We start from the raw sequence: 115,343 nt of genomic DNA, 5'->3' as shown, positions 1-115,343 counted from the left end.
GGGGGCTAACCGCGACGGAGCGGCCGCCCTTTTTCAGGCGTACCATCTCCCGGGCTGAGCGGTACTGGCCGTCGCGATAATTGAGCTTGCGGTGGCAGCCGGCGAGCAGGAGCAAAGCCAACAGCAGCACCGGTAGTATCTTCGTTGTCACCGTCCGCATTGGCCGCAAATATAGTTTGTGCGGCTTAGTTCCTTTATCCGCATGATGAATTTTAACGCGTTAACTCCCGAATTAATTGTCGCATTTGAGGCCATCGTGGGCCCGACGCAGGTGCTCACCGCCCAGCGCGCTGAAGCGGACGCGTACGCCGACTACGGCCGCGACCATACCGAAGACCTCCATTTTGCACCCGATGTGGTGTTGCGCCCGGCCAATGCTGAGGAAATCAGCCAAATCATGCGCCTGTGCCACGAGCATCGCATCCCCGTTACGCCACGGGGCGCCGGCACGGGCCTCAGCGGCGGGGCCCTGCCCATTCACAATGGCGTGGTGCTGAGCACCGAGCGGCTCAATAAAATCATTCAGATTGACGAGCGTAACCTACAGGCCACCGTGGAGCCGGGCGTGGTAAACGAGGCCTTTCAGAACGCGGTGAAGGAAGTGGGCCTGTTCTACCCGCCCGACCCCGCCAGCAAGGGCAGCTGTTTCCTGGGCGGCAACCTGGCCCACAGCAGCGGCGGCCCCAAAGCCGTGAAATACGGCACCACCCGCGACTACGTCCTGAACCTGCAAGTGGTGCTGCCCACCGGCGACATTATCTGGACGGCCGCCAACACCCTTAAGAACTCCACCGGCTACAACCTCACCCAGCTCATGGTCGGGTCGGAGGGGACGCTGGGCATTATTACGCAGGTAGTGTTCCGGCTTTTGCCCTTTCCGCAGCAGAACATCCTGATGCTGGTGCCTTTTCGGCGGGAAGAGCAGGCGGCCGAAGCGGTTTCGGCCGTATTCCGGGCCGGCATTATTCCCTCGGGGATGGAGTTCATGGAGCGCGAGGCCATTGCCTGGTCTTCCAACTACCTGAATATCCCGCTCACCCTGCCCGCCGACATCCAGGCCCACCTCCTGATTGAGCTCGACGGCCAGGACCTCGACCAGCTCTACAAGGAAGCCGAGCAGGTGTACGGTGTGCTCGAGCACTACGACGTGGGCGAAATCCTCCTGGCCGACAATGCCACTCAAAAGGAGGAGCTGTGGAAAATCCGCCGCAACATCGGCAATTCGGTGCGCTACAATTCCGTGTATAAGGAGGAAGACACTGTGGTGCCTCGCGCCGAGCTGCCGGCTTTGCTGAAAGGAGTGAAGGAAATCGGGGCCCGTTACGGCTTCAAGAGCGTGTGTTACGGCCACGCCGGCGACGGTAACCTGCACGTCAACATCATTCGCGGCGACCTCGACGACGAGATGTGGAACGTGGGCCTGCGGCAGCCCATCACCGAGATATTTGAGTTGTGCGTGCGGCTCGGCGGTACCATCTCCGGCGAGCACGGCATCGGCCTGGTGCAGAAAGGCTACATCGGTATCGCCCTGCCGGATACCAACCTAGACCTGATGCGCGGCATCAAAAAGGTGTTTGACCCGCACGGAATCTTGAATCCAGGAAAAATATTTTAAGTGCTGGTCCGGAAGTACCCGGTATCGACAAGGCAGCTGCCAGATGAGCAGACTGTCTTGTATGGGCAATGACGGTGTGGGCAGCTTTACCCCATTACCGTCGGGAGCATCTGAGGTGCTACCCGCTTGTGGGTAGCTTGCTCATACGCGTAGCCCAACGCCAGCAACTGGCCTTCGTGGTAGGCGGGCCCGACGAACGACAGGCCCACCGGCAAGCCCCGTACCTGCCCCATGGGCACGGTCAGGTGCGGGTAGCCGGCCATAGCGGCCGGCGACGAGAAATCAATTCCCGTGGAGTAGTCGCCGTTCACCCAGTCGATGCACCAGGCCGGGCCCGTGGTAACCCCCACAATGGCGCTGAGCCGGTTTTCGCGGAGCAGGTCATCCAGAATCTTGCGCGACTCGCTTACGGTTTTCTGCACGGCAGCGCGGTATTTGGCACTGCCCAGGCCGTCGGATTTTTCGGCGGCAATCAGGATTTCCTGCTGAAAAATGGGCATGGCCTCGGCCGCGTGGGTGTTATTGTAGGCAATGACGTCGGCCAAGTTGCGCACGCTGGCCCCCGCACCCGCCAGGTACTGGTTTACGCCGGCTTTGAATTCGTACAGCAGCAGGTCGAATTCGGCCTCGCCCAGCGGATGGATTTTCTCGATTAGCTCCACTTCCACGATGGTAGCGCCTTGGGCTTTCAACACCGTAACGGCTTCTTTCAGAAGCGCCGCCACGGCCGGTGGGCCATTTAGGTGCGCTTTTTCTACGCCGAGGCGCTGCCCGGCCAAGGCATCAGCCCGCAGCAGGCTGGGGTAATCGGCAGGAGTCGGAGTGGGGTAGGGCAGCTGGGCCGGGTCGGCGGGGTCGGCGCCGGCCAGGGCCTGGAGCAGAATGGCCGCGTCGCGCACGGTGCGAGCCATGGGGCCGGCGGTATCCTGGGTGCTGGAAATGGGGATGATGCCGCGGCGGCTCAGCAGCCCCACCGTGGGCTTGAGGCCCACCAAGCCGTTGGCCGACGCCGGCGACACCACCGAGCCATCGGTCTCGGTGCCGATGGCCAGGGCGCACAGGTTGGCGGCGACGGCCACGCCCGAGCCGGAGCTGGAGCCGCTGGGGGAGCGGTCGAGCACGTAGGGGTTACGGGTTTGATGGCCGCGGCTGCTCCAGCCACTCACCGAGCGCGAGGAGCGGAAGTTAGCCCACTCGCTCAGGTTGGTTTTGCCCAGCAGTACGGCCCCGGCGGCCCGCAGCTTCCGCACGATAAAGGCATCCTGCCGGGCCTTATGCCCGGCCAGCGCCAGCGCCCCGGCGGTAGTCATCATCTGGTCGCCACTGTCAATGTTGTCCTTAATCAGCACCGGGATGCCGTGCAGGGGACCCCGCAGCTTACCCGTTTTACGCTCCCGGTCTAGTCCATCGGCAATGGTCAGGGCATCGGGGTTGGTTTCGATAACGGCGCGTAGCCGGGGCCCCTGCTCGTTCAGGGCTTGGATGCGGGCCAGGTATTTCTCGCACAGACTACGAGCCGTTTCGGTGCCCTCGACCATACGGGCCTGCAAGTCGGCCACGGTGGCCTCGTGCAAGGCAAACGGCTCGGCAGCAGAGGTGCCCGCGGGGGCAGCGGCGTCGGCTGTGCCGTCGGCGGCTGGTTTATCCGTCGACTGGCAGGAAACGACGGCGGGCAGGAGCGTGGCAGTGAGGGCTGCCCGAGTGCCGCGATTCAGGAAGAGACGACGGTTCATACAAATCAAAGCTAAAAACAAAGCCAGTCCTGACCAGAACCGGCTTTATAATTGACGATTACGCGCTTGGGCTAATGGACGTCGGAGTATAAATCCCGCTCCTGGTCGCCCTTTAGCTTATCTTCCCCGCCGTAAGGAGCTCCGGCGGTGATGTCGCCCCGTAAGCCGCCGGCGGTGCTCTGGCCGGGCCCGTGGTTGGGCTGCTGGGCCAGGGTGGTATTGTCCGTGGAGCTGTTGGGCCGGCCCGCGGGGGCGTTGGTCAGGTCGTTGGTTGGCACCGTGTTGGTGGGATTACCCGGGCGGCCACTGCTCGTGATTTCGGCGACCCGGGCTACGTAGCGCTGTTTGGCTTCTTCCTCGGGCAAACCCTTAAACTGGTTCCACGAGTCCCACTGGCCCTGCGAGAGACCGGTGGGTCCGTCGGCCAGGTCGGCGGCGTTGGGGTTTACCTCGTCGGTTTTCATGTTCACGTCGCCGACCGTGGCTTGCTTGTACAAGCCGTAGAGCTCGTTCATGTGAGCCCCGGCGGCCTCGCCCGACAGGTTGTTTACTTGTTCAACGGCGGCTTGGAATTGCTGGTTGATGTCCATGTGACCGGAAATAGAGAAAGATGAGAAAAAAGTAGCTGGGCCGCAACGGCCTGAAACCGAATAAGAAAGAATGGCGCCAGTTGCCGGCCGCTCGGAAAGCAAATTCGTAAAGGCAGCCAAAGCACCGGATTTTGAGGGTACTGGCCCTGCTGACAATACCGCTGGGCTAACGTTTAGGTTGCGGGCTCGTACTTTTGCTAGCTACTATGTGTGGAATTACCGGAGTATTTGCCTTTACGGAAACAGGGCGTCAGTCACTGACCAACCTGCAAGCCTCAACCGATGCCATCGTTCGTCGCGGCCCTGATTCGGAAGGCCATTTTATTTACGACCAATGCGGATTGGGCTTTCGGCGGTTAGCCATTCTCGACCTTTCGGCCGACGGCAACCAGCCCATGACCGACGCTTCGGGCCGCTATACCATTGTTTTCAACGGCGAGATTTTCAACTTTCGCGAGCTGCGCGAAAAGCTGCTGAAGCGCGGTTTTCAGTTTCATTCCCAGACCGACACCGAGGTGATTCTGCAGCTCTACATTACCGAGGGCCGTGGGTTTATCAAGAAGCTGAACGGCTTTTTCGGGCTGGCCATCTACGATAAGGAAGAAAATTCGCTCCTGATTGCCCGCGACCGGTTTGGGGTGAAGCCCCTGCTGGTTTACCGCGACGAAGACCGGCTGCTCTTCGCGTCGGAGATGAAGTCGATGATGGCCCTGGGCGTGCCGCGCAAGCTTGACTACGTCGCCCTCAGCCAGTACCTGCAGCTGAACTACATCCCCGGCCCGGCCAGTATTTTCAAGGGGGTGAAAAAGGTGCTGCCCGGCCACTACCTCTACATCAAGGACGGCAAGGTGGTGGGCAAGGCCTGGTACAAGATCCCGTACGACCCGAAAAAGGTAGCCAAAAATAAGCTGAGCTACGAGCAACAGCAAAAAAAGCTGGTGGAGCTGATGGACGGCGCCGTGCGGCAGCGCCTCGTGGCCGACGTGCCCCTCGGCGCTTTCCTCAGCGGTGGCATCGACTCCAGCGTCATCACCGCGTTGGCGGCGCGCCACACCCCTCACCTCAACACGTTCAGCATTGGGTTTAAGGACGAGCCGTTTTTCGACGAAACCAAGTACGCCAATCTGGTAGCGGCCCGCCACAACACCAACCACACCGTTTTTTCGCTGACCAACAACGACCTCTACGAGCACCTCCACGACATGCTGTCGTACCTGGATGAGCCCTTTGCCGATTCCTCGGCCCTGGCCGTGTACATCCTCAGCCAGCGCACCCGCCAAAAGGTGACCGTAGCCTTGAGCGGGGACGGGGCCGACGAGCTGTTTGGGGGCTACAACAAGCACATGGGCGAGTTCAAGGTGCGGCAGGGGGGCTTCAAGGCCGAAGCCGTCACGGGCCTGAGCTTCCTGTGGGACGTCCTGCCCAAGTCGCGCAACAGCTTCTTCGGCAACCGGGTGCGGCAGCTCCAGCGTTTTTCGCGCGGCATGATGGCCGGTGTGAAAGACCGGTACTGGGACTGGGCGTCGTTGGCCTCGGCCGCCGAGGCCCGCAGCTTGCTTAGCGCCGAGAGCCGCCGCAAAGTGGGCAAAAAAGCGGCGGCCAAGCGCCGCAAAGACATTCTGGAACACCTGCACGCCGACGGCGACCTCAATGAGGTGTTGCTAACCGATATGCGGCTGGTGTTACCCTACGACATGCTCGCCAAGGTAGACCTGATGAGCATGGCCAATTCGCTGGAGGTGCGCACCCCGTTCCTGGACTACAAAGTCGTCAACTTCGCCTTCTCGCTGCCCGTGAGCAGCAAGGTCGACGCGAACATGAAAAAGCGCATCGTGCAGGACGCCTTCCGGGCCGAGCTGCCCGCCGAGCTCTACGACCGGCCCAAGCACGGCTTCGAAGTGCCCTTGCTGAAGTGGATGCGCGGTGAGTTACGCTCCCTAATCGAAGAAGACCTGCTGAGCGAGGCATTTATCGAAAGCCAGGGCATTTTTGATGTGGAGGCTATTCGCGCCCTCAAGGCGCAGCTATTTTCGCGCAGTCCCGGCGATGTTCACGCTCGCATCTGGGGCCTTATCGTGTTCCAAACCTGGTGGAAGCAATATATGGCTTAATAATTTGGCTAATAGGGTAAGATAGGATAAATACAGGATGGCAGCTCAGCGTAGTAAAGCTGCTTGTCCGCGTCGTTGAATGGCCGATTAGCCCTAATCTTCCGGATTCTTTGCCCGCTTAGTATCATCGCTCTCCTATTCGATACCTTCGCACCTCATCACTTCATTATCTCAATATTAGATGAAAATAGCAGTTATCGGCACCGGCTACGTCGGGTTAGTTACGGGTACGTGCTTTGCCGAAGTGGGCATTGACGTTACGTGCATCGACATCGATCAGAAAAAGATTGACAACCTCCACCAAGGCATTCTGCCCATTTACGAGCCTGGCCTGGAAGAAATGGTGAGCCGGAACGTTGACAAAGGGCGCCTGCACTTTTCTACCAACTTAGCCGAGGCCATTCAGGGCTGCGACGTGGCCTTTATCGCGGTGGGCACCCCGCCCGGTGAAGACGGGTCGGCCGATTTAAAATACGTGCTGGCCGTGGCCCGGGGTATCGGCGAGAACATGAACAGCTACGGGGTTATTGTCACCAAAAGCACCGTACCCGTGGGTACGGCGGCCAAAGTGCAGGCCGAAATCGAGCAAGCGCTGGCAATCCGCGGGGCTGCTATTGAGTTCGACGTGGCTTCCAATCCGGAGTTCCTCAAAGAAGGCGCGGCCATCGACGACTTCCTCAAGCCCGACCGCATCGTGGTGGGGGTGGCGTCGGCGCGCGCTGAGGAAGTAATACGGCGCCTCTACAAGCCCTTTTTGCTCAACGGCCACCCCATCATCTTCATGGATATTCCGTCGGCGGAGATGACGAAGTACGCGGCCAACTCCATGCTGGCCACCAAAATCAGCTTTATGAACGACGTAGCCAACTTGTGCGAAATCATGGGGGCCGACGTCAACAAGGTGCGGCAGGGCATCGGCTCCGACGCGCGCATTGGCACGAAGTTCATCTACCCCGGTATCGGCTACGGCGGGTCCTGCTTTCCCAAAGACGTAAAGGCGCTGATCAAAACCGCCAAGGAACACGGCTACGACATGCAAGTGCTGCGGGCCGTGGAAGAAGTGAACGAGCAGCAGAAATCCGTGCTTTTCAACAAGGTGAGCCAACACTTCGGGGGGGAGTTGCGCGGCCTGAAAATGGCGGTGTGGGGCCTGTCCTTCAAGCCCAAGACCGACGACATGCGCGAGGCGCCGTCGCTGGTCATCATTGAGAAGCTGCTCGCCGCCGGCTGCACCGTAACGGCCTACGACCCCGTGGCCATGAGCGAAGCCCGGCATTCGCTGGGCGACACCATCACCTACGCCCGGGATGAATTCGCGGCCCTCATCGACGCCGACGCCCTGCTGGTCGTAACGGAATGGCCCGATTTCCGGGCCCCCAACTTCGACGTAGTGGCGCGGCTGATGAAGCAAAAGGTTATCTTCGATGGCCGCAACATTTACGAAGCCAGCGAATTGAAAAGCCTGGGCTTTGCTTACCACTGTATTGGGGTGAGAACCGACCACCCCGAGCCCGCCGTTATCCCGGCTACCGCGGGCTAGCCGTTTTCCGGATCCAATTCCATTAAGTTTGCCGCTGCCGCCTCCCGGCTATAAGTTCTTGTAATGTCCGAAGAAAAAAAACGCGTCCTCATTACCGGCGGAGCCGGCTTCCTGGGCAGCCATCTGTGCGACCGGTTTCTGGCCGAAGGCTACCACGTTATCGCCATGGACAACCTTATTACCGGGTCGCTCCAGAATATCGAGCACCTGTTTGGTAAGAAAGACTTCGAGTTCCACCAAGCCGACGTAAGCAAGTTCGTGTTCGTGCCGGGCAAGCTCGATTACATCCTGCATTTCGCTTCGCCGGCCTCGCCCATCGACTACCTCAAAATCCCGATTCAGACCCTGAAAGTTGGCTCGCTGGGCACGCACAACCTGCTGGGCCTGGCCCGGGTGAAAGGTGCCCGCCTGCTGATTGCCAGCACTTCCGAAGTGTACGGCGACCCCGAGATTCACCCTCAGGTCGAAGAGTACTTCGGCAACGTGAACCCAGTAGGGCCACGTGGCTGCTACGACGAGGCCAAGCGCTTCCAGGAAGCCATCACTATGGCCTACCACAACCACCACGGCCTGGAAACGCGAATCGTTCGCATCTTCAACACCTACGGCCCCCGCATGCGCCTCGACGACGGCCGGGTGCTGCCGGCTTTCCTCTCGCAGGCCCTGCGCGGGGAGAACCTCACCGTATTCGGGGATGGCTCCCAAACCCGCTCGTTTTGCTACGTCGACGACTTAGTGGAAGGCATATACCGGCTGCTCCTGAGCGACTACCACTTACCGGTGAACATCGGCAACCCGTCGGAAATTACGATTAAGGAGTTCGGCGAAGAAATTGCCCGCCTCACCGGGGTTGAGTTCCGGCCCACGTACCAGGCCCTGCCCGAAAACGACCCCATGAAGCGCCGGCCCGATATCACCAAAGCCCGGGAAATCCTGGGTTGGGAACCCAAGGTGGACCGTGCCGAAGGCCTGCGCCGCACCCTGGAGTATTTCAAAAAACACATCAACTGAGCCCGTAGCCGCCGCTGGGCCCGACCGCGCGGCCGGGCCCAGCGGCGGCGGGCTATTACTCCTTAGCTGTGGCCGTTTATCCTGCGCCTTATCTTATTCAGCTTCCCAGGCTGGGGGCTCCGGAAATCGGCTATATCTCGGTTGGGGAGAGTGCAAAAGACCCGCTACCTTTTGCGGTGCAGCGGGTCTTTTGGACGTATTATACTCCCGAAAGCATTGTGCGCGGCCGGCACGCCCATCACCACACCGAGCAGATACTCATTGCCGCCGCCGGGCGCCTTATTGTTACCACGGAGCTGGCCGATGGGGACATCCAGATTTTCCGGCTGGACGACCCATCGGTGGGGCTTTACGTGCCTCCTTGCGCGTGGCATACCATTCAGTTTTCGCATAGCGCCGTGCAGCTGGTTTTGGCTTCCCAGCATTTTTCGGCGGCCGATTACATCCGCGACTACGATGCATTCCGTCAGCAATGGCTGCCCCAGACATCCACCAGTTAATCGCGGCCCGGGCCGCTGAGCTAGCTTACTATTCGCCCTACTTTTTTTTACGTCAGTTTTCTGGCGAGCCCCAGCAAGCGCTCTTCGGTACCGGGGCGGCTGAGCGCTGGAACCGAACTTCAGGTGCGGAAACGTATCATCATATCGCCCCAAAGGCGGATGTGTATTGGTTGTTACACCAGCTAGAATGGGACTCCGCTTATTTTGGCGCCCCAGTGTATCGGCTGTTCACGGGACTTTTTGATGCTCAAGCGGCAACCACTCAACTAGCCCAGGCTGCCATAGCGCTTCGGCAGCACTTAGTAGCCCGAACCGAGACATTCTATGCTTTTTGTGTGGTGCCCGCCGAGGACGTGCGGCTCCTACAGGGGCTCACCGCGGCGGGTTGGCAGCTGGTAGAAACCCGCCTGACCTATTACCGTGAACAACTAACGGCTTTCGACCACCCCCGGTTTCCAGTACGGGCGGCTACGGTTGAGGAGGCAGTCCACATCGGCCAGATTGCGGCCAGGGTTCGTAATCCTTACGATCGGCTCCATGCTGACGTGGGATTCAGCAATGCGCGAGCCGATGCCTATCTGGGGCAATATGCTCAAAACACGGTGGCTGGCAAGCTAGCGACTGTGGTATTGGTCCCTGATGTAGCGGGGCTGCCAGTCGACTCCTTTGTAGCTATCAGCGACCTCGAAACCGATGCGGGGGCACTCGATGCCCGACTGTCGCGCGTACTGCTCACGGCCGTCGGCCCCGCCAACCGGGGATGGCATGTGAAGCTGGTGGCTGAAACCTTGCACCGGGCCCGGGCCTTGGGGCACGAAGCGGTGTTAATGACAACCCAAGCAACCAACCACGCCATATTTCGAACCTGCGAAAAATTAGGCTTTCGGCTGGGGGCCACTGGCCACGTGTTGGTGTGCAATTGCCTTTAACTTTGCCGTATGGCAGTTCTGTTCCCTTCGTTTGCGCCTCAAATCCCCTCGCGCGCGGCTCCGGTGGAATAGTTGGATGTAGTTAGGTAAATCCGATTACTGCCTTGCTTCCGGGTTGAAGCGGCAGCTATGCTCGGTTCCGTCGACCTTCGCTGGACCAGCCGCTGGACGGAGTATGCTTGCCTTAGCTTAGGTTGCGGTAATTTTGAGTAGGCTACTGATAAAAGTCGGAGAGTTAACAGATATAATTAATGCCCAAGCTGTCCGTTATCGTGCCCTGCTACTTCAACGAGGAAAACATTCCCGTTACGGTTCGTGAGTTGGTGGCGAACGAGGCGCATTTCCCCCCGGATGTTACCTTCGAGTACGTGTTCGTGAACGATGGCTCGGGCGATGACACGCTGGGAGCCCTGCGCCGGGCGCAAAGCCTTTACCCAACCCGCCTCCGGATTGTCGATTTGGCCGGTAACGTTGGTTCGTACAACGCCATCGTGGCTGGTATGGCCCACGCTACGGGCGATTGCCTGGCCGTCATCACCGCCGACCTGCAAGATCCGCCTGAACTCATGGCGACCATGTACGAGTACTGGCAGCAAGGCTTTAAGCTAGTGATTGGCAACCGCCAGGATCGGGAAGAGAGCGGCATCTCCACCCGGCTGGCTAACGCATTTCACTGGCTGATGAAACATCTGGCACTGCGCAATATTCCCGAGGGGGGCTTCGACTTTGTTTTCTTCGACCGCCAGGTTGCGGGGGAAGTGCTCAAAATGCACGAGCGTAACTCCAATGTGTTTTACCTCATGGTGTGGCTGGGGTTCGCCTACGTTAACATTCCCTATACTCGCCGCAAGCGCCAGATTGGCCAGTCGCGCTGGACATTTCCCCAAAAGGTAAAGCTGCTCATCGATTCGTTAATGGCTTTTTCCTTCGTCCCGATTCGCGCCATCTCGGTGCTGGGCCTTGGCCTGGGGCTGATTGCCTTGCTCTATGGGCTTTACGTCATTGGCCTGAAAATCGTCCATCCCGATGAGCCCGCTGGCTGGCCCACGCTCATGGTCGTGCTCTTATTCGTGTCCGCTTTCCAGATGGTAGCGCTGGGTGTAATTGGCGAGTACGTGTGGCGCGGCCTCGATGCGGCGCGCAAGCGGCCCCTGTACGTGGTGAATAAGGTGTTTGAAGAATCACCACCAGAAGCTCCGGCCGATGCTGATTCTGGTCGATACTGATAAAGTTCAGTAAGCTTCAGCTGAAGCAAGTACCTACCTGTAGCTCGCCATGCTGATCATTGCTCCTAGAAGTAATTGTCCAGCCCTGATTCAGGGCCGGAGTACCCGAGAGGGTCGGGGCGATGCAGGTAACAAGGCTCCGATTGTAGCTCTGTTCTTGTAAAATACCGTGCTGGTTGGGCAAGGGGACTTACAGTCTAAGGAAGCCAAGAGCTTAGCGCGCACAACTTCACGATCCGCTCTACCTCGCGGATGGAACCGCCGGTTTCGCTCCATGGGAACCCATGCCCTATCTTTGCAGCTTCAACCGTTGCTTGACGGATTTGAGCCGGAAATGCGCAGCAGCTTTCCAGAGTAATTTTTGCCCTGCTGCTAACCCGTTACCTGTGCAAAAAGCCGACGTACTACCTGAAGCGCCGCCCGCTGCTCCGGGCCCGCCCGACGAGGAGTGGACCGAAGTGATCCAGCCGCATACCCGCTTGCTCGACCTGGGGCTGCGCGACGTTTGGCGCTACCGCGACCTAGTGTTGCTGTTCGTGCGGCGCGACTTCGTGTCGACCTACAAGCAGACCATTCTCGGGCCCATCTGGTTTTTCATCCAGCCCCTGCTCACCACCATTACCTACATGGTCGTATTCGGCGGCATCGCCAATCTCTCCACCGACGGGCTACCCCAGCTGCCCTTCTACCTGGCCGGCGTCACCATCTGGAACTACTTCGCCCAAACGTTAACCACTGTCTCCACGGTGTTCACAACCAATGCGGCCATTTTCGGCAAAGTGTACTTTCCGCGCCTGACCATGCCCTTGTCGATTGTGCTATCTAACTTGGTGCGCTTTGGGATTCAGTTCGCCTTGTTTCTGCTGGTCTGGGGCTATTACCTGCTTGGTCAGCATAGCTTACATCCCAACCTGTACATCCTGCTCACACCCATATTGCTGGGCCTGATGGGCCTGCTGGGCCTGGGCCTGGGAATGATTTTCAGCGCCATGACCACCAAGTACCGCGACTTGGCCATGCTACTCACTTTTGGGGTGCAATTGCTTATGTATGCCACGCCGGTTATTTACCCACTGTCGCGGCTGCCGCTCAAGTACAAGTCATTTATCATGGCTAACCCGCTGAGTGCCATTGTTGAAACGTTTCGATACGCATTCCTGGGGTCCGGCACATTTAGCTGGTTCACGTTAGCCTATAGCACAGCCTTCACGCTGGTGATGTTGTTGGTGGGCACGGTAATTTTTAATAAAGTAGAAAAGAGCTTTACCGATACGGTTTAGCGTGCGCCCGGTAACCGGTAATGCCGGGGCCATGGTGCGGTACCTGTGAACATGAGCAACGTTGCGATCAAAGTAGAAAACCTGAGCAAGCTGTACCGCTTAGGCGAAATCGGTACCGGCACCCTCAGCCACGACCTGAACCGGGCCTGGGCCCGCCTGCGCGGCAAGGAAGACCCGTTTGCTAAAGTAGGGGAAACCAACGACCGCACGCGCAAAGGCGACAGCAATTTCGTATGGTCGCTGAAAGATATCAACTTCGAGGTGAAGCGGGGAGAGGTGCTGGGCATCATCGGCCGCAACGGGGCCGGCAAGTCCACGCTGTTGAAAATCTTGTCGAAGGTGACGGCGCCCACCACGGGGAGGGTGAAGGTGCAGGGCCGCATTGCCTCGCTGCTCGAAGTCGGGACGGGCTTTCACCCCGAGCTGACGGGGCGCGAGAATATCTTCCTCAATGGCGCCATTCTGGGGATGAGCAAAGCAGAAGTGCGGAGCAAGTTTGACGAGATCGTGGATTTCTCGGGGGTTGAGCGCTACATCGACACGCCGGTAAAGCGCTACAGCAGCGGCATGTACGTGCGTTTAGCCTTTGCCGTCGCCGCCTTTCTGGAGCCCGAGATCCTCATTATCGATGAAGTGCTGGCCGTAGGAGACGCGGAGTTTCAAAAGAAATGCTTGGGAAGAATGAAGGACGTGAGTGTGAATGATGGGCGCACGGTATTATTCGTTAGCCATAACATGGACGCGGTACGTAGTCTTTGTAGCTCAGCGATTATGATGCAACAAGGTATGGTCCATGCAGCTGGCTCTGTGAGGGATACGATCGCTACTTATTACGAAGGTGTAAAAGTGCAAACACTGGCCAAGTTTGCAATAAATGAAAAGAAGCCCTCTATAGTATCAGTGGCTATTAACTCTGAAAAATTAAATCAGTCCATACTTGATATAAATATTGAGTATACTTCCCCTTTTGAATTAAGACCTCCAATAGCGGGTATTGTTCTGTATAACGCATTAGATATACCAGTTTTCGGATCGAATGGACGTTACCACCCATATAGTAGTAATATGGTTTCAGGGCTAGAGGGGGTATTAAACGTAGTAATAGAAGGGGTAGAGCTGCATACAGGTTTATATAAGCTGTCTGTATGGTTAGGTGACAGTGCTAGTGACTATGACGCTAAAATAGAAGCGATAACATTTAACTATTTATCCCCGAATTCTTATTCTACGAAACCAGATCCTTTATTAATTGGGTCAATTGATAAAGTCGCAACTTGGAAGTTTTATGGAAAATAGCGTAGTAAGCCCACTGACTGGGAGCAAAAATATTGCTGTTGTGGAGACCTTCTCAGTCGATCAGATCGTGCGGGAATGGCAAGATTTGCTGAGAATTGATATTTCCTCAGAGTTTGAAGGAAAAGATATTTCAAAATTTGATTTGTATCGTTGTAATGATACAAACTTGCTATTTTTTCATCCTCAGTTAGAAGGTTCTCCTTTTATCTACCAAGGTCTTCAGGATGGTTTTGAGTGGTATTACGTAGAGGACAAATGGGAATACGAGATTGCTCTTAAGGAAATCAGAAATTCTAAGAGTTGCCTGGAGATAGGTTCAGGCTCAGGTGCTTTCGTAAAAAAAGCATTAGGTATTAATACAAAAATAGTTGGGCTTGAAACCAGCTCGGATGCTGTTGAGAAAGCGCGCCAGGCAAATTTGCCCGTTTATCTCATGAGCTTTGATGAAGGGGTTGCAATGCTCGGTGCTCAACCGGATGTTGTGCTTGCGTTTCAGGTATTGGAACACATTGCAAATCCATTACACTTCGTTAAAGAAATGGTAAGAGTTTTAGCTGTTGGAGGGAAATTGATTATCTGCGTTCCCAACGCAGATAGTTTCTATAAGTATGGAGGTAATGTTCTAGATATGCCTCCGCACCATCAAACCAGATGGTCATTAGAAACTTTTAAAAAATTTGAGGCATTATTTCCGCTCAAATTAACGAAAGTAGCATATGAGCCTCTGAACCATTGGCATACTGAGTCATGGCTGAATGAGAACATGAAATTTTACAGGAATAATAAATGGTATGGTAATCTGCTATTTAATAGGGTTTCAGTTAGAGTATTAAGAAAAATATTGAATTCAAGAATGCGGTCAATATTTAGAGGACATACAATTTATGTTAGCTTTGAAAAAACCCAGTAAAGCTGGCATAAGAATAATAAATACATTTATTTAATTTTTTTAAATGGGACACATTGTATTTATCAGCCATGATGCCTCTCGTACAGGTGCACCTATTGTGTTGTTGCATTTGTTGCGGTGGTTGAAGAAAGCCAATGTTTGTTCGTTCTCAATCTTGTTGATAGAAGGTGGAGAATTAGAGGAGGAATTTAAAAAATTGGCGCTTACCTATATATGGAATTCGCCTTCCTCTAAGCGCCGTTGGTACGCACGTTTCTGGGGAAAGAATAGTGTTAAGCAGCAACTCTTAAACGAGCAATCTATTATTTTAGCGCTACGAGAGCAGAAAACTAGGATTGCTTATGGTAATACCGTAGTGTCAGCTGATGTATTAGTGCAAATCAAAGAGGCTATTGGTTGCATTGCCGTTTGCCATGTACACGAATTAGAAATTGCGATTGAACGATATTTTGGAACAGAGCGATTTGGTCAAAAATTACCACATATTGATTTAGTGATTGCTGCTTCTCAAGCAGTGAGGGAAAACCTTGTCAAGACTTACTCATTAGTATCTGAATGTATAGTTAAGATTTATGAGTTTGTCCCGGGAGCAGACGAAGTTCAACAGCAGCAAACACCGAGTGAAATCCGGAAAGCATTAAATATACCGGCCGAGAGTTTTGTAGTTGTTGCATCAGGAACATTAGATTGGCGTAAATCGCCTGATATCTTTGTTCAACTCGCCGGCCTTGTGCATGGGTTGGAGGTGAACATGCCATACTTCCTATGGGTTGGAGGAAGTAGTGCATCATTAGCCTGGCAAGAGCTTCAGTATGACTTGCGACGTTTAGGCATAGCTGAATTTGTTAAATTTATTGATGCCCGGCCCAATCCTTTAGATTATATCAGAGTAGCCGATGTATTTGTGCTAACTTCGCGAGAGGACCCGTACCCGTTAGTTTGCTTAGAAGCGGCTACTCTTGGCAAACCCATAATATGTTTTGAACAAGCTGGGGGAATGCCTGAATTTGTAGGTAAGGATTGCGGAGTAGTAGTACCTTATCTCAATATTGATAGCATGGCGCGTGCAGTTTGCGATTTGCTGGTCAATAAAAATATTCGTGAGCAAATGGGGGATAATGCAATGCGTAAAGTCAGGGAACAGCATAATGTAAGCTTAGCTGCTAGCCAAATAATGGATTCATTAGCAATCTTACTCGAAAAGCAGAATTAATAGATTCGTGATAACAACTCGTCTGCCAGCTGAGTCCGGTGGGGTTGTATCTGTGAAATACTTGTGAGCATGAGCAACATTGCGATCAAAGTAGAAAACCTGAGCAAGCTGTACCGCTTAGGCGAAATCGGTACCGGCACCCTCAGCCACGACCTGAACCGGGCCTGGGCCCGCCTGCGCGGCAAGGAAGACCCGTTTGCTAAAGTAGGGGAAACCAACGACCGCACGCGCAAAGGCGACAGCAATTTCGTATGGTCGCTGAAAGATATCAACTTCGAGGTGAAGCGGGGAGAGGTGCTGGGCATCATCGGCCGCAACGGGGCCGGCAAGTCCACGCTGTTGAAAATCTTGTCGAAGGTGACGGCGCCCACCACGGGGAGGGTGAAGGTGCAGGGCCGCATTGCCTCGCTGCTCGAAGTCGGGACGGGCTTTCACCCCGAGCTGACGGGGCGCGAGAATATCTTCCTCAATGGCGCCATTCTGGGGATGAGCAAAGCAGAAGTGCGGAGCAAGTTTGACGAGATCGTGGATTTCTCGGGGGTTGAGCGCTACATCGACACGCCGGTAAAGCGCTACAGCAGCGGCATGTACGTGCGTTTAGCCTTTGCCGTCGCCGCCTTTCTGGAGCCCGAGATCCTCATTATCGATGAAGTGCTGGCCGTAGGAGACGCGGAGTTTCAAAAGAAATGCTTGGGAAGAATGAAGAATGTAAGTGCAAATGACGGACGTACCATATTTTTTGTAAGTCACAATATGGCGGCCATTAAGCAATTGTGTAGTCGGGGAATCATATTACAAAAGGGTAGCGCTGTATTTGAGGGTACTGAGCTAGAGGCGGTTAATTTCTATCAAAGCTCTAACAACACCAATTCCTACTTCGCGCATCAAGGAGATTTGGAAACTGCTCCTGGTAACGGGAATATAAGGATTATGAAGTTTGAAATTCTGCCTTTAGCTGGAGAGGTTATCAGTATTTCATCAGGTGTAAAATTCAAAATTGTTTTTTACAATCATAAGTCTGATATAAATTTAGATTTGACTTTTGAGTTACGCAATGCAGATGAGGTTGCAGTATTTCATCATGGCACATTGATTAGTACCCAGGAAAATTCAAAGAGGGGTGTCTACACCGTAGAAGGTCATCTGCCTGCTAATTTATTAAACGCTGGCAGCTATCATTTTAAACTTATATTCGGAGAGAATCAGCGGTACGAGTTATTCTCAATTGAGGATTTTGTCAGTTTTGAAGTTTTGAATGAAAGTATTGGGAGCAATAATAGTATACTCCCTGGCGTCATTCGGCCTAATATAGCCTATGATGTCCACTATAGTTCGTAGAGGCTTTGACCTTCTTACTTGAACATTGGAACTGATGGTACCAGCTGATTCCCTTATTTATGAATATTCCTGCGTTTACCGAAGGCTTAAAGAGCGCCTGGTACTGAGTAATAACTTCGAGGACTTAAATTACCTAATAGAAAAAATAAGTGCGTTAGCTTGGTATGCTTGGCAATATCATCCGGGAATATACGCAGATCCTGAGCTTGAAAGGAAACTATTGGATATTAGCTGGGCCATGTTTGGTGGCAGAGAGAATATCCTTTTTTTAAGCTCATTCCCGAAATTTGCATTGCCGATCCCTACAAATAAAAGGCGCGTGCTGCATGTGGCGTCTTCGGTTTCTCATATAGGTGGTCATACTCGATTAATTAATAATCTTGTCAAAAAAGATACGAGTTCCTGCCACTCCTTGGTGCTTACCAGACAAAAGGGCAATATTGTACCAGAATGGCTGGTTGAATCAATTGAAAGCAGTGGTGGTGTAGTATACTGCGTGCCACAGGAGCCTCCTTGTATAAATGCATCTTTGCTGCGACACATTGCAGAAAAATACGCAGACATCGTATTTTTGCACATTCATCCTGACGATGCTACACCTCTTGTTGCCCTGGCCGCTAACCCAGTAAAGCCATTGGTCTTTGTTAATCATGCAGATCATGTATTCTCCTTGGGGACTGGTTTGGTTAATACAGTTGCTTGCATACGCCCGTGGGCGGCTGAGTTTTCGCTTAACAGAAGGATGGCAGAAAAAATAAATCTTCTCCCTATCCCCTTAGAATTCAGGGCCGAAGATGCTCCTTCCAGAGAGGAGGCAAGACATACGTTAGGGATAGCCGATGAAAGCGTCGTTATCTTGACAGTAGCTTCTGCTTATAAGCTTATTCCAGATGGTAAGTATAATTACTTTAAGATTATTAAAAAGCTGGTTGATGAAAACAAAAACGTATTAGTAAAAATAATAGGAGTTATGCCCAAAGACTCACAGGTGATAGGCTGTATACCTGATAGTAGGATAGAACTGCTGGGCGTTGTGGAGAGCCCGATCTTATACTACAAAGCGGCTGATATCTATTTGGACAGTATGCCTTACCCTTCCTTTACCTCGCTGCTAGAGGCTGTTTACTACGGTGCCTATCCTGTTTTGCAGTATGCTCCAGCTGATAAGCTTAAAATCGCAGACGACCCAGGTATCCATGGCTTAGTCAGGCATGCTAATGACGAGCTGGAGTTATTTGATACCATTAATCATGCAATCAATGATCAAAAAATGCGTCGTGAAGTTGCCAAAAATATAGTTGAAAGCATTAAGTCTAATCACGTTGAGAGCGGGTGGAATGCTTATCTTAATAAGATATACCACGAACAAATCAGCAGTAGCGTACCCGTAAACAGGGCTAATATTTCTACAGAGGTAAAATACTTGTTTGATTCTGATGATTTAGAATCAGTGAGTGCTCCAAATCTATTTCTTCTTAACAAAGACACGCACGTAGTTGACTTCTTATATAGTTATAGCAGGCTGTTGTCGTTACGCGATCTGATGCTCTCTTATCGATCTATCTTGTCCTGCTTGCCGAACTTGAAATTTGGACGAGCGTTAAGAAATTTTTTAGGCTTGCTCTTCTCAAAAATTAGAAATGGGAGTAGGTATAAATTTTTCTAAGGTATGATCAAAAAGGATAGATATGAGCCTGCTCTATATAAACAAGTAGAAACGTATTAAGAACCAGACATGAAAGACTTAAGAGCCCTCGCGCTGTACCTGCCCCAGTTTCATCCCGTGCCAGAAAACGATGAGTGGTGGGGTAAGGGATTTACGGAGTGGACTAATGTCGCGAAATCAAGGCCAAAATTCCCTGGCCATAACCAGCCGCAATTGCCAGCAGATTTAGGCTTTTACGACTTGAGGGTGCCGGAGACCCGTGATTTACAAGCTGCTATGGCACAGCAGTATGGCATCCACGGGTTTATTTATTACCACTATTGGTTTAACGGTCGGCGTATTCTAAACCGACCTTTTGATGAAGTTCTGGCATCTGGTAAGCCAGACTTTCCTTTTTGCTTATGTTGGGCTAACGAAAACTGGACCCGTCGCTGGGATGGCTATGACAAGGAAATACTTTTAAAGCAAGAGTACGGCGAACAAGACGATTTAGAGCACATCCGTTCTTTGGCTCCGGCGTTTGCTGACCCGCGTTACATTCGAGTGGATGGCAAGCCGTTATTTATTGTGTACCGCTCCGAAGCCTTTCCAGATATCCGGCGTACCCTGGATACTTGGCGAAACGAGGCTATGCGTTTGGGTATAGGTGAGTTGTATTTGGTGCGCATGGAAAGTTTCCTACGTGACGTCAATCCTCACGAGATGGGCTTTGACGCGGCATTTGATTTTCAACCATTTCACGCCTCCCCACCAGCGCGCGAGCTTGGTGAACTCCCAGGGCGATTACTGAATAAGCTTAAAATCAAAACTTCCGGATATTATACAAATTCAGTGTATAAATATGAGAATTTTATAAATCATATGATGGCTCGCCCCGGCGCTGACTATAAACGTTTCCCAGGGGTTACGCCAGACTGGGACAATAGTGCTCGTCGTAAAAGAGATGCCTTTATTTTAACGGGTTCTACGCCAGAGCTATATGGAAAGTGGTTGCAACATACAGTCCAGCATTTTACGCCTTATTCACCGCAGGAAAATTTCATTGTGATAAATGCCTGGAATGAATGGGCGGAAGGCAACCACTTGGAACCGGATATGAAGTGGGGGCGGAAATACTTGGAAGCAACCGCGCGTGCACTGGGGGTAGCATACTAAGCGTATATTCGGTTTTTATCTCTGAATTGAGACCTCACTGAATACATGCCATTGTCTTGCATATTACTTATGGAATGAACAGTATCTCCGGCTTCCGGAGGTGCTCAGTCACATTTCAATTTCAAATCTGCACTAACTGAAAAATACTGGTTCCGCTACTCAGTACCCATGAGACAACAAGGGTTGCAGATGGTAAGAATTTAAACGGAGCAGGTTGTCGACAAGATGTAATGATGCATCAACTTTAAGTAAAAGGGTGCTTAAACAACTTTTTGAATGGTCGCCAAAGTATCCATTATTATTCCGAACTTCAATCACGCTCAGTATTTATCGCAGCGTATTGAGAGCGTATTGGGGCAGACCTGGCAGGACTTTGAGGTTATTTTAATGGATGATTGTTCTCAGGATACGAGCAGGAGCATTATTGACGCCTACGCTGCCAAAGACTCGCGTATTCGGGTTATATACAATGAAGCAAATAGCGGAAGCACATTTAAGCAGTGGAATAAAGGCATCAGACTAGCCCAGGGAGACTATGTCTGGATTGCGGAAAGCGACGATGTCGCGGACCCGCGCTTCTTAGAAGCCCTACTCAGCAAGCTGGAAGTTTATCCGGATGCAGGATTAGCCTATTGCGACTCGTGGAGCATCGATTCCCAGGGGAAGCTCCACGGCACTGGCCGGTACTTACTCGAGGAACTGGACAGCGACCTTTTTCGGCAGGATTTTGTGCTTCCGGGCCCGGAATTAGTACGGCGCTTTATGTCCTACCGCAACATAGTGCCCAATGCCAGTGCCGTAGTAATGCGACGCAGCACCTTACTGGCGGTTGGGGCCGCGCCCGAACACCTGCGCGTGGCCGGCGATTGGTGGTTTTGGGTTCGGTATTTTCAGCAGACTCAGGTAGTTTTTATAGCTGAGCCGCTCAACTATTTTCGATTTCACGTGCGTAATGTTCGAACTCGCACGGAGCAGGACGGCACCCAACTACTTGAAACGGCTGAAGTATTGGCTTACATCAAGCAAGTAGTGGAGCCCGAGCCCCGGTTATATCAGCGAGCCATTGCCCTGCTAATAGAGCGCTGGCTGCACGCTTTGGTGTATTATGGGATGCCCCTAGCCCGGCACCGGAGATTTATCCAGATAATGAGTGCAATCGAGCCCGGCTTCCGCACGCGTCTACTCCGGCATTTTGTTCAGTTCCTGGTACGTAACAGGTTAAGTGGAACCAAGATGCTGCTGTTCGACAAGCTGCTGGGCCGGTCTCGCCGCACGATTTCAACGGGCAAGGCCTGACACGCATGAAAATCCTGTTTACCACTCAAGCCCTCTCCATTGGCGGAATCGAAGTCTTAGCCCTCCGGCTATCAGAGGCTTTTGGCAAAGCCGGGCACGACGTCATTCTCTATGACTTCAACCCCGACCGCAAAAATCCGGGCCTCGTAGCCCGTTACGATACCAGTAAGTTTCGATTAGCGGCATTTATTCCGGGCCCCGCCGCAGATTGGTTCGTGTGGAAAACCCACGCCATCCTGTATAAGACCAAGCTGTATCGCACATTTCGTCCCTGGCTAATCGAGCGCCACTTTGCTCGTCTGCTGGCTCAGGAGCACCCCGATATCGTCTGCTCCCTGTCTTTCCACCAGGATTACCTCGCCTGCGTACACGCCCCGAAGCTCGGAATTCCGGTAGTGGTTTCGATGCACGGTACCTACGAGTACGCCGCCCCGGAGTGGTCGGCCTGCGCCCGGTACATTTACGAGCACGTGCGCGCAATTATTTACGTGGCTGATAAAAACATCAGCTGGTATCGAGCTCAGCCCTATTGGAACCCCGACTTGCCACTAGTTAAAATCTATACGGGCAACGATTTAGACAAGCCCATTGCCCGCTCGGTTGCCCGGGCCGATATAGGGCTGTCTGACGATGCCTTCGTATTCGTTATGGTGGCCCGTGGAATCCAGGAAAAAGGCTGGTTTGAGGCAATCAATGCATTTCGGCTCGTGCGAGCCCGTTACCAGCAGGCCGCCTTGCTGCTGGTGGGGGAGGGGGAGTATCTCACTAAATTGCGGGTCGACTATGCCACGGAGCCCGGCGTTATTTTCTACGGCAGTCATCCTGATTCGGTAGAATTAACCGTACTGGCTAATGTAGGTTTGTTGCCGAGCTATTTTCCCATCGAAAGCCTGCCCAATGTCATTATTGACTACTTGCGGTGCCATTTACCAGTCCTGGCCTCGGACATCGGGGAAATACCGGGAATGCTGACCTTGCCCGATGGTTCGGTGGCGGGGGAGATTCTACCCCGCCCTATTGAAGGGCAGGGGGTTAACGTGGCAACGCTAGGCCAGGCCATGAGCCGGATGATTGCGGAGCCAGCCTACTACCAGCAGCAAGTAGCCCGGGCCGCGCAGGCAGTGCTCCGGTTTAATTTGCAGGACTGTGTGGTTCGCTATACTGAGGTGTTCAACCAAGCTATATCAGCATGAGAGTGGCATTTGTCTCCTTGATGTACGATGCTCCGTGGGGTGGGAGCGAGGTGCTGTGGACGCATACGGCCGCCCGGGCGTTGGCTGAAGGCCACGAGGTGATGGCCTCTTTTTATGCCTGGCCCGAAATGGCTGCTCCCTTGCAGGCGCTGGCAGCAGCAGGGGCGCAGATTTTGCTGCGCACCCGGTATCAGCCCAGCCTGCGCCATCGCGCCGTTAATTGGCTGGCTAGACTGCCCTGGGGGGGCGAGCTGCCCGAAATTCGAGCCCTGACCCGATTCAAACCGGACGTCGTGCTGATAAACCAGGCAGGATGGATGGATTTGTTTTTCCATCAGCAGTTATTGGATTGGCTGCGCCGCGTCCCCTTTATACTGGCTTGCCACAATTACCAGGACCCGGTCCGGCAACGCGACTTTTCGCGGGCACTGCTTACCGATATGTACAGCCGGGCTAAAGAAGTGCTGATGATATCCGATAATCAGCTGCGCACCCTGCAGCGCCAGCTGGTTGACCCCATCGCGAATGCCCGGGTGATCCAGAACCCCCTGAACTTGCCGGCTACTTACCCCGTGCCGCGTAACGTACAGACCAATGGGGGGCTGCAGCTGGCGGTGGTAGCAAGTTTCGATGTGGATCGTAAAGGCCAGGACGTGCTTTTACAGGCCCTCACGGCGCCCGAGTGGGCCAGCCGCCGGTTCCAACTTAATTTCTACGGCCAGGGGCCCGACCAAGCCTACCTGGAAAAGCTTATCCAGTTCTACCGCCTCACTGACCGTGTGCGATTACGGGGCCACGTAGCCGATACGGCGGCCATCTGGCGCGAAAACGACCTGCTGATTATTCCCTCCCGGATCGAGTCGGGGCCAATGGTGCTCCAAGAAGCCATGCTCTGTGGCCGGCCGGTAGTAGCTGCTGATGTGGGCATGGTGCGCGACTGGCTCGATGACGACGAGACGGGTTTTATTGCCGATACCGCTTCGGCGATATCGTTAAACCGGGCATTGAGCCGCGCCTGGGCCCGCCGCGCTGATTGGCCGGCCATCGGTACGCTGGCCGCCGAGCGTGTGCGGCAGCGCATTGAAATTGAACCCGTTGGCGAGTTGTTGCGGCGGCTGGTAGGTTATGCTACTGATTCAGCCACTTCGGGCCGGAGGGAACGGCGCCCACAGGGATGAGTGGTATGTTATTTATTTAGCCTGACCTTTGCTGGCTGGATCTGGGTTTTTGGTCATAGCGTATTCAATGATTGTTCAATCGGCTCGTCAACTTATTACCTGTGTTATCGGTGGCACCGGGTTCATCGGTCAGGCCGTCGTACAAGAGCTGCTAGTGCAAGGCCGCCGGGTACTGGTGCTGGGGCGCCGGCAGGTTCTACAGGAAGCGCTACCCCCAGGTGTGCAGTACGTAGTGAACGATGGAAGCGACGAGCTGCTGCGTCGAGTGTTGCAGCAGACCGATGAAATAGTAGACCTGGCTTACGCTACGGTGCCACAAACCAGTTTTCAGGACCCGGTCAACGACATTCTGACTAATCTACCATCTACCGTTCGGCTTTTCGAGCTAGCGGCCCAGGCTTCGCTTAGCAAATTTGTTTGGATATCGTCGGGCGGTACCGTCTATGGTCATTCCGCAGTTGCTTACCAGAGCGAAGAACACCCAACCAATCCGGTCTCGCCGTATGGCATCACCAAACTTGCCATTGAGAAATACGCCCGCCTTTTTTACGAAACCTGTGGCTTGCCCGTAGTGTGCGTACGGCCATCCAACGCATTCGGCGAAGGGCAGCGCGCTTACTCCGGCCAGGGTTTTATTGGTACGGCCATTGCTTCAATCCTCGATGGCAAGGTGCTGAGCTTGTATGGGGAGAAGGGCACCGTGCGCGACTACCTGCACGTGTACGACATGGCCCGCGGCATCGTAGCCGCCTTATTACGGGGCCAGCCTGGTGAAGTCTACAACGTCGGCAGCGGGCAGGGACTTAACAACCGGCAAGTGCTTGATGCTTTGGCCCCGCTGGCCGCGGCCGCGGGCGCAGCAGTCCAGGTACAGATCCTGCCCGAGCGTTCCTTCGACGTGCCCCTCAACGTGCTTGATAGTCGTAAGCTAACGGCCCATACTGGCTGGACGCCGACCATGGAATTCCCGGTTGCGCTAGCGAAAACCTGGGAGTGGTGCGTGAGCCAACACCAACTTACGGAGCGGCAACGCCATTTAGCAAACTAGCTCGCACTCATGCCTGCACCAGGATCTATACGCATTGGCTTCATCACCAGCACCGACCCCATGAGCCGGCGGTCGTGGTCGGGGGTACACTACTCCATTTTCAAGGCCCTGGAGCGTAATATAGGGGAAGTAGTAGCGCTGGGACCGGTGCAAATGCGCTGGACCTTTGCCTTGGGAGACCGAGTCAATAACTGGGTGATGAAGCCCTTAACGGGCAAGCGCTACCAGTACGGATGGAGCGTGCTAGTTGCGCGCTGGTACGCCTGGGTATTCGGGCGCAAGCTGGCGGGGCAGCATTTCGACCTGCTGGTGGCCCCAGCTTCGTTCACCGAAATTGCTTACTTGCGCACCGACATTCCCATTGTTTATATCGAAGACTCGACGCTGCATCAGCTTATCGACTTTTACCCAGGGTTGTCCGGGCTCCTGACCGTAAGCAAAGCTGAGCTTAATCATCTGGAGAAGCTGGCGCTCACGCGAGCTAGGCTCGTTTGCTATTCGTCGGAGTGGGCGGCCCATTCGGCCCGGTACGATTACGGCACGCCGGCCGAGAAAATCGTGGTGCTGCCCTTCGGGTCTAATTATCCTACTCCCCCGACCCGGGAAGTGGCTCTGCGTCATGTGCCTGATCCGGATAAGGGGTGTCGGCTGTTTCTACTCGGTGGTGAGTGGGAGCGCAAAGGAGCAGCTATTGCCTACGATACCATGCTCGCTCTAAACGAATTAGGGCTGCAGGCTTCCTTAACGGTAGTAGGATGCGTGCCACCAGCCGCGGAAGCTCATCGCTACCAACACCCTGGGTTCAGGGCTATTCCTTACCTGGATATGGGCAACGACGAAAGCCTGGCCCAGTTGCAGGAGCTGTTTCAAATGGCTGACTTTTTTATTTTGCCCTCGCGGGCTGAGTGCGCGGCTATTGCCTTCGCGGATGCCAATTCCTTTGGCCTACCCGTTGTTACCACTGACGTGGGCGGCATCAGAAGCTTTGTGCTGCCGGATATAACGGGCTTGGTACTGCCTCTGTCGGCGGATGGAGCAGACTTCGCGGCAGCCATCAGCCAGCTCTACCGCAACCCTGCGGCTTACGCCCAAATGCGCGCTGCGGCTCGCCAGCGATACGATGGGGTGCTGAATTGGGATCACTGGGCTAGGCAGCTACAGCGCGAGTTGGCTACGCGGGGAGTATTGGAGATTTCGCAGTTGAGCCCCGGGCTGGCTAGTGGAAGCGTTGCCTAGAATTGCGGCAGTTCTTTCGGTGGTAGCGGTTATCTTTGCGGCCCAGTCTAAGCAGGTGGAAGTCGCTTCAATAAAATAAATTGTGCAAATCCCTTTTCTTTCTTTTACCCCGCAACACCAGCCCATACGAGAAGAAGTGCTGGCTGCTCTAACCCGGGTATACGACGCGCAGTGGTACATACTAGGGCAGGAGGTGGCCAACTTTGAAGCGGCCTATGCCGCATTCAACCAAACGGCTTATTGCGTTGGAGTAGCTAATGGATTGGATGCGCTGCACCTGGCCCTCAAGGCCTTGGGCGTAGGTCCGGGTGATGAGGTAATCGTGCCCTCTAATACGTATATCGCCACTTGGCTGGCAGTGACGCAGGTTGGCGCAACGCCAGTGCCGGTAGAACCCAACGCTGCCACTTTCAACCTCGACCCGGCCCGCGTCGAAGCCGCCATTACGCCCCGTACGCGCGCTATCATGCCCGTGCATCTGTACGGGCAGGCCTGCGAGATGACAGCCCTGATGGCGCTGGCCCAGCGCCACAATCTGCTGGTGGTAGAAGATAATGCCCAGGCGCAAGGAGCCACGGCCGATGGCCAACTGACGGGCAGCTTCGGCCACGCGAACGGTACCAGCTTCTATCCCGGCAAGAACCTTGGGGCCCTCGGCGATGCGGGCGCTATCACCACCAACGACGACGCCTTGAATCAGAAACTTCGCAGCCTGCGCAATTATGGCTCTCAGAAGAAGTACTACAACGAAATAGTGGGCTACAACTCGCGCCTCGACGAGATGCAAGCGGCCGTGCTATCCCTAAAGCTCCAGCACCTGGCTGAGTGGACCCGTCAGCGTCAGGCCGTCGCCGCACTCTACAATCAGCACCTTGCCGGTGTTGGTGATTTGATTTTGCCCACGGTGGCCACTGGCAGCACCCATGTGTACCATTTGTACGTAGTGCGTACGGCCCACCGCCAAGAATTGCAGCAGCACCTAACGAGTCAAGGAATCGGCACGCTGGTGCATTATCCGGTGCCCCCCCACCGCCAGGAGGCTTATGCTGGCTTGACTATGGCGGAAGGCCGGTTTCCCATTGCCGAAGCATTGGCGGCTACTTGCCTCAGCTTGCCCATGTGGCCCGGCATGACCGAGGAGCACGTGGCCGCCGTGGCCAGTGCGATGCGCCATTTTTTCTAAACGGGCCTTTCTAAGTCGGCCAATGTCAGCACCCAGCTTCCTTCTCTACCCCCTGTCTGGATATGATTAGCACTTCCACTGTTTTGGTTTCGCGGCGCTCCGATGCCAAACGGGTGGTGTTGCGGGCTATGAGGCGGCAGCGGCGGCTTTCGCAGCCGGCTGCCAATCAGTTGTTTTTCGAGCAGGAGTTGCGGCTTTTCGTGAAAAGCGCTTGCCAGTCCTCACTGGAAGCTAACCAAATTTGGCCATGACTAACTTTAGCCTTCGTATATATTTCACGCAACTTCTCCGGCGGGGTACCAGCCCCTTCTGCTATGGTGCGGCAAGCGTTGTTGAGTTACCCGTTCTGCCACTTTAGCTTGTTTTATTAGTCATTATCATGAACCAGCCATCGCTCATCGAATTTTCAAAAATTGGGGCGTCGCATTTAGGCTATATATCGGTAGCTCAGAATAGCGACCTGCCCTTTGAAATCAAGCGGGTGTACTGGACCTACTTCACGCCCGACTCTGTAATTCGGGGGCATCACGCGCACCGTAATTTACAACAGCTCATCTTCGCCACTAGCGGCCAAATTGAGTTTACGTTGGAAGACACCTCTGGTACTAAAACGTGCTATAATTTGGATTCGCCCACAGTGGGCTTATTCATCCCCTGCTTTTATTGGCGCACAATCAAGTTCTCGCATAATGCAGTGCTGATGTGCCTGGCCTCGATGGAGTACGACGAGCAGGATTACATCCGCTCTTATGAAGAGTTTAAATCATTGAAGCCAAATGAAATTCAATAATCGCAACGTCCACCTCGGGATGAACGTCCGACTTGGCAACAACGTCCGGATTGGCGATAATACAACCATTTATGATAATGTAGCAATTGGCGACAACACCATTATCGCCAATGATTGTGTAATTGGGGAGCCAAGCTGGGAGTATTACCGGCACGGCGAAAACTACACTCAGCCGGAAACCGTGATTGGTGCCAGCGCACTTATTCGAAGCCACACTATATTGTATGCGGGTAGCAGTTTTGGAGAGAATTTTACTACAGGACATCGGGTTACAATTCGGGAAAATTGTCGTTTTGGCCGCGATTGTCAAGTTGGTACACTTACCAATATTCAGGGAGATGTAACATTTGGGGATTATTGCAAAATGCACAGCAATGTTCTTATTGCAGAATTCTCCACCATTGGGAACCATGTATTTATTTATCCGTTTACTGTTTTTACGAACGATACTCATCCCCCCTCAAATCATTATAAAGGGCCTACCATAGGTGACTATTCTGTTATTACAGTGCATTGCATTATTCTACCAGCCGTTAAAATAGGAACGCATTGCTTGGTAGGAGCTAATTCTGTAGTGAATAAAGATCTTCCTGATTTCAGCTTTGCTGTTGGTAGTCCTGCCAAAATAATGCGAGATGTACGCGAACTAGGGGGTGGAGGTCTATATCCTTGGGTATACAACTTTGAGCGGGGAATGCCTTGGCAAGGGATTGGCTTTGATGTCTGGAGCCAGCAGCAATAATAATATAAGTAATTATGGCTAAAATTCATCCATTAGCGCTCGTAGAAACGGATTTTATCGGACCCGGAACCACCGTCTGGGCATTTGTTCACATTCTACCCGGGGTAGTTATTGGTACTAACTGCAACATCTGTGACCATTGTTTTATCGAAGATGGCGTGCGCGTTGGCAATAATGTGACGATAAAAAGCGGTGTGTATTTATGGAAGGGATTGACCGTGGAGGATAATGTGTTCCTAGGTCCCAATGTAGTGTTTACCAATGATATACGTCCTCGTAGTAAGCGGTATGAAGTAGAGCTGGGCACTACGGTAATCGAGCATGGTGCCTCGATAGGCGCTAACTCCACTATTCTGTCGGGGGTACGCATCGGACGCTTCGCTATGACAGGTATCGGAGCTGTTGTCACCCGTTCGGTACCCGACCATGCGCTCGTATATGGTAATCCAGCCCGGCAACGGGGCTGGGTTGATGAACGCGGTCAAAAGCTAAGCGCCGCCGGGCCAGGCCAGTGGCGCTCCGAGCAGGGCGAGCAATACCAAGAGTCGGCCAATGGCCTGACAAAAATAAATAGCGTTCTTAATAGCATATAAAACTATGTCCCTTGGATCGGCTAATTTATCTAATTTGATTGATCGTGCAGAAGCTATATCGGAATCCCTGCCATTGGTAAGTATAGGAGTTGCTTCCTACAATAACGCTCACTTTATTCGTGAAACGCTAGATAGTATTGCGGCGCTTTCCTATTCTAATAAAGAACTTATTATTGTAGACGATGCTTCCGCCGATGATTCTGTGGTTGTCATTGAGAATTGGTTAGCCGCTCACCCCAGTTTTCCAGCTCGTTTGGTGCGACACACATCCAACTGCGGAATGTGCCAGGTATGCAATCGGATCGTGAGCGAAGCGCAGGGGGAATACGTTTCCATCATCGGCTCCGACGATCTCTATAAGCCCCACATGATAACGGTGTCGGTAGCCGAAATACGCCGCCGCGGCGAGCGCTGTGGAGCCGTGTATGCCGATTGTGAGCTGATCGACAGGCAGGGGACCGTGCTAAGTCCCAGCTTTCTTCAGCATTTCGACTCCCGCTTCGGGCCTAATTATCCCTCCGGCAATTTGCGCGTACCACTGTTGCAAGGCTTCTACCTCCCAGCCCCCACCGTGCTCATGCGGCGGGCCGCCGTGGTGCAAGCTGGGCCCTACGACCAAAGCCTACACGCTGAAGACCTTGATATGTGGTTGCGCCTGTGCTTGAATTGGGAATTTGCCTTCCTGCCATGCGTGGTTTCAGCTTACCGGGTGCACCAGCTATCGGCGACTCAGGTGAACAGGACCGGTCTGAATGAAACCTTTTTTCAAATTTATCGCAAAAGCCGTTTCGCTCCTGGTCCGGAGCAAGCGGCCGCTAAACGTATGCTGGCCGACCACGCCGAATACTATTACGGGAGCCGGGGAGCGGCAGCAACCTCGGTCCTCTGGTATGCTTTCCGTGAAACCTTGCAGCCTAAGGTATTGGCCTTTTGGCTTATGGCCCGACTGGGAGTTAAATACGCTACCCTACGCCAAGTATTGGGCCGATGAGCCGTAAGGCGGGTCAGCTTTCCTTATTATCGCTCTTCATGTCCGAAATTTCACGTACCAAGTCCGCCTTTTGGGGGATCATTTCTACTCAGGCTTTTACCATTATCTCAATGGTAGTGTCTATTGTGAGTACCCCTCTAATGGTGAGGTACCTGGACAAGGATGCCTATGGATTGTCTATTATCTTTTTTCAGATCATTAATTATCTGGCATTATTCGATTTTGGGTTGTCGACGGCTGTGATCCGCAAGCTCGCTCTGCACCGGGGCGACGACGAATATAATCGCTTGATGGTGAATAAAATTATGTCGACAGGCGTATTGGTAGCGGCAGCCTTTGGACTGTTTGTGACCTTGGTCGGCATCGGTTTCGCTCCGTTGTTACCTCGTATTTACAATCTACGGGCTGATCTAGCGGCACCTGCTGTTCCTATCGTTATTACATTAAGCCTGTTGGTAGGCGGGCAATTTGTATTACGCTGTTTGGGAGGGATTTTTTTCGCTCACCACCGTCAGACACTCATCGCCACGCCCATTTTTGTGGTAAATATTCTCACTACAGGTCTGACAATAACTTTATTGTCGCGCGGAGTTGGGCTCTGGGCATTTGTGTACGCCAACGTGTTTCAGTTAGTAGGCAGTCTCACGTGTCAAATAGTGTTACTACATACACATTATTCAAAATTGCGCATTAAAATTCGCTTCTATGATAAGCAGCTTACCGGGTCGATGTTGAGCTATGGATTTTTCATGTTTTTGCACGGACTGGCTACCCAGATAATCTTGTTTACTGACCGGCTTGTTATTGGTAAGGTGTTGTCGTTGAGCTTAGTGACGGTGTTCTCATTGACGGTACGAATTCCAGAAGTTGGCATGAGTTTGCTAGGCCTTGTCACCAGTAACTCACTGCCGGCCATCGCTGAAATTGTTGAGCACGAAGGTTCAGCCCGAACGCGGGTATATTTCAACCGTCTGATGCTGGTCATCGTAACCTTGAGCATGACGGCTTTTTGGCTTATGCTATCACTGGATGAATGGTTTATCCGCTTGTGGGTAGGAAATAGTTTTTTTGCTGGGCAACAGGTATTGACGCTAGCCCTCATTATCATGGTACAGCAAACCATTGCCCGTACCGGAACCTTTTTCCTCAATGCCAAAGGCATTGCCCGTTCTGTAAGTTTTGCGGCTATAGTAGAAGCAGTACTTAATTTGACTCTATCCATTGGTCTGAGCTACCGGTTGGGAATGATTGGCATTCTGCTAGGTACTATTTTAGCGGCTTTGCTTACATCTACTTGGTTTGTGCCCTATCAGCTTAAAAAGCATTTCGATATTTCTCTGATCGATTCCATGATACGACCTGTGGTGTGGCCAGTAATAGGGATAAGTGCAGCAGGGGCAGGGGTATACTTCTTGGTGCAAATCCTTGCTAAGGGGCTGATTTTTAATCCTTGGATTGGATTCTTACTGGCCGGACTGGTTGCCTCGGGGCTATTGGGCGCTTTTGTATGGCTAGTGTACCTGCGTAATCTGTTAGGCGAATATGTACCCATGCGCTTCCGCCGTTATCTTCTTATTAACTCTTAGCTGATTAGCTGGGTCTGGTCGTTTCCCTGTTTCGAAATGCTCATCATTTCTGATAGCCTGAACTGACAGCTTTCTTACCAGGGAGTGTTTGCAGCTAAGGTTGCCCTTCGGGCATGCATGAACACCATAGTTTAGGAACCGGCGGGCTGCGGGAGCGGCTTTCGCCCCTACTGCCCGGCCAGGAATGGTCGCCGGGCACCGCTGTTCAGAACATGCAGTTGTTTGTCGAAGCCGTGCTCTGGCGAGCCCGTTGCGGCGTCTCGTAGCGGGAGTTGCCGGCCGTGCAGTTCGGTCTCTGGCAAAGGGTGTACGCCCGGTTTCGGCTCTGATGCCAAATCTTGGCGTGCGGGCGCACGTACTAGGCCGGGTGCGGGAAATTCCGCTCGCAACTTACTGACTGCTCCTTATTTAACCTCCTGTTTTATTTCAAATGGCCCTCTATAAACGGGTGTTAATTGATAAAGATGTTGCCTAGGGTTAGGGCAGTTCTTTCAATAATAGCGGTTATCTTTGCGGCCCAGTCTAAGCAGGTGTAACTCGCTTGAACAAAATAAATTGTGTAAATCCCTTTTCTTTCCTTTGTCCCGCACCACCAGCCTATGCAAGCAAAAGTGCTGGCTGTTCTAACCCGGGTATATGACGTGCGGTGGTACATACCAGGGCAGGAGGTCGCCAATGTGGCGTTCCTTAGTGCTTAGCCCCCTAGGCATATTCGTCATTATTTCGTGGTGAATGCTGTGTTGCTTGAGCTGAAATAAAGGTGGGGCGCAGATTCGCATTAATCAAGGGTAGAAGCTGAATTTTTCATAAAATCACCCAAATTGAGTTATAAGTAGGCAGTATAGGGATAAGCAGCTTTAAAAAAGATATACGCCTGGCTGATTTGCTTGATAGCCATCGGACTAATTATCACCGGTTCATAAAAAATAGCATCACATGAACTTCAAAGAAAAGCTTCAAAATATTAGACACATCTTGTATCGATTTAAGTCTAGTATACTGCATAATTCAGGTGTAGGAAAAGCTTTACGGCAGGCTTTGTGGAAAGTGGCAGATGAGTCTGATGGGTTAAAGATGATAGTAGATATACCTCAGACTGGGTTTTTATATCATACGTTGAATCATATTGCCGACGAGAAAATTCGTGCTATGTTCACCTGGGAGAATAAAACTTATTGTAAACAATACGATAGAGTATTTGAGGTTCGCGCGCCAATTATTATTGAACCAAGCCACAGCCTGGCCTTCACGGCAATTAACCGCAGGTTCGTAGTCCAGACTCGAAGTAAAGCGCACGAGTATCTAGTGCCAAGCATTTTTAAGTATACCCTGCACAGATTAATAAAAAATTCTTATACCTATTATCCGGTACTGATCCATTTTGATGGTTTTATCGGACGAAATATCTACCATTTTGTTGATGAATCAATAAATCCTTTATTGTACCTGCTTCGTACTAATTTACTTGGCTTGAATATACCTTTACTTATTAATGAAAATGTGCACAGGCTGCCCTACGTGCAATATATACTATCTCTGCCTGAGTTTAGTAATTTGGTTTGGGTTGTACAGAAACCAGGTGAATGGATTAAAACTGACTGCTTATATAAGTGCATCACAGAGTTTGATGGCTGGAAAGATGCTTACAACTTTTTTTCTAAGCACACTAATAAGAATCCGCATAGACGTGTTTTCCTGAATCGGAAGCCACGGTTTCAGCGACGTTTAATTAATAATGAAGCGATAGAAGCTATTGTGCGGGAACAAGGCTTTGAAGTAATTTACGCCGAAGATTTAACCTATGCGCAGCAAGTCGCTCTTTTTGCCGAGGTGAAGTATTTTGTGAGCATGCATGGTGGTGGTGTTACCAACCTTATTCATAGCGACTTGAGCCAAATTGGTGTCATTGAGATTTTTGCGGAGGGGTTAGTCCATCCTCATTATTATTGGCTCCTGGAGGCTTTGCAAGTTCATTATTACGATGCAGTAATGGGCTCTGAACTAGATGTAAACTGGAATTACAGTGTTGATGAAGGAGTGTTTAAAGATCGGCTTACTGCTATGCTACAAGAAGATAACAGTAGTGCCAAATCGAGTAGGGGGCTGGCGTGAATAGTTGGTCAGAGCTACTCCGAGTGAATGGTAATATTTCTTCGGAATTCTTACGCAAGATGCAAGAAGGGTTAGGATAAGATTGATTACTCCGTTTATTCAAGCAGTGCTTAACTGCATAAGCATTCTATTACCACCATCTAACGCCTCAACCTGTCAGTAAGTAATGAACATTTTAGTTGCGGTTGAGGATCTGCGCACAGGCGGGGCCCAGACTTTTGCTCTTCGTTTGGCTCAGGCGCTGCACATTGCTGGCCATCAGGTGCACCTTTACGATCACTACGCCCATCTTGTAAACACAGACCTGGTGCGGCAATTAGTTCCTAACGTTACTGTTATTTCCTATGGCGCCAGTTCACCAGTTCAAGACTGGTTGTTGCGCAAAATAGAAGGGCTCGGGCGCCGGCTGGGGCGTACAGTTTCGCTGCGTGAGAACAAACTTATTGCCCATTTACGTAAGGTTATTCGGGATTTACAGCCTGATGTTGTAAATAGCCATACGATCAAAGCCGATTATGCGGCAGCAAAAGCATTAGAGGGCTTAAGCGTTCCGCTTGTCATTACTATGCACGGTTGTTATGAATTATTTCTACATAAGGCTGATTCAGCCGAGACAGTCGTAAAAGGTAGTTACGCCCTGCAACAAGCAAAGGCTGTAGTATATCTTACTGCAAAGAATTTAGAGATCTTTAACCGCACGGGAGTAAGACCCCTAAGCTCCTTGTTGCATCAACAAATCTATAATGGTTTTGATGGGTCCTTTTCAGTAGATAGATCGCAGCACACCCGCGCAGCGCTAGGTATTGAGAATGATGCTAAAGTGTTTGGAATGGTAGCGCGCGGCATCCCGGAAAAAGGGTGGAAGCATGCTATAAATTCGTTTTTAGCACTGGTGACAGATTTTCCGAAGATCCACCTTGTGCTGGTAGGGGAGAGCGACTATCTCACAAAGTTGAAAACTGAGTACCCGCATTCGCACTTGCACTTCACCGGGTTTTCTCGTAATCCAATTGATTGGGTAGATCTATTCGACGTTGGCCTTTTACCCAGCTACTTTCACGCCGAAAGCCTGCCTAATTCCGTGGCCGAGTATTTGTCGTGTGGCAAGCCTGTAATTGCTAGCCGCATTGGTGAAGTGCCAGCCATGCTTGAATCGGTGGAAGGGCCGGCCGGGGTAATTCTTGATCAAGCTAATTGGCAACTCTCAGATCCCAATCAATTAACAGAAGCAATGCGGGCCTATTTAATTAACCCCGCACTCCTAGCTGAGCACAAGCGGCGAGCGGTATTAGCTTTCGAGAAATTTCGCATGCAACACTGCTTAGCGGCGTATGAAAACTTGTTTGCGCGAGTTAAAGCGGGCAAATAACGAGCCGGGGGAGTGGCTTAGGTGCGCAGAGCGCCACTCATACCATGAGTCGGGTATGGTCCTTTCACCGTATTAATAATGGCTCTGGCTGGCTCATGCTTTTTAACTCTCAAGCAGCCTGTGATGCGGATAGCATCCTGAAAGCATTACAATATTATTTCCTGTTGCGATGCCCTCTAACAATATCGATTCTTCGCCTGTCGGCAAAGCAGCCAATAACCTGCTACTTCTTATTCCTAACCTGGGTCTAGGGGGAGCGCAGCGGGTGTTTCACGACCACAGCGTGGAACTTGCTAAAACCTATGCCGTAACCGAGGCGGTATTCAACCTGGAGGGCGGCGACCTGTACCCCAGCGGCAACCCCGTAGTGAGCTTGGAGGTTGAGGGAGGGGGAGGGGTGCTAACCAAGCTGCGAAACTTCAGGCGCCGCATCAGCGGATTGCGGCGCCTGCGCGAGCGGCTGCGCCCACTAGCGTGCGTTAGCCACCTCGAAGGAGCTGATTACGTGAACCTGCTGAGCGGCGGGCCTGGCAAAACCATCCTGTGCGTGCACGGCTCGAAGCTGCACGATGCCAATATCCGTGGCCCTATTGGGTGGCTGCGCAAAAAGGTGCTCATCCCTACCCTCTACAACCGCGCCGACCGCATTGTGACGGTGAGCCGCGACATCATTCCCGAACTTATCACCGGCTTTGGTGTGAAGCCCGAGAAGCTGCTCACAATTAATAATTTTTTTGAAGTAGCCCAAATCGAGGCCAAAAGTCAGGAGCCACTGTCAGAAGCCGAGGCGGCGGTATACGCCGAGTCACCGATACTAGTGACGTCTGGTCGACTAACGCAACAAAAGAATCAACGTCCTTTGCTGGCTGCTTTTGCCGCTTTACTGCGGCGCCGACCAGCTAAGCTGGTCTTCATTGGCGACGGGGAGTTGCGCGACGCACTCGTTACTCATGCGCGCGAACTGGGCTTGCGTGTGTACGCCGCCTGGGAGACTTCCGCCCCGCCCACAGTGGATAGAGACGTGTATTTCTTAGGGCTTCAGCAAAATCCGTTTAAGTACTTGCGGCCCGCTGCGGCATTCGTGTTCCCCTCTGCATGGGAGGGCTTCCCGATGGCATTAGGTGAGGCAATGGTTTGTGGCCTGCCAGTGCTAAGCGCCGACTGCCCGACGGGGCCCCGGGAGATGCTTGCCCCGGCTACCGCAACTCCTGCCACTCCATTACGTCACGCGGAGCGTGGAGCATATGGCATCTTATTGCCCATGCTCACTCAGCCCAGCACGCTGGTTGCGGATCAGGCCGTGTGGACCGATGCTATGGATGCAGTACTTACGGATCCTGCGGTGCGTAGTCGACTTGGTGAGTTGGCGCGCGAGCGTATGCAAGACTTTACCCGGGAACGTATTTTCAACCAGTGGCTCAAATTATTTGAGGAAGTGTCTGCTGGTTAACCTTACCTTTTACGAGTTGGTGATGAACCTTGTAATTTAGCTGCCGGCTCTATGCAGCAAGGTTCAAGCTTGGCAGGAAGACCTGGTATTGATCGAGATTTTTTTAGCTTTTTTAGAGACGCAAGTATTGAATGGCATCAGACAAAACCAGTGTAGTACAAGAGCACTCAGTTTCTGCAAAAGCAAGTGTAAGTCGTATCTTCTTTCCTAACTTAGATGGATTACGCTTTCTGGCATTTTTTGGAGTGTTTTTGTTTCACTCATTTTATACCAATAGTGAATCGATAAAATCTTCGCTTCTCTACCATATACCTTATGCTATTACCAGGGTAGGCTACTTGGGGGTTAATTTTTTTTTCGTCTTAAGTGGATTCCTGATTACGTATTTACTACTTAGTGAGCGGCACGTATATGGCAAGATCCATGTTATTGCCTTCTACTTGCGCCGAATACTGCGCATCTGGCCTCTTTACTATGTTGTTGTAGTTCTTGGCTTTGTACTTTACCCTTGGTTGAAGCAGCATTTTGGAGAAGCAGGTTTCCATGAAACAGCAAAAGCCTGGTACTATGTCTTCTTCCTGGGTAACTTCAATAGCATCTATAATGGAGGTGCTACCCCAACGCTTGAGTTGCTTTGGTCGGTATCAATCGAAGAGCAGTTCTACCTGGTGTGGCCGTTGCTGGTTGCCGCTGTTCCAGCGCCGAGAATGGGTTGGCTATTTGCCGGTGTATTAGTGCTTAGTATCGCTTTTCGCTTAGGAAATCTCTACGATCATAAGGTTCTCGATCTGCATACATTTAGCGTTATTGGCGACATGGCCTTGGGTGGGGGGGCCGCCTGGCTCTGCTTTCGAGATGATCGACTAACCGCATGGATTGCCCAAATGCCTCGCTGGATGATTGGGGTAGGTTATCTAGCAGGAATTACGCTGATTTATAGCCAAAGTGCATTGGGTAATCTGCCTTGGTATCTTGCCATTGAACGCTTGGTTCTAGGGATGTTTTTTGCTTTTGTGCTATTAGAGCAGAACTACGCCAAGAACTCTATTATTAAAATGTCTAAGCTACGTTTCCCCACTTATTGGGGCACTTACACGTATGGGCTTTATTGTTTACACTACCTGGCGCTTTTAGCAGCAATACAGTTACTAAAACGTTTGGATCTTAATAACTCGGCGTTGGGAGTAGTGCTTGGCGATAATTTAGTAGGATTACTGCTGGCACTTGTAATCAGTTGGATCAGCTTTAACTACTACGAGAAGTTGTTTCTCAAATTGAAAAATAGATTTGCATTTATCACCCGAAATTAATTCATCGCCGCAAGGAGCTAAGGTACTGATCGTCGATAATTCGCGGGCGGTAACTGGTGCCCTTAATGCCATGCGCCATGCCACTGGCCCGTTGCGCGAAGCAGGATTGCGCTTTGAGTATGTACTACCTACGGGCAGCACTGGCCGCAGTCTGCTGGAAGCTGACGGGTATCAGGTACATGATTTACCCTTTGTGGAAATGAGCCGACGGAAGGCGGATTTGCTGCGATACCTGCCAATGCTCGTCCTTAATGGCTGGCGTTTGCGGCGACTAGCCCGGCAGCGCGGGGCCAGCCTCCTTCATCTTAACGATTTTTATAACCTTACCGGTTATGTGGCCCGCTGGCTCAGCCTGGGCCGGCTGAAGGTGGTGACGCACGTGCGATTTTTGCCGCAAACGCAGATGCAGCCGCTGGCTCGTAGCTGGCGGTGGCTGGCCGAGCATGCCTCCGAGCGGGTAGTATGCGTTTCGGAGGCGGTACGGGCCTATTTCGCGGCCGATCATGCGCGGGTGTGTACCGTATACGACCCGCTGCCGGCCGCTGGGGAGCAGTGGCCGCCCTATGCGGTAGCGGGGGAGCCCGGCGCTCCGGTTCGGCTCCTTTACTTCAGCAACTACATTCGGGGCAAAGGCCAAAACTTTGCCTTGGCGGCTTTTCAACTGGCGTACGCGCGTAACCCCGACTTGCGATTACACTTCGTGGGGGGAGACATGGGCATGGCTAAGAACCAAGCGTTTCGGCAGGAGCTGGAATCGGCTGTTCAAGCGGCGGGCTTGGGCGCAGTGGTGCATTTTGATGGGTTCGCGGCCGATACCGAAGCTGCCATGAAAGCGCACGACATCGTGCTCAACTTTTCCGAAGCCGAATCGTTTTCCCTGACTTGTCTCGACGCGTTATACTACGGCATTCCGCTCATTGCCAGCGACTGCGGGGGACCCGCCGAGTTGTTCGAGCATGGCAGGTCGGGCTGGCTGGTGCCGAATCGCGATGTGCCGGCTATGGCCGAGGCCATGATTCGGCTAGCGGCTGATGAGGCGTTGCGGCGGCAGTTCTCGGCCGCGAGCCGCCTTTTTGTTCGCCAGAAGTTTGCCCCCGCGCGTACGTATGAGCTGCTGGGAGCTTGCTACCGCCGGGTTCTTGCTCTTGAATAAAGGTTCGTGCTTTGGCCAGTAGGGCAAAACACCCCTTCTGAGCGGGTATACCTTTGCGAAGGATAAAGCCCCTGTTCATTGCCGGATAATACCTTGGTGGGGCTCCGCCGGGAATAAGTACCTAGTTAGCTCGGCTTAGCTCTTTGATTGTATATCGTTCATGACTCCAACCGCTCCCGTTTTCCTTTCCGTGGTTAGTCCAGTTTACCTGGCCGAGGCCATGGTAGCGGAGTTGGTACAGCGCCTGGTGGCCGCACTGGAGAGGATATCGCCTCATTTCGAGATTATTCTGGTGGATGACCGGAGCCCTGATGGCTCCTGGGCCCGGATTAAGGAGCAGATGCTGCGGGACCCTCGCGTGCGGGGCCTGCGGCTGAGCCGCAACTTTGGCCAGCACCAAGCCATTACAGCTGGCCTCGACCAATGCCGCGGCGAGTGGATCGTGGTGCTGGACTGTGACTTACAGGACCGGCCTGAGGAGATTCCGGCCCTGTTCGCGGCCGCGCAACGTGGTTACGACCTAGTGCTGGCCCGGCGCGTTGACCGGCAGGACGCGTGGAGCCAAAAGCTGCTGTCGCGGTTGTTCTACTGGGTGTTGTCCTACTTAACCGACACAACACAGGACCCGGCCGTGGCCAACTTTGGGATTTACCATCAGAAGGTGGTTGCCGCCGTACTGCGTATGCGGGAGAGTATTCGCTACTTCCCAACCATGGTGCGTTGGGTAGGTTTTCGCACCGGTTACCTCGACGTAGTACACGCCCGGCGCGTTTCGGGGCGTAGCAGCTACAGCTTGGGCCAACGCCTACACCAGGGCCTCGACATCATGATGGCCTACTCCGATAAACCCCTGCGCCTGATTATAAAGTTTGGCTTAGTGCTATCCGGAGGCGTTTTTTTGATGGTTCCCATCACCTTGCTGCGCTACTGGTTGGGCCAGATTTCTCAGCCCGGCTATACTAGCTTAATCATATCGATCTGGTTTCTTTCGGGCCTGTTGCTGGCAGTGTTGGGCGTGGTCGGATTGTACATCGGCAAAACATTTGAACAGGTTAAAAACCGACCCATCTACCTGATTGACGAACAGACTGACCCCGGGCCAAACCCCTAAGCCGGAAGGAACCGATGCTTTGCGACTACTGGCGTGAGACCGCGACTTGCTGGCCTTCCCGCTCACGTTGGGGCAAAGGGGAATGCGCTACATCATTGGCCCGCTGGCAATTGCAAGCGGGGCGCAGGCGCTAGGGCATTGGTAGTAGGAGCGAAGCAGGACATACCCCAGCCTTAGCCGTGAAGGTAGCAACGGCCGGAGGCTAGCAGGACCAGCCGTACCTTTGCTAGCCTTCTGCATCGCGCATGTATCCTGCCATCCCCTTCAACAAACCGTATTTCTCCGGCAACGAAACCCGCTACATCGAGCAAGCGGTACGCTCTGGTAAAATATCCGGCGATGGACTCTTCACGCAGCGGGTGCACAGCTTTTTCGAGCAGGAGCTAGGCTTTCAGAAAGTGCTGCTCACCACTTCCTGTACCGATGCGCTGGAGATGGCGGCTCTGCTGCTTGATATTCAGCCCGGCGACGAGGTGCTTATGCCATCCTTCACCTTTGTGAGCACAGCCAATGCGTTCGTGCTGCGGGGCGCCAAAGTGGTATTTGCCGACAGCACGGCCTTGAATCCCAACATCGACGCGGCCGCGCTCGAAAGCCTAGTTACGCCCCGCACCCGCGCGATTGTACCGGTGCACTACGCCGGGATTGCCTGCGACATGGATGCTATTCAGGTGGTGGCCGACCGGCATGGCCTAATGGTGATTGAGGACGCCGCCCATGCCATCGACAGTTGTTATCGGGGGCGGCCCCTGGGCAGCCTCGGCGCGTTGGCTGCCTTTTCGTTTCACGAAACCAAGAACATTATTTCCGGCGAGGGGGGGATGCTGGCGGTCAACAACCCCCGGTTTGGCCCACGGGCAGAAATCATTCGCGAAAAAGGTACCACCCGGTCGGCTTTCTACCGCGGCGAAATAGACAAGTATGGTTGGGTAGATCTGGGGTCGTCGTTTTTACCGTCGGATATTATTGCGGCCTATCTGTGGGCCCAGCTCGAAAACCTGGCCGATATCCAGCGCCAACGCCGGACCATTTGGCAGCGCTACTACGTGGCATTCGCTCCGCTGCTCCGCCAGGGGGTCGGCCTGCCCGTACTGCCCGATTACGCCACCAACAACGGCCATCTCTTCTACCTGGTGTGCCGAAGCCTACCCGAGCGGACGGCTTTGATTGCCTGCCTCAAGCAGCAGGGTATCTGGGCTGTGTTTCATTACCTGCCCCTGCATAAAAGCACGTATTACGCAGCTCAGCACGACGGCCGGGCCCTGCCGTGGGCCGAACTCTACGCCGACCACCTCGTCCGGCTGCCCTTGTTCTATGAGCTCACCGAGGCCGACCAGCACCGCATTATTGAGGCGGTGCTGAAATTTTATCAGACCTATTAACTGCCTTCCGTTAGTGCGCCTTTTATTTTTGGTTCCGTATCCGCCCGGCCGGGCTCCCTCCCAACGGTTTCGCTTCGAGCAGTACCTGACTACGCTAACCGCCCACGGCCACCGGTACCGGTTGGCTCCTTTCCTATCGCTGGCGACCTGGGATATCCTCTACCAGCCGGGACACGCAGTCACCAAAGCCCTGGGCATCCTGGGCGGCTTTATGCGGCGAGTAGCGCTGTTGTTTGCCGTGCCGGCCTACGATTTCGTATTCGTGCACCGCGAAGCGGCCCCCATTGGCCCACCCGTGTTCGAGTGGCTGATTGCCAAAGTGCTGCGTAAAAAGCTCATCTACGACTTCGACGATGCTATCTGGCTGGCTAATACCTCGGAAGCTAATAAAGTCGCCGCGGGGCTAAAGTGGCACCACAAGGTAGCCGACATTTGCCGCTGGGCTTACAAGAACAGTTGCGGCAACGCCTACCTGGCCGCCTATGCGCGGCAGTTCAACTCCCAGGCCGTAGTAAATCCGACCACCATTGACACCGTCTACCTGCACAACCGCGTTCGCGACCAGGCTGCCCCCGGCCGCCTGGTCATTGGCTGGACGGGCACTCATTCGACGCTTAAGTACCTCAGCCAAGTAGTTCCGGTGCTGGCTAAGCTCGAAGCGGAGGGGTTGGACTTCGAGTTTCGCGTCATTTCAAATCAGCCTCCAAACCTGCCATTGCGCTCACTGGTTTTTCTGCCCTGGCGTAAGGCCACCGAGATAGCCGACCTGCTTGGTTTCCATGTGGGACTAATGCCGCTGGAAGACGACCCTTGGGCGCAGGGGAAATGTGCGTTTAAGGCGTTGCAGTACATGGCATTAGGCATCCCCGCCTTGGTGTCGCCGGTGGGCATGAACACCGAAGTCGTGGAACATGGCCGCAACGGGTACGTGTGTGCGGCTCCCGCCGAGTGGGAAGCAAGCTTGCGCCAACTCCTGGCCGATGCCGGCTTACGGCAGCAACTCGGGCAGGCGGCCCGCGCTACCATCGAGCAGCGTTACTCGGTGCGGGCGAATACCCCCAATTTCTTGCAGTTGTTTTCTTAGGCCCGAACTGCCAGCGCCGGAACGCCGGTTACTCGACGCGGTTTACCTGACATTCGGGCGGCCATGGTAATACTTTGCAATATGTACAGCCCACTCAGGTAGAAGGGCATAAGAGGAATCTTGTACCGAACCAAGGTGCCAAAATTGCCGCTGGAAATCCCTACCGAAATGGCAAAAATCAGGCTGAATACGAAGCAGAGCATCAGCACCGGCTCTAAGCTAATCGTACTGAACGTTCGAGCTATTCCTACGCGCCATAGAATGCGTAGCGTGAGTAGCAGAAAATAAGCAGATTCCAAGGCGGATAATGCCATGGTTGGGTTGCGGGCCTCCCACAAAAATGGACGGAATAAAGAAACTACCACGGCCTGTGGAGCGAGCTTCACCATTCCGCCAATCGTCCCATCCTGCACGCCGATGTTGTAGCCCGAACCCTTTTCAGCTTTACTTATCTGTTGCAAATAGTTGGCCGTTATCTTGCTTTGAGCGCCGATGTTTTCAAGGTTAAATCGCGCGTCGGTAGCGGATAGTCGAGAGAACGAGTAGATAGCCAGCACGCCACCAACGCTTAGAAATAATGGCTTCAGCAACCAGCGGATGGCCGTGCTACGAATATCCCGTATGCTCTCATTAAAAACCCAGAGCAGCGCCGGTGGTACGAAAGCTAGCAGGATATAAACCTTCATGGAAAAGATCACGCCTATTGCGCCGGCACCCATTGTGGTGCACCGCAGAAGGTTGCGCCGTTCAATGGCCCCTCGGTAAAAAGCGTAGAACAACCAGCCCAGCGCACCCAGGCACAACGAATCTTTAAGTAAGCCCGAACCCCAGAAGAATACCGAAGGCAGAAAGAAGACAGCAGTTGCTAATTCTTTGTAAGCATGGGGCCGGATTTTGGCGAACGTCATGTACATGGCCCACATGCCACTAAACGTAACCACTGCAAATAGCAACGCGATAACTGTGTAAGTATCGAAGCATAGCAGCGCAAAAACTCCTGCCACTCGGGTAACAAAATACTCGTTGCTGCCGCGCCCAAACCACCACATCTGTTCGGTGTATTTGCTGATGGCTGGAGTAACATCACCTGCGGTAGTTACCAACTCCCACCCCGCCGCAAAGGAATCACCAAAGGCCCGGTAAACAATAGAAGCTTCATGATAATAATTATTCGTGTCCCCACCATACACGGTGTGATAAAGTATGCCGAGGGCAATGGCTCCCAATAGCTTAACTGATAGCGCCGGGATAAAGTATTTTTTAGTATACACGTTCGTTACCGAAGAACGAACGCCATAAGCTATCAAGTAAATGATAATCAAATAAACGGGGCTTATATACAGATCTTTAATTTCCATGATGATCAGTCCGGCTTACTCTTTTTCAAATAGGCTCTAGCCTCTTTATACTGCTCGGATTTATGCTCGGCTTTATCGAGCACAACCGCATAATAACGGTTAGCCGCCGTGAGGTCTTTCTCTTTCACTGCCAAACGCGCCAGGTTCATGTTGGCGAACAGATAGAACCCCCCGGAGGTGTCGCCGGTACTCTCCGCGAACACAATGCACCGTTGGTAATAATCCTTGGCTTTGGCGTTGTCGCGGTAACGGTTCTGCATCAGGTAGCCCAGGAAGTAGCTGGCATAGCGCCCACTAATACCCTCGTAACCCGGCATGCCTTTGTTGATCTTGTCGAGAATCTCCCGGCTCACCCGCTCGCAGTCGGTAAACTCGCCCTGGTCGTAGGCCAGCAAGGCGTAGAAGCGCTGAAAGTAGCCGTTGTCGGGATAGCTGGCGGCCAAGGCCCGAGCCACCGGCAGGGCGGCCTCGGCATTGTTCTCCTCATTTTTGAGAATGCGCATGAGGAAGACCCGCGCCTCCGTGGCCGTATAAAAGCCCTGCTCCGCGACGTTCCGGAGCTGTTGGATGCCCAGCTTCTTGTCGCCCCGGGGAAAAAACAGCAGCACGGGCTTCAGCAGCGGGTAGTTTTCGCCAATCCAGACCGCGTAATAATTAAAGAGGGCTTGGCCGAATTGAAACTCCGGGCTCAGGCTATTTGCCTCCTGGCTTTTCTTCAGGTAATTCAACGAGCGCCGGGAACTCACCGTAGCTTTCCGCCAATCGTGGCGCTCCCCGTGGAGGCGGGCATCAAATCCGTAGGCCGCCGACAGAAAGAAGCTGGCCTCGTAGTTGTTATTGTCGGCCTCGTAAAGCGCTTGCGCCTTGGTGATGGCCGTGTCCATGTACGCGAAAAATAGTTTGTCGTACTGCGTCGTCTGAAACTGCGTGGGCATAATTTTCCACCACGTGTTCAGCCCCAGCAGGAAATACGCCATGGGGTGGTTGGGGTAGCGCCGCCGCAGGGAGCGAAACTGCTTCTCGGCCCGGTCGTGCTTGAAATTGTAGATGTTACGCACCGCGCCATCCAGCTCCAGCTGAATGTCCTTGTCCAGCAGCAGCCAGCCTTTGGTGTCGACCGCGGCCGGTAGCACCCCCACCGAGTCGAGCGCCACCGTTTGCATAGGAGGAACAACGTGCGCTGTATCGGGCCCCTGGGCCCTACCCAGCAGCGGCACGAGCAGCCCCAAGCAGATACCAAACAGCAAACGCAGCATAAACGGAAAATGGAAAGCGAACTCAAGCGGTTCCCCGGCCCAGCGGTAAACGGGCCGGCTAAAGTACGGACTTTGGCCTAGCTTTGGCCGCAATTCCCTTCGCTTATGCAGTTGCTGAACTCGCTTTGTCACATTCCGGCCCCCGCCGGAAACGAAGTTGCCCTGACTCGCTTTATCCTGAACTACGTCCGGCAGATGAGTCCTGGGTGGCAGCACCAGCCCACCGTTATTGCCGACGAACGGTTTCAGGACTGTGTGCTGCTGGTGTTTGGGCAGCCGCGTACGGCCGTGTTCGCCCACTTGGACAGCATCGGGTTTACCGTGCGCTACGGAAGGCAACTGGTGCCCATTGGCGGCCCCCGGGCCGAAGCTGGCTACCGTTTGGTTGGACACGATTCGCAAGGAGAAATAGAATGCACGCTGACCATCGACGACGAAACCGGCGAATTGGGCTACGCGTTCCACCGCGACATCGACCGCGGCACCGAGCTCACCTTTTACTGCGACTTCCGGGAAACCGCGACCACCGTGCAGAGCTGCTACCTCGACAACCGCCTGGGGGTGTGGAATGCCCTGCGCCTCTGCGAGACCCTCGAACACGGCATCATCGCCTTTTCCTGCTGGGAGGAGCACGGCGGTGGCTCGGTGGCCTACCTGGCCAGGTTCATCTACGAAACCTATGGCGTCCGCCAAGCCCTCATCTCCGACATTACTTGGGTAACCGAAGGCGTGCGGCCCGGCCTCGGCTGCGCCATCTCCCTGCGCGATTCACTCATTCCTCGCCGGTCCTACGTCGACCGCATTCGGGCCATTGCCGCCGAATCGGGCATTCCGCATCAGCTGGAGGTAGAAGGCAGCGGCGGCTCCGACGCCAAGGAGCTACAACTCGCCGCGGCGCCTTGGGACTGGTGCTTCGTGGGTGCCCCCGAAGATCATGTTCATTCACCCGATGAGCTGGTTGATAAACGGGACATTGAAAGCATGCGGCAGCTATATCAGGTGCTTCTGCAAAAGTTGTGAGCAGAAAACGCAAGTCGCAGGCGCCGGATCAGCAGGACCACTTAGTGGCTTTGGCTACTTTTTAACAGGACCAGAAGACATAAAGGCATAGGTGCTCAGTAGCCTTAGCTCCGGGAAGTTACAGTGAGTTGGGGCCAGCTCGCACCCAGCCTGACCCCGTTAGTACCCGGCTCGTTGCGTTATCGTACTGGTATTATAGCGTGCTTTTTTCGAAGGACTTAGCTGGGCCGGCAGTTTTCGTAGCAATTTCCGCTATTTTGCGCACCCAACTCCACACATTTTTCACTTTTCGCACTTTCCGCTTTTATGACCCCATATCTCTACGCGGTGCCCCTCTTAGGCATCTTCGCGTTGCTCTACACCTGGCTGCGCGCCGGTTGGGTGACCAAGCAAGACGCTGGTAATGAGCGCATGACTACCATTGCCGGCTACATTGCCGATGGCGCCATTGCCTTTCTCAAAGCGGAGTACAAAGTACTGGCCTTGTTTGGCTTGATCGCGGGCGCTTTCTTGTTCTACCTGGGTAGTACCAGCAGTAATTCCAGTCCGGTTATCGTCATCGCCTTTTTGATTGGCGCCGTGTTCTCGGCCCTGGCGGGCTTTATCGGGATGAAAATCGCTACTAAGGCCAACGTGCGCACCGCCCAGGCCGCCAAAACCAGCCTCAGCACTGCGCTGAACGTTTCCTTCTCGGGGGGCTCGGTGATGGGTATGGGCGTGGCCGGCCTGGCCGTGCTGGGCCTCGGCTCGCTGTTTATCGTGTTCTACAAGATGTTCGTTCCCAGCGGGCTGGCCAATGGCCAGGAGATGGAAAAGGCCCTGGAGGTACTGACTGGTTTCTCGCTGGGCGCGGAAAGCATCGCCCTGTTTGCCCGCGTGGGCGGCGGCATATACACTAAAGCCGCCGACGTAGGCGCCGACCTGGTCGGCAAAGTGGAGGCCGGTATTCCGGAAGACGACCCCCGTAACCCCGCTACCATCGCCGACAACGTGGGCGACAACGTGGGGGATGTGGCCGGTATGGGCGCCGACTTGTTTGGTTCCTACGTGGCGACTATTCTGGCCACCATGGTACTCGGGCGCGAAGTAACCGTGACCAACGACCAGTTCGGAGGTCTTTCGCCGATTTTCCTGCCGATGGCCATTGCCGGCATGGGCATCCTGGCCTCCTTAATTGGCATTCTGTGCGTGCGGGTGAAGGAAGGCGGTAATGTGCAGGCCGCCCTTAATACGGGCAACTACATTTCGGTAGTTATCTCCGCCGTGGCTTCTTACGGGCTGATCATGTGGATTTTGCCGGCGGGTACCTTCACTATTCGCGGCATTAGCTTCTCGGCTCTCCACGTATTCTACGCCGTGCTCGTGGGCCTGGTGGTGGGCACGCTGATGAGCATCATTACCGAGTACTATACTGCCATGGGCAAGCGGCCCGTAAACAGCATCGTGCAGCAAAGCAGCACCGGCCACGCCACCACGGTTATTGGGGGCCTGGCGGTGGGCATGGAAAGCACCGTACTGCCCATTCTGGTACTGGCGGCGGGCATTGTCCTCAGCTTCAAGGCCGCGGGCCTCTACGGGGTCGCCATCGCTGCGGCGGGTATGATGGCCACCACGGCCATGCAGCTGGCCATCGATGCCTTTGGGCCGATTGCTGACAACGCCGGGGGCATTGCTGAAATGAGCGACCTCCCCAAGGAAGTGCGCGAACGCACCGATATTCTCGACGCCGTGGGCAACACTACCGCGGCCACCGGCAAAGGGTTCGCCATTGCTTCGGCGGCGCTCACCTCGCTGGCCCTGTTCGCCGCCTTCATGGGCACGGCTCACATTAACACCATCGACATCAGCAATGCCGAAGTATTAGCCGGCCTTTTCGTGGGGGCCATGATTCCGTTCATCTTCTCGGCCCTGGCGATTGCCGCCGTGGGCCGGGCCGCCATGGCCATGGTGCAGGAGGTGCGCCGCCAGTTCCGCGAGATTCCCGGCATTATGGAAGGCACGGGCCGGCCCGAGTACGAGAAGTGCGTGGCTATTTCGACCACGGCCGCAATCCGGGAAATGATTTTGCCGGGCGCTATTGCGTTGCTGACGCCCATCATCATTGGTTTCCTGTTTGGCCCCCGGGTGCTGGGTGGCCTGTTGGCCGGCGTCACGGTGAGCGGGGTGCTGATGGCCATGTTCCAGAGTAATGCCGGCGGCGCCTGGGACAATGCCAAAAAGTCTTTCGAAAAAGGCGTGATGGTGAACGGCAAGATGGAGTACAAGGGCTCGGACGCGCACAAAGCCTCCGTGACCGGCGACACCGTGGGCGACCCGTTTAAGGATACTTCGGGCCCGAGCATGAACATCCTCATCAAGCTCATGAGCATCGTGTCGCTGGTTATCGCGCCCCACATTGCCGAGCGGGACGGCGCGCAGGGCATGGCCCCGATAAAGCTGGAAAACGAACGCACCGAAACCGCCGCCCGCCCCCACGTGCGCTACGCGCAAATACTCGCCCCCGCGGCGGCTCGAATCATCTATACGACCCTGCGGGAGGTGAAGTAATCCAAATTGCAACACAGTTCCGCGATTGCAACAGCACTTCTTCCCGGCTGGCTCCCCCTCTCCCCCGGAGAGTGGGCCGGGGGGAGGCCCCCAAATACATCAGCCTGCCGGGCTTTTGCGAATGATTAATGATTTTGGAAAAGACCGCTTCTCGGAGCGGTCTTTTTCTTGTCGGGTCCCTGGCCCGCGTCGTCAGAAACCATTTCTTGCCAAAAGTCAGGGTCCTCCGCTGCCGCCGGGCCCGGGTTATTCACCGGCGCACCCGTAGGGGAGGGGGGCGGGCCATAAAGTACGGGAAATCTGATAAATAGTAGCATAGCGCTGGATTGCGCTGCCAATCTGTGGTTCAGACAGTAGCTTTGTGACTCATTCTTTTCCGCGCCACATGGGTCACTCCCACATTACCATCCATAACAAAGCTTTCCGGCCCTACCTATCGGCGGCCCAATTGGAGGAGGCTGTAACGGCTCTGGCGGCCCGCCTCAGCGCTGACTATGCCGGGCGTCTGCCGTTGTTCGTGGTCGTGCTGACGGGCGGTTTCATGTTCGCCGCCGACTTGCTGAAGCGCTTCACCGGGCCGTGCGAAATTGTTTTTATTCGGGTGGCCTCGTACGAGGGAACGGGCAGCACGGGGGAAGTGCAGGAAATCCTGGGGCTGCGCGAAGACGTCCAGAACCGTCACCTCATCGTCGTAGAAGACATCGTTGACACGGGCACGACCATGCAGCACTTGCTGCCCACGCTGCTGGCGAAAGGGCCGGCGTCCGTTGAAATCGCCACGCTGTTCTTCAAGCCCGCCAGCCTCAAGCACGAGCTGCGCCTGCGCTACGTCGCCCTGGAGATTCCCAACGACTTCGTGGTGGGCTATGGCCTGGACTACGACGGCCTGGGCCGTAACCTGCCCGACGTGTACGTGGCCGTGTAGCAGTAGCTTTGTTACCGATTGATTAACTTGCCCAAACCTACCTAACCTTTCGCCCTAGCGAAACGATTCTTACTACATGCTGAATATTGTGCTGTTCGGCCCCCCCGGTGCCGGTAAAGGAACCCAGAGCCAGAAACTCATCGCCCACTACAACCTCGTGCACCTAAGCACGGGCGACCTGCTGCGGGCCCAGATAGCTCAGGGCACCGAACTCGGCCTGACCGCTAAAAAGCTCATGGACGAAGGGTTGCTGGTGCCGGACGAGGTGGTAATCGGCATGATCGACTACGCGCTGCAAGCCCACAAGCAAACCGCCAGCGGCTTCATCTTCGACGGCTTTCCGCGCACCGTGCCCCAGGCCGAGCGGCTCGACCAGCTGATGGCCCAGCACGACAGCGGCATCAACTGCATGATTGCGCTGGAAGTGCCCGAGGAAGAGCTGGTGGCGCGCCTGTTGGAGCGCGGCAAAACCAGCGGCCGCCCCGACGACCAGGATGAGACTAAAATCCGCCGCCGCGTAACGGTGTATAATACCGAAACGGCCCAGGTAGCCGGCTACTACGCCGCCCAGAAAAAATTTCACGCCCTGAACGGTATCGGCCCGATTGACAGCATCTTTGGTCAAATCTGCGCGATAATCGACCAGCACAAGTCCCCCGTGCCGGAAACCCCGACCGCGGCAACCCGCCAGGTGCAAGCGTAAGCGGCGCTCCGCCTAGTTACGAGCTAGCAGAAATGAGTTATGGGTTTCGGGCGCATAGCCGGAAGCTCATAACTCATTTCTTTATTGTTGAACCCAACCAGCTCCTAACGCCTTCCCTTGAACTCCTAACTGAAAACTGTGGCTTCCAATAATTTCATCGACTACGTTAAGCTCATCTGCCGTTCGGGGAAGGGTGGGGCGGGCTCGCATCACTTTTTCCGGGCCAAGGGCCTGCCCAATGGCGGGCCCGACGGCGGCGACGGGGGCCGGGGCGGCCACATCATCCTCGAAGGCAACTCGCAGCTCTGGACGCTGTTACACCTGCGCTACCAAAAGCACGTGTTTGCCAAGGATGGCGAGGGGGGGGGCGAAAACCTGCGCAGCGGCGCGCAAGGGGAGGACGTCGTGCTGCAAGTACCCCTCGGCACGGTGGCCCGTGATGCGGAAAGCGGCGAGCAACTGCTCGAAATCACCGAGCACGGCCAGCGGCTCATCCTGGTGCCGGGGGGGCGCGGCGGCTGGGGCAACGACCACTTCAAGAACTCCATCAACCAGGCTCCGACTTACGCCCAGCCCGGCGAGCCGGCCGTTGAGGCCAGCATCATTCTGGAGCTGAAGCTCTTGGCCGACGTGGGCCTCGTGGGCTTCCCCAACGCGGGCAAGAGCACGCTGCTCTCGGTGGTATCGGCGGCCAAGCCCAAGATTGCCGATTACGCCTTCACTACCCTGGTGCCCAACCTGGGCGTGGTACCCTACCGCGACTACAAATCCTTCGTAATGGCCGACATCCCCGGCATTATCGAGGGCGCGGCGGAAGGGAAGGGGCTGGGTACTCGTTTCCTGCGCCACATCGAGCGCAACTCCATCCTGCTCTTCATGATTAGCTGCGACAGCCCCGACATTGCGGCGGAGTACCAGGTGCTGCTCAGCGAGCTGGAGCAGTTCAACCCCGAGCTGTTGGACAAGAAGCGTCTGCTGGCCATCACCAAGTCGGATATGATCGACGACGAGCTAGAGGCGGAAATCCGGCCGACGCTACCGGCGGAGCTACCATCCATCTTCATCTCCAGCCTGACGAACAAGAACATCGCGCCGCTGAAGGACCTGATTTGGCAGGCCCTGCACAATTAGACGCTACGCTACTTTGGGCAGTGGCGAGGTAAGGAGGTATTCTCTACTAATCGGCGGAATGTCTCATCCCAGTTGAGACAATCAGTATTAAGCGACATCCCAGCTATTTGCAAACCCATTGGTTCGACAGAAACAGATAAATGGTTGGTTGACTCCTCCGACCCATACCAGTAAGGTACCTCTGATGCGTAGCGCTTACCCGGTAATTCAGCATATATTCTCTCCAAAAGTGCCCAGTCATTATCTGTAAACAAGTCACAGCGCAAGCAGTAGACTCTATCTATTGTTATACTGGGCTCTGTGGAGGGTTCACTCTGGGTGTCATAATACCAGTTCATTAAAATCCGAGATTGACAAAGTCTAAGAGATGAGGAACTATCTCAAAAGCGTAGCCCAAAATTGCCTTTGCTGACCGCACACGCTGAGCCGGCTACGTATAAGTTTAAGGTTAAGCGACTTTTTCCGGGAGTCATCGCGAAAAAGCGGTTCCTACCACTGCGCCAAAGCCTGTTTAGAGACTGTACAGCCGCTGCATAAGCTCTGCTTCATAGCTTTTGCCGATGGGCACTTCGCAACTGCCCAGCTGCAGGTGGCCTTCCGCCACGCTGTCGATGTGGCGGGTATTTACTATGTAGGAGCGGTGTATCCGCAGGAAGAAGGCCGTCGGCAGCCGCTCTTCCAAAACCTTCAGGGTAAGATGCACGATGTGCTTGCGGGTAGTAGTTGCGATGATGCAGTACGCCGACATGGCCTTGATGTACAGCACTTGGTCGAGATCCAGGCGGACGAGCTTGTTGTTACTCCTGATAAAGATCTGCTGGTCAATAAACTGAGGCGCCTCAGACGGTTCCGCCAGCCGGCGGCGGGCTCGTCGCTGCCGGACCAGGGCCAGGGCCTGCTGAAAACGGGCATACTCCAGCGGCTTGAGCAGGTAATCTGCCACGGGCAAAGCAAAGGCATCCACCGCAAACCGCGGATGCGCCGTCACCAACACCACTTCGGGGGCGGGCGAGCGCAGCAGCCGGACCAGGTCGAGCCCCGAGAGGTTGGGCATTTCAATGTCGAGCAGCAGCAGGTCCGGCCCATTCTTCAGATACGGCAGCAGCTGTACCGCATCCGGCAGCGAGGCGAGCAGTTCGACATCATCGGTGAGGTGTACGAACTGCTCCAGAATCAAGCGGTTGGTGGCACTATCGTCAACGATGATGCAGGAGATGCTAGAATTGAGCACAAATGGTAGAGGTGAGGTAAAGCCGGCTAATGGGCCTGAGAAAGGTACGCACAAGCAAGCACTGAACAGCGCGGCCGGAACGCAGACTTTTTGGCTTCTTCGTTGCGGCCCGCTCAAGCCTCCGTGGCACTCGGGTACCAACTCGCGGACTGCTGCCGTTCCAGGGGGCGGGAAGTAACCACGCGCATTGGGGTCGCCCTAATCAAATCTTCACCCGGCGAACCAGCCACTTTAATGCGAATAGGACTCCGTTCGGCGAGTTGTCACGTGCGGGTACTGCGGCGAATAGAATTTTACCGCAGGCTCAGCTACGAGGTACCCACCCGGGCGCGTCCCCAAACTGGCATTACGTTCGGCGTTTGGCCACGCTTCTGCTCTGGCACCGGTTCGCTGATTTCCGGGGCTGGTGTCGAGCTAACTCCTGGTCATCGGCAGACACTTTTTTACTTTTAACGCATTTCTCCATGTTACAACCCTCGTCCACTCAGCTTGCCCCCGGCGTCCTGCCATCCGGGCGCTTATATGACTTTTCCCGACTGGGCAAGCTGGCTGACGACCCGGAATTCGTGCGGCGGTTCCAGCTGCTTTTTGTCACCCACGTGCCCGAGCAGCTCACGCAGCTATGTTCCGCCATTGCGGCGGCGGACTGGACGGCGGCCGCCGGTCTGGCCCACGGCCTGAAATCGACCCTGGGGACCATGGGGCAGGAGCAATGCACCCGGGTGCTCCACCAACTGGAGGATGCCGCGCAGCTTGGGACTGTCGCGCAACCGCTGGCAGATCAGCTGGCGACGGTAGTACAGATTGTGGAAAGGGTGATACAGGTTTTTACTGATGAGCTGCACCGCGCCGCTTAAAAGCCTGAATCAGCGGCGGTGGGGTGAGGTACTGCTTTGGTATTTATAAATATTTATAGGAATGCACTGTCCGGCTGGTAGCCGCGATCGTGCTGGCTATTTCCGTTGCAGCTCGAGCATGCCGAGCTATACTTGTGGGATACTGTCATTAGCGCCTTGGCCAGCTTCATGCTAGGAGTGCTGGTGGCGTCGGTGAGCTACCGCGTGCTTGCCGCCAACTCCGTAGTGGGGGAGTGGTGGTATGCGAAATCAGGAAAATCGCGCGGGTAGACCGTCCTGCCGGGAAAGTAAGGGATGGAATGTCGTCCTACGCTTCCCTTAACGGAGGATAGGTTCGGTAGTCGGGGAATCGAAAGATGGAGTAGTTACGCTGCTTGCGCCAGGTTCTACATGAGGCTGGGTTCCTTCGTGTCAGTATGGCAGGCCCGACTCCTTTGGCAAGTTCCTTGCGCCCCGAGGGTGACTAACCGGCTAAGCCCGTGAAAAACCCTTTCCGACGAATATTTCCCAAAATGGCTAACGATAATAACCTGCCCCAGGACGACAACCTGACTGCTGAAGCCAGCGCCGTAGCTGGCGAAATGGCCGATGTCGACGGCGAAATTACCGATCCCAACCTGACGGCCACCGGCGCCCCAGAGGCCGAGCCTAATCAGGCCGACGCCGAACTGGCCGACCTCAAGGACAAGTACCTGCGCCTGGCAGCCGAGTTCGAGAACTACAAGCGCCGCACCACCAAGGAGCGAATAGAGCTGTTTAAGACCGCTAACCAGGAGCTGATGACGGCTCTGCTGCCCGTGCTCGACGATTTCGACCGGGCCCGCAACGCTACCCAAGCGATGACCGACGCCAACGCCGTGCGCGAGAGCATCGACATTATTCAGAACAAACTGAACAAAACGCTTCAGCAAAAGGGTTTAACGGCCATGGAGGCGAAGGGCGGCGACTTCGACGCTGAGCTCCACGAGGCCATTACTCAGATTCCCGCGCCCAGCGACGATCTAAAAGGAAAAATCGTGGACGAGGTGGAGAAAGGCTACTACTTAGGTGATAAAGTAATTCGCCACGCTAAAGTCGTACTCGGGCAATAACTTTAAGGTTTGAAATTCAGAATAGTAAAAAGAATGTCATACTGAGAAGAGCGTCCTGCTCATCTGGCGTTCGCGCTAATGAGCAGGATGCTCGGATAACCCCAGGATTGACGTTCGGCTTCAGCTACAACCACGCAGATGGCAACCAAGCGCGATTATTACGAGGTACTAGGCATCGCCAAGAATGCGGCAGGCGACGAAATTAAGTCGGCCTACCGCAAAATGGCCATCAAATACCATCCCGACAAGAACCCCGACGACCCGACGGCTGAAGACAAGTTTAAGGAAGCAGCGGAGGCCTACGAGGTGCTCAGCGACGCCGACAAGCGCGCCCGGTACGACCGCTTCGGCCACCAGGGCGTAGGCGGCAACGGCAGCGCGCCCAACATGGAGGATATCTTCTCGCAGTTCGGCGACATCTTCGGCGGTGGGGGCTTCGAAGGCTTCTTTGGCGGCCGCCAGGGCGGCGGGCGGCGCCAGCGCAAGGGCTCTAACCTGCGCATCAAGCTGAAGCTTGATCTGGAGGAAATCGCCAACGGCGTAGAGAAGAAAATTAAGGTGAAGCGCTACGTGGCCTGCCAGCCCTGCGGCGGCACCGGCGCCAAAAACGGCACCGAGCTGAAAACCTGCCCCACCTGCCAGGGCCAGGGCCAAACCAAGCGCGTGGTGAACACCATGCTCGGCCAGATGGTGAGCAGCAGCACCTGCTCCACTTGCAACGGCGAGGGCAAAACGGTGACCGCCACCTGCGAGGTGTGCAAGGGCGACGGCCGGCAGTTGCACGAGGAAGTGATTCCCATCAACATCCCCGCCGGCGTGGCCAACGACATGCAGCTGAGCATGAACGGCAAAGGCAATTTCCCGGAGCGCGGCGGCGTCCCCGGCGACCTGCTCATTCAGATTGAGGAGGAGCCGCACGAATTCCTCAAGCGCGACGGCAACAACATCATGTTCGAGCAGTACATCTCCTTCGTGGACGCGGCCCTGGGCGCCAACCTGGAGGTGCCCACCATCGAAGGCAAGGTGAAAATCAAGGTGGACCCCGGCACGCAGCCCGGCAAAATCCTGCGCCTGCGCGGCAAGGGCATCAAGGACCTGAACGGCTACGGCCGCGGCGACCAGCTTATCCACCTAAACGTGTGGACGCCCAAGCACGTGAGCAGCCAGGAGCGCGAGCTGCTGGAGAAGCTGCGCGACTCCGATAATTTCACGCCGCACCCCGGCAAGAACGAGAAAGGCTTCTTTGAGAAAGTAAAGGAGTACTTTGCCTAAGCTACCGTGAGCGTTGTTGCGCCCAGAGCCCGCCTTCCGAAGTAGGAGAGCGGGCTCTTTTTGGTTGAGACCGCTGCCACCACGACCGAAGCCGCAGAACTCTCTGCATGGGGAAAGAGGAATATAGAAGATGATTACGGCGTGGCTTTAATCGTGCACTACTGCCACATCACAGTCAGCCGAGAAAAGAACCATCTTTTTTGCGCCGGCTGTAATGACCGCAGGGACCGGGCGATTAACTTGCCGTAACCATCCCCTGACATGCCTGCCGTAGCGCCGTCCGCTGATTTTATTGCCGCGCTGAACCAATACCAGCCGCTGCTACGGCGCGTAGCCCGGCTGTACTGCCAGGATGCTGACGACCGACAGGACTTGTTTCAGGAGATGGTGCTGCAGCTGTGGCGGGCCTGGCCGCGCTACGTGCCGCAGCCGGGCACCAAGCTCAGCACCTGGCTCTACCGCATTGCTCTGAACGTGGCTATCTCGAACCTGCGCCAGCGCACCCGCCGCCCGGCCCCGGGCGAGCTCGACGCCGAGGCGCTGGCCGTCGCCCAGGCTCCCGAGGCTGGCCCCGATGCCGAAGACCGGGCCATTCTTTACCGGGCCATCGACCAGCTATCGGCCGTTGATAAGGCGTTTGTGCTGCTGTACCTTGAGGACCGATCCTACGAGGAGATGGCCGATATTCTGGGCATCACCCAAAACAACGTACGCGTGAAGATGCACCGCGTACAGGAAAAGCTGCGCCAATTACTGCCCCTTGCCACCCGCTAACCCACCTGTTATGCAACTCGAAGACTTGCGCCAAGGCTGGCTGAACCCGCCGGAACCCCCTGCGCCCATTAGCTCCGCGCAGTTGGAAAAGCTGCTGGTGGACCGGCCCGGGCTGGTGAGTAAGATGCGCCGCAACGCCCGCTGGGAAATGACTCTTACCGTCCTCATACTAATGGTGGGGATTCCTGTTCGATGGCCCATCCTGACCAACTCCTTGTATAAATTATATATAGTGGCTTGCTTGCTGCCAGTCATGGCGGGGCTGTGTTTTTACTTTTATTATCGGCTGCTTACCGTGCTGAATCGCATGCTGCTGGTCGAGGGCAACGTCCGTGGTCACCTCCAGCAGTTGGCGGCCGGCCTGCGGGCGCTGCTGCGGTTCTATTATCGCCTCTCGCTGGCCACGTTCCCGGTGACGATGGTGCTAAATCTGGGGTACGTTGTGGCCCAGGAGCTGGCCCGCTCTGCGCCCTTGCGCTGGGAGCGCATACTCAGCAAGGCCGGGATATTGCTGGGTGTTGGGATTCTGGTGCAGGTGCTGCTGGTATATGGGATGCGTTGGTACATTCAGCGCCTCTACGGCCAGCACCTCGACCGCCTCGAAGCTAACTTAGCCGAGCTGGAAGAGCCTGTTGACTGAACCGCTGCACCTGTCTGGCTGCCTATCTTCTTACTTCATTTACCAACCAACCCCTCTTTTCCCGTGATACCCATTCTTGAAGCCATTGACGTGCGCAAGGCCTACGCCAACCACGTTGCCCTGTCCGGCGTCAGCCTTGCCATTCCGGAGGGCAGTATTTTCGGTCTGCTGGGGCCCAACGGCGCGGGCAAGACCTCGCTCATCCGCATCATCACCCAGATTACGGGTGCCGACGAGGGCGAAATCCGGTTTCGGGGCGAGCGGCTCAACCCCGGCCACGGTATCCAAATCGGGTACTTGCCCGAGGAGCGGGGGCTGTATAAAAAGATGAAAGTGGGCGAGCAACTTCTCTACCTGGCTCAGCTGCGCGGCCTGAGCCGGGCCGATGCCGTCCAGCGCATCAAGCACTGGCTGCTGCGCTTCGACCTCAAGGGCTGGGCCGAGAAAAACGTGGAGGACCTGAGCAAAGGCATGCAGCAGAAGGTGCAGTTTATTGCGACGGTGATGCACCAGCCCAGCCTCATTATTCTGGATGAGCCCTTTTCGGGCTTCGACCCCATCAATGCCAACCTGATTAAGGACGAAATCCTGGAGCTGCGCAAGCAGGGAGCCACCATTATCTTCTCGACGCACCGCATGGAATCGGTGGAGGAGCTGTGCGACAACATTGCGCTGATTAACCGCTCGCGCAAGGTGCTCGACGGCCCCGTGGGCGTGATTCGCAATCAGTTTAAAACCAATACCTACGAGGTCGAAGGCAAGGGCAAGCTGATGGTTATTCACCCCGACTTCGAGGTGATCGAGCAAATCGAGCGCGAGAACGGCCACTTCTTCGCCCGGGTGCAGCTGCACGCCGGCGTGCGGCCCAACGATTTGCTGCGCTACCTTATTGGCAGCGTGGAAGTAGAGGCGTTCCGGGAAAAAATTCCGAGCATCAACGAGATTTTCATTCGGCGGGTGCGCGAAACCATGCCGGAAACGTTGGCCGAGCAAACCGTTTAAACCAGCTCGCTGCTGCCGGGCGGGGCTTGCCAAGCAAACGTCTTATCCTCGTTGAGCGAACGGGGCCGGGCCCGCTAACCGGCTTGGCGTTGGCCCTCCGGGGCCCCGGCCAGTGGGTGGCTAGTCAGGACAAAACACCCCGCACAGATAATTTTCCACCGAGCAGGGCGAGACCGCTAAGGTGTTCCGCCGGCTCAGCTTGATCTAAAACATGGCTTCTAAATTCTTACTCGTCGCCCAACGCGAATACCTGACTCGGGTTCGCAAAAAAGCCTTCATTATCCTTACCCTCTCCGTACCGCTGCTCATCGCGGCCTTCGGCGCCTTCATGGTTAAAATAGCGCAGTCGGACAGCAGCGCCGAGGTAGTGGAGGTGCGCGACGACAGCGGCCTGAACCTGGCCGCTCGCCTGGTGAGCACGCCGCAGCTCACCTTCGTGCCCGCTACGGGCACCCTGGCCGAAGCTAAGCGGGGCTTTCAGCAAGCCAAGCACGACGGCTTGCTGTACCTGCCCGCGAACCTGGACGTGGAGAACCCCAACAACGTGCAGTTCTTTGGCAAGGGCAACATCAGCCTGAAAAAGCAGCTAGCCGTGGAAAGCGCGCTGAATAAAGTTTTCTCGGAGCTGAAGATGCAGAAGACCGGTCTGTCGCAGGAACAGCTCGACCGGTTGCGCTCGGCCGTGAATCTGAAAACCATCAGCCTCGACGACACGGGCAAGGAGGCCGACAGTAACGCGCAGGCGACCACCGGCATTGCTTACGCCCTGGCGCTGGCCATCTACCTGTTTATTTTTATGTACGGTGTGCAGATTATGCGCGGGGTGGGGGAGGAGAAGTCGAGCCGGATTATGGAGGTGATGCTGTCGTCGGTAAAGCCGTTTGATTTGATGATGGGCAAGATTGTGGGCATCGCGGCCGTGGGCCTCACCCAGTTCTTGCTGTGGGGCCTGCTCTCAGCGGGCGCTTCGACGCTGCTTACGCCCCTGGTAATGGGGGCCGGCGAAGACCAGCCTAAAACCGAAGTAGCCGCGGCCTCCACCCGCCTGGCCGGCCCGACGACAGCGCAAAACGACCAGCAAAACGCCGCGGAAAGCCCCAAGTCAACGCCGGATAGTAAAAGCCTCCTGGCAAATCCCACCAACCGTTTCAGTATTTTCAGTACGCTCGGCAACTTGCCCTTCGGCACCATTCTCTTCGGTTTCATCATCTACTTCCTGGGTGGCTACCTGCTCTACGGCGCGCTATTCGGGGCCGTGGGCGCGGCCGTCGACGACCAGACCGACACCCAGCAGTTTATGTTTCCGATTACCATGCCGCTTATCCTGAGCTACTTAATTGGTATGCTGGTTATTCTGCGCAACCCCGATGGTCCGGTGGCTTTCTGGATGTCGATGATTCCCTTCACTTCGCCCATTGCCATGGTCATCCGCCTGCCCTTTGGCGTGCCCATGTGGCAGCTGGCGCTGTCAGTTTTCCTGCTCATTCTGGGCTTTGTTAGCACCGTGTGGGTAGCAGCTCGCATCTACCGCGTGGGCGTGCTCATGTACGGCAAGAAGGTAACGTATAAAGAGCTGGGCAAGTGGATGTTTTATAAAGAGTAAGCGCCGCGAACGGGCCGCCCACGGCAAGGCAGGCAAGACATTCCACGCAACGAGGACCATCAATTCACTCCAATTCTAGCCACTAGCCTCGCGAGAGCTTTTCTATCCCTTATTAGTGCTTTATCCCATTCCGTCCCCATCGTCAGGCTCCCCTCTCCTGTGGCTTCGCGCCTCCAGCGAACCGGGGTCGGGGGTGAGGTTCCCCGCAAAAAGCAAAGAGGATGGGACATGAGCTGACGGAAAAGGTTGTTACATTAATCAACGGGCCACTGAAACCTGGATGGAGTAATGCCGCTTAATGCTCGCAATGACACGTATAATCTGCCTCGCTTTATTCGCTTGCCTACTCACCAGCTTCACTGGCGACCGGCCGGCCTACCGCCTGTTTACCAGCAGCGGCCAGCCGGCCGACTACGACCAGATGCTCGACGTTCTGGCGCAGGCCGATGTCGTGCTCTTCGGGGAGCAGCACAACGACGTGCTGGCGCATTGGCTGGAGCTGCAGGTAGCCAAGGACCTGCAAAAACGCAAGAAGCCCGGCCAGCTGGTGCTGGGCATGGAGATGTTTGAGCGCGACGTGCAGCCTCTGCTGGCCCAGTACACGGCTGGTACCCTGCCCGACTCGGCCCTGGAACGCCAGGCGCGCCCGTGGCCCAACTACGCCACCGACTACCGCCCGCTACTGCGGTTTGCCCGCGCCAACCAGGTGGCCGTCGTTGGTACCAATGCGCCGCATCCGTTCGTGCGGGCGGTATCCCGCGGTAGCCTCAAGGCGCTCGACCAGTTGCCGGCCGTTGACCGGGCCCTGCTCGCCCCGCTGCCCCTGAAAGTGGATTACGACCTGCCCGGCTATAAAAACATGGCCGCCATGTTCGGCGGCGACAGCAAAACCCACGGCGGTGGGGCCCAGAACATCATCCAGGCCCAGGCTCTGCGCGATGCCACCATGGCCCACTTTATTCGCGCCAGCCGCCAGGAAGGCCAAACGCTGCTCCACTTCAACGGCAGCTACCACTCCGACCACCACGACGGCATCGTGGCTTACCTGCGCCAGTACGCGCCCAGGCTGCGCGTGAAAACCCTCAGCGTGGTGAGTCAGGAGCAACTGCAGCAACTGGATAAGGAGCAAGTAGACCTAGCCGATTTCGTGGTGGTGGTTCCGGCCGATGCGGGTAAGTCGTACTGAGTGAGCGAAGGCTGGTTATCGAAGGCTAGTTATGCCGCAGGAAGGCCGTACGTCGTGCTACGGGCCGCAGCCCCGTGCCGCTAGCCTGTCGTGGCAGCGAAGCGGGCGAGATGCGGCCCGTGGCCTGGCAGCTCTGACCACCGGTGCTTGAATACGCACTGGGACATCGCCGCAAAGCGCCTTATTCCCATCTGCGTCCGGGCTCTTTACGTTATACTTGCCCTACGCTCTGCCTGACCGCTGCTTTACATGATTTCGACCCAAGATTACCACGCGCTGCCCGACGCAGCTTCCCTGAAACGCCTCTGCAAGGCGCTGGCCGTGCTCGACGCCATCAACTCGCCGGACTGGGAGTACCGCTACTACTCCTACAACGCGGCCTGGGCCGAAGGCGAAGAGCTGCTGACCATGCGCGACGGCGAAGGGGATGAGCTGCTGATTCTGTTCCGCCCGGAAGGCTGCGTTATAAATGGCTTTCTCCACGAATACGACCAGCCCGACAAAGCCCAGACGACGCGCGGGCTGCCCGCATATTTCGATGAGTTTATGTTCGGAGAACCCGTTAATTCCATTGGTACCACGTTTTGCCTCTGGTACACGGCCGAGCACGGTTGGCAAACGGGCGTGCTGGAAAATGAGGACGACGGTTCGGAGGAGCTGCTCTATATTTTCGATAACAACCCCGAAACCTACGCAACCTGGGCTGAGGAGTACTACGGGGATGAAACCGACCGCTCACCGAGCGACGTCGCGGCCATTGCCCAAATCTACCGCGGCGAAACGCTCACCAAGGCCCTGGTGCTGGCCATTGTGGATGAGCTGGAAGATTGGCCACAACTGGAAAAGGACTTGCAGGAAATAGGCTACCCCTACGATTTTAGCTGACCACCCGTAGCTGAGCCGGGTCTGATTTCCGATAAGCCGGACTGGCTAAGGCATTAATTCCTCAGAACAATCTTGGCTGGCATAAGATAAGGTCGTGATTCCGGAAAAATACTTGTAACACTTTGGGGGAGGCTGGTCTAACGGGTATCACCTAAACCCCCTCACCCATGACCACTCCCCAATTAATCCTCGCTGTACTCGTACTGGGCACTGCTATCTTAACCAGCAGCGCCGCTGGCGCAACCCCCAATCCCCAATCAACGCCTGCTGAGGCGGGCCCGGTGCTTACCCGCACCGTTACCGTGGTTAAAAGCAAAGCGCCCTGGTATGCCTTTAACTTTTTGCTGGTCCGCGAATTCAACAAGGTAGTGCCCGTGTACCAACAAGTAAATGGACTGGAGTTTAAGGCTTTTCACAGCATCGCTACCAAAGAGGGCAAGTTTTTCGGCGGTATCTATCTCTGGGCCTCGGAGGCCCAGGCCCGGACCTGGTACTCGCCCACCTGGTTTGCTGACGTGGAGCGCAAGCGAGGCCGCCGGCCTACCGTCGATTATTATGCCCTCGTGGACGAGGCGCGTTTCGTGGGCCCCACCTTCGATTACCGCGCGGCCGAAAGTAGCTGCGTGACGGTATTTGCCCACGCGCTGACCCCGGCGCAGCGTCCGCAGTGCCTGCTCCCCCAAGCTGGCCTGTTGCGCACCTACGTCGTGCGCGAAACCAATGGTCAGGAGGGCGCACTGTTGCTGTTCGCCACCGCCGACAAGGCCGCGAGCTTCCTGAAAAAACAGCAGGTGCAGGGCTACGAGTGGTTTACGACGCCCGTACTCCTTAACAACGCCCGCTAGCCTGCTATGCGCACCGTACTAATAACCGGGGCTTCGTCCGGCATTGGGCTGGCCGCGGTCCGCGAGTTCAGCCGGCAGGGCTGGCGGGTGCTGGCCACCATGCGGACCCCGGCCGGCTTTGCCGGGGGCAGCCTGCCGGGCGTGACGGTGCTGCCGCTCGACGTGACGGACCCGGCCAGCGTAGCGGCGGCCCTGGCCGCAGGTCTGCGCCTGGCCGGCCGCCTCGACGTGGTAGTTAATAACGCCGGCTACGGGAGCTTCGGGGCTTTTGAGCTGGCTACCCCCGCGCAGGTGCAGGCCCTGTTCGACGTAAACGTATTCGGCCTGATGGCCGTGGTGCGGGCCGTGCTGCCCCACTTCCGAGCCCAGCGGGCCGGCCTGTTTTTGAATGTATCTTCGGTGGGCGGGCGGCTAACTTTCCCACTCTACAGCGTGTACCACAGCACCAAATGGGCCATTGAGGGCTTTTCTGAAAGCTTACATTACGAGCTGCGCCCGTTGGGCATTGGCGTCAAGCTCATTGAGCCGGGCGCCACTCAAACGGATTTCAACCGGCGTTCCCAGGCGCAGTTTGCCCGCCCCGACCTGCCGGATTACGACGGCTACACGGCTACGCTGGAAGCCGCGGTGGGCCGCACGTTTGCCGGAGCCCTTTCGCCTGACGTGGTGGCCCGCACCATCTATCAGGCCGCCACCGACGGACGCGGCACCCTGCGCTACCCGGTGGGCAACGCGCGGTCGTGGGCGCTGCTGCGTCTGCGTCAGCTGCTGCCCACCCCCTGGTTTCTGGCCCTCATTCGTTCCACCACCCGCCGCTGATGAAAGCCACCATCCCCGACCCCACCGATGAGACCCTGGTGGCCGATGCCGTAGCCGGCAGCCGGCGGGCCCTTAACACGCTGCTGCGGCGGCACCAGGATTACATCTACAACATTGCCTTGCGGCTGTTTTTGCACCCCGACGATGCGCTCGACGCCACCCAGGAAGTGCTGCTCAAAGTGGTAACCCACCTGAAGACGTTCGGCGGTAAAAGCCAGTTTCGCACCTGGCTCTACCGCATCGTCGTCAACCATTTTCTCAACTCGCCGGCCCGGCGCTACGAGCGGTTGTTTGATCGGGGGGCGGAGCTAAGCGCTCTGGCCGATACCGGGCCTTCGGCTTGGGAGCGTGAAGTGAGCGAGGCGGAAGTCGAAGAAGTGCGCGTGAGCTGCTCCACGGCCATGCTTCTGTGTTTGAGCCGCGACCAGCGGTTACTTTACGTCATTGGCGAGATCTTCGGGGCCGACCACACGCTTGGCGCCACCCTGTTTGGGCTCACCCCGGGTAATTACCGCGTGCGCCTGCACCGGGCCAAGGCCGATCTGCTGAATTACGTCAGCGGCAAGTGCGGCCTGCTTGATCCGCGAAATCCCTGCCGCTGCCCCAAAAAGGCGAAAGCGCTCGTGCAGCAGGGCCTCGTCGACCCGGCCCGGCTCCTGTTTCACCAGCACTACACCCAAAAAGTAGCCCAGCTGGTAGAGGCCCGGAAAGACGAGGTCAGCGACGAAATACAGCTGCACCTGCAAGGCTTATTTCGCGACAGCCCTTACCAGGTGCGGACCGAGCTGGACGATTTGTTCAACAGCCTGTTAGGAGCAGTAGACGAGTAGGGGAGGGAAATAGCTTCCTGGTCCCGATCATGCGGCTGTTTGGTGCGAGCAGCTCCTCGGCCATTCATTCCCTCTAAACCAAGGAGCCGGTGTGGTTAGGTACGGTGCCAGGTGCGCGAACAGAAAGATTTTAACTGAAAGGTAGGATAGCGGGCGGCCGGTTAAGGGAGAATGGAGAGGTGAAGTTTGAGGTGGAAACCGTGGAGTGAGAAGGTACCAGTAGTTAATAGCGCGAACGAAATGCCTTACATTTCGAAACAAGAAAGAATATCAGCCTGGAGCGGTTAATGAATTATTATTGATTGCTACACGCAAACAAGCCAAAGCTGCCCAGCTGAGTATCACCTCTATCGGAAAGAGGATCTACTTGAAAAGCAAGATATAATGACAGGGGCTGGAACCAGGTTCCAGATGGGAGTGTGAAAGGCAGGTGGCGGTTGTGGCGCCTGAATGCGTAGTAGTTCGCCGGCTCCCCTAATAAACCACTTTTTAGCTTATCCGTGAAATAGATGCGTGAATTCTTATTAGCCCTAGCCGTCGTAGCCACTGTTCAGGTCCGCGCCCAGGCCCAAACCATTCACTCGCCCAACCGCCAACTAGCGCTGCAGTTCGCGCTCAGCCCGGCCGGGGAGCCCACCTACCAGTTGCGCTATGGCTCGAAGCCCGTGGTACTGCCGAGCCGGCTGGCCGTGCTGCTGCAAGACCAGCCGGGTTTCGACCAGGGCTTCACCGTAGCTAAAGTTGATTCGAGCCAACACGACGATACCTGGACACCGGTGTGGGGCGAGGTAAAGCGGGTTCGTAACCACTACCGGGAGCTGGCCGTGACCCTGCAGCAGGCCGCCGCGCAAAACCGGCAGCTGGTGCTGCGCTTCCGGCTGTTTGATGACGGACTGGGCTTTCGCTACGAGTTTCCCGAGCAGGGCAGCCTGAAGTATTTCACGGTCAGCGACGAGCACACCGAGTTCAACCTGCCTGCCAACCACAAGGCCTTCTGGATTCCGGGCGACTACGACTCCAACGAGTACGCATACAGCACCACCCGTCTGAGCGCGGTGAACACCACGCCCATCGCGCCGATTCAGGAGCGGGCCGCTCCCCAGCGGGTGCAAACGCCGCTCATGCTGAAGTCGGACGACGGGCTGTACGTCAACATCCACGAGGCGGCGCTGGTGAACTACCCGGCCATGATGCTGAACGTAAACCCCCAGACCTTTAGCCTCCGCAGCCAGCTGGTGCCCGGTGCCACCGGCGCCAAAGCCTACCTGCAAGCCCCCGAGCATACTCCTTGGCGCACGATCGTGGTGGCCGACAACGCACCCGCCATCCTGGCTTCCAAGCTGATTCTGAACCTGAACGAGCCCAGCAAAATAGCCGACCCCGGCTGGATTCAGCCCCAAAAATTCGTGGGCGTGTGGTGGGAGATGCACGTTAACAAAGCCAGCTGGAACTACTCCGATGCCAGTAACCTCAAGCTCGCCACCACCGACTGGGCCCACCTCCGCCCCAATGGCCGCCACGGGGCCAACACCGCCAACGTGAAGCGCTACATCGACTTCGCCGCCAAGAATGGCTTGCAAAGCGTGCTCGTCGAAGGCTGGAACGTGGGCTGGGAAGACTGGGCCGGCAACTGGAAAGAGGAAGTGTTCGACTTCGTGACGCCCTACCCGGATTTCGACGTGGACGAGCTGCAGCGCTACGCCGCCGCCCGACACGTAAAGCTGATCATGCACCACGAAACCTCGGGCTCGGTCACCAACTACGAGCGCCGAATGGACGCCGCCTACCGCTTCATGAAGGCGCACGGCTACGACGCCGCCAAAACCGGCTACGTGGGCCGCATCATCCCCCGCGGCGAGCACCACGACGGCCAGTGGATGGTGAACCACTACGTGCACGTGGCCGATGAGATGGCCCGCAACAGGCTGATGGTCGACATGCACGAATCCGTGCGTCCCACCGGCCTGCACCGGACCTACCCCAACTGGCTGGCTAACGAAGCCGCCCGCGGCAACGAGTTCAACGCCTGGAGCAGCGGCAACCCGCCCGAGCACGAAACCATCCTGCCTTTCACCCGCCTCATGGGCGGGCCGATGGACTACACCCCCGGCATCTTCCAAATCAAGCTCGAGGGCTGGAATCCGGGCGCGAACCAGGGCCGGCAGGTGCACACCACCCTGGCCAAGCAACTGGCCTTGTACGTCACGATGTACTCGCCCCTGCAGATGGCCGCCGACCTACCCGAAGCCTACGAGCAGCATCCCGATGCCTTTCAGTTCATCAAAGACGTGGCCGTCGACTGGGACGATACCCGCATCCTGGCCGCCGAGCCCGGCGACTACCTCACTATCGCCCGCAAGGCCAAAGGCAAAGACGAGTGGTACCTTGGTGCTATCACCGACGAGCAAGCGCGCCAGCAGCCAGTAAGACTGGATTTTCTTACGCCTGGCATCCGCTACGTGGCTACCATCTACGCCGATGGCAAAGGCGCCGATTGGGAGAAGAACCCCACGGCTTACCAGATCCGGCGGGTCCTGGTAGATAGCAAGGCGAAGCTGATGCTCCAACTTGCGGCCGGTGGCGGCGCGGCGATAAGTTTTCAGAAAGCAACCCCTGAGCAGCTGAAACAGTTAAAGAACTAAGCAGCAATCGGGGCCGTCCTTCTGGAAAGATCAAGTTTTATGAGGTACGAAGCTAAGCAAAGAATTGCTGGTTAGCTCAATAGATGCTCGCACCATAGCTTTAGCCCTCCACTGGCCCGCCAGTTGTTATAGCGAGTTTTCCTCGGCTAGCTCCTCCTAGCCCTCGGGCAGGAGGCCGTCCCCGTAGGGGGGCAGATGAGGCCCGGATGCCACCATTTTGGGTACAGCGCGGGGAAAGGCCCTAAATTGAGCGGAAATTATTCTTGTCCCGAGTGTATGTCAGAAAGTAGTTCTGAAAAACAATCCCTATTTCGCCAAGTAGCAGCTCAGCTGCGGCAGCAAGGCTTCATCATCGCCAAAGAAGATCCGACGCGGCCCTGGGGCGGTTTCTTCGTCATCGACGAAGACCAGGCTCAGCAATTTGCTCACACGTATTTCAACGGACTTTCCGCCGAGCAGCTACGCATCAGCGGGAAGTTGAGCCCCAAGATGCTGCTGGTGGCCCCGCATCAGCGCCTGTCGTGGCAGTACCACCACCGTCGGGCCGAAATCTGGCAGGTGGTGCAGGGCCCGGTGGGCGTGGTCACCAGCGACACCGACGAGCCAGGCGAACTAAAAGGCTTCCAGGTCGGCGATCAGATCATCATCCGGCAAGGCGAGCGCCACCGCTTGGTGGGCCTGCAAGCCTGGGGCGTACTGGCCGAAATATGGCAGCACACCGATACCCATCAGCCCTCCGATGAGGACGACATCGTGCGCGTGCAGGACGATTTCGGCCGCTAGGAGCCTCACCCTCTAACCCCGCATCTGCTTTATGCGCAGAGTCCGTGGGAGAGGGGAACCGGTTATCCCTTGCGCTTCCTATCGTCTCTGATAAAGCAAACAAAAGGCTCGTTGCGTAACGCAGCGGGTTTTTCTGCTTGATTCGGAGCCGGTTCCCCTTTCCTGTGGCTTCGCGCATAAAGCGAACCGAGGGCAGGGGGTGAGGTCCCCATCAGGGTTTTACCTTCTTCATCGCCTCAGTAAGCGACTGCTGAAGCTTAGCTCCCGAATCAGCCGGCGCTTTTTCGGTGATGCCGTATTCTTTTTGAAGCCGCTCCCATTCTTCGATGGCGATAAAGACACCGGTTATTTTGCCTTTGTCGTCGGAGAGATACTTGATGTCCATAGCTTGGTGAGTTAAATCGACCCAGAGGGAGCGAGCGGCTGGCAGGCCGAACGGCTGCTCACTCGCCGGGGTGGTAGGTCTTTTCGGCGTGTGCTTTTACGTCCTCCGGGTAAAATCGTCCCTCTTTGAAGCGGCTGTTGCAGAATAAATCGGCTTGGTCGGTAAAATGAGGAGTGCCAGGGTGGCTGCTCTGCCCGCCAGTAACCACGGAGCGGGCTTTGATGCGGGGCCGAACTCTACCACTGCCACAATCTTACCTGGATTTGGTAGCTATGGCTGACCAATACAAGAAGTCAGGCCTTTATAAGCAGACAGTTGCTGGTTAAGTGCGACTGACAGGTAAAGGGCAAAGCTGTCGATGGAGCGCGTTTTAGCCTCTAATGGATTCTACTGTCTTTGGGAGATAGTCATCTAAATTAGTTACCGGGTGCTCCGCATCAACCGCCACGGGTCCGTTACCGATAAGATGGTCATCTGCGAAGAGTTGCCATCGGCAGGCAACGCAAGCCAGTGGCTGGTAGAGAAAAAGAAAACCGGCCTCCCGGCTTTGTCTTACTCAAAGTACTTTTAGGTAGGGCAGGACCACCAGAATTTGAGAAAACGAGGCCGATAGGCCGGGCTAATGCGCAATGAAAACAGCGAGATCAGGGTACGCCGTGAAAATCAGGCCCTAGGCCGAGAACGACGAGCCACAGCCGCAGGTGCTCTTGGCCTGGGGGTTGTTGAAGACGAAGCCCCGGGCGTTGAGGCCATCCTGGAAGTCGACCTCCATGCCGAGCACGTACATGGCGTGTTTTTTATCCATGATAAGCTTCAGGCCGTCGAGGTCGTAGGTTTCGTCGGCCTCCTTGGCTTTGTCGAAGCCGAGCAGGTAGCTCATGCCCGAGCAGCCGCCCCCCTGCACGCCGATGCGCAAGCCGTAGTCAGCGGGTACGTTTTTCTCCTGAATGATATTCTTGACCTCAGCCACCGCGCGGTCGGTGAGGCTAATGGGGGCGAGGGTGGTCACGGAAGCCATATAATAAAACGATTTAGGACAGGGTGGATGACAAAGATACGGTGGCTGCCGGAGTAGCGCCCGTCTCGATGCTGGGAAGGAAACAGCAGTTGGGAGCCGACGGTTCACGGCGTAAGTTTGCGGCCATTGCCGCCCGCGCCCCGTACGCGAAAAAGAAAAGGCAACCCTTTCGCTCCGGGCCACGAACTACCCGGGCACCCCTGCCCGTTTGTCCCCCACTGCCATTTATTCTCGATGGAATCTCCGGACTATTTCTACGATCTGCTCAAAATCGTGCTGCCGGCCCTGATCGTGGCCGGCGCTATTTACATGCTCTTCCGCCAGTTTCTGGAAAAGGAGCAGCAGCGCCGCCTGATCGAACTGCGGCTCGAAAGCAACAAGACCACCCTGCCCCTGCGCCTGCAAGCCTACGAGCGCATGGTGCTGTTTCTCGAGCGCATCTCACCCAACAACATCCTCGTGCGTCTGAGCAGCGCGGGCCAAAGCGCGCCCGACTTCCACCGCCTGCTGCAACAGGAAATCCGGGCCGAATACGAGCACAATCTTTCGCAGCAGCTCTACATCTCCGGCGAAGCCTGGACCGTGGTCAAAGAAGCCAAGGAAAACGTGCTGACGATGGTAAACCGCGCCTTTCACGGCATTCAGAACCCGGGCCAGGCCCGGGGTACGGAACTAGCCAAACGTATTCTGGAAGGCCTCATGATGGACGGAGCCGAGCCCACGGCCCAGGCCCTGGCGGTGGTGAAAAACGAAGCGGCCGGACTCTTTTAGCGCCCCGACCCCCGCTACCATGTTCAAGCGCTGCCCCTGGATTGGATTACTGGCCTTCCTGGGCGCCTGCAGCTACCCCATGCTCCCGGTCGAAGGTGGTATGTACCCGTCAACGGGGCAATTGCTGGGGCTGACCTTCAGCGCCTTATTTCTGGTTCCGGCCGTAGCTACGGCAGTCGTTTACGGCCTGATGAAGTTGATTCGTTCGGCGCGAAAGCTTCGCATCGGGGTGGTTTTCAGCGCTGCCTGGCTAACGTGGATGGTGGGGTTTGTACTCGTTTCCAGCCACTGGGGCCAGTATTTGGGTGCAGAAGGCACGCTACTCTTATTTGGCGGTTTGTCTTTTGCCGTGGCCGCCGTCGTGGGCTACTGGTTTAGTCGGCCGCCACGGCCGCCAGTCGGGCCGCCCAATTAAGCCGTAGCAGCCACCGACTCGATGGCCCGCTGGTAGCAGTCCTCGTACCGCGGCACAATCTTCTCCAGGGCAAACTCCTCGGCGCGGGCGCGGGCCGCGGCTTTAAAGCGCGGCAGGTTCTCGTCGGCCAGGATGTAAAGGGCGTTTTTTACCATGTCGGGCACGTCGCCGATTTCGCTAATGGTGCCGGTCACGCCGTGCACATTGAGCTCCGGAATACCACCGGCGTTGGTGCTCACCACGGGCACCTCGCAGGCCATAGCTTCGAGGGCGGCGAGGCCGAAGCTTTCATTTTCGGAAGGCATCAGGAACAAGTCGCTCACGCTGAGTACTTCCTCCACCGCTTCGAGCTTGCCCAGGAAGCGCAGGTCGCGGTGGCAGTCCAGCTCGCGGGCCAGCTTTTCCATGCGGCTGCGGTCGGGGCCGTCGCCCACGAGCAGCAGCTTGGCCGGAATTTCGGCCCGCACGCCGCAGAAAATCCGCAGCACATCTTCCACCCGCTTCACCGTGCGGAAGTTGCTGGTGTGCACCAGCAGCTTTTCGCCCTCGGGCGCGATGGCGGCCCGGAAATGGCTTTTCTCCTGCTTCCGGAAGCGCTGCAGGTCGATGAAGTTGGGAATAACCGTGATGTCCTTCTCCACGGCAAAATACTCGTAGGTCTCGCGCCGCAAATCGGCCGAAACCGAAGTCACCCCGTCGCTCTGGTTGATGCTGAACGTGACCACCGGCTCGAAGCTGGCATCCTTGCCCACCAGGGTAATGTCGGTGCCGTGCAGGGTCGTCACCACCGGAATCAGAATGCCGCGGGTGCGCAGAATCTGTTTCGCCATAAACGCCGCCGAGGCGTGCGGAATGGCGTAGTGTACGTGCAGCACGTCGAGCTTTTCGTTCTGCACGATGTCGACCATCTTGCTGGTCAGGGCCAGCTCGTAGGGCGGAAACTGGAAGAGTGGATACGCCGGCACGTACACCTCGTGGTAAAACAGGTTCTCGTTGAAGAAATCGAGCCGCACCGGCTGGCTGTAGGTGATGAAGTGCACCCGGTGGCCCCGCTGGGCCAGGGCTTTGCCCAGTTCAGTGGCCACCACGCCCGAGCCACCAAACGTGGGGTAACAAACAATGCCGATGTTCATGCCGGAGGAAGAAGAGTAGAATGAGTATGGCTAACCGAAAGTAGGCCCCGTTGTTAGCGCCGGTACGGTTGACATAGCGCTGAAGACGCATTCGCCCCAGCTTTATTTTCCGCGCCAGCCGCCAAAGAAAGCCAACGTTAGCTTTTACCTACCAATCCTCCAATTCAGCCAATTCTTCAATCAGGTGTTTGGCGAACTGCCGCTTTAAACTTATCCTGACTCCCGCGGCTGCAAATAAGCCGTCTAAATAGATGAGAATTAGCAGGATGATTATCCGCTTGCGTGGGTTCACAACCGTTATATCCCGGTAAGGAATGCGAACAAACCCGCCGCCGAAGAACTGTTTATTTAACACGAGGCTGCGGCCTTCGAAGGCGCTGGACATAGTGTCGGCGTAGGTCACCGCCCCAATCATGGCCGAGGTTGTTTCCAGGCGGGCCGGGCCATAGGCGTGCCATACACGGAATACAAATGGCTCCATCCCTTTTTAAAAGGATTGACTACCGGGCGGCCAATGATAAAAAGCTTTATTAAGCCGTAGATAAAGGCCGCCTGTAAGGAAAACCCAAGGAAAAAAATCAGGGCTTTGGCTAGCCACCCGCCTACTTCCGAAACGGTCATCGTTCGTTAATACAGTTGGGTTGGGAGTAAAGGGTAAGTAATGAGCCGCGATTTCTTGCGGCTTTTTAACCCTTGCCCGCCGCCAATGACTTGTAAATCACCTCATGAATGCGGGTGCGGATGTTGTACTGGCGCAGCTTGTTGTTGCCCGCATCCGGGTATACGCGGTTCGACAGGAAGATGTAGAGAATCTGGTTGTCGGGGTCCATCCACACGCAGGTGCCCGTGAAGCCGGTGTGGCCGAAGGTGCTGGCGGGGGAGAGGTTGCTGGTGGGGCCTTCGGGCTTGCTCGGGTTGCCGTGGTCCCAGCCCAGGCCGCGCCGGCCCCCGGCGGCGGGTTGGGCAAACTCGGTTACCACGGGGCTCTGGAAGTAGCGGGTGCCGCCGTAGTTACCGTTTTGCAGGTTCATCTGCATCAGCACGGCCAGGTCGTTGGCGGTGGCAAACAAGCCGGCGTGGCCACCCACCCCACCCACGAGGGCAGCGGTTTGGTCGTGCACGGAACCCTGCAGCTGTTCGCGGCGGTAGTAGGTATCGTTTTCGGTGGGCGCGATGCAGCTCTTCGGAAAGCGCTGCAAGGGGTTGTAGGTCATACTCCCCAGCCCCAGCGGACGATAGAACTTAGACTGTAAAAAGATTTCCAGCGGCTGCTTAAGAATCTTTTCGCATACCCGCTTCATCACGATGAAGCTCAGGTCCGAGTACTCGGTTGGGTACCGGCCCCGGCTCTTGGGCAGCAGGCCGGAGCGCACCGTCCAGGCCCAGACCGAGTCGTCGGCGGCCTTGGTGCTGTATTCGCCGGGCACCACCTCGTTGGGAAACTCCTCGGAGCGGATGCTGGCGTAGAACGTGGGCTTGAGGCCGGCGCTGTTGATGGTGCGCTCCCAGGTTGGAATGCCCGGCTTAAGGCCCGCCTGGTGCAGCAGCACGTCGCGCACGGTCATGTCGCGCTTGTTGCTGCGCGCCAGCTCGGGCAGGTAAGTGGCCACTTTCGCATCGAGGTTGAGCTTGCCCTGGTCCTTGAGATACATCACGGCTTGCAGGGTGCCGGCCACTTTCGTAACCGAAGCCAGGTCGTAGAGCGTGCTGCTGGTTACGGGCTGCGACTGGTCGTAGGTGCAGTAGCCGTAGCTCTGGTCGAACACCACGGTTCCGTTCTTGGCCACCAGCACCTGGCAGCCGGGCGCGGCCGCGTAGGTCTGGCTTTCGAGGGCAATGTTGTCGATCTGGGCCAGCACGCGCGAGCTCAGCCCTTGGCTTTCGGGGGTGGCGTACCGCAGCCGGTGCAAATCGGGGGTGGCAATGCCGGTCGCTACGGGCATGGTCGGCGACACCGTAACCGGCAGTTTGCCCCGCGCCGGCAGCGCGCCGAACAGCACCTGCGGCACCACCAGCTGCGCGGCGTAGTGGTCCTCGTAGGCGCACACCAGCGTGCGGGCTTCCTCCAGGTATTTCAGGCCGTAGGGGTTGCCCATGGCCACCACCACCGTCTTAAACCCGCGGTTGGCTTTGAGCTGCTTGATGAATTTCAGGGCCCCGTCGCCCAGACCGTACCGGTGGCTGGGGGTGTTATTCATGTTGTGCAAGCTCACTACCACCACGTTGTAGCCCTTTAGGCGCGCCGCAATCCGGGCAAAAGTGGAGTCGTCGGCATAGCGGTTGGGCACGGCGTACACGGGCCCGGGCTGGTACTTGTTGAAAATAGTGGCGTAGGGACCCTCCGCCTGCGTGCCAATCGTGATGGCCGCGATGCGCAGCGTGTCGAGCCGTTGGAAGGGCAGCAGCTTGTCGTCGTTTTTAACCACCGTCACCGCGTGCTCGAAGATGTTCTGAGCCAGCGCCTTCGAGCCGGGCAGGTTCAGGCTGTCGTGCAGGGTGGCCAGCCGGGCGGGCCGGTACTTCGCCAGCCCGGCCCAGTACTTGGCCCGCAAAATCTTCTTGATGCGCAAGTCCAGCTCCTCCTGCCGCAGCTTGCCGGCCGTTACCGCCTCCCGGATGCGCGCCAGGGCGGCCGGCACGTCCTCCGAGAACAGCAGGATGTCGTTGCCGGCCGCCAGCGCCATGGCGTCGAGCTCGCCGTCTTTGTACAGCTTGCTCACGCTCTTCATGTTGAGCGCATCCGTGAAAACCAGGCCCTTAAACCCCATCTTGTCCTTCAGCAGGTCGGTTACCAGCGCGCGCGACAGGGTGGTCGTTTTCGCATCGGTGGTGTCGAACAGCGGCATGTAGAGGTGGGCCACCATCACCCCCATCACGCCGGCCTCGAACGAGTGCTGAAACGGCACCAAGTCCACCTTCGTCAGCCGGGCCATGTCGGTGTTGATGACCGGGAGGGCCACGTGGGAGTCGGTATCCGTATCGCCGTGGCCGGGGAAGTGCTTGGCCACCGCCATAATCCGGTTGTCCTGCAAGCCCCGGATGTATTGAACCCCAAGCCTGGCCACTTGCTCCTGGTCTTCGCCGAACGAGCGGTTGCCAATCACCGGGTTGTCGGGGTTGGAATTCACGTCCAGCACCGGCGCAAAATCGATGTGCACGCCCAGCGCCCGCATCTTGCGGGCCAGATCGCGGCCCATCTGATACACGTATTTGGGGTCGTCCATGGCGCCCAGCGTCATCTGCTTGGCGAAGTGGGCCGAGGAGTCCAGACGCATGTCGAGGCCCCACTCGGCGTCCATGGCAATGAGCAGCGGCACCTTGGCGGCCGCTTGCAGGCGGTTAGTCATCAGGGCCTGGCGCTTGGGGCCACCCTGCAAAAACATCACCCCCCCGATGTGCTGATTGCGCACCAGCCGCTCGATGCGGTCGGCGTGGCTGCGCTCTTTGTTGGAATAGGCGGCCACCATGAACAACTGGCCCAGCCGCTGGTCGGGCGTGAGCGAGTTAAACACGCTGTCAACCCAGGCCGCCTCAGCCGGGGAGGCCTGCATGGGGTCACCCGGCAGCTTTTTTACTTCGGAAAATGATAGCAGCAAGCCCGCCGCCAGCAGCAAAGCCGCCAAGCCCAATTGGAAAGGAATGCGCATCAGCCCCGTAGGGAAAGTGGGGTGGTTCAAGAGGTAAAACCGGCCGCCAAGGCCGTACTTTTGTCGTGGGTACCAGCGGAACCCATCAGCCCGGTTTGGAGGTTCCAAATTCGGGACGACTGCGGCAGGAAAACCTTCGGGCAATTGCCCTACAATTCCCTGCTTACATTCCGCTATTTAGCCGCGAAGGTACGCAGAAAACCCCGTCGCGGGTTTGAATCGTGGCTGGTAGCTGCTTATTATCCGGCGCGCTTTTACTTGTTTGTGTGCCGATTAGCTCATCCGACTCCCTGGCGCAAGCTCAAAGGCGCCTTACTTCCTATGCCCGACATCATTCAACTGCTACCCGAATACCTTGCTAATCAGATTGCGGCCGGCGAAGTGGTGCAGCGCCCCGCTTCCGTGGTGAAGGAGCTGCTGGAAAACGCCGTCGACGCCGGCGCTACTCAGATTCAACTCATTGTAAAAGAGGCGGGGAAGCAGCTCGTGCAGGTGGTCGACAACGGCGCGGGCATGTCGCCGACCGATGCCCGCATGAGCCTGGAGCGCCACGCGACCAGTAAAATCCGCTCGACCGAAGACCTGTTCCGCATCCGGACGCTCGGCTTCCGGGGCGAGGCGCTGGCCAGTATCGCGGCCGTGGCCCAGGTGGAGATTCGGACGAAGCAGCGCGACCAGGACACGGGCAGCCTGCTGCTGGTGGAAGGCTCGCAGGTCACCAGCCAACAGCCCACCGCCTGCCCCGACGGAACCAGCATCTCGGTCAAGAACTTGTTTTTCAACGTGCCTGCCCGCCGCAACTTCCTCAAGAGCAACGCCGTGGAGATGCGCCACATTCTCGATGAGTTTCAGCACGTGGCGCTGGCCAATCCGCAAATTGCCTTCTCCCTGTACCAAAACGAGCTCGAGGTATTTGGCCTGCCCGCCGGCAAGCTGAGCCAGCGCATCGTGGCGCTGCTCGGCAACGGCTACAAAGAGCAGCTGGCCGCCTGCGAGGAAGTAACGCATTCCATTGCCGTGAAGGGCTTCGTAGGCAAGCCGGAGTCGTCGAAGAAAAGCCGGGGCGACCAGTTCTTCTTCGTGAATAACCGGTTTATCCGCTCGGCCTACCTCAACCATGCCGTGCTGGCCGCCTACGAGGGCTTGCTGGCGCGCGACACTCACCCGTTCTACGTGCTGTTCCTGGAGCTGGACCCCAAGTCCATCGATATCAACGTGCACCCCACCAAAACGGAAATCAAGTTCGAAGACGAGAAAACGGTGTACGCCGTGGTGCGGGCCGCCGTGAAGCAGAGCCTGGGCCTGCACAACATTGCCCCCTCGCTGGACTTCGACGGCGACGTGAACTTCGCCCCCATCCGGCCCCTGCGTGCCGGCAAAGGCACGGGCGGGGTGCCCACCGAGGCCGAGGACCACCTGCCCGCGGCCACGTCGGCGGCCCGCGCGGCTGATTCCGACGGCTTTCGCCCCGATGCGCTGGCCGCCGCGGCCTCGGCCACGCGGCGCCCGGCGGGCCCAGCGGGTTTCGCAAATTTCGACGCCGATACCCGCCGCGATGGCTACGAGCGCCAGCCGCCCCCGCGGCCGACCGAGCAGGCCCGGCGCGAGCTGGAAGCATTTTATCGCGAGCTCGGCCAGCCCGTGCGCGACGAACCCGGCCGCGAAGCCCCCGCGGCACAGCGTCTGACGGCTCCCGCCCCGGCCGAGCCAGATGCCGTCGGCAACCCCGCCGACGCGAGTCCCGGCGCGTTGCCGCTGGAGCTGCCCAGCTCCGATGCTCCCCCGGCCCGGCCGGTTCCGACCCGCGAGGGCGGCGGCAGCCGGGCCCTGCAGGTGCAGCAGCGCTTCGTGCTGGTGCCCGTGAAATCGGGCGTGCTGCTCATCGACCAGGAAGCGGCCCGCGAGCGGATTTTGTACGAGCAGTACCGCCAGGAGCTCGGCCGGGCCGTGGGTGCGTCCCAAACCTTGCTCTTTCCGCGCACCGTTACGTTCAACCCGGCCGACTTTGCCGTCTTGCGCGAGCTCACCGAGCCGCTGCACGCCCTGGGGTTCATATTTGCCGAGTTTGGCCCTAACACCATTGCCGTAGAAGCCATTCCGGCCGGCATGCCCGCCCAGGACGAGAAAGAGCTGCTCGAAAGCCTGATCGAGCAGTTCCGCACCACAGCCGGCCCGCTCAAGCTCGACCAGGGGGAAAGCCTGGCCCGAGCCCTGGCCCGCCGCGTGGCCGTGAGCACGGCCGGCACCCGCCTGCCCGAAGCCGAGCTCAACGCGCTGGCCGACCGGCTGTTTGCTTGCCAGGTACCCGGCTACACTCCCGACGGGCGCAAAACCCTCGTGCTGCTGGACGGACAGCAGCTGGCCGACTTTTTCCGTAAGTGAGCCGTTATTCCTCCTGCGGGTGGATTCCCGCTGCGATTTTAGCGGGGACTCACCCGTGCCGGTAGCTTTGTGGTTTCGGAGCGTGCTGGCCGGGCACCCGCGGGCCCGCCGATTCTCCCGCTAAAAGTTTGGAATTACCCTTCGCTTCATGTTCAACCTGACCCCCACCGTTCGCAACCTCCTTATTGTGAACGTCGCCTTTTTCCTGGCCCAGATGAGTCTCTTGCCGCTCATCACCCAGGTTGGGAGCCTGTACGCCATCGGCTCGCCCTATTTCTATCCCTGGCAGTTCTTCACCTACATGTTTCTGCACGGGGGCTGGGGCCACCTCATCTCCAATATGTTCGGCCTGATTTCGTTCGGCCCCTTGTTGGAGCAGCGTTGGGGCCCCGCGCGCTTTCTCACGTTTTGGATGATTTGCGGGGTGGGGGCCGGCCTGCTGTACGAGGGCGTGCGCAGCTACGAGCTGTACAAGGTAGAGCAAGCCCGGCAGGAGTTTCACCAGTCGCCCTCCGGGGCTGATTTTGCCAACTTCTTCCGCGATTACTTCCCGGAGGCGATGGGGTACGAAACCCTGGCCGCGGCCTTGCAGCGCAACCCGCAAAATCAGGAATACATTGATGCCGCCACGGCGGCCATCGACGGCGCCGTGACCAGTACCCGCGATTCGCGCAATAGCGGTATGCTGGGGGCGTCCGGAGCCTTGTTCGGCATCCTCTTCGCCTTCGCTTATCTGTTTCCGAACACCGAGCTCATGCTCCTGTTTTTCCCGTTTCCAATCAAAGCCAAGTATTTTGTGTTCCTCTATTCCCTGTACGAACTTTATAAGGGCGTACACCGCACCCCCGGCGACAACGTAGCACATTTTGCCCACCTCGGCGGCCTGTTAATCGGCTTTATTATTTTGAGGTTCTGGGAAAGAGACCGGGAAAAATTTTACTAGTTATTCAGTCGGCTGCATTATCATATACCTACAAGACGCGCATCGTTCCGTTATCTCCATGAGCATCGTTCAAGACATTCGCACCGCTTTCAGCCGCCGCGACAATGCCCTCATCCAGCTTATCTTACTGAATGTGCTGGTGTTTGCGGGGCTTATCGTCCTGCGCACCATTCTCACGGTTAGCAGCGCCAGCGGCTACTATCCGCCGGTACTGCGACAGTTTGAGCTGTCGTCGGCCCTGCCCATCTTGTTACGCCACCCGTGGACGGTGCTGACTTATGCCTTCACCCACGAAGGTTTCTTTCACATCCTGTTTAACCTGCTGAATCTCTACTGGTTTGGCCAGCTGATCCGCGAGTACTTGGGCGACCGTCGCCTGGTGAGCATCTACGTGCTGGGCGCATTGACTGGAGCTGCCGTGTTCCTGCTCAGCTACAACCTCATTCCGGCGTTTCAGCCGGCGGTGGGCTCGCCCATGATTGGGGCCTCGGCCGCCGTCACGGCCATCATCGTGGCCGGGGCCACGCTGCTGCCCGACTACACGTTTATGCTGATTTTGATCGGACCCGTCAAGATTAAGTGGATTGCGGCCGTCGTGGTGCTAATTTCCCTGGCGGGGGTGAACGGCGGCAACCCCGGCGGTGAAATTGCCCACCTCGGAGGGGCGCTGCTGGGCTTCGTCTTCATCAAGCAGCTGCAAGCCGGCCGCGACTTGGGCCGCCCAGTGCAGGCCATCGGGGACTGGGTGAGCAACCTATTCAGCCGCCGGCCGGCCATGCGCGTCAGCACCACGCGCCGGCCCGAACCGGTGACGACGGCGGCCAGCGGTGGCAAGAAGCCTGCGGCAGCAGGCCAGCCGTTGCAGGATGAGATTGACAACATCCTCGACAAGATTTCGCGCTCGGGCTACGAAAGCCTGTCCAAGGAAGAAAAACAGAAGCTGTTTCGCGCTAGCCAGCAGTAATCTTACAATAAGAGATCTGCGATATGCATTAGTAAAGGTGCCTTACCGCCAATCCCAAACCCGCTAGGAATTGTTGGGAGCGGATCGCCAGTAAGCCCCAAAGATGCCCTGAGGAACTCTACGTAGGCGCATCAAGCAAGCAGGCCGCCGGCTATTGCCGGCGGCCTGCTTGTTTAAGGTTTTATCGTGCAATGGCAGATGCTTACGCCGGCTGGGCCATCTTGTCCAGCGCGTCCATTACTTCTTTTACGTGGCCGCGCGAGGTTTCCAGCAAGGCTTTCTCGTCGTCGTTGAGCTGCAGCTCAATCACGCGCTCCACGCCGTTCTTGCCGAGGATAACCGGGGCGCCGAGGTATACGCCGTTGATGCCGTACTCGCCTTGCAGCTCCAGGCATACGGGGAACACGCGGCGCTGGTCGCGTACGATGGCCTCCACCATTTGCGCCGCGGCTGCGCCGGGAGCATACCAGGCCGAGGTACCCATGAGCTTCACCAGCTCGCCGCCGCCCACGGCGGTGCGCTGCACGATGGCATCCAGCTCCGCTTTGCCGATGAGCTCGGTAACTGGAATGCCGCCCACGGTGGTGTAGCGGGGCAGGGGCACCATGGTGTCGCCGTGGCCGCCCATGAGCACGGCTTGAATGTCTTTGGGGCTCACGTTCAGGGCCTCGGCCAGGAAGGCGCGGTAGCGGGCCGTGTCGAGGATGCCGGCCATGCCGAACACCCTTTCGCGGGGCAGCTGGGCCGTGAGGTGGGCCTGGTAGGTCATCACGTCGAGCGGGTTGCTCACCACGATGATGATGGCGTTAGGGGAGTGGGCCACCACTTGCTCGGTTACCGATTTCACGATGCCGGCGTTCACCGAAATCAGGTCGTCGCGGCTCATGCCGGGCTTGCGGGGCAGGCCCGAGGTAATCACCACCACCTCCGAGCCGGCGGTGCGGGCGTAGTCGTTGGTCACGCCCACGGTGCGCGAGTCGTAGCCGATAATCGGGGCTTTCTGCCAGATGTCGAGGGCTTTGCCTTCGGCGATGCCTTCCTTAATGTCCACCAGAACAATTTCGTTGGCAATTTCACGGGTGGCGAGCACATCGGCGCAGGTTGCGCCCACGTTGCCGGCTCCGACTACGGTAACTTTCATAATAAAGGGTTAGGTTGAGTGGCTAGAGCCGCAAAAGTAACGCCCACGCTGTAACTCCAACAGTGTGCAGTAGCGCGGACTTTGAGAGTCCGCGAGTAGACGTCCTAACTCGCGGACTCTCAGAGTCCGCGCTACAGGCGCTGGATGGTTAGCACACGCTGGGTGGCTTCTTCCACCTTAAACCGGTCGTCGACCCGCCAGCCTACTACCCAGCAGATTTTGCCGTCGGCCGAGGTCAGCACGCGGACGTCGTCTTTGAGGTTGAGGGGTACTTTTTGGTCGATGAGAAAGTCGCTGAGCAGCTTTTTGCCTTTCATGCCCAGCGGCATAAACCAGTCGCCCTCCTGCCAGCGGCGCAGGGTGAGCGGAAACTTGAGCTTGTCGGCATCGAGGGCGGCCGTGCTTTTCGAGCGCGGGATGACGAAGCCCTGTGTTTCCTCGTGGAGCTCGGCCTTGAGGCGCAGGCCGGCCGCCAGCAGGTCGGTTTGGCCGGCCGCCAGCTGGAAAGTGCCGAACTGGGTGAGCCGCCGCGGCGTGATGACCAGGTTTTCGCGGTCTTTTACCAGGCGGTGCGTGGGCGAGTCGAAGCGCCGGCCCGACTCGCCGGGGAAGGCCGCCACGATGTTTTTCACCACCAGCCAGGAAAAGCCGAAAGGGCGCAGGATTTCGTGGAGCACCAGGGTGGTGGCCGCGGTTTTCTGCAGCGTGGCGATGTTGAGGTAGGTCACCTCGGCCTCGTCGTGACGGGCCCGGGCAGCGGTTTCCGCTACGTAGTGGCGCACGATTTCCTCGGCTCCGCCCACCCGCTCGGCGGTGGCGTGCAGGGTCTGGTCGAGGTTGGGGTTGATTTCGCGCAGCACCGGCAGCACCTCGTGGCGCAGCAGGTTCCGTTGGTACACGGGGCTGTCGTTGCTGGCATCCTCGCGCCAGCGCAGGCCGCGCTCCACTAAGTACTCGTGCAGGTCGTCGCGGCCCACGCCCAGCAGCGGCCGCACCACGTAGCCGTTTTTCAGCTGAATGCCGTGCAGGCCGGCCAGGCCCGTGCCGTGAGTCAGGTTCAGCAGCATGGTTTCGGCCTCGTCGCGCTGGTGGTGGCCCGTGGCGATGTAGGCCAGGCCCTGCGCCGCCCGCACCTGCTCGAACCAGCGGTAGCGCAGGAGGCGGGCCGCCATTTGGGTTGAGATGCCTTCCTGCTCGGCGAATGCCTTGGTTTGAAAAAACTCGGTGAAGTAGGGGAGGCCGTACTGTTTGGCCAGCTTGCGGACAAATTGCTCGTCGGCGTCGGCGTCGGCCCCCCGCAGGCCGAAATGGCAGTGGGCCACCGCCACCGGAGCCCCGAGCCGATGCAAAACGTCGAGCAACACCACCGAATCGAGCCCGCCGCTGACTGCTACCAGCAAAGGGTCTTTTTCAATGGCGAACAGCGCGTGCTCTTCGATAAACTGGCGGACTATTTCGAGCATGAAGTATTCATGAAGTATTAAGGTTAAAAGCAGGGGGCGAAGATGCGGCTGACCCATGCCTGGAAATAAAGACAAGAAAAAGCTACTGCAGTTTCATTTTGCGCAGCATGACGGGCACTTCGTTCGAGCGTAACGCCCCAACCCATCGGGCCCGCAATAGCCAGTTTCCCAGCTGGGGGCAGCGAATGGGCCGGCCGCATGGCACTAGGCTGCAAAGATGCGCGTTAGCCCCGCCCGTCCGTACCTTTGACCACCGAATGCAGCTCTTCCGCGTCTTTTGTCTTCTGTTATTTCTGCTGCCGCTGCTGGGGCAGGCCCAGCGCCCGGCTTCGTCCGCTGCGGGCCAACCGGCCCCGGCCCAGCTTACGCCGACCGGCCCGCGCCCCACTGCTGCGACGCCGCCCAAGGTGAAAGGTACCCCCGTTAAGCTGCTGACCGCCGGCCAGTTGGTAGGGGGGGATTTCAACGGCGTAAAAATTCGCAAGCTGCTCGGCAACGTCAGCTTTCAGCAGGAGGACACGTTCTTGTACTGCGATTCGGCCTACCAGTACCTCGACCGCAACCAGGTGGAAGCCTTCAGCAACGTGCGCGTGCTGCAGAACGATACCATCACCATCACCGGCAACCACGGGTTTTACGACGGCAACCAGCGTACGGCCCGCATGACCGGCAACGTGGTCATGCGCGACCCGCGCATGACCCTCACCAGCCCCAGCCTGGACTACGACCTCAACCGCAAAACGGCCTTCTACACCGAAACCGGCCACCTCACCGACCCGAAAAATACCCTCGACAGCCAGCAGGGCTTCTACGATACTAATTCCAAGGTTTTCCTTTTCAAGGGCAACGTGCACCTGGTTACGCCCGACTCGGAGCTCAATAACGACACGCTGCGCTACAACACCATCAGCAAGATTGCCTATTTCAACGGCCCCACCCGCATTAAGGGCAAGCAGGGAAACCTGTATGCCGAAGTCGGCACGTACAATACCAATACGCGGGTTTCTAACTTCCAGAAAAACGCTAAAATCGACACTCCCAATTACTTGCTGGGCGGCGACCGGCTGGTGTACGACGAGGTCAAGCTTTACGGCGTAGCCAACGGGCACGTGAGCCTGATATCTAAAAAGGACAACCTGACTTTGCGGGGCGATATCGGGCGGTACTGGCGCGGGCTGGGCCGAACCAAGCTGTATGGGGGCCGGCCGGTGGTGCGCAACATCTCGCAGAAAGACACGCTCTACATGGCGGCCGACACCCTGGTAAGCGTCGAGGCCCGGCCCGGGCAGACCACCACCCGCACGGTGCTGTACGCCTACCCCAAAGTGCAGATTTTCCGGGGCAACCTGCAGGGAGTCTGCGATTCATTGACTTACGACCGGCAGGACAGCATCATTTACCTCAACCGCGACCCGGTGCTGTGGCAGGCTAAAAACCAGCTCACCGCCGACTCCATTCAGATTCGCTCGAAACGCGGCAAAGTCGACGAAGTGCGCCTCTACGCCAACGCTTTTGCCGTCAGCCAGGATACCCTGCTGAACTTCAACCAAACCAAGGGCCGCAACATGATGGCCTACTTCCGCGACAACAAGCTGCGGCGGGTGGATGTGCTGGGCAACGCCGAGAGCATCTTCTACGCCCTGGACCACGACACCGCCACCACGGGCATGAACCGGGTGCTGTCGGCCAACATGCGGCTGCTTTTCGTCGAGAGCAAGCTCAACAAGATAACGGTGCTCACCAACCCCGACGCCAGGTTTATCCCGCCCCATGAGCTCAAGCCCGACGACGAGCGTCTGAAAGGCTTCCGCTGGCGCGCGACGGAACGACCCACGCGCCGCCAGGTGTTGGGCAAGCAGTTCGACGACCGCCCCCCAAAGCGGAAAACTCCCCGAAAAAAGGCCCGGCCGGCCGCCCGGCGCCCGGGCAAGCCAAAACCATCACCCCAGAAACCGCCCACCCGGCCAACCCCACCCAAGCCGGCGCCGGCCCCCACCGCCGGGCTACCCGTTGTGCCGCCAGCCGCTATGCCGACGGGGCGGCGCTAGCTGCAACCTTTAGCTGTCAGTCGGTGCTCTTGTTGCCGGCGTGCCGGCCAGTGTTGGCACTGCGTTTGTCTTCGCCGCCTCAAATCGTTACCTTTGCCCCCCTTATGCCGATTTCCCGCCTCACGGTTCTGTTTCTGCTCGTTAGTACGCTCCTCCTGGGCTCCTGCGCCAGTGGTTACCAACGCTTGCTGAAAAGCACCGACGTTAATAAAAAGTACGAAGCCGCCATCAAATACTACGACAAAGGCGACTTCTTCCGGGCCGGTACCCTGCTCGAAGACCTGATTCCGCTGCTTAAAGGGCGACCCGAAGCTGAAAAAGCTCAGTTCTACTTCGCCAATACCAACTACAAGCAACGCAACTACGTGCTGAGCGCCTTCCACTTCAAGACCTTCGCCAGCACCTACCCCAACTCGCAATACGCCGAGGAAGCCTCGTTTTTGCACGCCAAATCGTTGTTTATGGACTCACCCAGCTTCGAGCTGGACCAGACCAACACGATATCGGCGCTCGAATCTATCCAGGACTTTCTGAACCGCTACCCGCAAAGCAAGTTCAAGGCGGAAACCGAGAACATGGCGCAAGAGCTCCAGAAGAAGCTGGAGAACAAAGCCTTTGAAAGCGCCAGATTGTACTACCAGCTGCGCTACAACCAAGCCGCCGTGGTGGCCCTGACTAACTTTCAGCAGCAGTTCCCGGCCTCGGCTTACGCCGAGCAAGCCGCCTTTCTGCGCCTGACGGCCCAGTACGCCTGGGCCCAGGAAAGCATAGAATCCAAGCAGCGCGAACGGTTTCAGGAAGCCGTGAGTTTCTACCAGCAGTTTATCGACGCCTATCCCCAAAGCAAGAACCTGAAAGCCGCGCAGGATATGTACGACGTCAGCCAGGCCCAGATTGCCAAGCTGAAGGCCACACCGACCGCGGCCGCTAATTAATTTTAATTGTTAGTTGTTAGTCACTAGTTGTTAGCGGCTGGTTATTGGCTATAAAACTGGCCGTTTACTCCGCAGCTAACAACTGATAACTAGCAACTAGCAACCGACAACTAAATCCCCCATATCCATGAAACTTAACCCCAACGCCGCGTCAAGCTCCATCATCACGCGCAACGTCGCCGATATCACCGGCGAAAACGGCAACGTGTACGAGGCCATTGCCGTGATTTCCAAGCGCGCCAACCAGCTGTCGGTAAAGCTCAAGGAAGAGTTGAACGACCGCCTGGCCGAGTTTGCTTCTACGGTCGACAACCTGGAGGAAGTATTTGAGAACCGCGAGCAAATCGAGGTTTCCAAGCAGTACGAGCGCATGCCCAAGCCCACCAGCCTCGCCATCGAAGAGTTTCTGCAGGGCAAAATCTACTACAGCACGCCCGAGCCGGAGGAGATTCCGGTGCCCCGCGAGCTGTTCTAATTTTTTTGGTGCGTAGTTGTTGGTGCTTGGTGCCTGGTTTTAGCGAAGTTTGCACGTAGTATGACTGAGCCAGGCACCAAGCACCAAGCACCAAGCACCAACCTATCTGGCCGCCGCATTTTGCTGGGCGTGAGCGCCAGCATCGCCGCCTACAAAGCGGCGATGCTCACGCGCCTACTCGTCAAGGCCGGCGCCGAGGTGCAGGTCATCCTCACGGAGGCCGCCGCTGCTTTTGTTACGCCCCTCACGCTGGGCACCCTCTCTAAAAAGCCCGTCCTGACGGGCTTTTTGCGTGATGCGGCGGCCGGCGAATGGCATAACCACGTGGAGCTGGGCTTGTGGGCCGATGCATTGATAATCGCGCCGGCCAGCGCCAACACCATCGGGCAACTAGCCAATGGCCTGTGTCCCAACTTGCTGTGTGCGGTTTACCTGTCGGCCCGCTGCCCCGTGTTGCTGGCGCCCGCCATGGATGTGGACATGTTCGCCCATCCCGCCGTGACGCAGAACCTGGCGCGGCTGCGCTCATTCGGCAACCACGTGCTCGACTCGCCCAGCGGCGAGCTGGCCAGCGGGCTCAGCGGCCCCGGCCGGATGCTGGAGCCGGAAGCCATTGTAGCCGAATTGGAACGGTATTTTGAATTAAAAATTAAAAATTAGGAATTAAAAATTAACTTTAGAAAAGGCAGCCTTCTTTTTAAGAAAATTACAGGTAACAGCCGAACTATTAAGCGTTAACTTCAAAATGTCCTGCTCATTTCTAATTTTTAATTCGTAATTTTTAATTGAAAACAGTGCGCGTTCTCCTGACTGCTGGCCCCACTTACGAGCCGCTTGATCCCGTCCGCTTCCTGGGCAACCGCTCGACTGGTAAGATGGGCTATGCGCTGGCCGAGGCTTTTGCCGTCGGGGGCGCGGAGGTAACGCTGGTGAGTGGGCCGAGTCAGTTGCCGGAGCCGGCCAGCCCCCGCATTCGTACCGTACGGGTGGAAACGGCGGCGGAGATGTTCGCGGCAGCAGCGGCCGTGGCGGCGACGGCCGACGTGTGGGTTTTCGCGGCCGCCGTGGCCGACTACCGGCCGGCGCGGGTGGCCCCGGAAAAAATAAAAAAGTCGGGCGAAACCCTCGTCCTGGAGCTGGTAAAGAACGTGGATATTGCCGCCACCCTCGGCCAAAGCAAGCGGCCTGAACAATTTGCCGTCGGTTTTGCGTTGGAGACAGAGAACGAGCTGGCTCACGCCCAGGATAAGCTGCACCGTAAACATTTCGACCTCATCGTCTTGAATTCGTTGCGCGACGCGGGCGCCGGTTTCGGCCACGACACCAACAAGGTGACCGTGCTGGATGCCGCGGGCCAAATCGTTAATTTTGAGTTGCAGTCCAAAGCCGACGTGGCCCGCGGACTGGTAAGCCTGATTCTGGCCCGTCTGACCCCATCCCCATGATGCGAAAAATCCTCGCGACCCTTTCCCTTTTCGGGCTGCTCTTCGCGGCTGGCTCCGCCCATGCCCAGGAGCTGCTGGCCGAAGTGCAGGTGACCACCCAAAACGTCACCATCACCGACCCAACCATCGTCACGCAGATGCAGAATGACATCCGCAACTTCCTCAACACCCGTTCCTGGACCACCCAGACTTACCGGCCCGAGGAACGCATCCGGCTGAAAGTATTCATAGGGATTACGGCTATTCCGCAGAGCGGCACCTACAACTCTACCATGCGGCTGATTTCAACACGCCCGGTGTACGGCACCGGCTACGATACTAACGTCATCAGCATCAACGACCGGAGCTTCAATTTTAACTATTCACCGCAAGCCCCCCTGGATTTCTCGCCCAACAGCTTCGTATCCAACCTCTCGTCGTTGCTGGGGTACTACGCCTACCTGGTGATTGGCATCGACCGCGATACTTTCTCCCGGCTTGGGGGCACGCCGTACTACGAGACGGCCCGCAACATCGTCAGCTACTCGGCCAACCAAACCCTGACCAATGAGGTCGACGAGGGCTGGCGCGGCACCGGCTCCCGCGAGCGCCACTTTCTGCTCGACAACATTACCGACCCGCAGCTGGAAGCGTTCCGCACGGGCCTGTACAGCTACTACCGCCAGGGCCTGGACCTGTTCATTGAGAAGCCCGACGAGGCCCGGGCATCGGTGATGGCCGCCCTGACGGGCATCCAGAAAGCGGCCCTTACCCGGCCCAGCACGTTGTTTGCCCGCGCCTTCTTCGATGCGAAGTCCGACGAAATTGCCAACATCTTCCGCACCAGCCAGGACGCGCAACAAAAGCAGCAGCTCGTGGCCTTGCTCACGGAAGTAGACCCGACGAATACGGCGAAATACCAGACCGTTTTGAAATAAATTAAAAGTGAAGAATAAAAATTAAAAATGACCAAGCGTTGGACTGATACATGCAACACGGTCTTTTTAATTCTTCATTTTTAGTTTTTAATTGAATTATGCTAGTCGATTTACGGATTAATAACTACGCGCTCATTGAGCAGCTGGAGCTACGCCCGTCGCCGCTTCTGAACATTATTACCGGCGAAACCGGGGCTGGCAAATCCATTATGCTGGGAGCAATTGGCCTGCTGCTCGGCAACCGGGCCGACTCGCGGATGCTCTTCGATACCGCGCGTAAATGCGTAATTGAGGGCCATTTCGACCTGGCCAACTACCAGTTGCAGGACATCTTTGAGGCCGAGGATTTGGATTACGACACGGACTGCATTCTGCGGCGCGAAATCAGCCCCAACGGCAAGTCGCGGGCCTTTGTGAACGACACACCCGTTACGCTGGATGCCCTGCGTAAAATCGGCGCCAACCTCATGGATATTCACTCGCAGCACGATACCTTGCTGCTGGGCGATGCCGTGTTTCAGCTCAACCTGCTGGACTTGTTTGCCGGGCTGGTGCCGCAGCGTACTCAGTACAGCAATGCTTTCCGGCAGTACCGCAAGCTGGAGGCCGACTTACAAGCCCTGGAAGCCCAAGCGGCGCAAGCCAGCAAGGAGCTGGACTACAACAGCTTCCTGCTGAACGAGCTCGAAGAGGCCCGCCTCGATACCGAAGACCAGGACGCCCTGGAGCAGGAAGTGAAGCAGCTGGAGCACGCTGAGGAAATCAAGTACAAGCTCAGCCAGGCCCTGCACGGGCTGCGCGACAGCGAAACCTGCGCCACGGGCAACCTGAAAGAAGCCATGATGCTGCTGGGCCAGGTGGCCAATTACGCCGACAACTTCCAGGAACTGCGCCAGCGCCTCGACAGCTGCCTGATTGAGCTGCACGACATTGCCGACGAGGTAGAAACCGCCGAGCGCCGTACCGAAGGCGACCCGGCCCGCGCCGAGGAGCTGCAAGACCGCCTCAACGTGCTCTATACCCTGCAGCGCAAGCACCAGGCCCGGAACCTGCCCGCGCTGCTGGCAATTCGCGACGAGCTGCGCCGGAAAGTAAGCTCCGTGTTAAATCTGGACAAGGAAATTGCTCGCCTGCGCAAGGACTCGGATGCGGCGCTGGCGGTCGTGACCAAGCAGGCCACTAAGCTCTCGGAGAGCCGTCGTAAGTCGTTCCCCACCTTTGAGAAGCAGCTGGGCTTATTGCTGGCCGACCTGGGCATGCCGCACGCCCGCATCGTCGTGCAGCACAGCACGGGGGCGCCCGCCACCAGCGGCATCGATGTGGTGAGCATCCTCTTTACCGCCAACAAAGGCGCCCAGCCCCAGACGCTGAGCAAAGCTGCCTCGGGTGGTGAGTTCTCGCGCCTGATGTTGTGTATCAAGTACATGCTGGCCGATAAAACGGCCCTGCCCACCATCGTCTTCGACGAAATCGACACCGGTATTTCCGGCGAGATTGCCGTGAAAGTGGGCCGGATGATGCAGCAGATGGCGCAGAAGCACCAGCTGGTGGCTATTTCGCACCTGCCGCAAATGGCGGCGGCCGGCGACGTCCACTACTTCGTGTACAAGGAAGACCGCGCCGACCGCACGGTGAGCCGCATCCGCGAGTTGAACCAGGACGACCGCATCAAGGAGATTGCCCACATGATTGCGGGGGCCAAGCCCAGCAAAAACGCCTTTCAGAGCGCGCGCGAATTGCTGGCGCTCCGCGGTGAGGTGACCGCGTAGCGCGTTTTATTAGGATGGACCGCGTGTTGTTCGTCTGCGAGGAAGCCGCGCCAAGGGCGTCAATCCTTCCGTTCTGAGCAAGCAGCTTAGAGCCGTTTTCGGTCAGTGTAGATAGCGCTTGGTTCCCCGCAGATGGGGCTTCGCACATGACCTCACGGCCGCGTCAGGTATACCGGCTCCGAAACTGCTCTCATAACGTGACCAGTCAATTCAGTTGAGCCCGCTAACTTGCCGGCGCAAATCCACTGTTGGGTTTGTCGCCTCGTCAGGGGGCGCGCTGGGGGCAGGATTAGCCACGCTGAGCTTCGTGTGTCGCATTCCGTTGGGCCCCCCTCGCGATACCCCGCGTTCATTCACTACTTACTTCCCCAAACCATCATGCCTAACAACCTTCTCGCTGGCAAAGTCGGCATCATCTCCGGCGCGCTTAACGACCAATCCATCGCCTGGAAAGTAGCCCAGAAAGCTCACGCTGAGGGAGCCCGCTTTGTGCTCACCAACGCGCCGCTGGCCATGCGGATGGGCGAAATCAACAAGCTGAGCGAGGAGTGCAACGCCCCGATTATCCCGGCCGATGCTACGTCGACCGAAGAGTTGGAGGCCTTGTTTTCGGGGGCGCAGGAGCAACTCGGGGGCAAGCTCGATTTCGTGTTACACAGCATCGGTATGAGCGCCAACATCCGCAAGAAAAAGCACTACGGAGAGCTTGATTACAAGTTTTTCCAGCAAACCATCGACGTGTCGGCCCTGTCGTTTCACAAGATGATGGCCGTGGCTGAGAAGCAGGACGCGCTCAACGAGTGGGGCAGCATTGTGGCCTTATCGTACATTGCCTCCCAACGCGCCTTCCTCGATTATACCGACATGACCCAGGCCAAAGCCATGCTCGAAAGCATTGCCCGCAGCTACGGCCAGCGCCTGGGCAAGCTGAAGAAAGTTCGCGTAAACACCATCTCGCAGTCGCCCACCAAAACCACGGCCGGCACCGGCATCACCGGCTTTGATGCCTTTTTCAACTTCGCCGATATGATGTCACCCCTGGGCAACGCCCCCGCCGAAGCCTGTGCGGACTACTGCATCGCCATGTTCTCCGACCTGACCCGCTACGTAACCATGCAAAACCTGATGCACGACGGCGGCTTCAGTACCACCGGCATCTCGGCCGAAGTAGTGGAGCTGCTGACAAAGTCGGCCGGCGAATAGTCCGCGTCAATACTTTTAAACTGTAAAAAAGCCTGGCCGAGTGGCCGGGCTTTTTTAATTAGAAATAGAAGTAACCTCTGGCCTGGCAGACACCACCTAATCCCAGAAATAAATATGACGGGCGCTGCTGGACAGCAAATAGTGGCGCCCCAAAGCCTGCCTGCCCATTAGCTCGGTTGACCTGCCGTTAGTGACACCACCAGGCAAGCATACCGCTGAGCGGACGCTAGAGATTAGGATAAGCTGTTGCACAAAACCTTACCCCAACTGGCCTACCATTGAGCGGCCGCTAGAGCAAGTAGGAATTCCTACGGCAGTATTGCAATTGCGCTATCCTTTCTCGTCAGGCTCCCCCTCTCCCCGGAGAGGGGGCTGGGGGTGAGGCTTCCGACTAAGGAAAGCCGCTAGGTCATTTGGGCGGCTGTGACGGAGAGGGTACTTTTACGACTTCCCTTCTTCCTTTAATCTCTCTACCAGAATAGAATGGCCGGTGAAATTGTCCGGGTTGTCCCACTGGCTAAACCGGCAACTAATGTGACGATGGCCATGCAGGAAGCCTGGCTTTAGCGCGTGTTTAGGTAATTCCAACGTGCTCTTAGCCTGACGCTCACCTTTATGCCTTGGTGCTTCCTGTTTGCAACTGCTTGCCGTTGACTTTCTCACTGCCAGAGAGAATACATGATGCGAGGCCCAATCCACGAACACTATCTACCATAATCTCTGCCATGAAAAAACTGGATAACAAAGTCGTCTTCATCACCGGCGGGGCCTCGGGCCTGGGCCGGGCCGCCGCCCTGGCCGCGGCCGAGGAAGGCGGCCAAGTTGTAATTGCCGACCTGCCGGATTCCGATTACCAAGCCACGCTCGACCAGCTCAAGGCGGCCGGTGCCGAAGGTTTTTTTATGCCGCTCGACGTCACGGATACAGCCAACGTGCAGCAGGCCATTGCCGCCACCGTCGAGAAGTTTGGTCGCCTTGATGTGGCGCTAAACAACGCGGGCATCGGCGAGGCCAGTGTTAGCTTTCTGGACACTAGCGAAGCATCGTTTCAGCGCGTCATCAACGTCAACCTGATTGGTGTGTTCACTTGCATGAAGTACGAGCTGGCCCAGTTCGTGCGGCAGGGTGGGGGGGTAATCGTGAACATGTCGTCGCTGGCCGGGCTGCGGGGTGCCCCAGGCCTGTGCGGGTACGCGGCCGCCAAGCACGGCGTGCTGGGCCTCACCAAAACAGCTGCCCTGGAGTTTGCCCGCCACAACGTTCGGGTAAACGCCCTCTGCCCGTACTACATCGACACGCCGCTGCTTAAGCACATCAACCCCAACCAGCGCCAGCTGTTGGTTGCCAGCAGCCCCATGAAACGCCTCGGCCGGGCGGAGGAAGTAGCCAAGGCATTCATCCACCTGGCTTCGGACGACTCGAGCTACACCAACGGTACCCAGATCGTTATTGACAGCGGCGTGACGGCGTAGGTGCCGTTTTGGCAGCCCTGGTTTGTGCCCGATTGTTGACCGACCCGGAGCTAAAGGTAGCCCGCGACCTTGCGTTACTCGTGAACTTCACCCTCAGCCCAAACCGGGCTTACTTTGCGCCTGTGCTTGGTTAAGATGTGACCTTTTGGCCGTACCTGTCATCACCATTTACTCCACCGGCTGGAAATGGACCTTGATTTCATCATAATACAAGGTGGTGTTGGCTTCAAAGCCGGAGTCGGTGCCTACAATTAGCCATAGCTTGCCAGCTCCATCGGCGGTTACCCGCATAGGATTGGCTCGATTAGTCCGGGTAATGCGTTCATAGACGAAGTCATTGGCTTCAATACCGACCGTTCCCAGCATCTGCATGTCTCGCCCGGGTTGAGATTGGTTACTCTTGTCAATATTCATCAACCAGAAGCCCTGTCCATTTAGTACTGGATTGGGTTCCACTTGGCTCGCTCCCGCTTTCAAATAAACGCTTCCACCGGGGCTCCCCCCGACACCAATCGAGTGCTGTGGATATTGTGAGGCTAAGATCAGATCAAAAGTCAACTGGTAGGTTTGATTGGGTTGCAATCCGGAGAATTGCTTTTTCAAGAACATAAATAAGTCGTCACTGTGATTGGTGCCACTAATGCGAAAGGAATAGGTCCTGGGACTGAGGTTGGCCGGCACTAAGCTATGAGTAGCTTGCAGTTCATACTGCTCTCTGGATGCCTCTGGATAATCGGCAAAACCAGCTTGCCAGCCCTCCAAACCTGATTCAAAGGTAAAATCACCGGATATGGCAATGGCCGGGGCAACATCCTTAGACTTACAGGCATTGAATAGAGCCAGCAACCCCATCATGGGAACCCATCTATTTTTTTTCATCGATCATTACAGAGAAAGAGCGGCACAAAAACAAGTATCCAAAGTGGCGAATCAGCCTATGCTGCCACGTTCGGATGACCGTTCAAGTAGCGCAATGGTTGCACCTTCTGTATAGGCTAGGCTTGTTTTAAGCTAGGGTATTGATTAATAGAGCTCTGTATTTATTTATGCCAGATATTACGCTGCACTTAACAGGGCGCGCTACAGCCGTTCAGCGGTTGTAGCAGCGCCTTTCTTAACTGGTTTCCCTTCCACCTGAGAGGGGGCCGTTGCAGCAGGGGGTCCGTGATGCCCCTGCTGCAACGGCCCCGTATCTATTCTACTACCATTACCATGACTACCCGCCAAAACGTTCTCATCACTGGTGCCAGCTCGGGCTTGGGCGAAGGCATGGCCCGGGAATACGCCAAAATGGGCCGCAATCTCGCCCTCTGCGCTCGCCGCACCGACCGCCTCGAGGCACTCCGGCAGGAGTTGGTAGCGGCCTACCCGAGCATCAAGGTATTCGTGCGGGCCCTGGATGTTAATAATCACGACCAGGTGTTCGAGGTATTTCGCGCTTTCAAAGCTGACCTGGGCACCATCGACCGCATCATCGTGAATGCCGGCATGGGCAAGGGGGCCTCCCTGGGTACCGGCTACTTCTACGCCAACGTGCAGACGGCCCAAACCAATTTCGTCGCCGCGCTGGCGCAGTGCGAGGCGGCACTCGAGGTTTTCCGTGCGCAGAACGCGGGCCACTTGGTCACGGTTTCGTCGGTAGCGGCCATGCGCGGCATGCCGCGCGCCCAAACCACTTACGCCGCTACCAAGGCCGGCCTCTCGGCTCTCACGGAAGGTATCCGGGCTGATCTGCTGAACTCACCCATCAAAGTCAGTATCATGTACCCCGGCTACATCCGCTCCGAAATCAACGCCAAGGTGAAGAGCACACCCTACATGGTCGACACCGCAACCGGTTGCCGGGCCCTCGTCAGGGCCATTGAGCGCGAGCCCGTGCGGGCCTTCGTGCCGGGTTGGCCCTGGGGCCTGATTGCCCGCGCCATGAAGTGGCTGCCGCTGCCCTGGGTTCAGAAACTGTTGTAGGCGGCCGGAGTTACCAAGGGTAAGAAAAGTCAGGCTAGGGGCCCCTTACTAGATCTACTTATCATTTTTCTCGCTTTCGACGCAGAGCCGAGGTTTCGAGCTTGCAACTGGCGGACATACTCAAGTAACGCTCAGCGTCGCAGCCGGCCGATTCGACTTCGGAGCAATGCCCGGTTCCCGCTTCACCAGGACTCACTAGGAATTAGGAATGTGTGAAGGGAACCCAGTCACCGGGTTAAAAGACGGTCATGCGGAGCGGAGCAATTCGTCCACTGTGTCAGGCTGCCCTCTCTGTTGGCTTCGCGGCTCTAGCGAACTGGAGCCCGCCCTACCGGGTACGACTCCGGAGGGGGCAAGTGAGGTGTCAGGAGGCGAACGAGTTGCTCCGCTCCGCATGACCGTCGGTTGTATCCAGGTGTAGCGCCTATTTCCCAGCCGTGGGGGTGGGGCTTTTCTTGCGGGGCGTTGATTTACCGCCTCAAATAAGTTTCCTGCTCCTGATGGGCGCTTTCGTCACCATCCACGGGCTCACCCATCTTGTGCAGGCCGGCGGCTACCAACCGGTCGGGTATCACGTTGCTGAGCCCCACCTGCACCTTGTTCATGAAGCCGGAAATAACTTTGTCTTTGCCCGCGAGCAGGGCAGCGTAGCCGTCGCGAGCTACTTTAGCGGGGTCCGCTTTCGTGCCGCTGGCCACCAGCTTCGACCGTTCCATATCGGCTTTGCGGAAGAAGTCAGTATCCGTCACACCCGGCTCCAGGGCCGTGATTTTAACGTTGGTGTCCTTAACTTCCTCCCGAATGGCGGCGGTGAAGGAGGTAACAAAGGCCTTGGTGCCGTGGTACACCGCTTGCAGCGGGCCCGGCAGCTCACCCCCGATGCTGGATACCTGCAGAATCATGCCGTCGTTGCGAGCCACCATGTCCTGCAGAAAGAGCTTGCTGAAAACTACGTAGGTCGCGATGTTAAGCTGGATAATGTCGAGCTCGCGGTGGATATCAGTGGTGGTGAACTTGCCGTACTGGCCCTGCCCGGCGTTGTTCACCAGCGCATCAATGCGAATGCCACGGTCCCGGACTTCGTCATAAACTTCGAACGGCGCATCCGGCCGAAACAGGTCTTTGACCAGCGGCAGCACCTGGACGCCATAATCCTGGCGCAGCTCGGCCGCGGTCTGGTGTAGCGCCTGTTCGTCGCGGGCCACGATAACGAGGTTGTAGTGGTCTTGCGCGAAGCAATTAGCCAGTTCGCGGCCAATGCCACTGGTCGCGCCCGTGATGAGGGCGGCTTTGGGATGGTTTGCCATGAGTGTAGAAAGGTTAGGATAAGGTAATCCTAACGCGGGGAGTCTTGGTGTGGTTATGGTTTATTCGCAGGCTTAAATGCACTATGAAGTCGCGGCCAGCCTTAAATTGCCCCAGCGCTGGCGAGTTGGCCGGCGGGTTCTCCTTTGCCTGGCCATGAACATCCAAGCCGCCTACAACACCTGGGCCGAAACCTACGACGCCGTCCTCAACCAAACGCGCGACGTGGAAGCCACGGCCATTCGAGAAATGCTGGCAAATATTGCCTGCCCCGAAGCAATTGAAATCGGCTGCGGAACGGGCAAAAACACCGAGTGGCTGGCCACCAAAGCCACGCATCTAACGGCAGTAGATTTCTCGGCCGAGATGCTGGCCCAGGCGCAAGCCAAGGCCACCAGCCGCAACATCAGCTTCCAGCGGGCCGATATTACCCAGGAGTGGCGCTTCGTAAACCGCCCCGCCGACCTCATCACCTGTAGCCTGGTGCTGGAGCACGTCTCGAATCTGAGCTTCGTCTTTCAGCAGGCAAGCCGCACGCTGCAGCCCGCGGGCTTGTTCTACATTGGCGAGCTCCACCCCTTCAAACAGTACCAGGGCAGCAAGGCCCGGTTCGACAACGGCCACGGAATAGTCGAGCTCGAATGTTTTACGCATCACGTATCCGAATACGTGGCCTTGGCCAAAAGCCATGACTTTGAATGCCTGGAGCTACGGGAGTGGTTCGATGATGATAACTTGGCAGGCGTGCCCCGCATCATCAGCTTTCTTTTCAGAAAAAGCAGTTGAGTTGACTCGGGCCGCACCTTGGCGGTGAGCCGCGGTGGCAGTCACCAACTAACCAACCCCGATCCAGCTATCGATTCTAGGCGGCTGAGCCAGCCTATTTACCTTCCTTGATAAACTCTCGGTGAATGCCGCTCTCCACTCGTTGCAGCGTCAACTCTCGGGAGTCGTCGGCCAGCAGCTCGATGGCGCAGTAGTGCGCCACGTTCAGAATGCCCGCCCCGGTGAGCTCGTAGCGGGCGGCCACTTGCTGCCAGTCTACGTCATCGGCAATGGTAAGCTGCGGGGGAAAGGCTTTCTGCCAGATTTCGCGCCGCTCCTCGGGCCGGGGCAGGGGGAAGTGGATGATGGACTGAAAGCGTCGGGTGAAGGCTTCGTCGATGTTGGCGCGTTGGTTCGACGCCAGAATAACGACCCCGTTGTAGCCCTCGATGCGCTGCAACAGGTAGGCTACTTCCTGGTTGGCGTACTTGTCGTGGGCGTCGCGGATGCCGGTTCGCTTCCCAAACAAAGCGTCGGCCTCGTCGAAAAACAGGATCCAGTTCTTGTTTTCGGCCTTGTCGAAGAGCCGCGACAGGTTTTTCTCGGTTTCGCCGATGTATTTAGACACCACCCGGGAAAGGTCGATGCGGAAGACCTCCTTGCCGGTGTGCTTGCCCAGTAGGGTGGCCGTGAGGGTTTTGCCCGTGCCGGGCGGGCCGTAGAACAACGCCCGATAGCCGGCTTTTATCCGCTTCTTCATGCCCCAGTCCATCCGCAGCGTGTTGCTGTGTGCAATCCAGTGCTCAATTTCGTGAATGTGGTGCAGGGTGCCGGGGTGCAGTACCAGGTCGGCCCATTCCATGTCCGTCTCGATATGCTCGGCCGGAAAGTCGGTGCTGAAGCGGGGCTTGCCGACAGTGCCAGTGGTGAGCTGCTCGACCACTTCGGGGTCGAGGATTAGGCGGGCGCTCAGGCGGGGCTCGCCTTCGCGCACGGGTTCGAGCCAGAGCAGGTGCTTTTGCGCGAACCAGTGCTCGCTGCCCAAAAGCTGCTGCACCTCGAGCCGCTTTTCCAGGTCGTTGCCGGCTAGCACGAACTGGGCCGTTTCGCCGGTGGGCAGAATGCCCCGGTGGTGGATTCCTTTCACGCCGCCAAACTCGGGGAGGTCGCCGCCTTCGGGCAGGTGCTTGGTGATAAGCTCGGTGAAGAAATCCGGGTGAACGTGGGGAGCCAGGGCCAGCATCAGCAGAATGTATTCCTCGAAGGAGGGTTGGTGCCGTTGCAGAAAGCGGGCGAAAGGCGAATCGTCCTGGTAATAGGCCGTGTCGTTTACGGCTATTTCCGGCTCCCGTCCGGCGTGCACCGACAGCCGCGCGGCGATGACGGATTGGAGGTAGGCTAGGGCGGCGGAGAGATTGGCGGCGTTGGTCATGGCGTTGAGCTCGGAAAAGGATTAGGCAAACAAGTGGTGCCCGCATCGTAGGTTCTGGTAACTATTCCCGCTTGGACGGCTTCGTTGCTCTTTCGTCTCAGGCCTTACTATTTATTGGTAACGTGAATTACGGACTAATAAGGAGAAGATGCAAAAGACATAAATGCCCAAGAATAAAGTAGCGAACAACACGCCAAAACTTATTCGTACCCATTATGCGAATTTGAATCAATCAGAGATGGGCACGATCATGACTGTTTACTATTCATCGGATCACAAGTGCTTTGAATATCACTTCCGGCAAGCAACCCAAAAGAGTAACGGAGCTATTTTACGAAAATTTTCATAGTAATGAACGGCTTCAAAAAGTTTAGGACCAAAACTATTTACTCTTACGAATACCAGTTGTAATGCGCCCTCCGTTCCAAATTCTTACATTCCATCCTCCATTTCGGAGTCTTCGGATCGCGGCCAATGAGTTTTCTGTTTGCAGCCCCTCTGTTCCTTGGTACAGCGTATTATAATAGAGTGCAAACCTGGTTTGCAGATAGTTCCTTCTAAGCTCAATAAGTTGAGGAGTGCAAATCTGTAGACAAGGACTTTGGCTGACTAATATCTCAACTTTTTTTGGGATAATGCCAAAGGCAGTTTGCTGATTAATTAGCTGGGTTGCTAAAGCTATAATGCCTTCTTCAGCATGTCTTCCATCTCTATTCCGAAAATTCCCCCGGACTGTATCATCAATGGCTATAACAGCAGTAACAGCTCCATAATCAGGAAGAGGAAGTTGGTTTGCAACCACATATGCTAGAATTGTCTCTGGGCTTGCTGATCCCACAATCGTAGCAATTTGTTCTGATTGTACTCGTAGTTCAAGCGAACGGAGACCGCGTTGTCCATAAGTTGCCATCAAATTGTCAAACAAGCCAGCTACTGAGCTGGAATTTACCTCTTCGGGGCCAGCCTGAATCTCCTGTTTAACTCGCTGCATTATGTCTTCTGAAGAGGCAGCAGATTCAGGTTCAGCATCACTGACGCTTTCCGAGCTGGGGTTAATTCTCCCGCGTACCCACCATCTTCCTCTCTGTTCAAATGGCTCCAAAGTTGTGAACCCATATCTTACCTTTATCGTCCCTAGTAGCGGAGCGAGTACGGCTGCCCCTACCCGTCTCCCGCCAAAGCGATTCACTGCTCCCAAAGCCGCCTGCATGCCAAGTCGCAGCCGCTCATTCGGGTCTTGCGGCACACCTGCCTGCACCACCCCGCGGACCAACCGCCTCGCCTGCGCCACAATCCAATCGACCACCCGGTCTATGGCGTTATTAACGGGCTGCTGGATGCGCCGTATGACACCTTGCACTTGCTCCGAAATGCCCCCCAGGCCGATCAGGCGGGCAAATAAACTGATGACTACCGGCACCAGGCGGGCCATGGTCTGCTCCACCGCGTTGGCCGCCGGGCCAATGGAACCCGCCGCAATGGCACTCATGGAATTCACCACCGACTCCGCTACGGCCCCAATCTGCCGCATCCGCTCCACGAAGAACATGATGGTGTTGTAGATGGCAATAATGGCTTGAATGACGGCACCTGCCGGGTTGAGCATAGAAGCGATGCGCGTCACGGCCTGCGTCACGATGGTCGTCTGCACCCACGACCGGATTTGCCCGAACAACATTTCCCGCAGGTTGCCCAGGTGCTGCATTAACTCGCGCCATGCGGCGGCGGGTCCTTCGCGCACCAGGGTCATCACCAGGCTAAAGGTCGTTTCCAGTACTGCTACCGTGCGTTCGCCCAGCACCCGCACTAGCCGGCCGCGGACGTTCTGCCAGGTCAGGCCCAGCACCTGTAGCACCAGCGAGAGAATACCCCGGAAATTCCACTGGGCCGGTAGGGTTAGGCCCGCTAAGGCACCCGTGAGCCAACCCACCAAGCCGGCCCGCAGGTGCGTGAGGATGTTACCGGAGAACCGGCGGAACCCCTGCACGCCCGCCCGCACCAGGTTGCCCACGAAGCCTACCGGGTTCCGCAGGATCTGCTGGAAAGCTGCCCCCGCCCGACGGACAAATGGCATCGCGCCCGGTGCTACCACCGAGAACAGGATTTCCAACAGGCTAATGACCTGGTTAACCGCCCAACTGAAGAATTCAGTGGCAATGTTGGCGAAACTGCTTCCCACCCGGGTAAAGGCCCCCGCCACCGTAACCACCTCCGCTAAAGTGAGGGAAGTAAGGGTATTGACAATCCGTTGGGGAATGGACCGGGCAAAGGCGAGCAAACCCGCCAGGGCGCCTTGGAACCAAGCCCAGGCCCGGGCCACGGCGTGGCCTCTTTTGAGGTTCTCCCAGACTTCCTCCTGTCCGATTAGTCTCATAAAGCCGCCCAGCAGCGTATCGGGGCTGCGGGGTACGGGCTCGCTCGTAATCGGGTCTTGCCCTAGCAGGGCTTTGAGCAGGTCGTAACCACGGGTGCCCTGCGCCAGGGCCGCCAGGGGGCGCATAATGGCAGCTTTCACCAGTCCGAGCAACCCGCTGACGGCGCTTAGCCCGAAGGACATGAGCCGGGCAATGGGGGGCAGAAAGATATTTCGGGCCCGGTTCCACACCCCGCCCAGGTTGAGGATTTCCCGCCAACCCAGGGAATCCATAAACTGCCGGAATCCGGCTACAATGTCGCGGCCAATATCGCCGAGGGTGGCAAGCTGTGCTTCCACCCAGGCCCCCGCCCGGCTAAACACGCCGTGGTTATCGAGGGCCTGGGTGATGAGGTGGCCGCCGGGCATTACCTCAATCAAGGCCCGCAGCAGGTTGGCCGCGTTCCGGTCGGTCGAGCGCCGGTTGATGGGGTTGAAGCCCAAGACGATAGTCAGCAAGCGGAAGCCGGGAATGTGGTAGGCTTGCTCGGCGAAATAGTCCAGGGCATCTTGCACACCCAAGCGCTGGATGGGCGGTGGAGTGGCCGTGGTGCTCACCTGCGGGCTGCGCTGAATGGCGTGGCCTTGTTGAATGGTGTGGGTCAGCTCGTGGGCCAGCAGCTGCTTGCCCTCATTGGTGGCGGGCTGGTACTGGTTGCGGGCGAAGAAGACGTGGTTCTGGTAGGTGAAGGCGCGTGCGCTCAGCTGGTTGCTCAGGCTGGCCGCTTCCGCGTCGTGATGGATGCGCACCTGGCTGAAATCGGCCCCGAAGCGCGGCTCCATGTAACGGCGCACGTCGGCCGATAAGGGGTGCCCGCCCGTGGTTTTTTGCCGGATAGCCGCCTGCGTGCCGGCCCCCACGGCGGGGGTGCCGGTACCTGCTTCACGCTGCAGTTTGTCGTCCTCTTTTTTCTGCAGCTTGTCGTCAGGCCGCCGCTGGAGTCTCTCGTTCGAGGCCGCGGGGGCGGGCATGCGCATGATCTTGTCGGCCATGCGGTCGGCCTCCTGCTCGAACTTATCGCCGGGCTGGTTGACCGTCAGCTTTGTCTGAATGGGCGGGGCGGCCGACGCTGGCTCGAAGAAACGGCCCGCACCACCACCGGCCTTGGCAAAGAAGGGCGGGCTCGGCGTCCGGGCGGCGGGCGTCGAGGTGGTGGTGGACGACTTTTCGGCACTGGCTTTCATGACAGACCAACTTCGGGAGGTACAAGGCGAACGGGTTCGGGCAAGGCATCAGCATCAGCTCCATTCCACCCGGAGCAGGGCTTTGGCTTCGTCGATCTTTCGTTTCAATGAATTGATTCGCTCCGCTGGGACCAATAAAGTCGGCGCAGAAGCCGTGGGTGTTTCGGAAGCGGGGCTGTAGATTAGGCATTAGGCCGGGCTTGCTGTCGGGGTTAAAAAGACCGAAGTTGTCCTGGTATTTGGTGCGGTAGCTGATAACAAACTCTCCTTTCGCCACATTGATTCAGGTGTCGTAGTAAATCGTTATTCCATTGGGCAAGGTGCCGGTGGTGATGTTAAAGATGTAGGCTATGATGGAGATAACTTCCTGCCTCTCCGAGCGAAGAGGTAGGAATTGAAAAAAAAGTCTTTAATCCTAATGTACTCCCGATTTAGCAAGTGCTTCTTCAGGCTTTTTGCCTTTTATTGTTTCCTGAATTGCCGATTTATAGTGTTTCCCCAAATTTAATACTCTTTCCGTTATATCGTTCATTATCTGATCTAAAGGGCCATAATTCAAGTCGGCCGAATCGCGAAAAACGAGTACCTTTTCGTGAAAGTTGAATTCAATACAGCCAAATGGTAAACCTGTATTGATTAGGGCACACAATTTTAAAACGGCTGGTTGTTTCTTAACTGTGATTTTTTCCTTACATACTAATAAGCATCGCAACATGGTACGATAGGTATCATACACCCAAACCAACCGCTCAAAAAGAGGGTCTTCCTCAATCAAGGCAACTAAAGCAATTTCCCGTTCCCGTTCTCTTTCTAATAATTGGGCTGGCCAGTTGAACTTAGAGGCGATCTTTTTAGCCTCGATGGTAAATTTAGCTGCATCGGGTGCAACAGGTTTAGTTTTTGCTTTCATGGGAGGACTTTCCAGGTTTCAATTTGAGTGCCATCGACGGTAATATCGATGGTCACGTGAAAATCAGTGTTTTCAATTCCGTAAGTACTTATAAAATCATTTTTCTGAGGATCATGCTTCGGGTCGATCGCATTAGCCTTTTTGGCATCTCCTGCATCGTACCGCTTTCCCTTTCTGCGATTTTTCCCACTAGCGCCAATAAATAGGTTGGCTGTATCATTATTAGCTTTTTGGAGAAGTTCGCGCGCTGCCTCAATAATATCAGGTCTCTTTTTACCCTTGGGAGCAAACCCCTTATCAGAAAGAACTTTTGCAGCATCCTCTACTTTTAAAGGAGAAAGAGCAGCATCCAGGTGTTTGATAGTATCGCTGATAGATATCTTATGACGGATATCCAGTTTAGCATCTTTAAACTGCCCTAACATGCCCGGAGGGAAAGAGGACTTGAATTTCTCAATAAGATAAGTTTTAGTGTCAGCCGTGAAGCTAAGTGACTTGCGCGTGATTTTCAAAGGCCCAACAGTTCCTTTCTTAATTCTATTCTTCTTGCTGTCTTTGGTCGGGTTAATTTCGGCGTGGACATAAGCATTAGTTTCTTCTGCGTTGCCACCTTCTTCTATCAAGGTCAACACGCTCAGCTTGAACTTGCTTTTGATAGCCGGGAGCTGCTTCCGAATTGATTCCAAATCGGGACTGGGCGCTGCTAGCAGGGTTTCCGCTTCTGCTACAGCTCTATCCAGATCAGCTTTCTTCTGCTCGTCGGTTCGGGTATCATTCTTGTTTTTACCGGGCATCTTATCCAGTGCTCTCCCCAACTCAACCCCTTTCTTACTCATTTTGCCCCCGGCCTTAGGCGTAACAAGCCATTGGTCGCCTTTGGGCTGAACAGTGAAGGTCACCCCGCTGATGGCTGCCAACTGTTTATTGAGAGCAGCCCGCCCAAAGGGGCCTTTGCTCTTGAGCGCAGTCAATCGATCCACCGCCGTTTTTAATAGCTTGGTGGTATTCTGCTCGGCCGTTGCTTTCGGGTTGGGCGCAGCCGACTTGCCGCCCTTCGGCGGGGTTTTCTTCGATGCGCCTTTAGGAGCAGCTTTCTTGGGTTCCGGTTTTTGGGGCGGCACAACCGGCTTGGGGGCCGAGCCATCTTCTTTGAAGCTGCCCTGACCCGCGCCTGGTCCGCCCGATTTGGCGGGTAAGGTTTGGTCCACCATACTCGTCATGAACTTGGAGGCGTCGAATTCCGGCTTTTTCAACTCCACCTCCGGCACTTTGCCCGAACCCAGCACGTAGTCTTTGACGGATGCGCTAATCCCGATCGGGTCGCTCAGGGGCCATTCTTTGGCAAAGAGCGGCCACGTCCATTTATCATCTGAAAGCGGTGACCACCAAGGGGCCTCCAGGGCGATGAAAAAGTCTCCTCCCAGGCCCAGCATGGGTTGAGCCACCATTTCCAACACGCCACTGACGTAGAACTGCCCCGGATCCCGGTAGCCAATGGTCGGTCGCGCATCGGCGTACGCCTGTACCCCCACGTCGGCATTCACGCCAATGCCAAACTTAAGATTGTGGGCGAGAATTTCTATTCCCGCCCCGCCTTCGGCCCGTAAGCGTAGGCCGGCGTAAGCGGAGATGTTGAGGGAAGCCGAAAGTTGTATGCTTTTTTGAATAGCCGGGTCGGTAGAGTAGGTCCCCAGAACCTCAATGTTATAAATCTTGGCCGGCCCTAATTTGGCTAGGGCATGTAAGCTAATATTAGCAAACAAATTTAAGTTGCCGACCACCGGAATGCCGTAATACGCCTTCGCCTCGAGCTTAAAGAGTTCCTTGTCCCAGTCCTTTTGCTTGAAGAGTTCTATTTCGGCGGGCGGGGCTATTTTACCAATGACGGTTACGTCCCCTTTGCCGTCTACTACCACGGTGACCATACCCGTAAACCAGGTAGTCAGATGGAAGGCCAGTTGTCCGGTTGCGGCCAGGCCCAGCTTTTTCTTGCCAGGCTTGGGAACGGGTACCGGCGCAGGGGGGCTGGCGTTTTGAACATTTTCTTTCCCCCCCGCCGCGGCAACGGCATCTCTGGCAAAGCTGTTTGCTGAATCTACATCAGTGGCAACAAACTGGATTTCCCCCGATAACTTGTTGGCATTGTAAGCCGCTTTACCACCGATATCGACCGTGCCATCCGCATTGTATTTGACCTGGGCCGATCCGCTAAAGGCTTTGAAATCGATGGCTAATGAAGCTTCGCCAGCTAGCTTGCCCTGGGTATTGTCTAGCTTTAACTGCCCTTTTGCAAGGCCTTTTACACTGATGTCGGCAGTAGCATCAATGAGTGGTTTCGCATTATTCTCCAGGGCCAGGTTAAACAGGGCATCTATAAAGCCACCTACCTGTACTTTCAGATTCTTTACCCCGAGCGTTAATTTACCATTGTCGAATTTATTCTCGAAGGTTGGCACAGCCCCCACCTTAAGCCCCAAACCGCCCAATAGCTCCGCATTTTTTCGCAGGGATAACAACCAGTCATTCGGATTGCCACCTCCTGGTTTCAACGAAGCGTGTCCCTGCTTTATCTCACTGTTTTTTACGCTAAAGTTGATGTACAAGCCGCCCAGTTGCTGGGTCCAGGCATTAAGTAAAAGCATCGAGCCTTTGTCAATGGAGTCATAGTTTTTACCCCTATCTACGCTGACCTTAACGATTCCTTCCTCCGTTAGCCCTTTGCGAATTATGCGAACGCCCAGCCCCTTGTTGCCTTGCGCCTCAATCTCGGCCCTTACTTTTTCCGAGGGGTTGAACGTGTTAGAGGAAATATCGACTACTTCCGAGCTTAATGCCCTCGGTTTAGAAGCCGCCGGGGCTTTTTGAATTACGTCGTCTCGTTGTGGGGACGAGGAAGCATCGGCTTTTCGCTGGATAGCGTGTCCCTGCTGGATGGTATGGGTGAGTTCGTGGGCCAGCAACTGCTTGCCCTCGCCGGTGCCAGGCTGGTACTGGTCGCGGGCGAAGAAGACGTGGTTCTGGTAGGTGAAGGCGCGTGCGCTCAGCTGGTTGCTCAGGCTGTCCGCTTCCGCGTCGTGATGGATGCGCACCTGGCTGAAATCGGCCCCGAAGCGCGGCTCCATATAACGGCGCACGTCGGCCGATAAGGGGTGCCCGCCCGTGGTTTTTTGCCGGATGGCCGCCTGCGTGCCTGCTCCCACGGCGGGGGTGCCGGTGCCTCCTTCACGCTGCAGCTTGTCATCCTCTTTTTTCTGGAGCTTGTCGTTGGTCGTTTCCGCCCGTTGCAGTTTCTCTTCGGGGGCGGGGGCTTTCTGAATCTTCTCGTCTTCTTGCTTCTGCAGCGTGTCGTCGGGCTGCCGCTGGAGTCTCTCGTTCGAGGCCGCGGGGGCGGGCATGCGCATGATCTTGTCGGCCATGCGGTCGGCCTCCTGCTCGAACTTATCGCCGGGCTGGTTGACCGTCAGCTTTGTCTGAATGGGCGGAGCGGGCGTCGCTGGCTCGAAGAAACGGCCCGCACCACCACCGGCTTTGGCAAAGAAGGGCGGGCTCGGCGTCCGGGCGGCGGGCGTCGAGGAGGAGGTGGACGACTTTTCGGCACTGGCTTTCATGACAGACCAACTTCGGGAGGTACAAGGCGAACGGGTTCGGGCAAGGCATCAGCATCAGCTCCATTCCACCCGGAGCAACTGCGCCATCCAGGGGAGCTGGATCATGGAAATACCCCAAGGCAACTGGTCGAGCAGAATGTCGTAGCTCATGGGCTCAACTTGCAGCAGCCAGTCGCCGTCGGGGCGGAGAGAGAGCTTGCCGGGGCGGGCCAGGAAAGTGCCGCGGAGGGCATCGGGTGAGGTGCTGCGCAGGGCGGTCCAGTGCTGCACCACGGCCTGGAGCAGAGCTTCCGCTTCGTCGGTTTCAGCCATTGTCAGGCCCACATCGGCCGTTACGGGCTGGGCTAGCGGTACGGCGCACAGCAGCTTGGGCAGCGTCAGGGCGTATTCGGGGGCAATGAGCTGGCCCGTAGCCAGAAAGTGCAGTAGACTCAGCGCCCGCTCGGGCGCAACGAGCTGCTCGTCCTGAGCCAAGCCAAGTCCCTCAAAAAACCGGGGCAGAAAAGGGTGGAGCAGCACCAGCCCGGCATTGTCGAGGTAGTAACCTTCCGGCGCTTCGGCGGCGCTTTCGGCCGCGGCGGCCCCGTGCGCAGGCAGTGGTTCGGCGGCAACTGCCTGCGGCGGTTCGGCCCGGTGCACGCCTGGTTGCGCACCGGGGGCGGCCTCGGGCACCTGCGAGGCTGGCTGGGCGGACGCCGGGGCCGGCGTGCTGCCCGGCCAGTGCCATTCCAGCAAGCTCGCCAGCGCCGTTTGTTGCCGGGCCGCGGCCGGCAGCCGGCGCCAGGTCTCGCCGACTAGTGTCGAGGCCGTAGTTGCGCCCCCGCTGGCTACGTCCGCCAGTACCTGCTCCCACAGCTGGCGCTCAAAGTTCGCGATAGCAATTTCCGGTACCGGGGCAGCAGCGGCGTGACCGGGGCCACGAAGGGTCGCCGTAATAGTTGCCAGCAGCCTTGCCGTTTGCGGCCAGAGCGCAGCCAGCAGGCTTTCGCGGAAAGCCGCCGAAAACTGCCTAATCAGTCGCTGTCTAACCACTGCCGAGGTTAACGCCCGCCGCAGGGGCTCTTCCACGCGGCGGGGAATGGCTGCCGGGCCCGCGGCTTCCGACCACGCCTGGTGCACCACCTGTTCGAGGCTGTGGCCTTCCGGCAGGCGGAAAGCCCAGGGTAGCCGGCCGGTGTTCAGGAAGTAAAAAAATGCTTCATCAACCGTCTGCGTGGTAGGTTTCAGTTGTCCCTGTTCCGAAGGCTGCGGCGTGGCCTTAAGCTGCGCCAGTTGTTCGCGGAGCGCACTCTCCACGGCCCGGGCGACGGCGGCGGGGCCGTCGCCCTCCAGGCGGTCGAGCGCCAGAGTGCCGGCCTCAATTATCAGCTGGTCGAGGGAGAGGTGCACATCCGGCGGGACGCACTCATCCAGCACCCGTTCGAGGGCGGGCAGCAGGCGGTCGTAGCAGAAGGTGGCGAGCTGGTTTTGCAGCGCCAGGCCCTCTGCTTCCGTGCCGTTCAGGTCGAGGTGCAGGCGATACTGCCGGATGTGGTGCGTCATCGGTTCCCAAAGTCGTAGTCAAACTCCACGGTGCCGAAGCAGCCTGCCGTGGTGATGACGGTGAGCCGGCCGCGCCCGGTACGCTGGCTCAACGATGGCGATACCCTCTTGCCCAGGAACACCGTCCCATTGGGCGTGAGGCCCGGGAATTCCCATATCCAGGTGCTGACTTCCCGCTCGGGGATGTTGGTCACGGTGCCGGAAAACTGCGGAAAACTGCCCTGCTCGGTCCTCAACTCAATTTTAGGTAATTCGCACAGGCGCCTGGTAGAGCCGTTGGTTTGGTTGATCTCGGCACCATCGAAAGCCGGCAGTGAGGTCCGTTGGTTATCCGTGCTGCGGTCCAGGAACACGACGCCATCAAAAGGTGCGCCGCTTGCGTCGTTCTCGTTCGTGTACTGCACGTTCAGCCGTTGCACCGGTTCCGGCGTGCCCACTGAATAGTCGAAGGAGAGGCTGAACGTTTCGCAGACAAAGTGCTCGATGCGTAGTAGCGCGAACGGGTCGTTATCCCCACGCTGGTAGTTCAGCTTCACCAAGCCGCTGCCAATCTTGTCGGCAATGGCCTTGTTTAGCTTTTCTATCGTGGCGGCAACGGTAGTATCGAATTCCCGGCTCAGCTTCGTGTTTGACATGTTCACCAGGCTCAGCGGCAGGGAGAAATCGGTTCCTTTATAGCGGAAAGCTAAGCTTTCTCCGCCGGGGTCGTACACTCGGAAGGCGTTGTCTTTGGGGGACGGCTGCACCCACAGGCGGTAGGCGTTGCTGCGCGAAACCCCGTCGCAGGGCAGGGCGGAGGCGGAGGCCTGCGCGCAGGTGTGGGTGACCTCCAGCTGGGCGGAGCAGTTGTTCTGGTCCGTCACTTCGACGCGGACCGGCCGGCCGCTAGGCGTCGGCTCGGTTGTCAGGACATTTGAGGTAAGTCGCTGGCCATTGAACGTGTAGGGCGGCAGCCCACCCCGGATCTCAATGGTCGCCCGGTAGGTTTGGGTGCCCTGACACTCAAACGCGGTGGCCGTGAGCACGAGCGGCGGCAGCACTACCACGGTTTGCGGCGTCGTGACGGCGCCCTCCGAATCGCGGACCACCACCGTGTGGGTCCCAACGGGCAGGGAGAACGCGTCGGTGACCGGCTGGAAGCTAGCGGTAGCCGACCCGACCCGCACCATATACGGGGCCCGGCCGCCGGTTGGCCGGATTGCCACCGGGGCCACCTGGTTCGCCGTAGTGCAGCCCACTTGCGTGGTGAAGGCGAGCGGGGGCAGGCAGGAATGGTTGAAGGTCTGAGTGAGGAGGCACTGGCGGCTATCGGTGATGGTGACGGCCACATCCTGATTGCCCGGCAGGGTGTCGCTCACGTAGCGACTCTCGGTCACGGTGCCCCGGCTGGCGGTGTAGGGGGCCGTGCCGCCGCTGATTTGGGCGGTCACCACGTATTCGTTACGGTTGGCCACGCACTCGTAGCGGGGCTCGAGCAGGGCCAGCGTCGCGGCTACTACCACTGGTTGCGGGGCCGACTCGCGGGCCTCGGCATCCCGGATTACCAACTGGTGGCGGCCGGCAGCCAGCAGGAACGACCCTCTTAGCGGCTGGAATTCTCCCCCGTCCACCTTGTAGCTGTAAGGCGACATGCCGCCCTCGGGGGTGAGGGTCACTTCGGCCCGCTGGTCGGCGTTGGAGCAGCCCACCGCCACCGTGAACGTGGGCGGTGACTTAGGCAGCACGAACTGCACGCCCCCCTCGGCCCGGAAGAGGTACGGTAGGTAGAAGTCGGCAATGACGGTGCCGTCCGCCAATCCGTCGACCGTTTCCCTGATGATTTTTGCCGCGTCTTCGCCGCCTTTGCCGGGCAGTACCGCCCGCAGGTCGGGCGCGGCGCCGGTGAGCGTGCTCAGTACCAGGCGAACGTCGGGGTCAACCCGGAAGGCGGCATTGGTGCTGATGCGTTTCAAAGCGGCGAATAAAGCCTCCGTGCCGAGCGTCACCTGGACGGGCTGGTTAATTTCCGCCCCCGGAGCTAGCTGATTGATTTCCGAATCCGAGACCGTCTCACCGATTCCCGCCGCCGGAGCTGGCCGACTAATTTCCGCCGCCGCTGGCTGGATGATTTCCGTCGCGGAAGCTGGCTGGCTGAATTCCGCCGCCGAAGCTAGCCGACTGGTTGCCGTCGCCGGAGCTGGCTGGCTGAATTCCAGTGCCGTAGCTGACAGATTGATTTGGGATTGGGTGAAGAGTTGATCCGAGTTCGAGGTGAACCGAGTGGCCTCACTCAGGTTAAACAAAGGCACTGGGTCTGGGTCGTCGTGGTAAACCAGGATGAACGTGCCGCCCATCGGTACGCCTGCCTTGTGCTGAATGCCGGGGTTGTCGCGCAGGAAATATCCCAGAAACTGTTGCTGCTTCACCTCGCGCAGCCGGCGCTTGTATTCGTCGCGCACGGCCCGCAGCGGCTCCAGCCGGCTGGAGTACAGCACCTGGTCGAAATGGTCAATTACCTCTTCCTGGGGCAGGAACTTGGCCAGATCCGTCGGGAAGTTCTCGACGGCCTCGCTCCGGAAATAGCGCGCCAGCGCCAGCAGGTCCTCATATCTATTCTCTAAGTTCTCAAAGCCCACGGCACTCAGGCTGGCGGGCAGCAACTCCGCCAGCTTCGAGAAGTAGTACACCGCGACCACGTGCGGATAAAACTCGTTGGGCGGGGCCGCCGCGTGCTGAAAAAGCAGGCAGAAGACCGTCCAGATGGTGTTATCGCTCACGCGGGCCTGGTCTACGTCGATGTAGGGCAAGGCCAGCAGCGTGGCGCGGTTCCTCTCAAACCAGGCCCCCACCGTACCCCTTTCGTAACGGAGCCCCGGCATGTAGCGCTTCAACAGGGGCAGCTGCACCACGCCCTCCGGGTCGGTGTTTCGCGGAATCGTCACGCTGTAGAACAATCGGGCGCCTTCGGCCAGGGAGCTCAGAATCTCTTCCCGGATGGTGTCGTAAAGCGTTTCCAGATCCTGAAAGTGAGCCGACTCCTTGCTCAGGTCCAGGGGCATTTTTTCGTCGAAGGCGCCGGTGCGCAGGGCAATGATGTCAATGGGCAGCCGGTGCCGGGCCTTGAGGGCCAGCAGCACCCTCAGCGCGTTTTGGTAGTTTTTGCCCAAGTGCCCCGCGATGGACAGGAAGTTGTACGGTTCCAGGTCGTAGCGCAACGGGTTGGTGACGAAGGCCGGTGCCGTGGGCAGGTACTCGTTGGCCCGGTAGCTCAGGTTCTGGTTGGCGCGGTTGCGGCGGGTTTTCTGCGGGCTCCAAAGCTGGAACAGGGGGGGCGTACCAGTTTGCAGGTAGTAGTGCGGAATGGCTTTTTCCGACAGGGGCACGTCGGCCAGCTTGCTGGGTACGATGCGGATCTGCTCGTCGGCCACGTTGGCGGGGGTGAGCGGGGGGGGGTGCGTAAACCGGGCTATCATCTCCACCAGCCGTCGAAACAGCTGCGCCGCTTCCGTCGTGTGCTCTTCGCAGTCGCTCACGGCTGCCGAACCCAAAAACCGCTGCCGGTAGATGGTCGGATCAGGGACCAATTGCGGCACCAGCGCGCCCACCATGAGGTGGCGCGGAAACAGGCTCTCGTCCGGACAGCAGGCGCACAGCAGCTCGGCTCCCTTCCAGCGAAACTCCTCGTAGGCCTGCAGCAGGTCACCAAAAAAGTCGTAGTAGTACTGCAGGAAGCGCACCTGGGCGGTGGTGGTGGGGGCGGCATCCAGAAAACCAAACCGGGCGACGAAGTCGGCAAATGGATTAGTAGCGTAGAGCGTCTCCACCACGGGCTTAAACGCCTGGTAGGCGGCCGTTAGGGCGTCGGCCGTATGCTGCACCAGCCGGTTTTCATAGAAAGCTGCGTGGAATCCGCCCAGCACTTCCTCCGAAGTCACGGGGTAGGTGTTGGGCACGTCGTAGCGGGGCAGGCGCAGGTCGGGCAGGTTGAGGCGCGCCAGCAGGGCCGTTTCAAGGTCGGCCCCGGTCAGGTTGCGGCCGAGCTGGTGAGCCGCGGCTACTATCCTGGCCAGGTCGGCCACCGTCACCAGCAGCCGCCGCACGGTCGTGGTCACGGAGGCGCCCTTGTCGTCGCAGTTCACGGGGCTGCAATTGCGCAAGTCCTCCTTTTTTAACTCCAGGAAAAGCAGCAGGACTTTGTCAGCCAGAAAATTACCGGGGCTGGCCAGGGGGCTGGTGTTCGGCTCGCCCGCCGGGAACAGCTCCCACAGCGGATACTGTGCCTGCGTAGCCGGGTTGAGAAACGGCGCGTAGCCCGGATCGGGCGGCACCCTGAAATTTTCCCGGTAGCTCACCAGGGTCACGTCTTCCGGCTCCAGCAGCAGGTAGCCCTCCGACGTTACGCCGCAGCCTTTGCTGAGGTGAATGATGGTCGCGGCGGCTTGGGTTTCCACCCGCAACTCGAGCCCGCACACAATGCCAATGCCAATGAGGTTGGCCCGGGTCAGCCGCTGCTGCTCGTCCAAATAGTCGAAAATTTGGTTCAGGTGAGCGTTGGTGAGCACCTGGTTGGCCTCAAAGACGGGGTAATGATCTTGTAGCGCTTGCATAGCGGGTGGCGGGTTTCAAGCAGTTGTAAAGACGAATCAGGATTTGCGGGGCCGGGGCTTGCGGGGTTTAGCAGGCGCGGAAATCTGGGGGGGATCCGGAGGAGCCTGTGAGATCGGGCTCTCGGCCACGGATGGACTTTCGGCCACGGACGGGCCTTCGGGCAAGGACGGGCTTTCGGGCGCAGACGAGCTTTCAGGCGAGACCAGGCTTTCGGGCGCGGACGAGCTTGCAAGTACGACCGAGCTGTCAGGCGAGACCAGGCTTTCGGGCACGGGCGGGCCTTTGGGCACCAGCGGGCGGTCCGGGTCGGGCAGCGCTTCGGCCGCCCGGCCCGCGGCCGGGGGCGTAATCTGCCGCCGCAGCGGGTAATTGCCGAGCGCCGTGCTACCCAGCCGCACGGGGTTCTGGTCGCTGCCGTCGTCGCAGTCGTGCAGCGTGGCGCCGGGGTAGGTGTTGCGCAGCTTGCTGAGCAAGCTTACCACCACCCGCAGGCGGTACGATACCTCGGTGTAGGCCGCGTAACGGTTCCGGAGCAAGGTTTCGAGGGCCGCGGTAGTGTTGGGCCCGAACGCGAGGCCCGGAGCCAGTACCACGGGTTGGGGCGCGAAGGGAGTAAGGTTAGTAATCAGGCGCCCCGCCGTCAGGTTGGCATCCAGCCAGTCGGCGAAGTCCGCGCCGTACCGCGTGAGAATGGCGGTGGCACGGCGGCACAGCTCCGCCTGGACGTTGGCCGCCGCGGGGCTGGGTAGCAGGTTGCGCAGCAAAATGGCCTCCACGCGCTCGGCCAGCCGTTCCGCCGTCCAGTCGAAGGCGGCGTTGGCCGTCAGCCAGGCCCGCCAAGCACTCTCGAAGCGCTCGAACTGCCACCCGTACAGGGCAATGTGGTGGAAGTGCTTTACCTGCATTCGCAGAATAGCCGTCCACAAGCTCGGATCGAGCACGGTGGCGCAGCTCAGGCTGGCGGGAGATATTCTCTGGGTGAATTCGTTTTCCAGGGCCTTTAGCAGGGCGTCGGATTGGTTGTAGACTAGCGTTTTGTCGGCGTACCAGGCCCTAAAGGCGGTGCTGAACGCGGTGTAGATAGCCAGGGCGCAGGCGCAGGCCTGGTCCGGGGTGGGCCGTTGGCCGTTGGCCGTCCGGCCTTTGGCCGCCAGTAAATCGGCCAGCTCACCCACCACCGGGTCGCAGGGGTTCTCGACGAAGCCGTCGTTGCCCACCCAGCAGATTTTAGCCAGCAGGTGGGCGGGCGTTTCCTGCCGGATGGTGCGGTCCGCAAAGCCGCGCAGGTCCAGGTTCTCGCTGAACGGCGGCGCCCAGCCCGCCATCACGAAGGTCAGCCGGAACGAGTACAGGTCCTCGTCGCCGCAGGGAGCGCAGCCGCCGCCATTAGCGCAGGCCGGAAACAGGGCGTCGCCGGGAAACTTAGGCCGCAGCAGCAGGTGCTCCACCACGATAAACCGGTTCAGGTCGCTGCCCGGCGCAAACCCCAGCAGCAAGCTCACGCGGCGCTTCAGCCCCGGAACATTGGCGGCATTACCCGGATTTTTGGCGTAGTTAAAGGCCTTGCCCCGGTCGTGGCTGATAACCGGGTAAGCCTTGAGAAAGGCAATCTTGTCGGCAACCAGTTGCTGCAACCCTACCTGCCGGCCTTCCAGGTTGGTGAGCAGCAGGGCATAGTCGCTGAACGACTCGCCGAAACGGGCCAGCAAGTGGTCGAGAAAGCGGTTGCGACGCTCCAGGAACTCGGTCGGCGTCTCCGTCAGGTTGGCCAGCGCCGCTGGGGGCAGCCCGTTCACCAGTTCGTCGTAGCCTTCGAGCGTTGCTTCACTGAACTCCCGGCTGAAGTAGGTCCGCGAAATGGTGGGGTCGAGCGAGAATAGGTCGGCCGTGTGCGCCACCTGCGCGAAGGCATTGCCCAGCAATTGCTCAAACACCAGCAGATAGGCTTTTAGCTGCCGGGCCTGGGCGCGTCGCCGCGGGGAGGCCGTGGAGGGCAGCCCTTCCGGTCCGATGCCATACGTGCGGGGCAGGCTGGCTTGCAACGGCGAGTAGTCGTCGGGCTGGCGGAACGTGCCTTGCGGCACGGGTAGGTCGGTGGGCGCGTGCGCGACCTTGGCCCGCTCGGCCTCCCCCCGCAGTTGGGTGAGGGTCGCCCGGGCCTCGGACGGACGCGGCAAAAACGGCAGGCCGTTTTTATAAAACAGGAAGCGCGATAAGTGGTAGTGCAGCCGGGGTTGGTGCAGGTTGCTCACAAAAAGCAGCCAGGCCGCGCTGCCCTTGGCCGCATCGAATACGGGGGTGCCGTTGTTCCAGGTAGGGTCGGCCGCCCCCTTGATGAGCCGGCCGGCCGCGTCGTACTTGGATAGCAGCAAGTTGTTGACGGCCACCACGCCTTCAATGTCCATGAGCCGGTTGATGAGGTCGGAAACCCGCAGCACGCTTTTCAGCCCGGCTGCGGCCAACTCGTCGGCCTTGATGAAGCCGTTGGCCAGCTCCGGGCCATTGAAGATTTCCTCCACCGGCACGTTCGCGGCCAGCAGCTCCGGCAGGGAGTAGAACGGCACGGGCGGGTTGAAATACTGCTCAATTTCAAACCAGATGCGGGCCTGCACCCGCTCGATGTCGGCGTCGGTGGCTACCTCTACGTCGGCGCAGACGGCCACATCCTCCACTTCGACCCGGCCTACGCGGCAGTAGTCTTCGGCCAGGTTGCGGTGCCCGTGCAGGGCGTCTTTGGCCTGCTGCACGGCGGCTTCCACCCGCAGTTGCTTGCGCCGGTAGCGCT

At 57.1% G+C, this 115,343-nt stretch carries 93 protein-coding genes (2 of these 93 cut by a window edge); 70 read left to right on the top strand and 23 right to left on the bottom strand.

Annotation, left to right across the window (positions count from 1 at the left end; all coding sequences use genetic code 11):
• A protein-coding gene (locus IC235_RS00895; RefSeq protein WP_223847002.1) for a C40 family peptidase crosses the window boundary here: on the bottom strand, positions 1-160 show its 5' end (the start). Its footprint begins 482 nt before the window's first position; only the first 160 of its 642 coding nucleotides appear in the window; it begins with the start codon at positions 158-160; the stop codon falls past the left edge of the window.
• A gap of 42 nt (positions 161-202) precedes the next feature.
• On the opposite strand from IC235_RS00895, the gene IC235_RS00890 reads away from it, so the two are divergent.
• Positions 203-1,615 carry an FAD-binding oxidoreductase gene (locus tag IC235_RS00890; RefSeq protein ID WP_223847001.1) on the top strand — a complete coding sequence of 471 codons (1,413 nt, stop codon included), beginning with the start codon at positions 203-205 and terminating at the stop codon, positions 1,613-1,615.
• Between the two features lie 86 nt (positions 1,616-1,701).
• Here the strand turns inward: IC235_RS00890 and IC235_RS00885 are convergent, their stop codons facing one another.
• Positions 1,702-3,348: an amidase gene (locus tag IC235_RS00885; protein ID WP_191003269.1), complete on the bottom strand. Its 1,647-nt coding sequence runs from the start codon at positions 3,346-3,348 to the stop codon at positions 1,702-1,704.
• A gap of 71 nt (positions 3,349-3,419) precedes the next feature.
• On the bottom strand, positions 3,420-3,938 hold the full coding sequence (locus tag IC235_RS00880; RefSeq protein WP_191003268.1) for an acyl-CoA-binding protein: 519 nt from the start codon (positions 3,936-3,938) through the stop codon (positions 3,420-3,422).
• A gap of 206 nt (positions 3,939-4,144) precedes the next feature.
• On the opposite strand from IC235_RS00880, the gene asnB reads away from it, so the two are divergent.
• The 33 genes from asnB (at position 4,145) to IC235_RS00715 (ending at position 42,920) form a co-directional block, all read left to right on the top strand.
• On the top strand, positions 4,145-6,049 hold the full coding sequence (asnB, locus tag IC235_RS00875) for an asparagine synthase (glutamine-hydrolyzing) (RefSeq protein WP_191003267.1): 1,905 nt from the start codon (positions 4,145-4,147) through the stop codon (positions 6,047-6,049).
• Between the two features lie 181 nt (positions 6,050-6,230).
• Positions 6,231-7,589: a UDP-glucose dehydrogenase family protein gene (locus IC235_RS00870; RefSeq protein WP_191003266.1), complete on the top strand. Its 1,359-nt coding sequence runs from the start codon at positions 6,231-6,233 to the stop codon at positions 7,587-7,589.
• Positions 7,590-7,652: 63 nt separating this feature from the next.
• Positions 7,653-8,600, top strand: coding sequence for a UDP-glucuronic acid decarboxylase family protein (locus IC235_RS00865; protein ID WP_191003265.1), 948 nt, complete (start codon positions 7,653-7,655; stop codon positions 8,598-8,600).
• A gap of 68 nt (positions 8,601-8,668) precedes the next feature.
• The gene (locus IC235_RS00860; protein WP_191003264.1) at positions 8,669-9,100 is read left to right on the top strand and encodes a sugar 3,4-ketoisomerase; all 432 of its coding nucleotides are present in this window, start codon (positions 8,669-8,671) and stop codon (positions 9,098-9,100) included.
• Positions 9,101-9,435: 335 nt separating this feature from the next.
• Complete coding sequence (locus IC235_RS00855; RefSeq protein ID WP_191003263.1) at positions 9,436-10,029, top strand: hypothetical protein; 594 nt, start codon at positions 9,436-9,438, stop codon at positions 10,027-10,029.
• Positions 10,030-10,280: 251 nt separating this feature from the next.
• Entirely contained in the window at positions 10,281-11,255 is a 975-nt protein-coding gene (locus IC235_RS00850) for a glycosyltransferase family 2 protein (protein WP_191003262.1), read from the top strand.
• 386 nt (positions 11,256-11,641) lie between these two features.
• On the top strand, positions 11,642-12,535 hold the full coding sequence (locus IC235_RS00845) for an ABC transporter permease (protein WP_317173509.1): 894 nt from the start codon (positions 11,642-11,644) through the stop codon (positions 12,533-12,535).
• A 51-nt stretch (positions 12,536-12,586) separates the two neighbouring features.
• Positions 12,587-13,831 (top strand): ABC transporter ATP-binding protein, encoded by a 1,245-nt coding sequence (locus tag IC235_RS00840; protein WP_191003260.1) that lies wholly within the window; start codon positions 12,587-12,589, stop codon positions 13,829-13,831.
• Entirely contained in the window at positions 13,821-14,741 is a 921-nt protein-coding gene (locus tag IC235_RS00835; protein ID WP_191003259.1) for a class I SAM-dependent methyltransferase, read from the top strand. The genes IC235_RS00840 and IC235_RS00835 overlap by 11 nt, the downstream gene beginning before the upstream one ends.
• 43 nt (positions 14,742-14,784) lie before the next feature.
• Positions 14,785-15,954 carry a glycosyltransferase family 4 protein gene (locus tag IC235_RS00830; RefSeq protein ID WP_191003258.1) on the top strand — a complete coding sequence of 390 codons (1,170 nt, stop codon included), beginning with the start codon at positions 14,785-14,787 and terminating at the stop codon, positions 15,952-15,954.
• 69 nt (positions 15,955-16,023) lie between these two features.
• Entirely contained in the window at positions 16,024-17,292 is a 1,269-nt protein-coding gene (locus tag IC235_RS00825) for an ABC transporter ATP-binding protein (RefSeq protein WP_191003257.1), read from the top strand.
• A gap of 25 nt (positions 17,293-17,317) precedes the next feature.
• Complete coding sequence (locus IC235_RS00820) at positions 17,318-18,958, top strand: glycosyltransferase family protein (RefSeq protein ID WP_191003256.1); 1,641 nt, start codon at positions 17,318-17,320, stop codon at positions 18,956-18,958.
• A 69-nt stretch (positions 18,959-19,027) separates the two neighbouring features.
• Positions 19,028-20,113: a glycosyltransferase WbsX family protein gene (locus IC235_RS00815; protein WP_191003255.1), complete on the top strand. Its 1,086-nt coding sequence runs from the start codon at positions 19,028-19,030 to the stop codon at positions 20,111-20,113.
• A 276-nt stretch (positions 20,114-20,389) separates the two neighbouring features.
• On the top strand, positions 20,390-21,409 hold the full coding sequence (locus IC235_RS00810; RefSeq protein WP_191003254.1) for a glycosyltransferase family 2 protein: 1,020 nt from the start codon (positions 20,390-20,392) through the stop codon (positions 21,407-21,409).
• Between the two features lie 5 nt (positions 21,410-21,414).
• Entirely contained in the window at positions 21,415-22,602 is a 1,188-nt protein-coding gene (locus IC235_RS00805; protein ID WP_191003253.1) for a glycosyltransferase family 4 protein, read from the top strand.
• Positions 22,603-22,604: 2 nt separating this feature from the next.
• Positions 22,605-23,780 carry a glycosyltransferase family 4 protein gene (locus tag IC235_RS00800; protein ID WP_317173508.1) on the top strand — a complete coding sequence of 392 codons (1,176 nt, stop codon included), beginning with the start codon at positions 22,605-22,607 and terminating at the stop codon, positions 23,778-23,780.
• Between the two features lie 67 nt (positions 23,781-23,847).
• The gene (locus tag IC235_RS00795) at positions 23,848-24,828 is read left to right on the top strand and encodes an NAD-dependent epimerase/dehydratase family protein (RefSeq protein ID WP_191003251.1); all 981 of its coding nucleotides are present in this window, start codon (positions 23,848-23,850) and stop codon (positions 24,826-24,828) included.
• Positions 24,829-24,837: 9 nt separating this feature from the next.
• Positions 24,838-26,064 (top strand): glycosyltransferase family 4 protein, encoded by a 1,227-nt coding sequence (locus IC235_RS00790; RefSeq protein WP_191003250.1) that lies wholly within the window; start codon positions 24,838-24,840, stop codon positions 26,062-26,064.
• A gap of 82 nt (positions 26,065-26,146) precedes the next feature.
• The gene (locus IC235_RS00785) at positions 26,147-27,247 is read left to right on the top strand and encodes a DegT/DnrJ/EryC1/StrS family aminotransferase (RefSeq protein ID WP_191003249.1); all 1,101 of its coding nucleotides are present in this window, start codon (positions 26,147-26,149) and stop codon (positions 27,245-27,247) included.
• Positions 27,248-27,626: 379 nt separating this feature from the next.
• On the top strand, positions 27,627-28,037 hold the full coding sequence (locus tag IC235_RS00780; protein ID WP_191003248.1) for a sugar 3,4-ketoisomerase: 411 nt from the start codon (positions 27,627-27,629) through the stop codon (positions 28,035-28,037).
• Positions 28,024-28,779 (top strand): N-acetyltransferase, encoded by a 756-nt coding sequence (locus IC235_RS00775; protein WP_191003247.1) that lies wholly within the window; start codon positions 28,024-28,026, stop codon positions 28,777-28,779. The genes IC235_RS00780 and IC235_RS00775 overlap by 14 nt, the downstream gene beginning before the upstream one ends.
• 14 nt (positions 28,780-28,793) lie before the next feature.
• Positions 28,794-29,372, top strand: a complete 579-nt coding sequence (locus IC235_RS00770) for an acyltransferase (protein ID WP_191003246.1) — start codon at positions 28,794-28,796, stop codon at positions 29,370-29,372.
• Positions 29,373-29,376: 4 nt separating this feature from the next.
• Positions 29,377-30,363 carry a glycosyltransferase gene (locus tag IC235_RS00765; protein ID WP_191003245.1) on the top strand — a complete coding sequence of 329 codons (987 nt, stop codon included), beginning with the start codon at positions 29,377-29,379 and terminating at the stop codon, positions 30,361-30,363.
• 38 nt (positions 30,364-30,401) lie between these two features.
• The gene (locus IC235_RS00760) at positions 30,402-31,949 is read left to right on the top strand and encodes a lipopolysaccharide biosynthesis protein (protein WP_191003244.1); all 1,548 of its coding nucleotides are present in this window, start codon (positions 30,402-30,404) and stop codon (positions 31,947-31,949) included.
• Positions 31,950-32,062: 113 nt separating this feature from the next.
• Complete coding sequence (locus IC235_RS00755; RefSeq protein WP_191003243.1) at positions 32,063-32,215, top strand: hypothetical protein; 153 nt, start codon at positions 32,063-32,065, stop codon at positions 32,213-32,215.
• A 670-nt stretch (positions 32,216-32,885) separates the two neighbouring features.
• The gene (locus IC235_RS00750; RefSeq protein ID WP_191003242.1) at positions 32,886-34,061 is read left to right on the top strand and encodes a glycosyltransferase family 61 protein; all 1,176 of its coding nucleotides are present in this window, start codon (positions 32,886-32,888) and stop codon (positions 34,059-34,061) included.
• Positions 34,062-34,227: 166 nt separating this feature from the next.
• Positions 34,228-35,430 carry a glycosyltransferase family 4 protein gene (locus IC235_RS00745; RefSeq protein ID WP_191003241.1) on the top strand — a complete coding sequence of 401 codons (1,203 nt, stop codon included), beginning with the start codon at positions 34,228-34,230 and terminating at the stop codon, positions 35,428-35,430.
• Positions 35,431-35,599: 169 nt separating this feature from the next.
• Entirely contained in the window at positions 35,600-36,880 is a 1,281-nt protein-coding gene (locus IC235_RS00740) for a glycosyltransferase (protein WP_191003240.1), read from the top strand.
• Positions 36,881-37,011: 131 nt separating this feature from the next.
• Positions 37,012-38,190 carry an acyltransferase family protein gene (locus IC235_RS00735; RefSeq protein ID WP_191003239.1) on the top strand — a complete coding sequence of 393 codons (1,179 nt, stop codon included), beginning with the start codon at positions 37,012-37,014 and terminating at the stop codon, positions 38,188-38,190.
• Positions 38,168-39,343 carry a glycosyltransferase family 4 protein gene (locus tag IC235_RS00730; RefSeq protein ID WP_394355235.1) on the top strand — a complete coding sequence of 392 codons (1,176 nt, stop codon included), beginning with the start codon at positions 38,168-38,170 and terminating at the stop codon, positions 39,341-39,343. The genes IC235_RS00735 and IC235_RS00730 overlap by 23 nt, the downstream gene beginning before the upstream one ends.
• Before the next feature lie 190 nt (positions 39,344-39,533).
• Positions 39,534-40,454 carry a glycosyltransferase family 2 protein gene (locus IC235_RS00725; protein ID WP_317173507.1) on the top strand — a complete coding sequence of 307 codons (921 nt, stop codon included), beginning with the start codon at positions 39,534-39,536 and terminating at the stop codon, positions 40,452-40,454.
• A 245-nt stretch (positions 40,455-40,699) separates the two neighbouring features.
• Positions 40,700-41,836, top strand: a complete 1,137-nt coding sequence (rffA, locus tag IC235_RS00720; RefSeq protein WP_191003236.1) for a dTDP-4-amino-4,6-dideoxygalactose transaminase — start codon at positions 40,700-40,702, stop codon at positions 41,834-41,836.
• Between the two features lie 13 nt (positions 41,837-41,849).
• Entirely contained in the window at positions 41,850-42,920 is a 1,071-nt protein-coding gene (locus IC235_RS00715; protein WP_191003235.1) for a glycosyltransferase family 4 protein, read from the top strand.
• Here the strand turns inward: IC235_RS00715 and IC235_RS00710 are convergent.
• The gene (locus IC235_RS00710) at positions 42,917-44,278 is read right to left on the bottom strand and encodes a hypothetical protein (protein ID WP_191003234.1); all 1,362 of its coding nucleotides are present in this window, start codon (positions 44,276-44,278) and stop codon (positions 42,917-42,919) included. The genes IC235_RS00715 and IC235_RS00710 overlap by 4 nt on opposite strands.
• Positions 44,279-44,283: 5 nt before the next feature.
• Complete coding sequence (locus IC235_RS00705; protein WP_191003233.1) at positions 44,284-45,534, bottom strand: tetratricopeptide repeat protein; 1,251 nt, start codon at positions 45,532-45,534, stop codon at positions 44,284-44,286.
• A 105-nt stretch (positions 45,535-45,639) separates the two neighbouring features.
• On the opposite strand from IC235_RS00705, the gene IC235_RS00700 reads away from it, so the two are divergent.
• The 5 genes from IC235_RS00700 (at position 45,640) to obgE (ending at position 51,860) form a co-directional block, all read left to right on the top strand.
• Complete coding sequence (locus IC235_RS00700; RefSeq protein WP_191003232.1) at positions 45,640-46,554, top strand: M20/M25/M40 family metallo-hydrolase; 915 nt, start codon at positions 45,640-45,642, stop codon at positions 46,552-46,554.
• A gap of 306 nt (positions 46,555-46,860) precedes the next feature.
• Positions 46,861-49,101, top strand: coding sequence for a sodium-translocating pyrophosphatase (locus IC235_RS00695; RefSeq protein WP_191003231.1), 2,241 nt, complete (start codon positions 46,861-46,863; stop codon positions 49,099-49,101).
• 385 nt (positions 49,102-49,486) lie between these two features.
• Positions 49,487-50,026: a phosphoribosyltransferase gene (locus IC235_RS00690; RefSeq protein ID WP_191003230.1), complete on the top strand. Its 540-nt coding sequence runs from the start codon at positions 49,487-49,489 to the stop codon at positions 50,024-50,026.
• Positions 50,027-50,102: 76 nt separating this feature from the next.
• Complete coding sequence (locus IC235_RS00685) at positions 50,103-50,729, top strand: adenylate kinase (protein WP_191003229.1); 627 nt, start codon at positions 50,103-50,105, stop codon at positions 50,727-50,729.
• A gap of 138 nt (positions 50,730-50,867) precedes the next feature.
• Positions 50,868-51,860 carry a GTPase ObgE gene (gene obgE, locus IC235_RS00680; protein WP_191003228.1) on the top strand — a complete coding sequence of 331 codons (993 nt, stop codon included), beginning with the start codon at positions 50,868-50,870 and terminating at the stop codon, positions 51,858-51,860.
• A gap of 511 nt (positions 51,861-52,371) precedes the next feature.
• Here the strand turns inward: obgE and IC235_RS00675 are convergent.
• Positions 52,372-53,091, bottom strand: coding sequence for a LytR/AlgR family response regulator transcription factor (locus tag IC235_RS00675; RefSeq protein WP_191003227.1), 720 nt, complete (start codon positions 53,089-53,091; stop codon positions 52,372-52,374).
• A gap of 464 nt (positions 53,092-53,555) precedes the next feature.
• Between IC235_RS00675 and IC235_RS00670 the strand changes: the two genes are divergently transcribed.
• From IC235_RS00670 to IC235_RS00600, 15 genes are all read left to right on the top strand, one after another.
• Entirely contained in the window at positions 53,556-53,948 is a 393-nt protein-coding gene (locus IC235_RS00670) for an Hpt domain-containing protein (protein ID WP_191003226.1), read from the top strand.
• 105 nt (positions 53,949-54,053) lie between these two features.
• On the top strand, positions 54,054-54,218 hold the full coding sequence (locus tag IC235_RS00665) for a hypothetical protein (protein WP_223846999.1): 165 nt from the start codon (positions 54,054-54,056) through the stop codon (positions 54,216-54,218).
• 209 nt (positions 54,219-54,427) lie between these two features.
• Positions 54,428-55,039: a nucleotide exchange factor GrpE gene (locus IC235_RS00660; protein ID WP_317173506.1), complete on the top strand. Its 612-nt coding sequence runs from the start codon at positions 54,428-54,430 to the stop codon at positions 55,037-55,039.
• 138 nt (positions 55,040-55,177) lie between these two features.
• Entirely contained in the window at positions 55,178-56,311 is a 1,134-nt protein-coding gene (dnaJ, locus tag IC235_RS00655; protein ID WP_191003224.1) for a molecular chaperone DnaJ, read from the top strand.
• Positions 56,312-56,572: 261 nt separating this feature from the next.
• Positions 56,573-57,085: an RNA polymerase sigma factor gene (locus IC235_RS00650; protein ID WP_191003223.1), complete on the top strand. Its 513-nt coding sequence runs from the start codon at positions 56,573-56,575 to the stop codon at positions 57,083-57,085.
• A gap of 10 nt (positions 57,086-57,095) precedes the next feature.
• On the top strand, positions 57,096-57,725 hold the full coding sequence (locus tag IC235_RS00645) for a hypothetical protein (RefSeq protein WP_191003222.1): 630 nt from the start codon (positions 57,096-57,098) through the stop codon (positions 57,723-57,725).
• Positions 57,726-57,791: 66 nt separating this feature from the next.
• Complete coding sequence (locus IC235_RS00640; protein ID WP_394355237.1) at positions 57,792-58,727, top strand: ABC transporter ATP-binding protein; 936 nt, start codon at positions 57,792-57,794, stop codon at positions 58,725-58,727.
• Between the two features lie 211 nt (positions 58,728-58,938).
• On the top strand, positions 58,939-60,330 hold the full coding sequence (locus tag IC235_RS00635; RefSeq protein ID WP_191003220.1) for an ABC transporter permease: 1,392 nt from the start codon (positions 58,939-58,941) through the stop codon (positions 60,328-60,330).
• Between the two features lie 307 nt (positions 60,331-60,637).
• Positions 60,638-61,516, top strand: coding sequence for a ChaN family lipoprotein (locus tag IC235_RS00630; RefSeq protein WP_191003219.1), 879 nt, complete (start codon positions 60,638-60,640; stop codon positions 61,514-61,516).
• A 249-nt stretch (positions 61,517-61,765) separates the two neighbouring features.
• Positions 61,766-62,401, top strand: a complete 636-nt coding sequence (locus tag IC235_RS00625) for a hypothetical protein (RefSeq protein ID WP_191003218.1) — start codon at positions 61,766-61,768, stop codon at positions 62,399-62,401.
• Positions 62,402-62,568: 167 nt separating this feature from the next.
• Positions 62,569-63,246 carry a hypothetical protein gene (locus tag IC235_RS00620; RefSeq protein ID WP_191003217.1) on the top strand — a complete coding sequence of 226 codons (678 nt, stop codon included), beginning with the start codon at positions 62,569-62,571 and terminating at the stop codon, positions 63,244-63,246.
• Positions 63,247-63,252: 6 nt separating this feature from the next.
• Entirely contained in the window at positions 63,253-64,065 is an 813-nt protein-coding gene (locus IC235_RS00615; protein ID WP_191003216.1) for an SDR family oxidoreductase, read from the top strand.
• Positions 64,065-64,895, top strand: a complete 831-nt coding sequence (locus IC235_RS00610) for an RNA polymerase sigma factor (RefSeq protein ID WP_191003215.1) — start codon at positions 64,065-64,067, stop codon at positions 64,893-64,895. The genes IC235_RS00615 and IC235_RS00610 overlap by 1 nt, the downstream gene beginning before the upstream one ends.
• A gap of 509 nt (positions 64,896-65,404) precedes the next feature.
• Positions 65,405-67,537: a glycoside hydrolase family 97 protein gene (locus tag IC235_RS00605; RefSeq protein ID WP_191003214.1), complete on the top strand. Its 2,133-nt coding sequence runs from the start codon at positions 65,405-65,407 to the stop codon at positions 67,535-67,537.
• A 276-nt stretch (positions 67,538-67,813) separates the two neighbouring features.
• The gene (locus IC235_RS00600) at positions 67,814-68,320 is read left to right on the top strand and encodes a cupin domain-containing protein (protein WP_191003213.1); all 507 of its coding nucleotides are present in this window, start codon (positions 67,814-67,816) and stop codon (positions 68,318-68,320) included.
• A 211-nt stretch (positions 68,321-68,531) separates the two neighbouring features.
• On the opposite strand, the gene IC235_RS00595 is transcribed toward IC235_RS00600, so the two are convergent.
• From IC235_RS00595 to IC235_RS00585, 3 genes are all read right to left on the bottom strand, one after another.
• Complete coding sequence (locus IC235_RS00595) at positions 68,532-68,705, bottom strand: hypothetical protein (protein ID WP_191003212.1); 174 nt, start codon at positions 68,703-68,705, stop codon at positions 68,532-68,534.
• Between the two features lie 58 nt (positions 68,706-68,763).
• Complete coding sequence (locus IC235_RS22345) at positions 68,764-68,913, bottom strand: penicillin acylase family protein (protein WP_317173505.1); 150 nt, start codon at positions 68,911-68,913, stop codon at positions 68,764-68,766.
• Positions 68,914-69,375: 462 nt separating this feature from the next.
• Entirely contained in the window at positions 69,376-69,723 is a 348-nt protein-coding gene (locus IC235_RS00585) for a HesB/IscA family protein (RefSeq protein WP_191003211.1), read from the bottom strand.
• 234 nt (positions 69,724-69,957) lie between these two features.
• On the opposite strand from IC235_RS00585, the gene IC235_RS00580 reads away from it, so the two are divergent.
• Positions 69,958-70,494, top strand: coding sequence for a DUF7935 family protein (locus tag IC235_RS00580; protein WP_191003210.1), 537 nt, complete (start codon positions 69,958-69,960; stop codon positions 70,492-70,494).
• A 19-nt stretch (positions 70,495-70,513) separates the two neighbouring features.
• Positions 70,514-70,909, top strand: a complete 396-nt coding sequence (locus IC235_RS00575) for a hypothetical protein (protein ID WP_191003209.1) — start codon at positions 70,514-70,516, stop codon at positions 70,907-70,909.
• Here IC235_RS00575 and bshA read toward each other — a convergent pair.
• The 3 genes from bshA to IC235_RS00560 all read right to left on the bottom strand — a co-directional run bounded on the left by bshA (position 70,906) and on the right by IC235_RS00560 (position 75,719).
• Positions 70,906-72,042, bottom strand: coding sequence for an N-acetyl-alpha-D-glucosaminyl L-malate synthase BshA (bshA, locus tag IC235_RS00570; RefSeq protein WP_191003208.1), 1,137 nt, complete (start codon positions 72,040-72,042; stop codon positions 70,906-70,908). The two genes, IC235_RS00575 and bshA, sit on opposite strands and share 4 nt — an antisense overlap.
• A gap of 148 nt (positions 72,043-72,190) precedes the next feature.
• A complete protein-coding gene (locus IC235_RS00565; RefSeq protein ID WP_191003207.1) occupies positions 72,191-72,523 on the bottom strand; it encodes a hypothetical protein in 333 nt (110 codons plus the stop codon).
• 205 nt (positions 72,524-72,728) lie between these two features.
• Positions 72,729-75,719: a glycoside hydrolase family 3 N-terminal domain-containing protein gene (locus IC235_RS00560; protein ID WP_223846998.1), complete on the bottom strand. Its 2,991-nt coding sequence runs from the start codon at positions 75,717-75,719 to the stop codon at positions 72,729-72,731.
• Between the two features lie 291 nt (positions 75,720-76,010).
• On the opposite strand from IC235_RS00560, the gene mutL reads away from it, so the two are divergent.
• The 3 genes from mutL to IC235_RS00545 all read left to right on the top strand — a co-directional run bounded on the left by mutL (position 76,011) and on the right by IC235_RS00545 (position 79,978).
• Entirely contained in the window at positions 76,011-78,071 is a 2,061-nt protein-coding gene (gene mutL, locus IC235_RS00555; protein ID WP_191003206.1) for a DNA mismatch repair endonuclease MutL, read from the top strand.
• Positions 78,072-78,219: 148 nt separating this feature from the next.
• Positions 78,220-79,014 carry a rhomboid family intramembrane serine protease gene (locus IC235_RS00550; RefSeq protein WP_191003205.1) on the top strand — a complete coding sequence of 265 codons (795 nt, stop codon included), beginning with the start codon at positions 78,220-78,222 and terminating at the stop codon, positions 79,012-79,014.
• A gap of 58 nt (positions 79,015-79,072) precedes the next feature.
• Complete coding sequence (locus IC235_RS00545) at positions 79,073-79,978, top strand: rhomboid family intramembrane serine protease (protein ID WP_191003204.1); 906 nt, start codon at positions 79,073-79,075, stop codon at positions 79,976-79,978.
• A gap of 202 nt (positions 79,979-80,180) precedes the next feature.
• On the opposite strand, the gene mdh is transcribed toward IC235_RS00545, so the two are convergent.
• Complete coding sequence (mdh, locus tag IC235_RS00540) at positions 80,181-81,119, bottom strand: malate dehydrogenase (protein ID WP_191003203.1); 939 nt, start codon at positions 81,117-81,119, stop codon at positions 80,181-80,183.
• 131 nt (positions 81,120-81,250) lie between these two features.
• Positions 81,251-82,582 carry a tRNA lysidine(34) synthetase TilS gene (gene tilS, locus IC235_RS00535; RefSeq protein WP_191003202.1) on the bottom strand — a complete coding sequence of 444 codons (1,332 nt, stop codon included), beginning with the start codon at positions 82,580-82,582 and terminating at the stop codon, positions 81,251-81,253.
• 257 nt (positions 82,583-82,839) lie between these two features.
• On the opposite strand from tilS, the gene IC235_RS00530 reads away from it, so the two are divergent.
• The 9 genes from IC235_RS00530 to IC235_RS00490 all read left to right on the top strand — a co-directional run bounded on the left by IC235_RS00530 (position 82,840) and on the right by IC235_RS00490 (position 92,846).
• Positions 82,840-84,630, top strand: coding sequence for an OstA-like protein (locus tag IC235_RS00530; protein WP_191003201.1), 1,791 nt, complete (start codon positions 82,840-82,842; stop codon positions 84,628-84,630).
• A gap of 104 nt (positions 84,631-84,734) precedes the next feature.
• Positions 84,735-85,565: an outer membrane protein assembly factor BamD gene (locus IC235_RS00525; RefSeq protein ID WP_191003200.1), complete on the top strand. Its 831-nt coding sequence runs from the start codon at positions 84,735-84,737 to the stop codon at positions 85,563-85,565.
• A gap of 127 nt (positions 85,566-85,692) precedes the next feature.
• Positions 85,693-86,040: a DNA-directed RNA polymerase subunit omega gene (locus IC235_RS00520; RefSeq protein WP_191003199.1), complete on the top strand. Its 348-nt coding sequence runs from the start codon at positions 85,693-85,695 to the stop codon at positions 86,038-86,040.
• 60 nt (positions 86,041-86,100) lie between these two features.
• The gene (locus tag IC235_RS00515) at positions 86,101-86,700 is read left to right on the top strand and encodes a flavoprotein (protein ID WP_191003198.1); all 600 of its coding nucleotides are present in this window, start codon (positions 86,101-86,103) and stop codon (positions 86,698-86,700) included.
• A 134-nt stretch (positions 86,701-86,834) separates the two neighbouring features.
• On the top strand, positions 86,835-87,485 hold the full coding sequence (locus tag IC235_RS00510; protein WP_191003197.1) for a phosphopantothenoylcysteine decarboxylase domain-containing protein: 651 nt from the start codon (positions 86,835-86,837) through the stop codon (positions 87,483-87,485).
• Positions 87,482-88,402, top strand: coding sequence for a type IX secretion system protein PorD (gene porD, locus IC235_RS00505; RefSeq protein ID WP_191003196.1), 921 nt, complete (start codon positions 87,482-87,484; stop codon positions 88,400-88,402). The genes IC235_RS00510 and porD overlap by 4 nt, the downstream gene beginning before the upstream one ends.
• Before the next feature lie 98 nt (positions 88,403-88,500).
• On the top strand, positions 88,501-90,171 hold the full coding sequence (recN, locus tag IC235_RS00500; RefSeq protein ID WP_191003195.1) for a DNA repair protein RecN: 1,671 nt from the start codon (positions 88,501-88,503) through the stop codon (positions 90,169-90,171).
• Between the two features lie 378 nt (positions 90,172-90,549).
• A complete protein-coding gene (locus IC235_RS00495) occupies positions 90,550-91,374 on the top strand; it encodes an enoyl-ACP reductase FabI (RefSeq protein ID WP_191003194.1) in 825 nt (274 codons plus the stop codon).
• A gap of 725 nt (positions 91,375-92,099) precedes the next feature.
• On the top strand, positions 92,100-92,846 hold the full coding sequence (locus IC235_RS00490) for an SDR family NAD(P)-dependent oxidoreductase (protein WP_191003193.1): 747 nt from the start codon (positions 92,100-92,102) through the stop codon (positions 92,844-92,846).
• 168 nt (positions 92,847-93,014) lie between these two features.
• Here IC235_RS00490 and IC235_RS00485 read toward each other — a convergent pair whose 3' ends face one another.
• A complete protein-coding gene (locus tag IC235_RS00485; RefSeq protein ID WP_191003192.1) occupies positions 93,015-93,725 on the bottom strand; it encodes a hypothetical protein in 711 nt (236 codons plus the stop codon).
• A 333-nt stretch (positions 93,726-94,058) separates the two neighbouring features.
• On the opposite strand from IC235_RS00485, the gene IC235_RS00480 reads away from it, so the two are divergent.
• Positions 94,059-94,811, top strand: coding sequence for an SDR family oxidoreductase (locus IC235_RS00480; protein WP_191003191.1), 753 nt, complete (start codon positions 94,059-94,061; stop codon positions 94,809-94,811).
• 470 nt (positions 94,812-95,281) lie between these two features.
• On the opposite strand, the gene IC235_RS00475 is transcribed toward IC235_RS00480, so the two are convergent.
• Positions 95,282-96,118 (bottom strand): SDR family NAD(P)-dependent oxidoreductase, encoded by an 837-nt coding sequence (locus tag IC235_RS00475; RefSeq protein WP_191003190.1) that lies wholly within the window; start codon positions 96,116-96,118, stop codon positions 95,282-95,284.
• A 154-nt stretch (positions 96,119-96,272) separates the two neighbouring features.
• Here IC235_RS00475 and IC235_RS00470 point away from each other — a divergent pair, with 154 nt between their 5' ends.
• Positions 96,273-96,902, top strand: coding sequence for a class I SAM-dependent DNA methyltransferase (locus IC235_RS00470; RefSeq protein ID WP_191003189.1), 630 nt, complete (start codon positions 96,273-96,275; stop codon positions 96,900-96,902).
• A gap of 94 nt (positions 96,903-96,996) precedes the next feature.
• On the opposite strand, the gene IC235_RS00465 is transcribed toward IC235_RS00470, so the two are convergent.
• The 7 genes from IC235_RS00465 to IC235_RS00435 all read right to left on the bottom strand — a co-directional run.
• Entirely contained in the window at positions 96,997-98,313 is a 1,317-nt protein-coding gene (locus IC235_RS00465; RefSeq protein WP_191003188.1) for an ATP-binding protein, read from the bottom strand.
• Between the two features lie 382 nt (positions 98,314-98,695).
• Positions 98,696-101,911 (bottom strand): eCIS core domain-containing protein, encoded by a 3,216-nt coding sequence (locus IC235_RS00460; protein ID WP_191003187.1) that lies wholly within the window; start codon positions 101,909-101,911, stop codon positions 98,696-98,698.
• A 415-nt stretch (positions 101,912-102,326) separates the two neighbouring features.
• Positions 102,327-102,821: a type III secretion system chaperone family protein gene (locus IC235_RS00455; RefSeq protein WP_191003186.1), complete on the bottom strand. Its 495-nt coding sequence runs from the start codon at positions 102,819-102,821 to the stop codon at positions 102,327-102,329.
• Positions 102,818-106,429, bottom strand: coding sequence for an eCIS core domain-containing protein (locus IC235_RS00450; RefSeq protein WP_191003185.1), 3,612 nt, complete (start codon positions 106,427-106,429; stop codon positions 102,818-102,820). Before IC235_RS00450 ends, IC235_RS00455 begins: the two co-directional genes overlap by 4 nt.
• Before the next feature lie 54 nt (positions 106,430-106,483).
• A complete protein-coding gene (locus IC235_RS00445) occupies positions 106,484-107,971 on the bottom strand; it encodes a contractile injection system tape measure protein (protein ID WP_191003184.1) in 1,488 nt (495 codons plus the stop codon).
• On the bottom strand, positions 107,968-112,557 hold the full coding sequence (locus IC235_RS00440; protein ID WP_191003183.1) for a hypothetical protein: 4,590 nt from the start codon (positions 112,555-112,557) through the stop codon (positions 107,968-107,970). Before IC235_RS00440 ends, IC235_RS00445 begins: the two co-directional genes overlap by 4 nt.
• A 36-nt stretch (positions 112,558-112,593) precedes the next feature.
• Positions 112,594-115,343 carry the 3' portion of a hypothetical protein gene (locus IC235_RS00435; protein WP_223846996.1) on the bottom strand. 991 nt of this gene lie beyond the right edge of the window, so the window shows 2,750 of its 3,741 coding nt (coding positions 992-3,741); the start codon falls outside the window, past its right edge; it ends in the stop codon at positions 112,594-112,596.

Origin of the sequence: Hymenobacter montanus, from assembly GCF_014699115.1 — a bacterium.
Taxonomy (GTDB): domain Bacteria; phylum Bacteroidota; class Bacteroidia; order Cytophagales; family Hymenobacteraceae; genus Hymenobacter; species Hymenobacter montanus.
The sequence above is the reverse complement of the archived record's forward strand: the minus strand, read 5'-3'. Positions and strand labels throughout refer to the sequence as shown.

What these genes read in the sequence shown, in the direction of transcription:
- IC235_RS00890 (WP_223847001.1), top strand. Translation starts at nt 203, where the DNA reads ATGATGAATTTTAACGCGTTAACTCCCGAATTAATTGTCGCATTTGAG.
- IC235_RS00885 (WP_191003269.1), bottom strand. Translation starts at nt 3,348, where the DNA reads ATGAACCGTCGTCTCTTCCTGAATCGCGGCACTCGGGCAGCCCTCACT.
- IC235_RS00880 (WP_191003268.1), bottom strand. Translation starts at nt 3,938, where the DNA reads ATGGACATCAACCAGCAATTCCAAGCCGCCGTTGAACAAGTAAACAAC.
- asnB (WP_191003267.1), top strand. Translation starts at nt 4,145, where the DNA reads ATGTGTGGAATTACCGGAGTATTTGCCTTTACGGAAACAGGGCGTCAG.
- IC235_RS00870 (WP_191003266.1), top strand. Translation starts at nt 6,231, where the DNA reads ATGAAAATAGCAGTTATCGGCACCGGCTACGTCGGGTTAGTTACGGGT.
- IC235_RS00865 (WP_191003265.1), top strand. Translation starts at nt 7,653, where the DNA reads ATGTCCGAAGAAAAAAAACGCGTCCTCATTACCGGCGGAGCCGGCTTC.
- IC235_RS00850 (WP_191003262.1), top strand. Translation starts at nt 10,281, where the DNA reads ATGCCCAAGCTGTCCGTTATCGTGCCCTGCTACTTCAACGAGGAAAAC.
- IC235_RS00840 (WP_191003260.1), top strand. Translation starts at nt 12,587, where the DNA reads ATGAGCAACGTTGCGATCAAAGTAGAAAACCTGAGCAAGCTGTACCGC.
- IC235_RS00835 (WP_191003259.1), top strand. Translation starts at nt 13,821, where the DNA reads ATGGAAAATAGCGTAGTAAGCCCACTGACTGGGAGCAAAAATATTGCT.
- IC235_RS00830 (WP_191003258.1), top strand. Translation starts at nt 14,785, where the DNA reads ATGGGACACATTGTATTTATCAGCCATGATGCCTCTCGTACAGGTGCA.
- IC235_RS00825 (WP_191003257.1), top strand. Translation starts at nt 16,024, where the DNA reads ATGAGCAACATTGCGATCAAAGTAGAAAACCTGAGCAAGCTGTACCGC.
- IC235_RS00815 (WP_191003255.1), top strand. Translation starts at nt 19,028, where the DNA reads ATGAAAGACTTAAGAGCCCTCGCGCTGTACCTGCCCCAGTTTCATCCC.
- IC235_RS00810 (WP_191003254.1), top strand. Translation starts at nt 20,390, where the DNA reads ATGGTCGCCAAAGTATCCATTATTATTCCGAACTTCAATCACGCTCAG.
- IC235_RS00805 (WP_191003253.1), top strand. Translation starts at nt 21,415, where the DNA reads ATGAAAATCCTGTTTACCACTCAAGCCCTCTCCATTGGCGGAATCGAA.
- IC235_RS00795 (WP_191003251.1), top strand. Translation starts at nt 23,848, where the DNA reads ATGATTGTTCAATCGGCTCGTCAACTTATTACCTGTGTTATCGGTGGC.
- IC235_RS00790 (WP_191003250.1), top strand. Translation starts at nt 24,838, where the DNA reads ATGCCTGCACCAGGATCTATACGCATTGGCTTCATCACCAGCACCGAC.
- IC235_RS00780 (WP_191003248.1), top strand. Translation starts at nt 27,627, where the DNA reads ATGAACCAGCCATCGCTCATCGAATTTTCAAAAATTGGGGCGTCGCAT.
- IC235_RS00775 (WP_191003247.1), top strand. Translation starts at nt 28,024, where the DNA reads ATGAAATTCAATAATCGCAACGTCCACCTCGGGATGAACGTCCGACTT.
- IC235_RS00770 (WP_191003246.1), top strand. Translation starts at nt 28,794, where the DNA reads ATGGCTAAAATTCATCCATTAGCGCTCGTAGAAACGGATTTTATCGGA.
- IC235_RS00765 (WP_191003245.1), top strand. Translation starts at nt 29,377, where the DNA reads ATGTCCCTTGGATCGGCTAATTTATCTAATTTGATTGATCGTGCAGAA.
- IC235_RS00760 (WP_191003244.1), top strand. Translation starts at nt 30,402, where the DNA reads ATGTCCGAAATTTCACGTACCAAGTCCGCCTTTTGGGGGATCATTTCT.
- IC235_RS00755 (WP_191003243.1), top strand. Translation starts at nt 32,063, where the DNA reads ATGCATGAACACCATAGTTTAGGAACCGGCGGGCTGCGGGAGCGGCTT.
- IC235_RS00750 (WP_191003242.1), top strand. Translation starts at nt 32,886, where the DNA reads ATGAACTTCAAAGAAAAGCTTCAAAATATTAGACACATCTTGTATCGA.
- IC235_RS00745 (WP_191003241.1), top strand. Translation starts at nt 34,228, where the DNA reads ATGAACATTTTAGTTGCGGTTGAGGATCTGCGCACAGGCGGGGCCCAG.
- IC235_RS00740 (WP_191003240.1), top strand. Translation starts at nt 35,600, where the DNA reads ATGCCCTCTAACAATATCGATTCTTCGCCTGTCGGCAAAGCAGCCAAT.
- IC235_RS00735 (WP_191003239.1), top strand. Translation starts at nt 37,012, where the DNA reads ATGGCATCAGACAAAACCAGTGTAGTACAAGAGCACTCAGTTTCTGCA.
- rffA (WP_191003236.1), top strand. Translation starts at nt 40,700, where the DNA reads ATGTATCCTGCCATCCCCTTCAACAAACCGTATTTCTCCGGCAACGAA.
- IC235_RS00710 (WP_191003234.1), bottom strand. Translation starts at nt 44,278, where the DNA reads ATGGAAATTAAAGATCTGTATATAAGCCCCGTTTATTTGATTATCATT.
- IC235_RS00705 (WP_191003233.1), bottom strand. Translation starts at nt 45,534, where the DNA reads ATGCTGCGTTTGCTGTTTGGTATCTGCTTGGGGCTGCTCGTGCCGCTG.
- IC235_RS00700 (WP_191003232.1), top strand. Translation starts at nt 45,640, where the DNA reads ATGCAGTTGCTGAACTCGCTTTGTCACATTCCGGCCCCCGCCGGAAAC.
- IC235_RS00695 (WP_191003231.1), top strand. Translation starts at nt 46,861, where the DNA reads ATGACCCCATATCTCTACGCGGTGCCCCTCTTAGGCATCTTCGCGTTG.
- IC235_RS00690 (WP_191003230.1), top strand. Translation starts at nt 49,487, where the DNA reads ATGGGTCACTCCCACATTACCATCCATAACAAAGCTTTCCGGCCCTAC.
- IC235_RS00685 (WP_191003229.1), top strand. Translation starts at nt 50,103, where the DNA reads ATGCTGAATATTGTGCTGTTCGGCCCCCCCGGTGCCGGTAAAGGAACC.
- IC235_RS00670 (WP_191003226.1), top strand. Translation starts at nt 53,556, where the DNA reads ATGTTACAACCCTCGTCCACTCAGCTTGCCCCCGGCGTCCTGCCATCC.
- dnaJ (WP_191003224.1), top strand. Translation starts at nt 55,178, where the DNA reads ATGGCAACCAAGCGCGATTATTACGAGGTACTAGGCATCGCCAAGAAT.
- IC235_RS00650 (WP_191003223.1), top strand. Translation starts at nt 56,573, where the DNA reads ATGCCTGCCGTAGCGCCGTCCGCTGATTTTATTGCCGCGCTGAACCAA.
- IC235_RS00645 (WP_191003222.1), top strand. Translation starts at nt 57,096, where the DNA reads ATGCAACTCGAAGACTTGCGCCAAGGCTGGCTGAACCCGCCGGAACCC.
- IC235_RS00635 (WP_191003220.1), top strand. Translation starts at nt 58,939, where the DNA reads ATGGCTTCTAAATTCTTACTCGTCGCCCAACGCGAATACCTGACTCGG.
- IC235_RS00630 (WP_191003219.1), top strand. Translation starts at nt 60,638, where the DNA reads ATGACACGTATAATCTGCCTCGCTTTATTCGCTTGCCTACTCACCAGC.
- IC235_RS00625 (WP_191003218.1), top strand. Translation starts at nt 61,766, where the DNA reads ATGATTTCGACCCAAGATTACCACGCGCTGCCCGACGCAGCTTCCCTG.
- IC235_RS00620 (WP_191003217.1), top strand. Translation starts at nt 62,569, where the DNA reads ATGACCACTCCCCAATTAATCCTCGCTGTACTCGTACTGGGCACTGCT.
- IC235_RS00615 (WP_191003216.1), top strand. Translation starts at nt 63,253, where the DNA reads ATGCGCACCGTACTAATAACCGGGGCTTCGTCCGGCATTGGGCTGGCC.
- IC235_RS00610 (WP_191003215.1), top strand. Translation starts at nt 64,065, where the DNA reads ATGAAAGCCACCATCCCCGACCCCACCGATGAGACCCTGGTGGCCGAT.
- IC235_RS00605 (WP_191003214.1), top strand. Translation starts at nt 65,405, where the DNA reads ATGCGTGAATTCTTATTAGCCCTAGCCGTCGTAGCCACTGTTCAGGTC.
- IC235_RS00600 (WP_191003213.1), top strand. Translation starts at nt 67,814, where the DNA reads ATGTCAGAAAGTAGTTCTGAAAAACAATCCCTATTTCGCCAAGTAGCA.
- IC235_RS00595 (WP_191003212.1), bottom strand. Translation starts at nt 68,705, where the DNA reads ATGGACATCAAGTATCTCTCCGACGACAAAGGCAAAATAACCGGTGTC.
- IC235_RS00585 (WP_191003211.1), bottom strand. Translation starts at nt 69,723, where the DNA reads ATGGCTTCCGTGACCACCCTCGCCCCCATTAGCCTCACCGACCGCGCG.
- IC235_RS00580 (WP_191003210.1), top strand. Translation starts at nt 69,958, where the DNA reads ATGGAATCTCCGGACTATTTCTACGATCTGCTCAAAATCGTGCTGCCG.
- IC235_RS00575 (WP_191003209.1), top strand. Translation starts at nt 70,514, where the DNA reads ATGTTCAAGCGCTGCCCCTGGATTGGATTACTGGCCTTCCTGGGCGCC.
- bshA (WP_191003208.1), bottom strand. Translation starts at nt 72,042, where the DNA reads ATGAACATCGGCATTGTTTGTTACCCCACGTTTGGTGGCTCGGGCGTG.
- IC235_RS00565 (WP_191003207.1), bottom strand. Translation starts at nt 72,523, where the DNA reads ATGGAGCCATTTGTATTCCGTGTATGGCACGCCTATGGCCCGGCCCGC.
- mutL (WP_191003206.1), top strand. Translation starts at nt 76,011, where the DNA reads ATGCCCGACATCATTCAACTGCTACCCGAATACCTTGCTAATCAGATT.
- IC235_RS00550 (WP_191003205.1), top strand. Translation starts at nt 78,220, where the DNA reads ATGTTCAACCTGACCCCCACCGTTCGCAACCTCCTTATTGTGAACGTC.
- IC235_RS00545 (WP_191003204.1), top strand. Translation starts at nt 79,073, where the DNA reads ATGAGCATCGTTCAAGACATTCGCACCGCTTTCAGCCGCCGCGACAAT.
- mdh (WP_191003203.1), bottom strand. Translation starts at nt 81,119, where the DNA reads ATGAAAGTTACCGTAGTCGGAGCCGGCAACGTGGGCGCAACCTGCGCC.
- tilS (WP_191003202.1), bottom strand. Translation starts at nt 82,582, where the DNA reads ATGCTCGAAATAGTCCGCCAGTTTATCGAAGAGCACGCGCTGTTCGCC.
- IC235_RS00530 (WP_191003201.1), top strand. Translation starts at nt 82,840, where the DNA reads ATGCAGCTCTTCCGCGTCTTTTGTCTTCTGTTATTTCTGCTGCCGCTG.
- IC235_RS00525 (WP_191003200.1), top strand. Translation starts at nt 84,735, where the DNA reads ATGCCGATTTCCCGCCTCACGGTTCTGTTTCTGCTCGTTAGTACGCTC.
- IC235_RS00520 (WP_191003199.1), top strand. Translation starts at nt 85,693, where the DNA reads ATGAAACTTAACCCCAACGCCGCGTCAAGCTCCATCATCACGCGCAAC.
- IC235_RS00515 (WP_191003198.1), top strand. Translation starts at nt 86,101, where the DNA reads ATGACTGAGCCAGGCACCAAGCACCAAGCACCAAGCACCAACCTATCT.
- porD (WP_191003196.1), top strand. Translation starts at nt 87,482, where the DNA reads ATGATGCGAAAAATCCTCGCGACCCTTTCCCTTTTCGGGCTGCTCTTC.
- recN (WP_191003195.1), top strand. Translation starts at nt 88,501, where the DNA reads ATGCTAGTCGATTTACGGATTAATAACTACGCGCTCATTGAGCAGCTG.
- IC235_RS00495 (WP_191003194.1), top strand. Translation starts at nt 90,550, where the DNA reads ATGCCTAACAACCTTCTCGCTGGCAAAGTCGGCATCATCTCCGGCGCG.
- IC235_RS00490 (WP_191003193.1), top strand. Translation starts at nt 92,100, where the DNA reads ATGAAAAAACTGGATAACAAAGTCGTCTTCATCACCGGCGGGGCCTCG.
- IC235_RS00485 (WP_191003192.1), bottom strand. Translation starts at nt 93,725, where the DNA reads ATGAAAAAAAATAGATGGGTTCCCATGATGGGGTTGCTGGCTCTATTC.
- IC235_RS00480 (WP_191003191.1), top strand. Translation starts at nt 94,059, where the DNA reads ATGACTACCCGCCAAAACGTTCTCATCACTGGTGCCAGCTCGGGCTTG.
- IC235_RS00475 (WP_191003190.1), bottom strand. Translation starts at nt 96,118, where the DNA reads ATGGCAAACCATCCCAAAGCCGCCCTCATCACGGGCGCGACCAGTGGC.
- IC235_RS00470 (WP_191003189.1), top strand. Translation starts at nt 96,273, where the DNA reads ATGAACATCCAAGCCGCCTACAACACCTGGGCCGAAACCTACGACGCC.
- IC235_RS00465 (WP_191003188.1), bottom strand. Translation starts at nt 98,313, where the DNA reads ATGACCAACGCCGCCAATCTCTCCGCCGCCCTAGCCTACCTCCAATCC.
- IC235_RS00460 (WP_191003187.1), bottom strand. Translation starts at nt 101,911, where the DNA reads ATGAAAGCCAGTGCCGAAAAGTCGTCCACCACCACCTCGACGCCCGCC.
- IC235_RS00455 (WP_191003186.1), bottom strand. Translation starts at nt 102,821, where the DNA reads ATGAAAGCAAAAACTAAACCTGTTGCACCCGATGCAGCTAAATTTACC.
- IC235_RS00450 (WP_191003185.1), bottom strand. Translation starts at nt 106,429, where the DNA reads ATGAAAGCCAGTGCCGAAAAGTCGTCCACCTCCTCCTCGACGCCCGCC.
- IC235_RS00445 (WP_191003184.1), bottom strand. Translation starts at nt 107,971, where the DNA reads ATGACGCACCACATCCGGCAGTATCGCCTGCACCTCGACCTGAACGGC.
- IC235_RS00440 (WP_191003183.1), bottom strand. Translation starts at nt 112,557, where the DNA reads ATGCAAGCGCTACAAGATCATTACCCCGTCTTTGAGGCCAACCAGGTG.